Origin of the sequence: Streptomyces chrestomyceticus JCM 4735 (genome assembly GCF_003865135.1) — a bacterium.
Lineage (GTDB): Bacteria > Actinomycetota > Actinomycetes > Streptomycetales > Streptomycetaceae > Streptomyces > Streptomyces chrestomyceticus.
In genome coordinates this window covers 9,149,421-9,264,763 of sequence record NZ_BHZC01000001.1, presented here as the reverse complement: position 1 = coordinate 9,264,763, position 115,343 = coordinate 9,149,421, and the positions used below count along the sequence as shown (strand labels likewise).

Sequence of the window (115,343 nt, the reverse complement as noted above, 5' to 3'; positions counted from 1 at the left end):
ACCTGGCGCGACCACGGCCCACCTCTGGACGAGAGCCACCGGCCCCCGGCTCGGCGTCCAAGGTCGATTGTCAGTGGTGGGTGAGAAGGTGAGAGCACCAAGACGGAAGAGGGGGAGCATTTATGTCCGGGAACCAGAACTACATCAATCACGTTGCTCTTGTGCTGGATGCCAGTTCGTCCATGTCACACCTGAGCCGTAAGGTCGTCGACGTCGCCGACCAGCAGATTGCGTATCTGGCTCGCCGCTCGAAGGAACTGGGCCAGGAGACCCGCGTCACGGTGTACGCCTTCGCGGACACGGTGGAATGCGTCATTTACGACAAGGACGTGCTGCGGATGCCGTCCCTGAAGCAGCTTTACCGGGTCGGCGGAATGACGGCTCTGCTGGCGGCCACGCTGAAGTCGCAGCGGGAACTGGCGCAGACGGCGCAACTGTACGGCGACCACAGCTTCCTGACGTTCGTGCTGACCGACGGGCAGGAGAATGCGAGCCACCGCTGCCCGGACACGCCCGGCAAGAGCACGCGCGAACTGATCAACGCGGTGGACGAATTGATCAGGACGCAGGAGGACAACTGGACGCTTGCCGTCCTCGTACCGGACCAGATGGGCAAGCGCGAGGCCATGCAGTGCGGCTTCCCGAAGGACAACATCGCCATCTGGGACGCCACCAGCACCCGGGGCCTGGAAGAGGCGGGGCAGGTCATCCAGCAGGCCACCGAGAATTTCATGGTGGGCCGGGCCCAGGGCATCCGGGGTTCCCGGGCGGTCTTCTCCACCGGCGCGGAGGCGGTCAACAAGGACACCATCGAGGCAGCCGGTCTCACCCCGGTGGACCCGTCGAAATACCAGCTCATTCCGGTGGCTCGCGCGGCGGCGATACGGGAATGGGTCGTCGAGTGCGGGCACACGTACCGTACCGGTTGCGCCTTCTATCAGCTTAGCAAGTCGGAGAAGATTCAGGCGCGGAAGCAGATCGCCGTACTGGAGAAGAAGACGGACCGGGTGTACACGGGGCCGGAGGCCCGGTCCTTGCTGGGTCTGCCGGACGAGGAAGTGCGTATCAGTCCCGACCGCAATGACGACTTCACCATATTCGTGCAGAGCACCAGCGTGAATCGGAAGCTGGTTCCGCACACGCGGCTGCTGCTGATGCTCTGATCTCTCGGAAGGCTCCGCCGACCCGGTCGGCGGAGCCCCGTGGGGCACACTCAGCATGCGGAGTTCTCACCTGGTGCCGGACGAGCTTCCGGAGTCGGTTGCCGTACACCCCCGCGGCCGGCCGTATGCGTCAACCATCTCCTCAGACACGAAATCTGGATGACGAGGAAAGAGCCCGCCTCTACGATGGCCCGATGGCATCGATCAAGCAGTTCCAAGTCACCTTCGACTGCGCGGACCCCGAGCGCGTCGCTCGCTTCTGGTGCGAGGTGTTGGGGTACGTCGTACCGCCGCCACCGGAGGGGTTCGCCACTTGGGACGAGTTCGATCGTTCGCAACCGCCTGAGCGTCGAGGTTCAGCGTTCGTCTGCCAGGATCCCTCAGGGGTGGGCCCGCGCATGTACTTCCAACGCGTTCCCGAGGGGAAGGTTGTCAAGAACCGGGTGCATCTCGACGTGCGGGCCGGCACCGGGCTCGTAGGGGAAGAGCGGGTGGCCGCGCTCGAGGCCGAAGGCGCACGCTTGGTCGCGCTCGGCGCGGTACGCGTGCGGCTGCTGCCCGCTGATGACGAAAACGAGTCGTGTCTCTGTATGCAGGACGTCGAGGGCAACGAGTTCTGCCTCGACTGAGTGCCGGGCAACCAGGCACACCACGTCACGTCACACGCGGGCGGTCCGGACTGACCGGGCCGCCCGCTCCGCCCGCACCGCGTGAAAGACCCCAGCCGCTACTCTCGGCCGTATGGTGTTCGATTCGGTTCATTTCGATCTCCAGCCCTACGCGGGTTTCGCCATGGATTCCTACGTGCGGCGGACGCATTGCAGTTGGGAGGACACCGGCTGGCAGTCGTTGCTCGTCCAGCGGTTCCATCACGTCCCGGTGGTCGAGAGCATGGAGTTGCCGGCCGCGGCGGACCTGCACCTGATCCTGCCCGTGGCGGGACGGGCCGTGCTGGAGACGCGTGCCGATGGCCGGTGGCAGCGCCGCACCTGGGCGCCCGGCCAACTCGAACTGGCCGTTCCCGACCGGTCCGTCCTCCGCCGCTATCGCGGGGACGGACCGTTGGGCAGCGTGCAGGTGCACATTCCGCGCGGCACCGTCGAACGTACCGCGGCGCAGTTGGGGAGCCGCGAGGTCGACTACGAAAGCATGGCGGCGTCCGTGGCCACCGGGGACCCGCTCCTCGTGGAGGCGGTCCGTGCCGTCGGTTCGGCGGAGGAGACCGGGGACCTGTACGCCGAGGCGTCGGCCACCTTCCTGGCCGTACACCTGCTCACTCGTCACTCCCGGAACCCGGGCCGGCGAGCGCCCGAGCGGGAGGACGCGCGCGTCCGCGTGGCGATCGCGTTCATGCGTGACCGGCTGGCTGAACCGCTCACGCTGGCCGATGTCGCGGACGAAGTGCACCTGAGCGTTTTCCACCTCGTCCGCGTGTTCCGCCGGGCGACGGGGCAGACACCCCACCGGTACCTCACCCAACTCCGTGTCGAAGAAGCGAAACGTCTGCTGCGGGAGACCGGCTTCACGGTCGCCCGGATCGCGCCGCTCTGCGGATTCGCCGACTCCGGCGCCCTGTCGACGGCGTTCCTGCGCCACACCGGCGTCCGCCCCTCGGCGTACCGCAATTCCTGACCTCTTCGCGGCAATCTCGCGCATGGGCCTGGGCGGCGACCGCATCTAGTGACCTGAGTCAGAGATCCGGTGGCAGTAGGCGGCGACTTTGTCGAGGATCTCGTCGGCGGATTTGGTCCAGAGGAAGGGCGTGGGTGCTCGTTCCAGTCGGCCAGCCAGGCCCGGATGTCGCGTTCGAGGGCCTGGACGGAGCGGTGGACGCCGCGCTTGAGCTTCTTCTGTGTCAGTTCGGCGAACCAGCGCTCGACCAGGTTGAGCCAGGACGCGCTGGTGGGGGTGAAGTGCAGGTGGAAGCGCGGGTGCGCCAGCAGCCACGTCTTGACCGCGGGCGTCTTGTGCGTCGCGTAGTTGTCGAGGATCAGATGCACGCCGAGGCCGGCCGGGACCTCCTTGTCCAGCCTGGCCAGGAACTTCTTGAACTCCACGGCCCGGTGCCGGCGGTGCAGCGAGCCGAAGACCTTCCCGCTCGCCACCTCCAGGGCGGCGAACAACGTCGTGGTGCCGGCCCGGACATAGTCGTGACTGCGCCGCTCGGGCACCCCGGGCATCATCGGCAGGACCGGCTGGGACCGGTCCAGCGCCTGGATCTGCGACTTCTCGTCCACACACAGCACCAGGGCCTTCTCCGGCGGATCGAGGTAGAGCCCCACTACATCGCGGACCTTGTCGATGAACAACGGATCGGTGGACAGCTTGAACGTCTGCGTGCGGTGCGGGGCCAGGGCGAACGCCCGCCAGATCCGCGAAACGGCCGACTGCGACATGCCCGTGGCCGCCGCCATCGACCTCGTCGACCAGTGGGTGGCGTTCTTCGGCCTCTCCTCCAGCGTCTTGACGATCACCCGCTCGACATCCGCGTCGGTGATTTTGCGCGGGACACCCGGCCGCGGCTCGTCGCACAAGCCGTCCAGCCCGCGCTCCAGAAAACGGCGCCGCCAGGTGCGGACCGTGTCCGGGGCGATCCGCAGCCGGCGCGACACTTCCAGGATCGAGCGCCCCTCGGCACACTCCAGCACGATCCGCGACCGCTGAGCCAGCGCCTGAGCCGTCGTACGCCGACGCACCCAGCCTTCCAGCACAGCCCGCTGGGCATCAGTGACCGACAACGGCGCAATCTTCGGACCCGGACGACTCATACCCAACCAACGACGAATCTCCGACTCAGGTCACTAGGGTTTCGTCCATGGCTGGAAACACGACGACAACGCCGAAGAGCGAGCAGGACGGGCAGACCGAGCAGACCGAAGGCACAGGGCGGGCCGAGCGGAGCGAAGGGATCGAGCAGATCGAGCCCTTCCCCATTCACATCCCCGACCGCGAGCTGACACTTCTGCGGGCTCGCCTCGACGAGGCACGGCTCCCCGAACCCGAAACGGTGCCGGACGCTTCACAGGGCATCGGACTCACCCGGCTGAGGACGTTGCTGGACGCCTGGCGACAGCATGACTGGCGGGCCACGGAAGACCGCTGGAACGCGATTCCGCACTACCGCGTCCGTATCGACGGGCTGAACATCGCGTTCTGGCACGTGCGTTCGCCCGAGCCGACGGCGTTTCCCCTGATACTCACTCACGGCTGGCCGGGCTCCGTACTCGAATTCGAAAACGTTCTCGGGCCGCTCACCGACCCCGTCGCGTATGGCGGTTCCGCCGCCGACGCGTTCCACGTGGTCGTACCGTCGCTGCCCGGGTTCGGGTTCAGTGAGCGTCCGCGCGAGCGCGGCTGGCAACCGGCCCGTACGGCGCGGGCGTGGGCCGAGTTGATGTCCGCGCTCGGGTACGAGCGGTTCGGCGCGCACGGCGGGGACTGGGGCGCGTACGTCAGTACCGAGCTGGCGCGCCAGGTGCCCGAGCGTGTCGCCGGTCTGCACCTCACGATGCCGCTCGCCTCTCCCCTGCCGGAGGACAGGCACGCGCCCGACCTGGCGGAACGACGCATGCTGGAGCGACGCGACACCCATCTCGCGGACGGCTACGGCTTCGGGATGATCATGGCCACGCGTCCGCAGACACTCGGCTACTCCCTGCTCGACTCCCCCGCCGGCCTGGCGGCGTGGCTCGGCGAGAAGTTCGACGCCTACGCCGACACACGGCCGGAGGCCGGTGGCGGGGTGAGCCTGACGCAGCAGGTGGAGAACATCGCCCTGTACTGGCTGACCGGAACCGGCGCCTCCAGCGCCCGCTGGTACTGGGAGGCGATGCGGTGGGTACCGCGCAGCGCCGAGGAGGAGATCGCGCAACCGGTGACGACACCCACCGCCTGCTCACTGTTCCCGGCCGAGCCGTGGCCGACCGCGCGGCGCTGGGCCGAGCGCCGTTACCACGACCTCCGCTCGTGGCACGAGATGGATCGCGGCGGCCACTTCCCCGGCCTGGAACAGCCGGACCTGCTGGTCGCCGAACTCCGGGCCGCGTTCCGGCACGCGCGTCAGCACACCGACGACCGGACGCGATGAGGGCTTTCGTGCCAGGTACGTGCCTTCTCAGCCCGCGTCGGCCCTCTGCCCGGTGAAGGTGCACCCTGCATACGTGGCTGCGCGTCATCCCGCACAGCGCGTCGGCACGCCTGCGGGACGCCATCGTTGCCCGGGCGGCCCCGAGCCCGGAAGCGACCGCAGAGGTGCTCCCTCGTGGCGAGCCTCCTTCCCTCCAGGGGACAGGCGATGTGGCAGCGCTGGTGGCCAAGGGCCGTGGTGTCGACGACGGATCGTGCTTCCGCGCCGCCCTCGGGCCCGAACTGCGCTGGGCCGTGAGCCATTTCCGCCAGTACGCCGTTCCCCTGGCCGTCCTCACCGAACAGCGCAGCAATGTTGCGCAGACTGCTCGCTCCTCAATGCCCTGCCTGACCCCGCCGGCCCTGGCACCACCCAACGGGCCGCTCTGGTCAGGCTGCACCGCAAGTTGCCCGTGCCCTTGCCTGAATGGCCGGCGGTAAGGCGCGAGCGAGCACGGCGTCGAGTTGTCCATGACGCCTCGTGGCAGACTGCCCCTGACCGGAGTGGCCGACGAGGCCGTGGCAGAGTCGGCCCCGGGGCCCCGGCTGCCCCGCAGTTCAAGGAGCGATGAACATGGCACTCGACGCATTCGGCTTCCTCTTCACCGGACGCGGGCTCGACCCCGACCGGGACCGGTCCGTGATCGAACGTGACGGGTTCCGCGCCGTCATGGTGGGTATGGCGGACCCGTCCCAGGCACCCGAGGTGGCGGCGGCCCTGGTGGACGAGGGCATCCAGCTCATCGAACTGTGCGGCGGCTTCGGCCCCGTGTGGACCGCCAAGGTCATCGAGGCCACCAAGTCCCGTGTTCCGGTCGGGTCGGTGGGGTACGGGCCCGAGTCGATCGACGGCGTGGCGGCACTCTTCCCGCCGCAGGCGGACTGAGCCGGCTCTTCGGCTTCCGGCGCCGCGTTCAGGTTCGCCAGGCCGACGCGAATCAGCGCAGGTCAGCGGAGGTCACTGTGGCGGGTGCACACCCACAGTACGAGCCCGAGGAAGCTGAACGCGGCGCCCAGCGCGCATACGGCGCCCCAGCCGGCCACCGTGTAGAGCGAGGTTGCGGCGATGGCGCCGGTAGCGCTGCCGACCGAGTAGAAGACCATATATCCGCCGATCAGCCGACTGCCCGCGTCCGGGTGCAGCGCGTGGATCAGGGTTTGATTGGTGACGTGGACCGCCTGCACGGCGAGGTCTAGAAGGATCACCCCGACGGCCAGGGCCCAGAGCGAACTGCGGGTGAAGGCCAACGGCAGCCATGAGGCGGCGAGCAGTGCCAGGACGATGCCGGTGGTCCGCCGGGAGAGTCCGCGGTCATTCAGGCGGCCCGCCACCGTCGCGGCCAGGGCGCCGACGACGCCGATCAGGCCCAGCGCTCCGATCGCACCGTGGGGCAGGAAGTACGGGGCCTCGCTGAGCGGCAGCGCGACACTGCTCCACAGAGTGCTGAAGGCAGCGAAGATCAGCAGACCGAACAGGGCCCGGATTCGCAGCAGTCGTTCCCGTACGAACAGGGTGACCGTGGAGCGCAGGAGCTGTCCGTAGCGCAGGGCGGTCGGCGAGACGCCGGTGGGGCGCGGCAGCACCCGGTACAGGATCAGGGCGAGGAGAGCGGTGAGCGACGCCGAGGCGAGGTAGACGGAGCGCCAGCCCGCGAGGTCGGCCATCAGGCCGGAGACGGTGCGGGCGAGCAGGATTCCGATGACCACGCCGCTGGTGACCAGGCCGACGACCCGCCCGCGTGCGGCGGGAGGGGCCAGAGATGCGGCGAAGGCGACCAATGTCTGTGTGACGACCGCGAGAAGTCCGGTGGCGGCCATGCCCACGAGCAGGACCGCCGCCGTGCGGGCGGCCGCAACGACGGCCAGGGCCAGCACCAGGAGCAGTAACTGGGCCACGACGAGCCGTCTGCGGTCGGCCATGTCGCCCAGCGGAACGAGGAAGAAGAGCCCGAGCCCGTATCCGATGTGCGTGAGGGTGACCACGCTGCCGACGAACGCCGGGCTCATGCCGAGGTCGTGCCCGATCGTCACCAGGAGCGGCTGGGAGAAGTAGACGTTGGCCACCGCGGCCGCGCAGGCGACGGCGAACAGGACGATGACGCCACGGGACAGGGTGGACGCGGGACTTTCGTCGTTCTGGGCCGCGGTCTGAGTCTCGGTCGCGACTTCGCCCCCTGCCTCTGCACCTGCCGCGGCTTCGGCCTCTGCCTCGGTCCCTCGCGTCACAGCCTCACCCTTGCCAGGCATCGGCATCCCTCCGACCATCATCTGGTTTCATCTTGCCACCACCAACGACGGAGACCGTAGCCGCCTTGGTAGCATGTTGCAACCACTCAGAGAGCGAGGGCGCCATGGTGACCAGGACACGCTTCGACGACAGCGCATGCCCCGTCGCCCGGTCGGTGGACGCGATCGGCGACTGGTGGTCACTGCTGATCGTGCGGGACGCCTTCGACGGGAGTCGGCGCTTCGGAGAGTTCCAGCGCAGCCTCGGCGTGGCGAAGAACATCCTCACCGCACGCCTGCGCACCCTGGTCGCGGGCGGAATCCTCGAATCCGTCCCCGCCTCGGACGGCAGCGCCTACCGCGAGTACGTACTGACCCCGAAGGGCAAGGCACTCTTCCCCGTCATCGTGGCGCTCCGGCAGTGGGGCGAACAGCATTTCTTCACTCCCGGCGAAGCACACTCACAACTGGTCGACCGCCGACAGGGAGAACATCTCCGCACCTTGGAAGTGCTGTCTGCGGACGGGCGCCGACTGGGCCCTGATGACACCACCGTCCACAAGGTCTCCGACCACTGATCCGCCCCGAAGTCCGAAAGACCGGAAAGCCGCAGGTCCGTAGGTCCGCAGGCTCGCAGCCGACGCGTCGCACGAAGACATCACAAAGTCGCCGGGACCTCCGCAGGCAAAGCACTCATCGTCCGGAGCCGACGGACTGACTGCCGTAGCGCCCCCCACGCCCGCAGTCAGGACCGGCCCCCGGAGTCAGACATGAAGCCGCACGGATACATGGCGATAGGATCCCGAATAAGCACCCAGTCCACGCAGTGTCGGAAAAGTCGGCCTTTGAACGTGAGTACGGTGTGATGCCGCGCCTGGCGGTGACTGTCGATCGCGCGAAGGGGACCGCGAAGAGGCCATGAACAGACTTTTCTCACGCATACCTGGACCGGCCGCCCGCGCACTGGTCGCAGCCATGAGCGCTGCCGCTCTCCCCATAGCCTTCGCCCCCTTGGCCGTGGCAGCTCCAGCAGCCGGCCCGACAACCTCCACCGGGCCTGCACAGCCTGAGATACGGGTCGTGTCATGGAACATCTGCGGCGAAGCGGGCGGCCGGCGCGGCGAGCCGGGATACTGCCCGCACCGCAACGAGCCGGAGCAGAAGGCCGCGCAGATCAAGAAGCTCGTCGACGAGCGCCAGGCCAACGTGGTGATGCTGCAGGAGGTGTGCGGCGTCGCCCCGGGCAGTCATCTGGAGCTGCTGCGCGCCCAGTTGGGCGAGGGCTGGGACGTACGGCATGCCTCCGGGGCCCGGCCCGACGGCCGCACCGACTGCCGTGGGGCACTCTCGGGTGAGCTGGGGGTAGCCCTGGCGGTCAAGGGAACCATCACCGGAAGCTCGTCGGCCAACATGCTGCCTGCGGACCCGTCGGGCCAGGACAAGCAGACACTGCCGATCCTGTGCGCGTCCGTCCAGGGCTGGACGACCAGGGTCTGCACCACGCACATCGCGGTCGGCGAATCCGAGCGCGTCGCCCAGCAGATCAAGAACGTCAAGGCGTATCTCGGTACGGCGGCGAATACCGGCTTCATCCTGGGCGGGGACTTCAACCGCAACGCGGGCGCGGACTCCATGAAGCCGCTGACCGATTCCTTCGACCGCTGCATCGACGGCTTCACTTACCACGGTTGGAACCGCGCGACGCAGCGGCATTCACTCCACAAGCTGGATCACTTCTTCACCAACCGGACTCCCGGCGGCAACCGGTTCGCGGCCTGCGCCATCGACACGTCCCGGATGGACCAGTCGGAGAACGAACCCACCAGCGGCCCGCCCACCGGCTACTCCGACCACGCGCCGATCTTCGCCCGGCTGCCTGGGACCCCCGTACCCACCCCCGGTGACATGAGTGGCGACGGCAAGCCGGATCTCGTGGCGGTGGACGACGCGGGCAAGCTGCGGCTCTACCCCGGACTGGGCGACGGCGGCGTCACCGGCGGCCACCGCGTCATCGGCACGGGCGGCTGGTCCGGCGCCTCCGTCACCCACCGCGGTGACTTCACCGGGGACGGCCGCGAGGACCTGCTCGCGCGCATCGGCACCGATCTGTGGCTCTACCCCAACACCGGCGACGGCTCGCTCGGTGACCGCATCCGGATCGGCCGTGACTGGCCCGCCGACGCCCGGATCGTCGCCGCCGGCGATGTCACCGGTGACGGCCACCCCGATCTCGTGGCGCGTTACGGGGACAAGCTGTGGCTGTACGCGGGTGATCCGGCGGCCCGGCCGCAGCTCAAGCCCAGGGTTCAGTTGAGTGGCGAGGGCTGGGCACCGATGACGCTGTCCGCGGCCGGCGACGCCACCGGCGACGGGCGCCCCGATCTGTTCGTCCGGGACACCCGTGACGGCAAGCTGTGGCTCTACCGGGGCCGTTCCGACAACACCTTCGGCGACCGCACCCTCTACGGGACGCGTGGCTGGGACACCCGCAACCGTCCGCTGATCACCGGGGCGGCGGATGCCGACGGCGACGGGGTGGCGGACCTGTGGGCCACGACGGCGGACGGCAGCGGCACGCTGCTGTACTACAAGGGCGGCACCAACTCCGCGGGTGACCCGGCGGACGGCGATGCCCGCATCATCGGCCCGACCGGCTGGAAGCGGATCCAGGCCATCGGCTGAGGCCGGCCGGTTTCCGGCACGCTGCCGCCTCCGAAGACCATTCCATCCCCGCACACAGCAATACCGAACCGAACTGAACCGAAAGAACGTGATGTCTTCCAGACGCTCCTCCCGCGCCGGTCTCACCGCCGGGATATCCGCTGCCGCCATGGCCGCGGTCCTGCTGACCGCGGGACCCGCCGACGCGGTCGTGGGACCGGCCGCCCAGGACGGCTCCTACCCGTCCACCGTGAAGCTGGACATCGGCGACGGCAAGCGCAGTTGCACGGCCACACTCGTCGACGAACTGTGGCTGGTCACCGCCGCCAGTTGCTTCACCGACGACCCCGCCCAGTACGCACAGCTCACGGCCGGGGCGCCGAAGCTGAAGACCACCGCGACCGTGGGGCGCGCCGACCTCTCCCGGACGGACGGCGGCACGGTCACGACGGTCGAACAGCTCGTCCCGCGCGGCGACCGTGACCTGGTCATGGCCAGGCTCGCGCAGCCGGTCACCGGTGTCGCGCCGGCCGGCGTCCCGGCCAAGAAGCTGTCGCAGAACGAGGACGTCTCCGTCAGCGGTTTCGGCCGTACCAAGGACGAATGGGTGCCCGACCGCCTGCACTACGGGCGCTTCACCGCGCGCAGCGTGGCGGACACCACCATCGACCTCGCCGGCAAGGACGACGCGGCGGCCGTCTGTGAGGGGGACGCCGGTGCCCCCGTATGGCGCGAGAGCGGCGGCCGGTACGAGCTCGTCGGGGTCAACAACCGGTCGTGGTTCAAGGGCTGCTTCGGTCATGAGGACGAGGCCCGCGACGGTGCCGTCGCGTCCCGTGCGGACGACATCGCCGACTGGATCCAGACGGTACGGCTGACCACGAAGGTCCCGGACGTCAGCGACGTCATCGCGTCCGCCGACTTCGACGGCGACGGCCGCACCGACATCGCCGCCGTCCTGAACGACGGAAACCTGCACGCCTTCTACGCCAAGCCGGACGGCACCCTGCGGTACGGCCGCGAGCTGTGGGCCCACGACGGCACCTGGAAGAACTATACGCAGATCATCGGAGGTGACTTCAACGGCGACGGCAAGGCCGACCTGATCGCCCTCCGCGGCGACGGGCAGCTCTTCCTGCACACCGGCTCCGGCGACGGTCTCCTGAACCCGCGCCGCCCCCTGTGGCACGACACCTCCTGGGGCACGATGAAGCAGATCGTGCGCTACCGCTCCGACTCCTCCGGCCGCGACGGCCTGGCCGCCGTGTGGGGCGACGGCTCGCTGCACGCCTACATCACCAACCCCGACGGCACCCTCGTCAACGCCAAGCGCGACCTGTGGCCCGACAAGACCTGGGACGGCATGAAGCGCATGGCCTCCGGCGACTTCAACGGTGACGGCCGGGACGACATCGCCGCGATCGCCTACGACGGCGCGCTCCGCCTCTACACCGGCAACGCCCAGGGCACCGTCACCCGTGCCGCCGACCTCTGGCACGACAAGACGTGGGGCTACATGCGTTCCGTCCTCGGCGGCGACTTCAACGGCGACGGCAAGACCGACATCGCCGCCCACCGCGCCAACGGCGACCTGCGCCTCTACACCGGCAACGGCACGGGCCCCCTGACCAGCGGCCCGCTCATGTGGTCGGCCACCACTTCCTGACCGGCTCTCCCCCGGTCATACGGCCAGCGGCCCGCACGGCGACACGTCATGTCCGCCGTGCGGGCCGCTGGATCGTTCCTGGGCCGCTGGCAGGCTGCTACGTTCCGCTGGGCAGACCCACACCGCAGGACGGGGACCGTCATGACGTACACATCGCCGCTGTGGCCCGTTTCCGTGAAAAGGTGTCGCGTTTGACGCGCACGTGGTCGGGCGCCGCGTGCTGATCGTGACGTACGGCTGCACCGTGCTGACTCCCGAACGGCCGCCCGTCGTCAGTCACGAGCACGAGCGGCTGGGCCTGTTCTCCATGGGCGCGGTGCCGGGGCTGACCATGCCGGACGGGTACAAGCGGGCCGTCGCCGCCTGGTACGGCCGGGGCATACGGCTTGTCTGACGTGCAGGCCGGTGGAGTTGGTCCGGGCGGGTGCCGGGTGTCGCATTGGCCGTATTCGAGGGTGGGGTCTAGAGGTCTCCTGACTGCGCGCCGGGGTGGCTGATCAGTACTGTCGGGTTCGGGCCTGGGGCAGTGGTGGGCGGGCGGGGGCTGCCTGGTGGGTGGCGCCGCTGTGGCCGGCCGGTGCGGCTCGGGCCGGAGGGCTTCGTTCGCCGGTGGGTGCCGGGGCGGAGCGGCACCGATGAATCTGGAGTCAGTTGTGCGCATCAGCGTCTGTATCCTGCCCGACCGTCCGTTCCGGGAGGCGGCCGCGACCTGGAGGCACGCCGAGGAGCTGGGCTTTCACGCCGCCTACAGCTATGACCACATCACCTGGGCGGGGTTGCCGGACAGTGCCTGGTACGGCGCGATGCCGACGTTGGCGGCCGCTGCCGGAGTCACCTCGCGGATCAGGATCGGTACGTTGGTGACGTCGCCGAACTACCGGCACCCGGTGCCGCTCGCGCACGATGTCATCACGCTGGACGCCATCAGTGAGGGCCGGTTCGTGCTCGGTTTCGGTGCGGGTTCGCCCGATGCCGATGCCTGTGTGCTCGGCCAGGGTGAGCGGGGCAAGGGCTGGTCGGTGCAGGAACGCGGGGGCCGTTACCGCGAGTCGGTCGAGTTGCTGGACCGGCTGCTGACGGGGGCGCCCGACGGGCGCAAGCACACCACCTACCTCGGCCGCTATTACGAGGCGGTCGACGCGCGGCTGGAGCCGGGGTGCGTACAGCGGCCCCGGGTGCCTTTCGCGCTGGCGGCGAACGGTCCGCTGGGCATGCGGACCGTCGCGCGCCACGGCGCGTCGTGGGTCGTCACCGACCAGGGAGACGTGCCGCGGCAGGAGCGGACCGCTGCCTGGACGTGGTCGGTGCTGGCCCGTCGGATGGAGCAGCTCGAAGCGGCGTGCGAGCGCGAGGGGCGTGATCCGAAGACCTTGGGGCGGACGCTGCTGACCGGGTTCTCGCTGCTGCCGACGATGGAGTCGGCACAGGCTTTCGAGGACATCGCGGGTCGGTGTGCCGAGCTGGGTTTCACCGAGGTCGTGGTGCATTACCCGCGTGAGTCCGGGTTCTTCGCCACCGGGCGGCATGTCATCGAGGAGATTGCGCCCGCGCGCAATGCACGCAATGCGTGCGATCCGTGCGATTCGCGCAGTTGAGAGCCTGACCTGCCATACGGCTTCCGGAGCCTGTTCGGCCCCGCCCACGGTTGGCTGTGGACGGGGCCAAACAGGTGCGGCAGTTCCCCGGGGTCAGAGAAGGTCATGCAGCTTCAGGTCGGCTACGCACTTGGTGATGAATTCGGGCGAGAGCGACGGTACGGCTCCCCCGCCCACGCCCAGCCTGGCGACCGCCGCGGTGAACCGTGCGGCCGGTACCGCCGAGCCCGGTCGCGACTCCCCCGGCCGGGCGTACGCCTGCATCAACGGGAGCAGTGACAGGCGCCGTTGGTGTTCGGGCAGGCCGCGCAGGGCCGCCTCGGTGCGCTGGTGCCACTGGCGGTGGTCGTCGAACCGGGTGATCGGGTGGCCCGCGGCGATCAGCCAGTCCACGAACTCGTCCAGGGAAATGCCGTCGTCGTGGGTGTTGACCGTGTTGTAGGTGACGTGGTCGTGCGTGTTGTCGGCGGTGAGGGAGGTGATCGCGGCGGCGGTGAAGTCGACCGGCAGGCCGCTGTAGTGCGCCCGTCCGCGGCGGCCGTCCGGGCCGAGCCGGTAGAAGGAGTACGGCGCCATGCCGGTGGTGATGACGCTGAGGAGCAGCCGGGTGAAGCGGTCGGTCAGGTTCAACTGGCCGGGCAGGCGGCTGTGGGCCAGGATCATGTCCGGCCGCAGGACGGTGACCGGCAGGCCCGTCGCCTCGTGTGCCTGGCGCAGCAGGACTTCGCCGGCCCACTTGCTGGTGGCGTAGCCGTTCGCGTCGGAGTCGTCCAGTTGCCGGACGGGGCACGCCGTACGGACGTCGGCGGTCTCGTCGAGGAACGAGCCGTCCGGCAGCATCGCGGCGGCCACCGTCGAGACGTAGGCGAACCGTTTGACGCGGCGGGTGAGCGCCAGCTCGATGAGCTGCGCCGTGGCGGTGACGTTGGGGGTGAACAGCCGGTGGTACGGCAGGACATGGTTGACCAGTGCGGCGGCGTGCACGATCTGGTCGGTCTCGTCGGCCAGTGTCTGCCGGACCGGCTCCGCCAGTCCCAGTCGCGGTGCCGACACGTCGGCGGCCAGGACCGTCAGATGCTGTACGGCGACGTCGTCGAACCAGTCGGGCTGGTCGGCCGCCGCAGCGCGCAGGCATTCCCGTACGCGCTGGTGTGCGGCCTCGTCGTCGGCGGCCCGGACGAGGCAGGTCAGGCGCCCGCCCGTCGCGGCGACACGCCGCAGCCATTCGACGGCCAGGAAGCGTCCCAGGTAGCCGGTGGCTCCGGTGAGCAGGACGTTGTGGGCGGGGCCGGCGGTGGGAAGTGGCGCCTGGGCCGGTGGCCGGGTCAGGAGCCGTTCGTCCATGAAGCGGTCGAGTGTCAGGTCGCGGGCCGCGACCTCGCGGGCGTCGCGGCCGTGCACCGAGGCGAAGGTGGGGCGGGGCTCCTGGGCGAGGTGCGCCCCGTCGAGGTGGTCGGCGATGCGGGCCAGTGTCGAGGAGGGCTGGAGGATGACCTGGATGGGCACCTCCACGTCGGCTATCTGTTCGAGGACGGTCGAGAAGGTGTGGGCCGACAGGGAGTCACCGCCCAGGTCGGTGAAGGCGGTCTCGGCCCGGATCAGCGAGGACGGGCAGCCGAGGGTGATCTGGGCCGCGGTGAGCACCGCCTGGAGGGGTGTGACCTCTGAGCCGGCCGCTCTGAGCGCCGCGACCTGGCCTGCCCGGCCGGTCGCGATGTCCGCGTACAACTGCTCCAGCCGGGGCCCGTAGTGCTCCTTGAGGGCGGGACGCAGGTGTTTGCCGGCTCCCGACAGCAGACCGTTGGCGACGGTGAACGGCTCCCGTTCCACGATGACGTCGTGCGGGATCTCCCAGGCGTGCAGGCCCGCGCCGTGCGCGAGTTCACGCATCGAGTCCAGGACGCGCCCGCGTACGGTGGCGTCGTCCGCCTCGTTCAGGCGCTGCGCGTCGGGGACCACCACGGCCAGCAGGAACGCCTGCTCGCTGCTGCCGTACACGTAGATCTGCGCGATGTCCGGGCTGGTCGCGTACAGCGCCTCCAGCGCGGCGACGGTGACGAACTCGCCCTGGGAGAGCTTGACGACGTTGTTGATGCGGTCGACGTAGACCAGGCGGCCGGGCGCGGTCTCGGCGAAGACGTCGCCCGTGCGGTAGAAACCGTCCTCGTCGAAGGCGCGGGCGGTGACCTCGGGCTGTTTGTAGTACCCGGGGAACAGTCCGATCGACTTGACCCGCAGCTCGCCTCGGGGGTGCGGCTTGTCGGTGGTGAAGTATCCCAGTTCGGGTACGTCGGCCAGCCGGTAGTCGGTCACCGGCGGGCGGCGCAGTTGCTGGTCCACGACGATGGCCCGGGTCGTCTCCGTCGATCCGTAGCAGTCGACGATCGGTGTGCCGAGGAGGGCGGCGGTGAAGGTGTGCATCGCCTCGGACAGCGGGGCGCTGCCGCACAGTGCAGTGACGATACGGCCGCCGAGCATGCCGTCGCGGACCTGGACGGACGCGGCGGCCTCCGCCTCGGGGCGCGGGACGCCGGTCCGGCCGATGCGGTCGGCTTCGAGCAGATGGCGCTGGTGCACCATGTCGCAGATTCTCGGTACGAGGCTCAGTGCCGTGGGCCGGGCCAGGCGGATGTCGTCGAACAGGGTCGACATGTCGCCGCGGGCGGTGAAGTAGCCGGTGCCGCCGCAGGCGAGGCCGTTGATCAGCCAGGCGCGGCCGTTGACGTGGCTCATCGGCATGTAGTGCACCACGAACACCGGATTGCCGCCGGCGCCACCGGCGTTGAGGCCGCCGCGCGCGTTGTGCCACATCCTCGTGAGCATGGCGGCGGTGTAGATCGCGCCCTTGGGGGTGCCCGTGCTTCCGGAGGTGTAGATCAGGCTGACCAGCCGGTCCGGGTCGTCGTCCTCGTACGGCTGCGCGGGCGGAAGCTGAGCGCCCCGGTCCAAGTCGTCCTGGAGCAGAGCCACCTCGGCCCGGCCGCTCAGCGCGGCGCCGGCCGCCTCGAAGGCTTCCCGGTGGTCCTCCACCCGCGGATCGCAGTCGAAGACCACCAGCCGCTCGATGGAGTCGCAGGCCAGGACGGCGTCGACGGCGGCCTCGATCGAGCCGATGTCCGCGGCGAGGACGCGGGGCAGGGTCTCGGCGAGGACCGGCGCCAGCCGTACGGCGGGCGCGCCGGTGGGCAGCGGCACCGACACCGCTCCCAGGTGCATGCAGGCCAGGTCGATGGTGGTGTAGTCCAGGCCGGTGAAGCCCAGGGTGGCGACGAAGTCTCCGGGGCGCAGGGCGCTGGTGCCTGAGGCGTTGCCGTCGGTCCAGGCTGTCGCGAGGTGGCCGACCCGCTGCCACAGTCCGGCGTAGGACACCGTCTCGAAGGCGGGCAGCAGTTCGCGGGTACGGCGGCCGGTGACGGGGTCGCGGACGAGGTGTTCGGCCCGGCGGGCGAGGGCCGGGCGGTCCGCGTATCCGTGCATGGCGGCCGCGATGGCGCCGGTGAGGCTGTCGTGTCGGCTGATGGCGTCGGCGACGTCGGGGTCGGGGGCGGCCCGGGCGAACTGCGGGTCGCTCGCGTACAGCGCCGCGATCCTGGACGCGACGTCGTGGTCTGCCTGAGGCTCCGGCATGAGTACTCCGATGTGGGAAGAGTGCGCAGAAGCGGGAGAGCGGAGGAACGGGGCAAAGGAAGGAATGCGGGAAGCGATTGGGAACGAGGGGTGGTTGAGGAGCGGGGACGCGCCGAAGCGCTGCCTGATGGCGAGGACCCGTCAGGCAGCGCCGACGGCCGCGGCCCGACCACCGCCCTGTCAACCGATGTCGGCAGGCGCAGACCGGCCAGCGCCCCCGTCAACCGATGCCGACAGGCGCAGTCCGGCCGCCGCCTCCGTCACCCGGTCTCGGCGGGCAATGCCCGGCCGCCGACAACCGCCGCCAGCGCCATCAGTACGTAGACGGCGACCAGTGCGACCGCCGGGGCGGTGATGCTGGTCGCGGCCGGGAGGCCGGCGAGCAGGGCGACGCCGATCAGGGAGCCGGTGGAGCGGCCCGCCGACATCAGGCCGGAGGCGATGGCCGAGTGGTGCGCCGGCGCCGCCGCCATGGTCAGGGTGATCTGCGGGACGGTCATCAGGCCGAAGCCCAGGCCGATGAAGACCAGTCCGGCGCACGTGCCGAGGGGGGCGTGGCTGCCGATGACGGCCAGCAGTACGCCGCCGAGCAGGGACAGGGCGATTCCGGCGCCCAGTACCGTCCGGGGGCCGAGCTTGGTGCCGAAGCGTCCGGCGAGCAGGGGCATGAAGGTGATGGGCAGGGCGGAGGCCAGGAAGCACAGCCCCACGGTGACCGGGTCGTATCCGCGCGCCTGCTGGAGGAAGACGCTCAGGGTGAACATCAGGCCGTTGTAGCCGACGAAGAGCAGCAGACCGACCGTCACATAGCTGCGGAATCCCGGCGCCCGGAACAGCTCTCCCGGGATCATGGGGTGGGCGTAACTGCGCTGCCGGGCGACGAAGACGGCGAAGGCGATCAGCGCGATCACCGCGGCCGCCACCGGCAGCGGCCGGGTCCAGCCCAGGTCCTGGCCTTCGGCGAGCGCCAGTGCCAGGCCGCCGAGGAAGACGACGGACAGCAGTTGGCCCGGGATGTCCTGCGGCTCCCTGTGCGCGGGCTGTTCGTGCCGGGGCATGTGCCGTGCCGAGAGCCACAGGACGGTCAGGGCGATGGGTACGTTGATCAGGAAGATGCTGCGCCAGCCCACCGACTCCACCAGGGCGCCGCCGAGGGTGGGCCCGAAGGCGACCGGGCTGCCCGCGACCATCGACCAGATGGAGACCGCTTTGGCGCGTTGGCCGGGGTCGCGGTAGGTGTCGGTGAGCATCACCAGGGTGGCGGGCATGACCAGTACCGCGCCCAGTCCTTGCGCGGCCCGCATGGCGACGAGTACGGCGCCGTTGGGGGCCAGGCCGCACAGCGCGGACGTCGCCCCGAACAGCACGACGCCGAGCCGGAACATGGGCACCGCGCCGTACCGTTTCACCGCGGCGGAGCCGGCCAGCATCAGGCCGGCGATGACGACCACGTAGGACGTGACGACGAACTGCATCGTCGGCAGGCTCGCACGGAGGCTGTCGCGGATCGCCGGGACGGCGACGTGCACGATGCTGGTGTCGATGACGATCATGCCGTGTGCCAGGCAGGCCAGTGTCAGGACGCGGCCGGGCCGCAGGGTCGCCCCGCCCCCGTCCGACGTGCGGTGGTCGAGACTGGTGGATTCGGCCATGGCCTGCCATTTCACATGTGGGCGGAGAATTGTTTCCGGGCAATACAGCGGAATTCTAGTGCCAAAACGCGCAGCGTCAACAGGTAAGTGCGCCGGGCCGGCCGAGTGTCCGAATTATCCGATTCCAGGGTCAGGTATAGAGGACGGTCTACTTCCCTGCGGCTCCTGACGCTCCGTAGTCTTCGGGGCGCTGAGAAACGCGATAGAGCGCAGCCTGGAAGTGCAAGGGGGATTACCATTGACTTTTTCCCGAGAGTCTTGGGAAACATTGCAACGCCCGTCGTCCATGCCGTTCCACCGTTATGCACGAAACGCTGCGGCTCCCACTTCAGGCTGGTCACGGCGGTGGCCGGACGGTACGCTCGATCGTAGCCCGATCTGGGCCTCGGTTGATCTGCGCGACGGCAACCAGGCGCTGGCCGACCCCATGGACACCCGCCGCAAGCAGCGGATGTTCGATCTGCTGGTGGCCACCGGTTTCAAGGACATAGAAATCGGCTATCCGGCGGCCAGTGCGCACGACTTCGATTTCGTACGGAAACTGGTCGTCAAGGAAGGAATTCCGGACGATGTGACGGTGTCGGTTTTCACGCCGGCCCGTGCCGATCTCATCGAGCGGACCTTCGAGGCGATTCGCGGAGCCGAACGCGCCGTGGTGCATTTGTGTCACGCGACGGCGTGCCTGTGGCGCGAGGTCGTGTTCGGCATGTCGGCGCGTGAGGTGGTGGGCATGGCCGTCGAGGGTGCCCAGCACCTGGTGCGGCTGGCGGAGCGCGAGCCCGGGAGCGACATCCGCTTCGAGTACTCGCCGGAGACCTTCAACCTGACCGAGCCGGAACTGGCGCTGGAGATCGCCAACCGGGTCGCGGAGGTCGTCGGCGCCACCGCCGAGCGGCCGCTGACGCTGAACCTGCCGACGACCGTGGAGACCCACTCGCCGCACGTCTTCGCCGACCAGGTCGAGTGGATGCACCGCAACCTGGACCGGCGTGAGGCCGTCATCCTGTCCGTGCATCCGCACAACGACCGGGGCACCGCCGTAGCGTCGGCGGAGCTGGCCCTGCTCGCCGGCGCCGACCGGGTCGAGGGCACCTTGTTCGGCAACGGGGAACGCACCGGCAACGTCTGCCTGGTGACGCTGGCGCTGAACATGTTCAGCAGCGGCGTCGACCCCCAACTGGACCTGTCCGACATCGACACCGTCCGCGAGATCGTCGAGGACTGCAACCGGCTGCCGGTGCACCCCCGCCACCCGTACGCCGGTGACCTGGTGTACACCGCCTTCTCCGGCACCCACCAGGACGCCATCGCCAAGGGCCTGGCGGCGCTGGCCGACCGGGCCGAACGCGAGGGCAAGGACGTCGGTGAGCTGCCCTGGCAGGTTCCGTACCTGCCCATCGACCCGAAGGACGTGGGCCGCGACTACCAGGCGATCATCCGGGTCAACGGCCAGTCCGGCAAGGGCGGCATCAACTACGTGCTCAAGGCCGGCTGGGGCGTCGACCTGCCGGTGGAGCTGCGGCGGGACTTCGCGGCAGTGGTCCAGGCGTCCGCCGACGCCCTGGGGCGGGAGCTGGAGCCGCCGGAGATCTGGCAGTTGCTGCGGGAGACCTACGGCCTCGACGACTCACCGGCGCTGCCCGCCGGCACCGACGAGCACGAGGTCCTCGGGCAGCTCGGCGCCGAGCACGGCGTGGCGTTCACCCGGGTGCACTTCACGGGCACGCCCGCGGCGACCGGCGCGCCGGCGACCTGCCTGGTGGCACTGGAGGCGGGCGGCCGGACGCTCTGGGGGCTCGGCCAGGCGGCCACCACCACCGACGCGGCACACCGATCGGCCCGTTCCGCCCTGCGCAGGGCGGGCCTGCACGAAGGAGCACGGTGAAGAACAACTCTTTTCTCGCGGTCAGTCCCGGTATCTACCGGGAGGACAGCGGCATGGTCTACGAGGACTACGTCCCCGGCGAGGTCGTCGAGCACCGTCCGGGCCGCACCATCACCATGACCGACAACGTGTGGAGCTCGCTGCTCTGCCTGAACCAGCATCCGCTGCACATCGACGCGGTCTACGCCGAGCAGACCCCGTTCGGCAAGATCGTCGTCTCCAGCCTGGTCACCTTCGGGATCGTCAACGGGATGACCGTCTCCACCATCAGCGCCAAGTGCGTCGCCAACCTCGGCTGGGACAAGGTGCGGCTGACCGCCCCGGTGTTCGTGGGCGACACGCTCTACGCGCAGACCCGCATCGTCTCCCGGCGGGAGTCCGAGACGCGGCCCGAGCAGGGCATCGTGACCGTCCACACCACCGGCCGCAATCAGGACGACGTACCGGTCATCGAATTCGAGCGGACGATTCTCGTCCCCAAGCAGGGAGCAGAGCAATGATTCCGGTCATCGACCTGGAGCCGGGCCGCCCCGACCTGGAGCGCAAGATCGCCGAGGAGATCTCCGAGGCGTGCCGGAACACCGGTTTCTTCGTCGTGCGCGGACACGGCATCGCCTCCGAGGTCTTCGACGACGCCTACGCCGCCTCGCTGCGCTTCTTCGCCCTCCCGCCGGAGACCAAGGACGCGTTCGCGATGCGCACCTCCAATGCGCGGGGCGAGAGCGACTACAGCCCGTACGGGTACAGCGCCCTGCTGTCCGAGAACGCCTTCGCCTACACCGGCAAGCCGGGCATGCCCTCGGACTACGTCGAGAAGTTCAGCGTCGGGCGGCTGATCCTGCACGACGACGAGGAGCTGCCGTTCCCGGCGGACGAGCTGGGGGCGCAGTTGCGCGCGGCGCTGAAGCGGTACTTCGCCGCCTGCGAGACGGTGGCGGGCCAGATCGCCGAACTCCTGGCGCTGGCCCTGGACCTGCCCCGGGACTTCTTCGCCACCCGCACGGACACCTCCAACGACTCGCTGCGCTCGCACCTGTACCCCGGCGTCGACCCGCAGTTCCTCAACGACCAGGGCATGGGGCAGCACACCGACGGCACGCTGATCACGCTGCTCACCCAGGACGGCCCTGGCCTGCAGTTGCAGGACCGTTCCGGGCGCTGGCTGGACATCGACGTGCAGGAGCGCGACAGCTTCATCGTCAACATCGGCGACCTGATGGCCCGCTGGTCGAACGACGAGTACGTCTCGACGCCGCACCGGGTGCGCCTCGCCGACCGGCGGCGCCAGTCCATCGTCTTCTTCAAGCTGGCGAACGACGACACCGTCATCGAGTGCTTCCCCAAGTTCGCCGCCGACCGCCCCGCGAAGTACGCACCGATCCGCTACGAGGACTTCTCGCTGCAGAAGATGAACCTGCTGTTCGGGAGGGAAGAGGCGCGATGAAAGCCTACGCGAGCCTGCTCTACACCCCGGCGCTGCTGCTGGCGTCGGTCGCCCGGCCGGGCAAGGTCAAGGCCGACATGCTGGTCCTGGACCTGGAGGACTCCACCCACCCGGCCCGGAAGGCCGAGGCCCGCGCCCTGCTGGCGCAGACCGACCTCACCGGGGCCGGCCTGCCCGCCCTGGGCCTGCGGGTGAACACGATCGCCACGCCCGACGGTCTGAAGGACCTTCAGGCGCTGATCGAGATGGACGCCGCCATCGGCGGTGTCCCGCTCGACGTGATCTTCATCCCCAAGATCTCCGGCCCCGGTGACGTGGCGGTCTACCGGTCGCTGCTGTCGCACACGTCCAGACCGCCGCAGATCTGCAGCTTCATCGAGACCGTCGACTCGGTGGAGAACGCCGCGGACATCGCCGCGGTCAGCGACGGTCTGTGCTTCGGCCAGGCCGACCTGACGGCCGAGCTGTACGCCGAGAACGCGTTCTACCTCGATCACGCGCGGGCCCGGCTGTGCGCCGCGGCGGCCAAGTACCGGGTGCCCGCCATCGACACCAACTCCTTCGAGCTGCACGACCTCGACGTGGTCGCGGCGCAGTGCCGGGCCGCCCGCGACGCCGGGTTCACCGGCAAGGCGGCCATCCACCCGCGTCAGGTGGAGGTCATCGCCGAGACGTTCACCGTCGGGCCGGAGGAGATCGCCGACTACCGCAGCGTGGTCGAGGACTACCACTCCACGCCGTACGGCTTCGCGGTCGAGGAGGGCCGGGTGCTCGCCCCGCCGTTCGTGCTGCGGGCCCAGCGCATGCTCCAGCTCCACGCGCCCGAAGCCGCGGCAGCGGCCGCGGCCGCCGTCGTCCACGCCACCGCCCCCGCCGAGTAACCGGGAGTTTTTCTCGTGAAGACCCTTCCGCAGCACGTGATGATCGATGTCTCCGCCTACGACAGCGAGCTGGTCGACGGCCGACTGCAGGCCACCGACGGCCGGCTGGTGTCCGAACTGGTCCGTCTGGTCACCGAAGGCGACGGTGTCGCCGTCTGCCACGGTGTCGCCAAGACGCTGACGCGGCACGGGCTGGACGTGGGCAAGGAGCAGGACGCCGCCGTCGCCCGCGACTACCTCGAATCGCTGTTCCGCGCCTTCGGCGAGCGGGTGGACGTCGACCGGTTCAGCCCGGTGGCGATGGACTACGACCGTATCGCCGGCATGGACGTCGACGGCTACAACAAGAACACCCACTTCACCCCGAACGGGGACCACACCACCGAGCGCGAGTTCCTGACGACGAAGTGCGTGCACTTCGACGCCGCCACGCCGTTCATCGGCAACATCTACGGCCCCAACACCAACATCGCGGGCGGCACCCCGATGGTCTGCGACACCCGCGCCTACTGCCAGGAGCGCGGCGTGACCCCGGCCGACCTGCTCGAACTGATGCCGCACAGCTTCAACGTCGCGGTCAAGGAGGAGCACGCCGAGCCGGTGCTGTCCGGTTACGCGGCCGCGGTCGACGCCGACCTGTCCGCCGACCTGGTCATGGTCGTCCTGCTGAACGAGGTGGACGGCGGGCTCGCGCACGCCGGTTCCGAGCCTCGTCCGGCCGACCCCGCGCGGCCCGCCCGCCGCCCGATCCGGCACCTGGAGTACCAGTTCGCCGAGGACGTCGAGCTGGCCAAGTGGTACCGCCACTACCAGTTGGCGATCCCCCAGCCCAGCCTCCAGGTGCCGGACGAGGCCGCGCGCGAGCGCTACCACCGCGGCATCGACCCGGTCGGGGCGGGCCAGTGACGACCTCCGCACAGCACGACGTGCCGCTGATGTCCGACGACGACCGTGCGGAGCTCGACCGGCTGCTCACGGCCCTCGCCGCGGACGAGTGGCCGGAAGACATCGGCGAGGCCCGGAAGTTCTACGACGCGTGGGGCGTGCCGGTCGCCGACGACATCAAGGTCGAAGAGCGGCCCGGCGGCCATCTGCTCACCCCGCCGGAGACCGACGGCTCGCTGACCGGGCTCTACCTGCACGGCGGCGGATATGTCTACGGTTCGCTGCGCAGCCACGGCCACATGGTCGGGGAGCTCGCCCGGGCGGCCCGCTGCCGGATGTTCTTCGTCGACTACCGGCGGGCCCCCGAGCACCCCTATCCCGCGGCGCTCGACGACGCGGTGGCGGCCTACGGCAGCCTGCTCGCCGAAGGGCTGTCCGCCCGTGAGGTGGTCCTCGTCGGCGACTCGGCGGGCGGCGGCCTGGTGCTCGCGACGCTGCTGAAGCTGCGGAACGCGGGGACGGCGTTGCCGGCCGCCGCGGCCTGCATCTCGCCGTGGACGGACCTGACGGGCAGCGGGGAGACGTACCGCACCCTGGAGCACGAGGACCCCATGCTCACCAAGCCGGTCGTGGAACTGGTGTCCGCCTCCTACCGGGCGGGCACCCCGCCGACGGACCCCTACGTCTCCCCGCTGTTCGGTGACCTCGCGGGTCTGCCGCCGGTGTTCATGCAGGTCGGCAGCCGCGAGATCCTGCTCAGCGACGCCCAGCGGTTCATCGACGGCGTGCGGGGCGCCGGGGGCACCGGGGTGCTGGAGGTCTGGCCCGGCATGGTGCACGTGTGGCACTTGCACCACTCGCGCCTGGCCAAGGCCCGCGAGGCCGTGACCCGGCTCGGCGGCTGGCTGCACGGCCAGGCGGCGGGTGCGCGATGACCGAGGACATCACAGGACCCCACCGCTACCGCAACAACCGCAAGATGGTGCCGGCCAGCGAGGCTGCCTGGGGCCTGTCCGTCAAACACGGCATGCTCGGCCTGGTGGTCGAGGCCGTCGACGGCCAGAACCGGCTGCGCGACGTACGGACGGGGCACGAGTTCACCAACCTCTCCTCCTGTTCGTACCTGGGCCTCAACAGCCACCCCACGGTGGTCGAGGCCGGTCGGGCCGCCCTGGAGCAGGAGCAGATCACCGGGCTGTCCATGGGCGAGTTCCGCATCCGGCTGGGCATCATGGAGCAGTTGGAGCAGGAGCTCTCGGACCACTTCGGCGCCCATGTGCTGCCGTCGGTGTCCTGCGGAGTGCTCAGCGCGGCGATCCTGCCGCTGCTGGCCTCCGGGCACCTGACGGACGGCGAGCCGCTGGTCGTGGTCTTCGACCGGTTCGCGCACTTCTCCATGAACTTCCTCAAGCCCGTCCTGGCCGACGAGACGCTGGTGCTGACCTGTCCGCACAACGACATGGAGTACCTGGAGGACATCTGCAAGCGGTATCCGCGGGTGGCCTACGTCGGTGAGGGTGTCTACTCCACCGGCGGGCAGGCGGACCTGGAGGGGATCAAGGCCCTGCAGGACCGTTACGGGATGTTCGTCTACCTCGACGACTCGCACGCCCTGTCGGCCGTCGGCGCACGCGGCGAGGGTTACGCGCGCACCGTCTTCGACACCCTCGACGCCCGGACGATCGTCGTCGCCTCGACCGCCAAGGCGTTCGGCGCCACCGGCGGCATCGCCATGGTCGGTGACCGCGGCGTGTTCGACTTCCTCTACCGGTCCGGGCCGCTGGCCTGGTCCCAGGGGCTGCGGACGGCCGCCATCGGGACCGCGCTGGGCGCCCTGGAGGTCCACCGCGGCCCGGAGCTGGGTCGGCGTCAGCAACAGCTCGCCCGCAACATCGAGCTGTTCGACGAGCGGCTGAGGGGACACGGCCTGCGCGGGGAAGGGTCGCACATCAAGTTCGTCACGGTCGGCGACAACGACCGGGCGGTCCGCCTGTCGACCGAGCTGTACCGGCGCGGCTACTACTGCTCCGCGATGTTCTTCCCGATCGTGGCGCAGGGCCAGGCGGGCGTACGGATGATGCTGCGCGGCGACATGCCCACGGAGCTGACCGAACGCTTCGCGGCGGACCTGCTCGACGTCCTGGCGGACCTCGGATGACGGTCGTCGGCAGGGAGCACGGGGTGGCCGACGTGACGGCCGTGGCCGCGCTGATGCGCAAGAGCCTGCGCAGCGGCGCGGTGGGCCGGATGAGCGTGCCGCTGCGGGAGGTCGTCGACGAGGGCCGCGGCACCAGGTTCCTGTCCATGCCGGCCGTCAGCAGCGATCTCGGACTGTGCGTCAACAAGACGGGCACCATCACGGACGGCCCCGGGCCGACCGTGACCTCCGTGGTCACGGTGTTCTCGGCCGACACCGGAGACCTGGTGGGGGTGCTGGACGGCGCGGCCGTCACCAACCTGAAGTGCGCGGCCGTCACGGCGCTGGTCACCGACCGCTGCGCGGCCCGGGACGCCGGTGTCCTGGCGATCGTCGGTTCGGGTGTCCAGGCGTGGCAGCAGTACCTGGGGGTCTCGGCGGTGCGCGACATCACCGAGGTACGGGTGCACTCCCGTTCCCGGGAGCACGCCGAGGCGCTGTGCAAACGCATCCGCCGCGCGGACGGAAACGTACGTACCAAGGTCAGCGCGTCGGCCCGGGAGGCCACCGACGCGGCGGACGTGATCTCCACGGCGACCACGTCCGTACAGCCGCTGCCCATCGCGCCGGAGCTTCCCGAGCACGTGCACATCAACTGCATGGGGGCGCACACCACCGAGTCGCGGGAACTGTCCCGCTCGCTGCTCACCGCCGCCACGCTCGTCGTCGAGGACATCGGGATCGCCGTGGCCGAGGCGGGCGAGATCCACCGGAAGGCGATCGACCTGGAGGCGCTGGAGAACGGCCGGCATACCGGCCTCGGAGGCCGCCCGACCGTCTTCAGCTCCACCGGGCACGCCTCGCTGGACCTCATCACCTGTGCCCATCTGGTGGCGCAGGAGCACCACTGACCGCAGGGGAAGGAACGACCGTACGTGGCACACGCCGGCACGGAGGAGACAACCGGGCCCCGGGACACCGGGGACCCACAACACGCGGACGCGGACCGGGAGTTCGCCGCCGCGCTGGCGGCCCGGGGCATCGAGATGCCGCCGGACCTGGCGCCCGGCGTCCTGGCCGGGCACCGCTCGCTGCGCAGGATGGGCCGGCTGCTGCGGGAGGTGAAGATCAGCGATGACTGACCTCGATCTCGCCGGCCCCGGCGCCCTGACCGAGCTGTCCGTCGCCCAGGCCGGAGCGCTGCTGCGCACCGGAGCGCTGACGTCGGTGGAGCTGGTGGAGCACGCGCTGCGGCTGATCGACGCACACGACGCCGACCTGCACGCGTTCGTGCTCGTCACCCGCGAGGACGCGCTGCGGCGGGCCGTGCGGGCGGACCGGGAGCTGCGTGCGGGCGTCGACCGCGGTCCGCTGCACGGCATCCCCTACGCGCTCAAGGACATCCTGGACGCCGAGGGCCTGCCCACCACCAACCACTCGCGGCTGACGCTGGACGCCGTCGCCACCGAGGACAGCGCCGTCGAGGCCCGGCTGCGGGCCGGGGGCGGCGTACTGCTGGGCAAGCTGGCCACCTACGAGTTCGCCTTCGGCGGGCCGAGCACGGACCTGCCGTTCCCGCCCGCCGAGAACCCCTGGCACCGGGAGCACATTCCCAGCGGGTCCTCCTCGGGAGCGGGGGCCGCCGTGGCGGCCGGGTTCCTGCGCGTCGCCTTCGGCTCCGACACCGCCGGCTCGCTGCGCGGCCCGGCCTTCCACTGCGGGGCCGTCGGACTGAAGCCGACGTACGGCAGTGTCTCCGGCCACGGGGCCACCCCGCTGGCGCCCACCATGGACCACTTCGGGCCGCTCGCCTGGACGGTGGGCGACGCCGCCGCCGGGCTCCAGGTCATCGCGGGGCCCGACCCCCGCGACGCCCGTACCCGTGAGGCCCCGGTGCCCGACTTCCTCAGCCTGCTGACCGGGGACGTGCGGGGGCTGCGGGTGGGCTACTCGCGGTCCTGGTACGCCGCGGACCCGGGCACCCTCCCGGAGATCACCGAGGCCATCGACCGGGCCCTGGTCCATCTGGAGGAGCGCGGCGCGGTCGTCGAGGAGTGCGCGCTGCCGCCGTACGAGGTCTTCGACGCCTGCGGCCGGATCATCCTGATCGCGGAGGGCTTCGCGGTCCACGAGGAGAACCTGCGCCGCGCGCCCCGGTCGTTCGGCCGCTTCACCTACCAGAAGCTGATGCCTGGCGCGGGGGTCGCCCCGGACGACCTGGAGCATGCGTACCAGGTGCGCAAGGAGCTCGCCGCCGCGCTGGACCGGCGGGTCTTCGCCGACCACGACGTGCTGATCACGGCGTGCGGCCAGACCACCGCCGCCCGCGTCGACGCCTTCGGTACGGACTGGCCGCCGCCGCGGCTGGCCAACGACATGCAGACCATCCCGTTCGCCGTCACCGGGCACCCGGCCATGTCCCTGCCCCTGGGGTTCGCCGGGAACGGGCTGCCCATCGGGGTGCAACTGGTGGGGCGCAAGTTCGGCGAGGCGAGCCTGTTCCGGGCCGGACTGGCCCTGGAGTCCGCGTTCGGCCGACGGGAGACGCGGCCCGTACTGCCGTGAGACGAAGCACCAGTCCCGGGCCCGTGGTATCGGACACGCAGGCCCGGGGCCATGCACGGCGCCTTCACGCCGCCGCAGCAAGCGGGCGGCGGCTGCCGTCCGCACCAGCCTCTAGCAGGAGTGAAAGACCATGGAACAGACCTCGACGGCGGCGCCGGTGACGGCCGCACGCGGGCCGTACGCGACGGACTCGCGTCGGCTGCTCAACGCCTTCGACCATCAGTTCAGGGGCTTCCGGACCTTCTGGTTCGACCGGATCGCCCCCGCCGGGCCGGTCGTGCGGCCCGCGGCCGAGGGCGCCGACCTGGAGCAGGCCAGCGTCCGCCTGGCCGGACTGCTGCGGCGGGCGGTGCAGGAACTGGGCGGGGACTGCCTGAGCAGGCACCGCGCCCTGGGACTCGACGAGCGGCTGACGGAGTTCTACGGGGACGAGGAGTCCGAGAACGCCTACGCGACGGTGATGGGCCGGCCGGACGTCATCCGGACCGCGTCCGGGTGGAAGTTCATCGAGTTCAACTTCTGCTCGTCCACGGGCGGCCAGGTCTACGCCCACCTGCTCAACGAGCTGTGGCGGCAACTGCTGCCGGGCCCGGCCCTGGACACCCTCACGCTCGCCGACCCCCTCAGGGACCGCAACGACGTCCTGCGCGCCGTCCTCGACGACCTCGGCCTGGACCCCCGCGTGGCGCTCGTCGGCTATCTCCCGGACGTCTTCCTGTCCGACACAGGGGGCAGCCGCCGGTATTACGAGATCGAGGTCGAGGCCCTGCGGAAGGCCGGTATCGAAGCGCAGTACTTCGACACGGACGAATTCCTCGCCTCGCTCGACTCCCGCGGAAACACCTTCCCGATGGTGCTGGAGCGGACCGTGCCGCAGGAATGGATCGACGCGGGGAGGGACATCGCCCCGCTGCTGCGCATCAGGAAATGCGGCGCGGCCGTGCTGACGCCGCAGAGTTCCTACCAGGCGGCCAACAAACAGCTCTTCGCGCTGCTGTCCGCCGGACAGGACTGGATGACCGAGGACGACCGGAATTTCGTGGAGCGCTACCTGCCCTGGTCACGCGGGATGTGGGAGGAGGACGTCGAGTTCCAGGGCGAGCAATGGAAACTGCCGGAACTGCTGTCGGAGCGGCGCGCGGATTTCGTCGTGAAGCGGTCCGACGGCGACCAGAATTTCGACGTGCACATCGGCGCCCGGACCGAGGCGTCGGCGTGGGAGGACGTCATCGCCAAGGCGGGCCGGGCCGGGACCTGGATAGCGCAGGAGGCCGTCCACAGCGCCGAGTTCGGCGCCGAGGTCTTCGACTGCGACCTGGGCGCGTACCGGAGCATCTCGACGCGTGGGGTGTTCGGTCCGCTGTTCATGGGCGGGCGGATGACCGGCTGTGTGGTCCGTCACGACGTTCCGGCCCCCGGTGACGCGGCCGGGCAGGCCCCCGGATCGAGCATCCTGGGTACCGTCGGCTGGCGGACGGACTGACCGGCCGGCCAGGCACGGCCGCGCTTCGTTTTCCGACCGGGCCGGGTGGTTGGCCGGCGGGGCGGTGGGCGGCCGCCGTCACCGGCGCGCCAGGTGGCCGTCCTTCTGGACGAGCGCCATCAACTGGACGCGGGAACGCACTTCGAGCTTGCGGTAGATGCGGGTCAGGGCCGCCTCCACGGTCTTCACGCTGACGTACAGGGCGGCCGCGATATCTCGGTTGCCGCGCCCCTGGGTGACCAGTTCGGCGACCAGTTGCTCGGCGTCGGTCAGCCCGGCCAGCCAGGGCTGTGCCTGGTCCCCCTGCGGCCGGGCCGGCTCCCACAGCGGCGCGCCCGACTTACGGAAGACCGCCTCGGCCGCGGCCTGCGCCTCGTTGGCGCGGGCCGGGCGCCTGCGGCGCTGTTCCAGGCTGGAGCGGGCCAGCAGCACCCGGCCGCGCTGCAACGGGTAACCGAGCCGTTCGAAGGCCCGCGCGGCCCGGTTGAGCAGTTCCTCGGCCGGGCCGAACTCGCCGGCTGCCGCGTGGCACAGTGCCTGGGCCCGGTCGAGCGAGGCCAGGACGCCGCGCCGCCCCAGGTCCTGGGCCCGGCGCCGCGCCCCGGCGAGCGTGTGCCGGGCGGCCGGCAGGTCTCCGGCGGCGACCAGCGCCTCGGCGAGGTCGGCGTCGTACCGGATCTGCGCGGGGTCCGCGATGCCCAGCTCCTGCACCAGGTCCTGGACCCTGAGCAGGTCCGCCAGGGCCGCGCCGGTGTCGCGCAGCAGCAGGCGCGTCATGCCCGACACGTGCAGGCAGTGGGCGGCGTACACGGTGTCCGCGTCCTCCTGGGAGGCCGTCAGGCCCAGGTCCGCGTACATCAGGGCCTGTTCGAGGGTGCCGCCGGCCAGTTCGGCGGCGGCCGCCGCGTACCACGGCGGTCCGGGCGAGGCCCCCAGGTCGCGGGTGAGGTCCAGCAGGAGGTGGGCCTTTTCGCGGGCGACCGCCCCTCGCCGCGATGGGCGTGAAGGTGGACGGAGTCGGCGAGCAGCCAGAGCCGGTCAGCGGGGCAGGGCGCCGGACCCAGCTCGTCCAGCAGCCGCTCGGCCTGCTCCAGGCCGTCCTCCAGCAGGGCGAAGTGCACGGCGGTACGGCCAGGGTGGCCGGGCATCCGGGCCGTACCACCATCGGCCGTGCCCGTCGCCAGCGCGCGCCGGAGCAGCGCGGTGCGGCCCGGGGAGCCCTGGCCCTGCTCGATCTCCGCGGTCAGGGCGAGGGCCGCCGCGTGGGTCGTGGCGTCGCCCGCGCGCTCGGCCCATTCCTCGGCCGCCTGGGCGTGTGCCAGGGCCTCGGTGTGGCATCCCCGGCTGACCCGCAGGCCGTGGGCGAGCCGCAGATGCGCCGCCGAGATCAGGGCCGGCTCGTCGGCGGCGGTGGCCTCGGCCAGGGCATGCGCCGCCACGTCCGCGACCAGGGCGGCGCCCCGCCCGGCGGCGTCGACGACGGCGAGCCGTGCCTGGGCGCGGGCGGCGGGCACCGCCCGGCTGCGGTCCAACTGGTCCAGGGCCGTGCAGGCCAGGTCGAAGCGCCCGGCCGCCTCGGCGTCCCGGGCCGCCGCGACCAGCAGGTCGTGGCGGGGGCCGCCGGTCCGGCCGCCCGCCAGCAGGGCGAACTCGGCGGCCCGGGTGTGCTCGCCCCGCTCGCGCGCGGTGGTGGCGGCGTCGGCCAGCGCCGGAATGAGCTGGGCGGGCAGCTCGGCCGGGGCGAGGGCGCACGCCTCGTGCCACAGGCGGTCGTCGGCGCCGTGCGCCGCCGTGGCCAGGGTCAGGTGGGCCTGGCGCACCGCCTCGCCGCTGGCCTGGGCGAGGATGCCCTCCTGGATGACCGGGGCCGCGAAGGCCACGGTGGCGGCCACCTTGACGAGTCCGGCGGCTTCGGCGTCGGCCAGGGCCGCGTCGGCGGACGGACCCGCCGCGCGGCGTACGACGTCGAGCGACGGGTCGGCCGTGAGCGCGGCCAGCAGCAGCACCCAGTGCACCGGTGCGGCCAGTCCGGCGAGCCACGTGCGCAGGGCCTTGCGCGCATACGGGGCCAGCGGCTGGGCGTCCAGAACCGCCGGCGGCCCGGAACGGGCCAGTGCGGCGGCGATGTCCCAGACCAGCCGGGGGTTGCCGCCGGTGGCCGTGTGGATGCGCGCGGCGGTGCGCTGCGGGATGTTGAAGGTGCGCACCACGGCGGCCGACTCCTGCGCGCTGAGCGTGGGGAGCGCGATCTCCACGGCGTCGCCGCCCAGGACGTCGTGTGCCAGGGGGCCGTCGGGCCGCAGCGCCGCCAACAGCGACACACTGCCGCGGCTGCGGCGTGCGGCGAAACCGAACACGTCCAGGCTGTCCGGCCCCCACCAGTGCATGTCGTCGGCGGCCAGCAGCAGCCGGGCCCGGCGCCCCCACGCCTGGAGGCAGGAGAGGACCGTCACGCGCAGGAGGGCCGGGTCGGGTTCGGGTCCGGTGACGCGGCGCAGCACCCAGTCGATCGTCGCGCGCTGGGTGTCGGAGAGCTCGCCGCTGACGTCCGCCGGGCACACGGTGAACAGGTCCACGAGCGGGACGTAGGGCAGGTGGGCGTCGGCAGGGGTCGAGCTGAGCCTGACCACGGGGTCCCCGCCGGACTGCCACTGCGTGCACACCGCGTCCAGCACCGCGGTCTTGCCGAACCCGGTGGGACCGACCACCGCCACCGCGCGGGCCTGTTGGAGCTGTCCGTGGACCTGGTCGACCAGCAGGCTGCGCGCTCTCACAGCAACGCTTCCATCCACGCCTCGACCTCGTCGGCGCCGCGCGGCAGGCCGGCCGACAGACACTCGGCGCCGTCCGCGGTGATGACGAAGTCGTCCTCGATGCGCACGCCTATGCCGCGCAGCTCCTGCGGGATCGTCAGGTCGTCGGGCTGGAAGTACAGGCCGGGCTCGACGGTGAGCACATGGCCGGGCTTCAGGATGCCGTCGGTGTACTGCTCGTTGCGGGCGGCGGCGCAGTCGTGGCAGTCCAGGCCGAGCATGTGGCCCGTACCGCAGACGGTGTACCGGCGGTACAGGTCGGCGCTGTGCTCCATGCCCGGGGCGGCGGGCCGCAGGCCCCAGGAGTCGAGACCTTCGGCGATGACACGCGTCGCGGCCTCGTGGAAGTCGCTGTAGCGCGCGCCGGGCCGCAGCGCGGCGATGCCCGCAGCCTGGGCGGCGTGGACCAGGTCGTACACGCGGCGCTGGACGTCGCTGAAGCGTCCGTTGACCGGCAGGGTACGGGTGATGTCGGAGGTGTAGAAGGAGTCGGCCTCGATGCCCGCGTCCAGCAGGAGCAGGTCGCCGTCGCGGACCGGGCCGTCGTTCCGCATCCAGTGCAGCACACACGCGTGGGCGCCAGCCGCGGCGATGGTCTCGAAGCCCAGGCCGTTCCCTGCCAGCCGGGCGCGCCGGTTGAAGGTGCCCTCGATCCAGCGTTCGCCGCGCTCCAGGCGGGTGGCGTACGGCAGTTCGCCGACGACGTCGCCGAACGCGGCGACGGTGTGGTCCACGGCGGCGCGCAACTGGTCGACCTCCCACTCGTCCTTGACCAGCCGCAGCTCCGAGAGGAAGGCGAGGAGTTCGGCGTCGGCCGGCTCCGACGGGGCCACCAGCGCGTCGACGAGGGTGTCCTGGCCACGTACCGAACGGGTGGGTACGCCGGTGGTCAGGGCGCCTTCGAGGCGGTCGCGGGCGGCCGTCTGGACGCCGAGGGCGTCGGCGGTCTCGGTGAGCGTACGGCGCCGGCCGACCCAGAACTCGCCGTGCCGGCGGTCGCTGTAGAAGTGCGCGCCGTCCGGCCCGGCGTCGCGCGGCGAGCGCGGCCGGGTGAACAGGGTGACCTCGTGCCCGCTGCCGGTGGGTTCAAAGACCAGCACACTGTCCGGTACCGCCTGGGTGCCCTGCTCGGCGGTGAGGTGGACGAAGGCGGAGTGCGGGCGGAAGAGGTAGTCGAAGTCGTTGCTGCGGACCTTGAACCCGCCCGACGGGACGACGATCCGTTCGCCCGGGAACCGCTCGGAGAGCGCCGCGCGCCGCTTGGCCGCGCACGCGGCTCCCGAGACGGGCGGCAGTTGGCGGGTCGTGTCGGCCCATCCGTGCCGGAAGGCCTCGGCCACCGCGGCCGGCACCTGACGGTCGTGGCTCTGCATTCCGCGCGAGCCGTCTGATCGTTCCATCGCACGTTCCCCCTTCGCGTGATGGCCCGCCCTCACCGGGAACGGACCTGGTGTACGCCACGGCCGGCCGACGGCGCTGTCGGCCGGCCGGTGGTGCGGCCGGCGGCGCGAGGCGGCCGGCCGCGGCGGGCGCGGTCAGCCCCGCAGACGGGCCATCCAGGCTTCCACCTCGTCGGCGGCCCGGGGCAGGGCGGCCGAGAGGTTCTCGTTGCCGTCCTCGGTGACCAGGATGTCGTCCTCGATGCGGATGCCGATGCCGCGCAGCTCCTCGGGGACGGTCAGGTCGTCCGACTGGAAGTACAGGCCCGGCTCGACGGTGAGCACCATGCCCGCCTCCAGGGTGCCGTCCACGTACAGCTCGGTACGGGCCTTGGCGCAGTCGTGCACGTCCAGGCCGATCATGTGGCCGGTGCCGGTCAGCGTCCAGCGGCGGTACAGCCCGAGCTCGTACGCCTCGTCCACCGACCGGTCTCCGAACAGGCCCCAGGCGGCCAGGTGCTCGGTCAGCACCCGCTGGGCGGCGTGGTGGAAGTCGCGGTACTTGGCGCCGGGGCGGACCGCGGCGATACCGGCCGACTGTGCCGCGTACACCGCGTCGTAGACCTTGCGCTGGACCGGGGTGAAGCGGCCGTCGACCGGCAGGGTGCGGGTGACGTCGGCGGTGTAGAGGTTGCGGCTCTCCACGCCGGCGTCGAGCAGCAGCAGGTCGCCGGGGCGGGCCTCGCCGTCGTTGCGGACCCAGTGCAGGGTCGTGGAGTGCGCGCCGGCGGCACAGACCGACGAGTAGCCGACGTCGTTGCCCTCGATGCGCGCCCGCATGAAGAACGTGCCCTCGATGGCCCGCTCCAGGGTCGGCTCGTCGGTGCCCAGCACGCGGACGACGTCCTCGAAGCCCCGGATGGTGGCCTGGCAGGCGTGCCGCAGGTCGGCGATCTCGAAGTCGTCCTTGACCAGGCGCATTTCGGAGAGGGCGACACGGAACTCGATGTCGCGCTCGGCGGTGACCTTGTCGTGCAGCGCGGCGTCGACCTGGGCGTCGTAGCCGCGCAGCAGGCGGATCGGCCCGCCGGCCGCGGCGAGCCGCTCGTCCAGCGTCCGCACGTCGCGGCAGTCCAGGCCGAGCAGCTTCGCGTTCTCGGCGAGGCCGTTGCGGCGGCCGTCCCACAGCTCACCGTGGTAGTCCAGCCAGAACTCTCCGGAGGCGCGGTCGGAGCCGGGCAGCAGGTAGGCGGCCGCGTGGTGCGTGCCGTCCTGGCCGGGCTCCAGGACCAGTACGCCGTTGGGCGACTGGTCACCCGTCAGGTAGACGTAGTCCGAGGACGCCCGGAACGGGTAGTCCGTGTCGTTGGCGCGGACCTTCGGGGTACCGGAGGGGATGACGAGCAGCTCACCCGGAAACAGGGCGGAGAGCGCCTCCCGGCGGCGCGCGGTGTGCGCGGCCTGCGGGATGGGCTCGGGATCGCGCTGCTCGCGGTCCGCCCAGCCCTGCAGCATGTTCTCGGCGAGCTCGCTGCTCACGCCTGCATACAGGCCATTCTTGCGGGTCTTGTTCTCGTCTGACTCTTCAGCCACCACAGCCTCCTGAAGTGAATCGCTCACGCACGTTCCTCCTCCACCGCGGACAGCCGACACCCCGCAGGGCCGACCGGCCGGAAATCTTTCCAAGAAAGCTGCCGCACCGCCCCGGCAGTCCCCCTTTTCGCAGGTGAACGCCTTGCACCGGGCCGGCGGCAGCGGCGTGCGGTGAGCCGGGGCGCCGCGCCGCCGCGCGCAGGCCCGCACGGGCCGGTACCGCACCTGACGGGCCCTCACCCCCGAGCGGCACGCCTTCTTGCCGCGAACGGCACTCTCGCAGACCCCCACCCCTCTTACGTCATACACGTGTCTGAAAGATCATGGACGGTTTTGTGCCATCTGTCGATGGGCCGACCGTCCCCGGCCCGGCTAGGTTCTCCCCGCCGCCCGACACCGCAATCCCTCCCGGGAAGTCTCGGGACCCTCCCGGGGAACGGAGCCCGCACACCGGCAGGCCCCGGGCCGGCCCGCACCCCCGCGGGCGCGGCTCAGCGCTCGGCGGCCAGGATGCGGCGGGCGCGTTCCAACACCGGTTTGTCGACCATGTGCCCGTCCACCACGGTCACGGACTCCCCCGCGGCGACCACGGACCGGGCCCACTCCCGCTCCGCCGCGGTCGGCGCGAACCCCTCCGCCACGACGGCGACCTGCGCGGGATGCACGCACAGCTTCCCGGCGAAACCGAACCGGCGCGCGCGGACGACGTCCGCGGCGATGGCGTCGACGTCCCGCACGCTGGTGGTGACCCCGTCGACCGGAGCGCTCAGGCCCGTCGCCGCCGACGCCGAGACCAGCCGGGAACGGGAGTACGCGAGCGCCTCGTGATCGTCATGGGCGACCCCGAGCTGCCCGGCGAGATCGACATTGCCCAGCGCGACCCGCACCACACCGGGCGCCGCGCACACCTCTACTGCCCGCTCGATGCCGGCCGCCGTCTCCACCAGCGGCACCACCGGACATTTCCCGCCCGTACGGCGGGCGAAGTCCGCCAGCACCGCGGGGTCCGCTGCCTTGGGCACCATCACCGGCGCGCCGCAGGCGGCCGCCATCGCACTGTCCTCGTCGCTCCAGGACGTACCGGGCGCGTTGATCCGGACCATGGCGCTGTTGCCCGCGGCGAGCCAGGCGGCGACCTGGGCGCGGGCCCGCTCCTTGTCCGCCGCCGCGACCGCGTCCTCCAGATCGACGATGACCACGTCCGCACCACTGGCAACGGCCTTGTCGAACCGCTCCGGCCGGTCGCCCGGCACGAACAACAGACTGCGGGCCGCCTCCAGGCGACTCACGGACAGGCTCATCCCCGAGCCACCCCCGCCGCTCCGTCACACCACTCCCGGTACCCGCCCGGTCCGACGCACGCAGTCCGCACAGCCCCTCCTCCAGGACGGGATCCGACGCCCGCCCCACCGCACGACACAAGATCACGCACACGGCCGCGCCACAAGCCCCCACTTCGCCTCTCGGGGCGGAGGGGGTTCAGGTGGGGGGCGACGGGCACGGTTGGCGTCGACCTCGACAGCTCCACGCTGGTCAACCTGACCTCGGAGGGAAAGCCCTCAAGTGCGCCTGCCCGTCACCGTTCCCGGTGACGGGCAGGCCGCATCGCTGCGGGAGACATCAGGTCACGGTGATGTTCGAGCTTCCGCTGCTCCGGTATCCCTCCGTCGCCATGATCATGTGACGGAAGGTGCCGAGGCGCATCCCGTGGCGCGCCCAGGCGTCGAAGTGGTTGCCGGTGGTGATGGTGCCGCCTGTGCGCTTCGACCGCCGGACGCTCCAGTACTGGTCGAACGTGGTCTTCGCCCCTTCGATGGAGGGTGCGTCGACGCGGGTCGTCCGATAGATGTCGTAGGTGCCGCCGTCGCTGGTCACCGTGCCCTTGTAAGTGCCCGTGGGCCGGTAGGTGCCCCAGTTGTCGACGATGTAGTACTCGACGAGGGGATGGGTGCTCCACCCGTAGAGCGCCAGATAGGCGTTGCCGGACGGATGGAAACTGCCGGAGTAGGTGACGCTCTTGCGTCCTCCGGTTTCCCAGCCCTTGCCGGCGACGAAATTGCCGGTGTTTCTCCAAGCCGTGCTGTAACTGCCGCCCGGCGCCAGGTTCATGGAGACCGATCCCGGGCTGTCGGTCCAGAACGAATAGTAGAAGCCGCCGTCCATACCGGTCCGGTTCGTCGTGACGGTGTCGGCGCTGGCGGTGCCGGGCAGAAGCAGGCACAACAGAGTCGCCAGCACCGGCAGGCAGGTGCCTTTGACCAGCAGGCCGAAGCGGCGGCTTTCACGTTTTCGGGAGGGGGTGCTTGTGTCCACGTCCGAAGTTTCTCCTTTTCGATGAGAGTGCAAGACGGGTCCGGCTCAGCAGGTGGAGTTGGCCTGGGTGAGCAGCCCCATGCGATAGGGGAGCTGTGAGTACTCGCCGTCGGAATTCGGGGAGCGTCCTTGGTGGACGTATTGCAGGTGGCAGGGGTCGACGGTCAGGTTCTGGTCGTTGTCCGAGCGGACCAGCTCGCCGTGGCTGACGTCATTGGTCCAGGCGGGCCCGTTGAAGGAGACATTGGCCTTGCCCGCGAACGGGGCGCTCTCGGTGGACGCGAGCGGGGTCCAGGCCCCGGTCAGGCTGGTGGACGTCCAGGAGCGGAAGTAACGGCCGCCCGCTCCCATGGCCTCGACCAGCAGCAGGTACTGGTTGGTGCCGGACACCTTGTAGATGTTCGACGCCTCGAAGAGCTTGGGCGGGGAGTCGGAGAGCACGATGGTGGTGTCGCCGAAGCCGTTGGGGAAATGCGCGAGCGTGGTCCGGGCGCGGTAGAGGTGCCCGTTATCGTCACTGAAGAACAGGTAGCAGTTCGCGGTGTCGCAGATGGTCCAGAAGTCGATCCATTGCCCCTTGCCCTTGTTCCGCGTCACCACGTCGGGTTCCGAGGCGATGAATGGCTTGGGTGCGGACCAGGAGGAGGGGTTGGCGGGGTCGGTCGTCGTGGAATACGTGGGCGGGCCGGTCTGGTAGACCATGTACCAGAGCTTCTGCGGGGCAAAGTAGAACACCTGGGGCGCGGCCGCGTAACGGTTACCGATGGCCGAGGAGTCCAGGTAATGCTGGGTGGCGGAGGCGGCGTTCGCCCACTTGTCGAAGCTGAAGTACGCCAGGCTCCACTTCCCGGACGTGTTCGCCGTCGTGGCGTAGACGTGGTACTTCCCCTTGTACCGGATGACCGAGAAGTCCTTGATCGACACGAGCCGGTGCGACGCGTCCGACCGCGGCCCCGCCAGCACACCGGTCGACACCCATGAGAAGGAGGAGGGCAGGGAGTTCGCGGTGGCCCCGGCCTTCACGAGCTGCCACTGCTGGCCGGCCCCGCCCCGGTCGGTGTACTGGTTGACGGCGGCCCCGTCGGCCGTGGAGGCGCCTGCGGCCTCGACGGCCTTTCCGCTGTTGCGGTTGATCAGGCGCTGGTATCCGCCCGCGGAGTCCGCCAGGCGGAATTGCTGGCTGGACGCCTTCATGTCGTCCCACTGCTGTATCCGGGCACCGTCGGCCGTCGACCGGCCCGCCACGTCGAGGACTTTCCCGGTGAAACGGGACCGCAGCCGGTAGTAGCCGTTCCCGGAGTCGACGAAGCGCCACTGCTGCCAGGCCCCGTCATTACGGGTGTACTGCTGGAGTCCGACTCCGTTGTCGGTGTTCCGGTCGGTGACATCCAGCGCCTTACCGCTGTTGCGGTTCACCAGGACGTACCAGGCGTTGGTGTCCACCGAGGCAGCAGACGCCGGTGTCGTGGTCAAGGCGATGCACAGACCGGCGAGCAGCGCCGTCACCACGGTCCCGATGACACTTCGTCGCCGACGCCACAGTGTGCGCCGGGGTGTTCTGTGACCTGTGACCACATTCTCTCCTCAAGTCGTGGTGCTGCCTATCCGCGAGGATCAGTTGTCACTCTCTTTCTGGCGACGGATATCGGCGGGAGACATTCGATACCACCGCCGAGCAGCGTCCACCGGATTCCGTCAATGTCGCGGAGCACGGCAACCTTTCAGCAATCGGTGGCCGAGCGGCAGGTCTTCTGGGAGAGCTCGTCTGCCAGGTGTGATGCACAGTCCGTCCGCAGTCAGGTGAAGGGGAGCCGAATCGGGTATCGGGCACTTTCTGACCGCTTGGCGGAGTGATGAATGGCGCGATATCGAGGGGCAGCCGGCTGCCGGTCGGTGCGGTCACGGTGATGGCGGCGGTGATCGGTATACCACGTCGCACAGGAACTCCTGGGTACGGGTTCCCGGTTCGCCCCTGAAGAGGGCCGATGAGAGCTGCAAGCTCTTACCGAGCGTCTGCCTGGTGATCGGCGAACGGGGGGGCAGCCGGTTGGGCGTCGGTCAGCCAGGTGGGGATCAGGCGCACGGCGGCCTACGGGCGCTCCACACCGCTCGACGCGAAAGCATACGAGCATCTCTTCGAGGCCGCCTATGCGCCGGCCGACTTCGCCGCGGCGCCCGTACCGCGCGTGAGGCAGGCCAGGAAGGCTGGGCGGCACGGGTGCGCGGAGGCTACGAGGTGCGTTCCGGTCCTGCGGGCCACTGGCACGTGACGGGCCCGGATCCTGGGCGGCTCCTCGTGCGTCACGGCGCCTGGAACACCTGGGGTTCGCACGCCGACCACGCCGAGTGGACGCGGGCGGGCGGCGAACGGTGGTCGTCCACGGTGCTCGAACCGTACCGGCTCCGGGCCATGGAACGCATGGGGTTGGCCCCGGCGACTCGGTCCCGGCCGAACCTGACGATCCTCGGCGACGCCCTGGTGGACCGCCTCGACATACGGTCGGGCCGGGCGCACGGCGTGCGCGTAGTCCTTGGCAGACGACAGGTGACGCTGACGGCCGACATGCACGTGCTGGCCTGCGGAACCTTCGGCACCTCCACCGTACTGATGCGCAGCGGCATCAGACCGGCCGCGCACCTGAAGGAGCACGGCATCCGGTGCGAGGTGAACCTGCCGGGCGTCGGCGCCAACCTGTCCGACCAGCCCGGCGTCTTCGTCCCCCTCTCCCCCACCCGGGAACTGAACGCGGCCCTCGCGGCCAAGGAGGCCGCCGGGAAGCTGTACGTCAACCGGATGCTGGTCCGGGCTGCCAGCGCCTACTGCCCGGACGGCGCGTGGGACCTGCGCCACGGGCCCGGCGGGCGACCCGCGGGCCGTGGTCGACGGGCAGGGCGCCGTCCACGGTGTGGCGGGCCTGCGCGTCGCCGACGCCTCCGTCCTGCCGACCGCGCCCGCCGCCAACACGCAACTGCCGGTCCTGGCCGCCGCCGAGCTGCTCGCCGAAGCCCTGGTCACCTGACCGCCGCGCCACTCCTCGTACCCAGCACTCCTCGTACTCAGCACCCCTCGTATCCGGTACTCCTCATACCCAGCGCTCCTCATATCCGGTACTCCTCATACACAACACCTCCCGCACGCACCTCGGAGACCACATGGCCGCACAAACCGACATCCGTACCCACAAGCTCGCTTACGGCTGTATGGGACTCGGCGGCGACTGGGACACCCAGCCGTACACACCCCGGGACATCCAGCACGCCGAGACCGCGATCGAGGCGGCCCTGGCCGCCGGAATCACGGCGTTCGACCACGCCGACATCTACCGGTACGGCAAGGCGGAAGCCGTCTTCGGCGAGGTCCTCGCCCGTACACCCGGGCTGCGGGAGCGCGTCGTCCTGCAGACCAAGTGCGGCATCCGGCTGCCCGACGGCGACCGGCCCGGCTACTACGACCTGCGGGGCGCCGGCATCCTGCGACGCGTCGAGGAGAGCCTGACCCGGCTGCGTACGGACGTCCTCGATGTCCTCCTCCTGCACCGCCCCGACCCCCTCGCCGACCCGCAGGACATCGCCAAGGCACTGTCCTCCCTCCACGCCCAGGGACTGGTCCGGCAATTCGGCGTTTCCAACGTGAGCGGCCCGCAGATCGCCGCCCTCCAGGCCCATGTGGACGTCCCCCTGGTCGTCAACCAACTCGAAATGAGCCTGGCCCGGCGCGACTGGGTGGAAGCGGGGGTCCTCGTCAACACACCTGCTGCCACCGGGATCGGCCTCGCCCCCGGCACGCTGGAACACTGCACGGCCAACGGCATCCGGCTCCAGGCTTGGGGTGCGCTCGCCCGGGGCCGCCTGACCTCCACTGACACGCCGGTGAGCCGTCTCGTCACCGACCTCGCCCGGCGCAAGGACACCACACCCGAAACCATTCTCCTGTGGTGGCTCCAGCGTCACCCGGCGGGGATCACCCCCGTCGTGGGCACCACCCGCCCTGAGCGCATCGGCGCCTGCGCGGACGCGGTACGCCGCAAGCCGGAACTCACTCACGAGGAGTGGTACGAGCTGTGGATCGCCGCCCGGGACGCCCCGCTTCCCTGAAAGCCTTTCCCGCCGACCGGCGCTTGCCGCAAGACCTCGCGACGAACCTCAGGGGCCGCTCTACGGCCAGTCAGCCCTCTCGATCCAGCCACTTTCCCTGGCCCACACCTCCCTCGGCAACCTAAAGCCTTCCCCCGGCAACCTTCGTCTGAGAGCGCTCCGGACGCCATCAACAGCCCAGAGAAGGAGACGACGTGACGCAAGGCACGCACGAGCCCGGGAGCGGCGAGCGGAGGCCGCCGAGCCGGAGAACCGTCCTGGCCGCGATGGGGGCCCTGCCGGTCCTCACGGCCACGACCTCGGCATCGGCATCGGCCAGGGGCGCTTCGGGCACCGCGGCCGCCGCCACGGCGGTCGTCGACCCCTCGGCGCGGCGGCAGACGATCCGGGGCTTCGGCGGCATGACGCACGCGGCCTGGGCCGGCGACCTGACAGTCGCTCAACGGGACAAAGCATTCGGCACCGGCGAGGGCCGGCTGGGGCTGTCCGTCCTGAGGATTCCCGTACCGGAGAACCGGGCGGACTGGAGCCGTGATCTGGCGACGGCGAAACGCGCGGCCGAGCTGGGAGCGACCGTGTTCGCGTCCCCGTGGAATCCGCCCGCCCACATGGTCGAGACCTTCGTCCACGGCAGCCAGACCAACGCACGGCGCCTCCGCCACGACATGTACGGCGCATACGCCAGGCACCTGAACGACTTCAACGGATTCCTGCGCAACAACGGAGTCAACCTGTACGGCATATCCGTGCAGAACGAGCCCGACTACGCACACGACTGGACGTGGTGGACCCCCGGCGAGCTGGTCCGGTTCCTGCGGGAGCACGCCGACTCCCTCAACACCCGGGTCATCACACCCGAATCCTTCAACTACACCAAGACCGTCTCGGACCCGATCCTCAACGACCCCGCGGCGCTCGCCAACGTCGACATCATCGCCACCCACCTCTACGGCACGCCGTTCACGAACTTCCCCTACCCCCTCTTCAAACAGAAGGGGGCAGGCAAGGAACTCTGGATGACCGAGGTCTACCACCCGGACAGCACCAGTTCGGCGGACCTCTGGCCGCAGGCCCTCGACGTGGCCGAACACCTCCACCACGCCATGGTGGGCGCCGAATTCCAGGCATACGTCTGGTGGTACATCCGCCGCAGCTACGGCCTCCTGCGCGAAGACGGCCACCTCAGCAAGCGCGGCGCCTGCATGGCGCACTTCGCCAGATTCGTCCGCCCCGGACACGTACGGATCGAGGCGACGGCGACCCCGGCGCCGAATGTCCACGTCTCGGCGTACCAGGGCGGCAGCTCCATCGTCGTCATCGCCATCAACAAGACCACATCTCCGGTGAGCCAACAGTTCGCGCTGAGGCACAGCACCGCGTCCCGCGTCTCGTCCTGGCTGACCGACGCGAGCCGCACCGTCGCCCGCCAAGGCACCACCGGCATGTCGAACGGCTCCTTCACCGTCACGCTCCCCGCGCGAAGCGTGACCACCCTCGTCACAGCATGACCGGGAAACCAGGCGAAGGACGACGGCCCGCCCCAACGCACCGCTCTACTGACTCGCTCTGACCAGGGACGGCGCATTTGCTGGACGAGCGTCCCGGGTCGCTTACCCCGCTGTCCGGTTGCCTGGTTCTGCCGGAGCAGCGCGTGCACGTGGGCCAGCTCGCCGGCCCATCGCGAAGGGTCACGGCGCAGCGGCACCAGGGGGCACACGGGGAGGCCGCCGAGCAGACACGCCCAGAGGGCGGGGAGAAATTCCGCCGGGCACTCCAGCAGGAGCGGCGCCACCGCCCGGCCGGGGGTCACTTAACTACCATAAGCGGCAGCTTTATGACGCTGTGTAAACACCCCTCTTGAGGCGCCCTTCCGACCTCATCCAAAAGCGAGGTCCAGATGTGAATGAAACCCCGTCGAAGGGGGTGCCCCAGGACGGCGCCCGTGAGTGACGCCAGTTCCTCGTCGGTCAGCACTGCGCGATTCGGATGCCTGGCCTCAAGCCTGAAACGCGTGAGCCCCGTCAGCCGGCGAGAGGGCCCCGCACGAACCCGGAAAGCCGGGTTCGTGCGGGGCCGCTCACCGGGTGCGGGCCGTCAGACTCCGACCAGGGTGTACGTACCCGTGCCGTCCTGCCTGCCGCTGGAGTACTGGCGTATGAACTCCCCGTCCGCGTACCGGTCGTGGCCCATCATGGAGCCGGTGTACTTGTTCTGCACACCGATCTTCGAGCTGCCGGGTACGTCGCGGTAGATGTAGAACCGCTGGAGGTCGTCCTCCGCGCAGGTGACCGACTGCAGGACCGCCCGTTCGGTGGCCGCGTTCGGCGCGGCGACGGTCGCGCACGCGCCGTTGCCCCAGTTCCACAGGGACGCCTCAAGGACCCCGTTGCGCTCCGTCACGTTGCACAGGCGCCAGTTGTCCAGGTGGGCGCTGAAGATCGACGAGGGCCGCAGGCGGACACCGTCGGCCGCCAGGACCGGTGCGCCCCAGGACAGGGGCTTGCCAGGTACGGCGATCTTGTAGACCTCGGGCTGGCAGTCGAGAGCGACCCGCGCGCTGCGCCCGGTGGCCTTGGGCTGTGCGGCGGCCGTGCCGCTGGCGAGTGCCGGGCGCTGCGCGAGGCGGTCCTGTGTCTGCTTCGCCGTCGGCGCCACCGCGCCCGCCGGGTGCTCGGCCTTCGCGGCGGCCGAGCCGCAGTCGAGCAGGGTCTGCGCCTTGGCCATGATGCTGCCTGCGGGCACCTTGTCCTGGCAGCGCACCGCGCCTTCCTCAAGGGCGGTGTAGGTGGTGAAGTTGCCGCCGTCGGGCCCCTCGACCCACTTCAACGCCCAGCCGCCGTCGCCCTTTTGGACGCGGTTGCAGTTGAGGCTTGCGTACGTACCGGTGACCTTCTTGGTGCCCTTGTAGGCGCCGTAGTAGCCGGGCTGGTTGAAGTTCCACGTGACCGCGTTCGTCTCGGAGCTGGTCGAGGTGTACTCGGCCTTCACGTCCAGGCCCAGGCTCGCGGCGACCTTGCCGAGGGCCTCGGTGCCGAAACCGCCCTCGATTTTGCCGCTGAGACCGACGGAGACCGTGATGGTCGTCTGGGTGGTGGTGGTGACGGTCTGGGTGCCGGTGGTGCCCTCGGTGACGTACCAGCCCTTGAAGTGGGTGATCGTCGGGATCACTTCGGTGGACTTGATGTACGGGTGGCGTGTGCCGAGGTCGGCCGCCGTACAGGCGTCACCGGGCGCGGGCGTCTGCGCCGTCGTGGTGGTGGGCGCTGCGGCAGCCGGTGAGGCCGCGAGGCCCATGGCGGTGACCGCCCAGGCGGCCGCCGTAGCGGTCACCGCCATGAGTGATCTGCCGGTGCGGCTGACGGGTCCTATGGGGCGCATTGTTGCCCTTTCCCCCTGGTTTTGTGTGTTCGGTCAGGGGTGAACGTAGCGGCCACAGGGGTGGGGGCGAGAGCCCGTAACTGGCCAAAAATGATCCTAGGGGGACTTATTCTGCCCCTCGCCGCCCACGAACTCATCCTGGAGACGGCCCCGGCCCGGCTCGTGCACGCTGGTGCTCGACGGCCTCCTGATGAGTGGTGACTGCGAAGCCGCGATCCGGACCGCTTCAGCCTCCCTGAGGCGTCCGCTCCCGCTACTCCTGCTACGACCCGCCGGCGAGCCTGCCCATCACTTCGTACGTCTGCTGCGGGGTCGGCGGGGCGACGGAAAGCGACCCTTGCGCTGCCCCCGTACTCAGTCCGTCGAGCAAGAAGGCGACTTGGCGGCGCCAGGCGTCGGGCGCGGTGTCCGCGACGGCGCGGGCGAGCAGAGCGCTGGTGCCGAAGAACAGCAGGAGGTCCTCGGCGGTGAAGTCCGGGCGGACGGCGCCGGCCAGCCGGGCTCGTTCGATGATCCGTGTGGCGGCGTCCTGCGCCCGGCCGCAGATGGCCATCAGGCACTCGGCAGCCGGAAAGCGTCCGCTGACGACATCGGCGACCGCGGGATCGGTGGCCTGCAGTTCACAGACCTTCTCGACGTAGTAGGCGAATCCCTCCCCGGCATCCTCGAAGGACAGGGCGCGCTCGGCGGCTTCGCCGAGCCGGTCCGCGGCAAGGCCGGCCACGACTTCGTCGATGAGCGCCTCGCGGGTGCCGAAGAGGTTGTAGAGCGTGCCGTGACTGACACCGGCCCGGCGGGCGATTTCTTTCAGGGGCACCTTGAGGCCGCGCTCCTGGAAGAGCTCGGCGGCGGCTGCCCGCAGTTTCTCCGCGTTCCGTTGCGCGTCGGCCCGCATCAGGTCCTTCCTCCCGGCTCCGGCGTGGCGTGCCTCCATGATCGCATGCACCCGGAAGCCACTTGACCCTCGGGTCAACTTACCTGCTACCGTCGGCCAACAAGTTGACCCGAGGGTCAAGAACGTTGCCACGGCAAGGAGCAGTCCTGTGTCCAAGGTGATCGCCGTTTTCGGTGCCGGTACCGGTCTGGGGGTGTCCGTGGCCCGCCGCTTCGGGCGTGAAGGTTTCCGGGTCGCGTTGGTGGCCCGCCGCAAGGACCGGCTGGACGCCCTCGTCGAGGTGCTCGCCGAGGAAGGCATCGAGGCCGTGGCGTTCCCCGCCGACCTTTCCCAGCCCGCCGAGGTACCCGCGCTCGTCGAGGCGATCCGTGACCGCTTCGGCCGGATCGACGTGGTCGAGTACGGGCCGATCAGCGGCGACCAGGGCTTCACCCCGGCCGCCGAGCTGGACGCGGCCACTCTGGAGGGCCTGACCCCGCTGCTGCTGTTCACCCCGGTCGAGGTGGTCCGGGCCGTGCTGCCGGAGTGGACCGAGCGTGGCGAGGGTGCCTTCCTGCTGGCTCAGGGCTACTCGGCGGCGCAGCCGATGCCCCACCTCAGCGGCCTGGGCCCGGTGATGTCCGCCACCCGCAACTACATGTACTCCCTCAACGCCGAACTGGCTGACACAGGCATCTACGCCGGAGCCCTGACCATCGCGTCCCTGATCGCCCGCAGCGAGGTGTCCGCCGCGGCCCAGGCCGCCTTCGACTCGGCCGACGGTCCGCACTTCCCGGTCGCCGACCCGGACGACCTCGCGGAGCACTACTGGAACATGTACACCAGGCGCGACCGCGTCGAGCAGTTCCACCCCGAGTCGATGACTCCACAGGCCGCTGCGTAGCGCCTGCGACGCAGCGCGGGACGTCGGCGGTCATTCGGTCCAGCACCAGTCGGCGACCTCCGGCAGATCCGTGCCGTGTTCGCAGATCCAGGCGTGGTGGCGGGTGCGGGCGTCCTCCATCGTCTGCCGGACGGCGGCGGCCCGGACGGCCAGTCCGGGGACCCGGTCGATGACGTCCATGACCAGGCGGTAGCGGTCGAGATCGTTGCTCACGACCATGTCGAAGGGCGTCGTGGTCGTGCCGATCTCCTTGTAGCCGCGTACGTGGAGATGGGCGTGCCCGGCGCGGCGATAGGCCAAGCGGTGGATGAGCCAGGGGTAGCCGTGGTAGGCGAAGATGACCGGCCGGTCGGTGGTGAACAGGGCGTCATACTCCGCGTCGGACATGCCGTGCGGGTGTTCCTCCTTCGGCAGCAGCCGCGCCAGGTCGACGACGTTGACGACGCGTACGGACAGGTCCGGCAGATGCCGGCGCAGCAGTCCGGCGGCGGCCAGGACTTCCTGAGTGGGGACGTCGCCCGCGCAGGCCAGTACGACGTCCGGCTCGCGGGTGCCGTCGTCGGTGCCCGCCCATTCCCACATCCCGGCTCCGCGGGCGCAGTGGGCGCGGGCCGCGTCCAGGTCCAGCCAGTCGAAGCAGGGCTGTTTGCCGGCGACCACGACGTTGACGTAGTCACGGCTGTGCAGGACGTGTTCGGCCACCGTGAGCAGGGTGTTGGTGTCCGGCGGCAGGTAAACGCGGACGACTTCGGGGCTCTTGTTGAGGACGTGGTCGATGAAGCCGGGGTCCTGGTGGGAGAAGCCGTTGTGGTCCTGGCGCCAGACATGGGAGGTGAGGAGGTAGTTGAAGGAGGCGATGGCGCGGCGCCAGGGCAGGCGGCGGGTCACCCGCAGCCATTTGATGTGCTGGTTGACCATGGAGTCGACGATGTGGACGAACGCCTCGTAGCAGGAGAACAGGCCGTGGCGCCCGGTGAGGAGGTAGCCCTCCAGCCAGCCCTGGCACGTGTGCTCGGAAAGGATCTCGAGCACGCGGCCGTGCCGGTCCAGGTGCTCGTCGGTGTCGGCCGTCGCCGCCTGCCACGCCTTGCCACTCGCTTCGAACACCGCTTGCAGCCGGTTGGAGGCGGTCTCGTCGGGGCCGACGATACGGAAGTCACGGCGGTCGGCGGTGTCCGCCATGACTTTCTGCAGCAGGCTCCCCAGGACGCGGGTGGGTTCGTGGAGGGTCGCGCCGGGCTTGTCGACGGGCACCGCGAAGCGCTCCAGGGCCGGCAGCGGGAGGGTGCGCAGGAGCAGGCCGCCGTTGGCGTGCGGGGTGGCGCCGAGCCTGCGCTGCCCTTCGGGGACGCATCCCAGGACTTGCGGCCGGGGGTGTCCGTCCGTGTCGAACAGTTCCTCCGGGCGGTACGAGCGCAGCCACTCCTCCAGTTGCCGCAGGTGGTCGGGGTTGTCGCGGACGGCGGCGAGCGGGACCTGGTGGGCGCGCCAGGTGCCTTCGACGGGCAGGCCGTCGACTTCGGCGGGGCCGGTCCAGCCTTTGGGGGTGCGCAGCACGATCATGGGCCAGGCCACTCGTTCGGAGGTGTCTCCGTTGCGCGCCGCGCGCTGGATCGCGGTGATGCGGTCCACGGCGGCGTCCATGGCGGCCGCCATGGCACGGTGGACGGGCAGCGGCTCGTCACCGGTGACGAAGATCGGCTCGTGACCGTATCCCCGTAGCAGCGCGGCGAGTTCCGGTTCGGGCAGCCGGGACAGCACGGTCGGGTTGGCGATCTTGTAGCCGTTCAGGTGCAGGACCGGCAGGACGGCGCCGTCGTGCACCGGGTCGAGGAACGTGGTGGAGTGCCAGGAGGCCGCGAGCGGGCCGGTCTCGGCCTCGCCGTCGCCGATGACGCAGGTGACGAGGAGGCCGGGGTTGTCGAAGGCGGCACCGTAGGCGTGCGCGAGGGAGTAGCCCAGTTCGCCGCCCTCGTGGATCGAGCCGGGCGTCTCGGGCGCGACGTGGCTGGGCACACCGCCGGGGAAGGAGAACTGCCGGAACAGCCGGGCCATGCCGGCGCTGTCCCGGCCGATGTCCGGATACGTGTCGGTGTAGCTGCCCTCCAGCCAGGAGTTCGCCAGCACCGCCGGACCGCCGTGGCCCGGGCCCCAGACACACAGTGCGTCCAGGTCTCGGCTCTTGATGATCCGGTTGAGGTGGGTGTGGACGAGGTTCAGGCCGGGTGAGGTGCCCCAGTGGCCGAGCAGCCGGGGTTTGACGTGTTCGGGGCGTAAGGGTTCGGTGAGCAGGGGGTTGCCCATCAGGTAGATCTGTCCGACGGCGAGGTAGTTGGCGGCGCGCCAGTGGGCGTCGAGCGCGTGGAGTTCGTCGTCGGTGAGGTCGGGCGCGGGGGACATGTGGGCCTCCGGAACTGAGGGTGGGCCTTCTCGTGTCGCGCACAGCCTGGCCCCGTCCGGCTTGCGCCACCAGGGCCGTACGGGCCGAGCTCCGCAGCGTCGGAGGGGCCGGGGAGCTGAGCGCTTGCGCGGGGAGGGTAGGGACGGGAGCGAAGTGCGGCGCGGTGTTCCCGGTCTCCGGGTCGTGGCTGAACGCGATGCGCGCGCCTTGCCTGTCTCGAATCGCAACAGGTCGATGCGGATCGCGTAGGGATCGTGCTCGTCGTCGTCAGAGTGAAGCGGGATGCCACGCAGCGTCGTGGGGCGCGGGAGTCAGACTGCGCAGCATGAGCCGACCGCCGGCGCCTCGGGACGGGCGGCGCCTGCCAGGGCCGTTCGGCCCCCTCCCGGCCGGAGTCCTCCGGCCGACGATGAGGACACGGCCCCACGGGACGCTGCCGAGGAGGCGCCGATGTCCCACAGCGCAGCGGTACCAGAAGCGGTGATCTCCGTGCCGGAGGGACCGGCAACGCTGGTCGACGTCCTCGCCGAGGGCCGTCCGGACGCGTTCCTCCCGCTGGACAGCCGCATCCGGCCGCTGCCGTCCGGCCCTGCCGTACGGGCCCTCGACCGTGCGGCGGCCAGGGCCGCCCGCCGTCTGATCGACACCGTCACCGGCCGCGTGCGGGCACGTGGCCGTCAGCGGGTCGCTGACCACCATCGACAAGCCCGCCGCCCGGGACAAGCCTCGAAAGCCGGAAGGAAGCCCCGAAGATGAAGCACCGGCTGATCGACCAGATCGTGAACCGCGATGTCGTCAAGACGCTCCCTGAAGCACCGTTCAAGGAGGTCACCGACCTGCCGGCCCGGCACGCCGTCAGCGGAGTGCCCGTCGTGGACCGGGACGACAAGGTGCTGGGCGTCGTCTCCGAAACCGACCTGATGTACCGCCAGGCCGTCAGGACGACGCACCACGCCCGGGTACGTACCGGCCCGGCGCTCCGAGAGCGCCCGCACCGTACGTGCCAAGTCAGGCGCCTGAACGGCCCGTGACCTGATGTCCTCCCCCGAGACGACGTCCTCGTCCGCACTCTGTGGCTCGCCCCGCACGGCATCACCGAGGAATGGCTGCGCAAGACCTGACCCCTCCGGACGGAGCTGAACACCCATGACCGACAAACGAGTTCTCGTCGCCTACGGCACCCAGAACGGCGGGACTGCCGGCATCGCCGAGGAGATCGCGGCGACACTGGAGAAGGACGGCGTGCCGGCGGAGGCCCGCTCGGCGGCGGATGTCACCGACGTGACCTCGTACGACGCGATCGTGCTGGGCGGCGGCCTGTACGCCGGCCGCTGGCACCGCGACGCCCGCCGCTTCGCCCGCAGGCTCAAGGACCCGCTGCTGGAGCGCCCGGTGTGGTGCTTCAGCAGCGGCCCCCTCGACGCCACCGCGACCCAGAAGGACGTCCCGCCCACCCGCGCGGTGCTGCGCGACATGTCCCGCATCGAGGCACGTGGCCACACGACCTTCGGCGGCCGGCTCGATCCCCGGCCCCAAGGCTGGCTGGCCCGCTCCATGGCCAAACGGGGCATGGCCCACGACTGGCGCGACTTCGAGCAGATCCGCGCGTGGGCGCACAGTATCGCCACCGATCTGAGCAAACAGTGATTCGAACCGGACAGACGGGCGGGGCCGGGCAGGGCCCGGTCCTCGCTCCTCCCCCACGTACGGTCCACTCAGTCGCGCGACACGGCGACGGTCGGGCAACCCACGTAATAAAGCAATGCTCCGGCTTTCCGAACCAGAGGTGTCCTGGTCGTGCGCAGACCGGCACGATGGGGGACGCCATGTTTCCGGCCCGCTGACCCGGGAGCGAAGAATGCTGGAGAAGTTCAGGGCGCAGGCCCGGGTGCGGAGAGGCGAGCGCCGTGCCCATGCCGACTACACCGGCGGGGTCTACGGTTCGCTGCTCGCCGCCTCCGTCGTGGTCGGAGCCACCACGCTCGGAACCTTCCCGAGGCTGGAGCTGGCGTTGCTGCTGCTGGCAACCGGGGTCGTCTTCTGGCTCGCGCACGTCCATGCCCAGCTCTTCGGGGCACGCTTGGCGCAGCGCTCCCTGAGCAGAGGAACCGTGCTCCATGTGTGCCGTGAGGAGTGGCCCATCGTGGAGGCCGCCGTGCCTTCCGCGGTCGCCGTGCTGGTCAGTCCCCTGCTGGGCCTCGACGTCCAGGGGGCGGCCTGGCTCGCCCTCGCCGTCGCCCTGATCAGCCAGATGGGCTGGGCGACCGCTGCCGCGCGACGCGCAGGCGCCGTCTGGCACCAAGTGGTCCTCACCGATGCGGTCAACCTCGTGATCGGGCTGCTGATCGTCGCCCTCAAGTTCGCGCTGAAGCACTGATCTGGGGGGCGGCAAGCCACACAGCTGGCCCGCTTAAGCGGCCCCCGCGATACGGACGGCCGGCCCTCATGCCGATCAACGGGACAGTAACCCAGAGGACTTGACGCCCGCCCGGCTGTCAGTGGCGGGCTGTAGCGTCGGTATGCGCCCTGGTTTGGGCGTGATCTTCACCTCTCGCCCCACTCCTCCCGAGGAACCCTGATGGCATACGTTCGTGGGCACTACCGCAACGGCTCCTGGGTCCGGCCGCACTACCGCCGCACCAAAGGGTCGTCCGGCACCGCATCGTCCTCCCGTTCGTCGGCCTCCCGCCGAATCCGTACGTCTTCACCCACCCCTCCGGGGGCAACGACATACGTGCGCAGCCACTACCGCAACGGCTCCCCCGTCCGGGCGCACCGTCGGCGCCTTACCCCACGGGCCGCAGCAGCGGGTGGCGGCACCGGACTGCTGCTGCTCCTCCTGGCCGCGATGCTGGTCATGGGCCTGGGTGGCGGGGGAACGGGCACCGGGGAGGCGCCGGGTCAGCACCCGACACCGGCCGTCAGCGCTCAGAACGGCAAGCCCGCCCGGTAGGGGACCGATGTCCGGCCCGGTAGCGAAGCGGGACCTGTGAGAAAGCCAGTCCCGCTTCCCGCTTCCCGAGCGGAACCGGGCTTGAGGCCCCCATGACACATAGCACCCGCCGCCCACCCCCTCACCGAACACCCCCGCGCCCACGGGCGACGAGCTTGCCGAGTTCCCACAGGACCAGCAGCGCCGCGGCGGGTACGAGGGCCCACGCGAAGTGCCTCAGGTCGAGTTCGGTGGTGCCCAGCAGACGGTGGAAGAGGTCCATCTGTGTGACCGCGACGGCGAGGACGACCTCGATGAGCAGCGCCCGGTTCATCTGTTTGCTGTCGAAGCTGGCGGTCGTCAGTACGGTGCCGGTCTCGCTGCGGCATTCGAGTGCGGCCACGATCAGGCACAGGGCGAAGGCCGTGAACGCGATGGAGTTGCCGATGGGAAGGCTGTCGTAGAGCGACCGACCGAGCTGGATCATGCAGAGCAGGCCGATGCTGATGGCGAGTCCGGCCGCTCCGACGGTGATCATCACGCCCGTGGTGAGCACCGGTTCGCCGCGGGGCCGTGGGCTGCGGGCCATGAGGCCCGGGCTCTCCCGGTCGAAGCCGAGGGCGAATCCGAAGGCGGCGTTGACGAAGAAGTGGATCCACAGGACCTGCGCGGCGGTGAACGGTTCACCGGCGGCGATGTTGAACAGGGCGGCGCCGAGGAACGTCAGGACGAAGACCACCAGCAGGACCAGGACGAAGCGGATGTACTTGGTGAGGTTGTCGTAGATCTTCCGGCCCTGCTCGACCGCGGAGACGATGGTGGCGAAGTTGTCGTCGGAGAGGATCATTTGACTGGCGTTCTTGGCTACTTCCGTACCGGAGCCCATGGCGATGCCGACGTCGGCCGCTTTGATCGCCGGGGCGTCGTTGACGCCGTCCCCCGTCATGGCCACCACGTCGCCCTTCTTCTTCAAGGTGTCCGCGAGCAGCACCTTGTGTTCGGGGGCGACCCGGCCGAGAACCCCGATGTTCTCGATGGCGACCAGCCGTTCGGGCTCGGACAGGGCGGCGAAGTCCGCGCCGAGGACGGCGTCGCCCTCGATGCCGAGTTGTTCGGCGATGGCGGCGCCGGTGGTGACGTCGTCCCCGGTGACCATGCGGACGCGGATGCGGGCCGCCTGCGCGGCGGCGACCGCGGCCCGGGACTGGGCCCGTGGCGGATCGACCATCCCCACCAGGCTTGTCATCTGCAGTTCGGTGACGTGACTGAGAAGGTCACCGGCGGGGTCGAACCGTTCCGGGTCCAGATCGCGGACCGCGGCGGCCATCACCCGCTTGCCCTGCCGCGCCATCCGGTCCTCGTGCACCTGGGCCCGCTGGCGCAGGCCCGCGTCCCACGGGAAACTCCTGCCGTCGGAGAGCGCCGTCGCCGCTCGGGCCGTCACCGCCGGTGCCGCGCCCTTCACGAAGCACCGTACGACCGGCCGACCGGCCGCATCGCTCGCCGCGTTGAACGTGGCCATCAGCTTGTAGGTCGGATCGAACGGCAGAGTGGCCATCCGGGGCAGGCGCTCACGGGTGCCGTCGATGTCCAGGCCGGCCTTGTGGCAGAGGACGACCAGTGCGCCCTCCGTAGGATCTCCGACCACCTTGCCGTCGACGAGTACGGCGTCGGAGGCGACCAGATAAGGCAGCACCGCCTGCTCGATGGAGTCCGAACTGCCCGCGGCGTGGTGCACCTTGCCTTCCAGGCCGTACCCGCTGCCGGAGACGGTGTAGCGGTCCGTCGGCGTCAGCACTTCCACGGCCGTCACCTGGTTCATCGTCAGGGTGCCGGTCTTGTCGGAGTTGAGGGCCGAGGTGAAGCCCAGGGTTTCCACCGACGGCAGGCCCTTCACGATCGCGTGCCCCTTGGCGAGGTTGACGGCCCCGATGGAGAGGATGGTCTGCGCCACCGTGGGCAGTGCCTCCGGGATGGCCGCGATGGCCAGGGCGACGGCGCTCACGAAGAGCACGTCCCAGGCTTCGCCGCGGCTGCGCCCCAGGGCGAACATCGCGATCATCGTCAGGCCGGCCGCCGCCGCGATCCACAGGGTGAGCCGGTCCAGCTCCTTGGTCAGCGGCGACGCCTCTTCGGGCGTGGCGGAGAGCATGCCGGAGATGGTGCCGAGTTCGGTGTCGGCCCCGGTGGCCGTGATGATGACGGTGCCGCTGCCGTGCGTGACAGGGGTGTTCATGAACGCCATGTTCGACTGATCCGCCGGTCCCAGCCGGTCACCGGGCAAGGTCCGCGCTTCCTTGGCGACGGGCGCGCTCTCGCCTGTCAGTGTCGCCTCGTCGATCTGCAGCGCGCTGGCCGCGATGATGCGACCGTCCGCCGGTACCTCGTTTCCGGCCGTGAGGAGCACGACATCGCCGACCACCACCTGTTCGGCGGGGATCTCGGCTTCCTTGCCGTCCCGGCGTACCCGGGCGGTCGCCTTCATCATCGACTTGAGGGCGTTCATGGCGCTCTCGGCCTTGCCGGCCTGCCGCATGCCGATCACCGCGTTGAGCACCGTCAGGGCCAGCAGGATCCCGGCGGTCCCCCACTCCGTGATCAGCAGGGACACCACCGCGGCGACGACCAGGATGATCTGCATGTAGCTGCGGTACTGGGCCAGGAACCGCCGCCAGCCCGGCTCGGGCTCCTCCGCCGGCAACGCGTTCGGGCCGTTCCGGTCCAGCAGCTCCGCGGCGCGCGCCGCGGAGACTCCCACCGCCGGGTCCACCCCCATGGCCGCCGCGACCTCCTCCGGCGAACGCGCGTACCACCGCTCGGGCTGGACTGCTCGATGGTTCCGGGCCCCTGTTTCCACAGCCATCGTGACTGCCTCCGCTCCGGTCGTCCCCGGCTGCGCCCTGTCCCTGTCCCTGCCCCTATCCCTGTTCCTGTTTCTTCCGTTCGCCTGTCGTGCCGTTCTTCCTGCGGACCGTCCTGTCCTCGCCGCCGGCGTCCAGCGCCTGCAGACACACCAGTACGTCCCAGTCCCGCTCCAGGCCCACCTCCATGCCGAAAGGAATCCGCAGCCGTTCGATGAACGCCTCGATGCGTTCCGCTGTCGTGTCGGTCATCAGCGGTCGGCCCTTTCGGTGCGAGCGGGCCTACGGGTACGGGTACCGGTTCCCCGTCCCGCGCCGGTGCGCGCCGTCGGACACGGCGGAGCGGTCTCGTACCGAAACAGTCCTGTACCGGAGCAGTCCTTACCGAAGCAGTCGGCGAGCTGCGCTTCGCGATCGGTGACCCGATCCGCCGAGGGCCAGGGCGGCAACTGTAGGACGAGAGTACGGCGGACCATCCGCTTGAGGAACACCGTCCGGCTCCCCTCGCCGTCGGACGGCGATTGCCGGTCACGAAGGCCCTGGCCGGGCTCCCCGGGCGACGGCCAGCCCGGTCAGCAGCGCCGTACGGGCGTCGAGCTCGTCCCACGTACCGCGCCAGGCCAGCAGGGCGACCGCGGCGGTCGGGAACTTCTCCCGGACCTGCCGGACCCGCCGGCCGACTCCGTCGCCGGCCGCCATCAGGATCGTGTCCCGCAGGCTCGGGTTGTGGCCGATCACCAGTAACGTCGTTACGTGGGCGGGCACTTCGTGCACGACGGCCAGGAGCTGCGGCACCGGCGGGTGGTACAGCCGTGGCTCGAAGCGCACCTCAGGCAGCCCCGCCAGTTCCGCCGCGGCCAGCTCCCACGTCTCCCGCGTACGGTGCGCCGTGGAGCAGAGCACCAGGTCGGGCAGCCAGTCCTCCTTCGCCAGCAGTTGTCCCGCGGCCCGCGCGTCCCGGCGGCCACGCCCGGACAACGGCCGCTCGTGGTCTGCCGTCCCCGGGGGGCGGGCGGCTTTGGCGTGGCGCAACAACAGCAGGCGCCGCAGAGGCGAGATCGTCACACCGGGACACCTCACACCTCACGTAGAGAGTGCCGTGGTCCTGAGGGGACGCGCCCTGGCTTCGGGCCTGTACACGACGGCGTGGACCACGGCCGTCAAGAGCGTCCGAGTTCGGCAGGCGAAGCACACAGTACTCGGTGCCTGAGCGTGTCGATCCCCCTCAGCGGCGCTGCCTCGCGTCTTTCGGACAGCGACGGAGCCGCCGCGCGCCGTGTACTCACCTCCTACGGGGGATGCCGCCCCACCGTGCCCGTTGCTGAATGGCGGGGAGCCTCTACAGAGGGAGACCGCATGACGACCGAGACCGGCCCCATACAACTGTTGACGATCGCGTTCGGCCCGGACACGACGTTCGAGGGGCGGATCGCCGAGGAGCTGGACGACCTCACGGCCGCCGGCCAGATCCTCGTGCTGGACCTGCTGATCGTACAGAAGCAGCCCGACGGTGACCTCGTCTCCGTCGGCTATCAGGCGGAGGGCATGGGCGACACGGTCAGCGCGCTGCTCGGGCTGAGTCCGGGCAGCTTGCGGGGAGCGGAAGCCGCGTGCCCCTCCCTGGCACCGGGGCGCCCCTTCGGCCTCACCACGGACGAGGTCCGGGAACTCGCCGACGCACTGGAACCAGGCACCACCGCAGGCTTCCTGCTGCTCGAACACCGCTGGGCGCGGAAGCTGCGGCGCGCGGTCCGCGAGCAGGGCGGCGTGCCCGTCGCCGAGGGCTTCCTCACCGAAGAGGCCCTCGCCCCCATCGCCGCGGAGCTGCTCGCCACCGCCGCGCGGCTCGAAGACAAGCCTGAGGACAAGGCATCGGAAGGGACTGATTCGCGAAAGAACCTGTCGTGACGACGGAGGACTTCACGAGGAGCCGCACACCTCCGTCTTTCGGCCCGTCCCGCTATTGGCCCGTCCTGCTATGGCTCCCGCCGCGCGGCCGCTCTAGTGTCGGCAGCCGTCGGACCCAGGGCCGCGTCGATGAAGATGCGTACGCCGGTGACCCGCCTCGGCGGGGCGAGCCCGCGCATGCTCTTCCGCACCGCATGTCCCGCTCGGGACACCATCGCCGCTTTGCTCGGCCGCCCCGTTCCGGCGGAACGGCGTACGCAGGGCAGAACGAGCGAGGCAAGGAAGGAGAGGACGATGAGCGGTTCCGTCACGCTCGCGTACGACTATCCGCTGCTCGGCGTTTTCTGGACCACGTTCTGGCTCTTCATGTGGGTGTTGTGGTTCTTCCTGCTCTTCCGCGTCATCGGTGACGTCTTCCGCGACGACGGGCTGAACGGATGGGCCAAGACGGGCTGGATCATCTCCGTGCTCGTGGTGCCTTTCCTCGGTGTCTTCGTCTACGTCCTCGTCCGGGGACGCGGCATGGGCCGGCGCGAAGTGAGCAGGGCGCAGGCCCAGCAGGAGGCTTTCGACACGTACGTACGCCGGACCGCGGCGGAGACCGCGCCCCGCGCCACCCAGGCCGACGAGCTGACGAAGCTGTCCCGGCTCAGGGAGCGCGGCGACATCTCGGACGCCGAGTTCCAGCAGGCGAAGAGCAAGGTCCTGCACTGACGTCCCGGGTGGGAAACGGCCGTTGTGCTGTCCCAGTGGGGCCTTACCGACGGAGGTAGCCATGGCGGGAGACGCGTCGGAGTCACCGGGCGGCCCGCCCCCTCCTCCGGACACCGCGGCAGCGGCGGAAAGCCCCGGCCCGGCGGTACGGCGATCCCGTGGTCGCCGGAGACTGTGGTCCGTCACCCTCACCGGCTGCTGGGGAGCGCTCCTGTTCGCCTGCCTGTCGTTCACCCCGTCACTGCTCCCGCGCGGCGGCATCCTGCAAGGTCTGATCTGCGGTATCACCGCGGCCCTCGGCTATGCGGCCGGGGTGCTCGTCGCGCGGATGGGGCGCGCGTTCGCCGACCGGGAACCGCGGCCCCCGCGGCGCAGGTCCTGGACCGGCTTCCTCATCGGCGCCGTCATCCTCTTCGGGCTCTTCTTCGGCTTCGGGCAGTACTGGCAGTACGAGATCCGCCGGCTGATGGGGGTGACCGACTACAACGTCCCGCTCGCCGTGGCCTCTCCCCTCGTCGCGGCGCTGGTCTTCTGGCTCCTGCTCCTGGCCGCGCGCGGCATCCGCGGCCTGTACCGCCGGCTCGTGCGCCTGCTCAGGCACTGGATCGGGCCACGCGCCGCGTCCGCCGTCGGCTGGACCGCGGTCGCTGCCCTTGTCTGGGCGATCGTCACCGGAGTGCTGCTCGACGGCCTGGTCGGTCTCGCCAACCAGAGCTTCTCGCTCCGCGACACGACGACCGAGGAAGGGGCGCACCGGCCCACGACGACCCTGCGTTCTGGCGGGCCCGGCTCGCTCGTACCGTGGGACTCGCTGGGCCTGCAGGGGCGCAACTTCACCGGCACCGGCCCGTCGGTGTCCGCCATCGGAAAGTTCACCGGCCGTCCCGCGAAGGAACCGATCCGGTCCTACGCCGGACTGGCGTCGTCCGACGACGCCGAGTCCCGTGCCGCCCAGGCGGTCGCCGACCTGACCCGGCAGGGCGGCTTCCAGCGCAAGAACCTGCTCGTGGTGACGACGACCGGCAGCGGCTGGGTCGACCCCGCCGCGGTGGACTCCTTCGAGTACCTCAGCGGCGGCGACTCCGCCACGATCGCGACCCAGTACTCCTACCTCCCGTCGTGGCTCTCCTACCTGGTCGACCAGTCCAAGGCCCGTGAGGCGGGCCGCGCCCTCTTCGACGCCGTGTACGACAGTTGGTCGAAACTGCCGCCCGACCGGCGCCCCCGGCTGTTCGTCGCCGGGGAGAGCCTGGGGTCCTTCGGCGGCGAGACCGCTTTCAGCGGGGAGTACGACCTGCGCAACCGCACCGCGGGCACCCTGTTCGCCGGCCCGCCGGCCTTCAACACGCTGTTCCGGGAGTTCAGCGACCACCGTGACGCCGGCAGCCCCGAGGTACAGCCCGTCTACAAGGACGGGCGGACCGTCCGGTTCGCCAACGATCCGGCCGTGGAGATCCCGCCGGCGGACCGGCCCTGGAACGGCAGCCGTGTCCTGTACCTCATGCATCCGTCCGACCCGATCGTCTGGTGGAGCCCGCACCTCGTCTACAGCGAACCTGACTGGATCGGCCAGCACCCTGGCAGCGACGTGCTGGAACAGATGGTGTGGCTGCCGCTCGTGACGTTCTGGCAGGTCACCGCGGACCTTCCGTTCGCCGCCGACGTCCCGAGAGGCCACGGCCACACCTACACGACCGAGTACGTGGACGCGTGGAACGCCGTCATGCGGCCCTCGGACGTCACCGCGCAGGATCTCAGCCGCCTGAAAGACATCATCGCGGCCGAGAAGTGACCGCGTACGTCACGCGTCTCCGACCGGTACGTCCTTCACCCCCGCCCCACCTGGTCACCGCAGCAGAAAGCCCACCAGGTAGCCGAACGCGTTGACCGCCCAATGCAGGCCCATGGGCGCCAGCAGACTCCCGCTACGGCGGCGCAGCTCGCAGAAGAGCACGCCGGCCGCCCCGGTGAACAGCACCGCCGCCACCACGGCGGCCGCCGCACCGAGCGCGGAACGGCCGAACAGCGGCGTCAGGGCAGGCTTGTCAGCCGCCAGCCCCAGCGACGGCAGGACGTGCCACAACCCGAACAACATGCTCGACACGACCGTCGCCCACACCGCACCCCGTGCCCGGCGCACCAGGCCGTACAGCACACCCCGGAAGGCGACCTCCTCCAGCAGCACCGTACCGACCGGCACCGTGACCAGGACGCGCAACGCCACCTGACCGCCGGACAGCGCGCCGTACCGCTCGTCCGCGAACAGCCCCCGGGTGACCGGCAGCAGCGCCGCCACCGCATACCCCACGCCGACCAGCCCGATCAGCACCATCGCCCAGCATGCGCCGCGCTTGAGCGTCGCGGCATCCAGCCCCGCATCCGCCCACGTGCCACCGGCCCGGAACAGCACCCCCAGCAGCAGCGCACTGACCACGACGGCCGTCAGTACCCCGAACGACGGCGCCCATCGGCCGTTGACCAGGTTGGCAAGCACCAGCAGGGCGACCGTGATGCCCACAGCCACACCCGTGCCCATCGGCCGCGACGCGCGCGTGGCGCCGTCGGCAGAACCGTTCTCTCGACTCACGGCATGGCCCCTGAGGAGACTGCCGACCGAGGCCGCTGATGGTGTATCGGTCGCTGGGGCCATGATGTACCTGACAGCCGCCATGGCCAAGAGCCCTGGCATCACGCCGTGCGAGCCACTTTCCCACCGGTGGTCCCGTACCGCCAGCACAGGAGCGCAGCGGCAGTACGCCTTTCCCGAGCGGGGGCCAGCTGTGGGCAAGCTGATTGTGGAAGGCGTCCGGCCGCCCGGGGATGCGGGCGGCCGGACCGACGTCACACCGGAATCGCCACGCACTGGCGCAAGAGAGGTTCCAGGCGCATTTGAAGGCCCACCCGATCGAACACCTGGAGAGCGTCGAGGCAGTTGACGATCCACCGCGCCTCGTCCTCATCCTCGATCTTGAGCGCCACGGCGGTCACCGCGCCCTCCAGGTCGAACGGGTCGTCCTTAAACCCGTCGTCAAGGGCCCGGTATCCAGCGGCAAGCAGCGGGGCCGCGTACACACCGGTCGCCTCGACGAAGGCGCGGGCTTCGGCCGGATTCACGCGAAGGTCTGCCAAGCGGCGCAGTACTTCGCCGGGGTCGCCCAGTTCGCGGTGCAGTCGATAGGCCCGTTCGACCAGGAGCGGCCAGCCGCCGGTCAGCTCGTGGAGGCGGTGCAGGCGGTCTTCCGTGTGGAACATGCCGGCACGCTGAGCCCAGCCGCGCAGGCTGCGACGGTCGTGGCGGCGCAGCACCACCGGGGCGGCCGAAGTGGGTTCGGTGCCCGTCAGCAGGGGACGCCACAGGGCCAGCTGGGTGGTGTCGGTGACGAGGACGACCGCGCGGGTCACCCCAGGAGTGGCGGGCAGCAGCGTCTCGGCCAGGTCGACGGCCTCCCGGCAGGTCTCAGGCCGCACCGGGTCCCGGTAGTTGACGAAGTCACTGATGACGACACGTCGTTCGCGGGGGCGTCCTCCGGTGAGCTCCTGCTTGTAGACGCTGGGCTTTCCGACGGGCGGCAGCGTCCAGCCATCGATCGGCCCGGCGATCGTCCGCAGGGTCCGGGCGACGTCGGTGACTCCGGTGGCGGGTGTGCCGAGAACGACCCTGATGCGGTTGGACCGCTCACCGAGAAGATCGTCGAGCTGGGTGTTGGTCAACGGAGCCGGCTGATCTTCCGGCAGCTCCGGGCGGCCCTCCTGCACGATGCTCTCCTGAAGGGCACAGTCCTGTTCGGCCCTGAGCAGGCGGGCCTCCACCTCGTGGGAGGTACCGATCATGCGCAAGGCGTTGGGGCCGCGCAGATGCCAGCCCAGTCCGTCGTGGTTGGGCGCGAGGATGCCGAGGCCCACCATTTCGGAGAGGTAGGCACGAAAACCCTCGGTGTCGAGCTGTTCGAATCCCTTGCGCCAGTACGTCTCGCACTCCTCGCGCAGCTCGGTGTCGCTCAGCCGCACCTCCAGACCATGATGGCGGGCGTGGTACGCCAGTACGTTGGCTATCACGTCGTAGCGGTGGTCCAGGTTCAGCGTGTCCTTGAAGGCCGCCGAGATGCTGCTTCTGAGGGAGGCATCCGACTCCACGACCTCGATATCGGTCACTTCCACCTCGTAAGGGGGCCCCTCGGCACCGCGCCGTGCCCGCTTGCGGTGCATCAGTTCGACCAGCCGGTGCCCGAACATCTGCAGCAGAAAGGGCTGGTAGGAGCAGTAGCCGAGCACCCGGTTGACGAGGTCGAGGTCCTTGAACTCGAACCCGAGGGCCCGCATCGGCTCGACCAGGAGCTCGGCCGCGGACTGGGGAGCCAACGGACCGATCACCTTCGGGGTCTGCGCGAGATGGCCGAACGGCCCGTTGCTCGCGAGCTTGGAGAAGCGCTGTACGGAGTGCAGTCCGGCGAAGACGACCTTGGCGCGGTCCTTGGTGTCGGACCCGAGGCTCTTGAGCTTCTTGGTCTGGTCGAAGCGTGGGGCGTCCGCCTCGAAGAACTGGTCGCACTCGTCGAGCAGGATCAGCAGACGGCGGCGCGAGTCCCCGTCCAGCCAGGTCCGGATGCCGGTGCGTACCCGCTCGGAGATCTCCTGCCGCTTGTTCCGGCCCCCCTGCGGCCGGCCGTCGGACACTCGGGCTTCGGTCAGTTCCCGTTCCAGGACGCTCCACAGCGTCTCCGGGCCGAACGAGCTGCCCTTGCCGATGTTCTCCTGATCGAGGTTGACGTACACCGCCTGGTGGTAGCCGGGGCGTGCCTCCGTGAACCGTTCTCCGGCATCGGCAAGCAGTGCCGACTTGCCGAGCCCCCGGCCACCGTAGATCACCTGGGTGCCGCGCGGGTCGAGGATGCTCTTGCGTTCGGCGTCACGGCCGTAGAACATCTCGCCGCCGATCCGGCCGCGCTTCTCCCTAATGTACGGGTTGACGCCGGAGAAGGGCAGCAGGGTCTGCGTGGCGGTGCTGACCTGGCGATTGCCGCGGGCAGCGAGATAGGCGAGGGCCGCGTCGTCCACTACCAGCAGCGGCTGCAACCGGGCAGAGCCGACGGCGAGTTCGGTGCGCGCCTCGCGGCTCAGCGTACCGAAGTAGATGACGAGGAGGCTCGCGTCGCTGGTGTCCCGTTCCGCCCAGCTCATGACGACCTTGGCGGGTGGCCTGCCCCAGACCATCATCACCCGCAGGTTGCCTCCCTGCTCCGTGATCTGCGAGCCGAAGGCAGGTGCCTTCGCCCTGCCGTTGATCTCTACCCCGGTCGCTTCGAAGAGACGGTATTCCCGCCGGTGCTGGGACCGGTCGTCGAGTGGCCTGGCACTCTTGGCGTCGTAGCCGAGGAGCTTGAGGAGCGGCGGTACCTGTCTCGTCGGGGCCACTTGGAGCCGGTCGTTCCGCTCGGCGGAGGCCAGCGCGCGCCACTCGTCCAGGACGTCGGCCGCCAGTGCCGCCTCGTCGGTGGAGAGACCTCCGTAGTCCAGGACGGGAAGCATCGGATGCTTGCCGCCGGATCGGACCACGTCTACGAGATCGCGGTCGATGCCTCCCGGCAGGCCGTGGGGCACGGCCGGGAAGAAGTCGGGCAGGTGGGACTCGCCTCCCTCGATCTCCGGGACCGGTTCGCCGATCTCCAGGAAGTAGACGAGGTCGGCGGCGGTGGCCAGGTCGTTCGTTTCCAGGCGTCGCAGGACCTGGGTCCGCTCCTCCACGCTGGGATCCAGGGCGTCGAGGCGGGCGCGGATGCGGTCGGCCGCCTGCTGCCGGAAAGCGGGCAGGTCGCTCCGTACCATGTCGAGCGCCCGACGCACGTCCAGCAGGTCGTGCCGGTCGGCGTCCTCAAGGCGGTCATGGGCGTCGGCGAGCAGCTCCTGGAGGCCCAGGTCCTGGTCCTCGGTCACGGCGCCATCGGCCTGCGCGCGGTGCAACTCGGCGACGAGTTCCCCATGTGTCGTGCGCAGCTGGGTGCGCCGGTCGGCTTCCCGGGCGTCGATCTCGGCGGCTGCGGGCGGGACGAACTCCCCGGCTCCGGCCGCGGGAAGCAGCCCCTGTCCGGCCAGCTCGGCGAGGGTACGTGCCGCGGTGAAGGCATCGTGGGTGAGCCGCTCCTCGAAGGCGTCCTGCCAGCTCCGGTCGACCGCGGTGAGAAGCTTGTCGAGCGACGGACGCTCGTCGGGGGTCTCGCAGACCTTAAGCAACTCCGCGTCCAGCGCGAGTTCCAGGTCGACCGGACCGCCGGAACGCATGGTCCCGGTGTCGCCGGCCAGCAGAGCGAACAGGTCCTCCATCGAGGCGCGTGCCGCCCAGGCCGCCGCGGCCGATACGGCGTCCGCCCTCCGGGCCAGTCGCTCCAGCTCGTCCAGTACCGCCTCTCGGCCGTCCAGCAGTGACTGGCGCAGCGAGGCCATCTCCTTGGCAGCCCGATTGCCGTCGGAGCGGTCCCCGCGGCGAACACCGTCGACCGCCAGGCACCACTCCTTGACGCAGCCGACGACTCGCTCCACGAGGTGCACCAGGTCCTGACGCCCGGAGCCTTGCAGCGGCTTACCGCTGGACGAGCGGTGCTTGTGGTCCATGCGCTGGATCTCATTGTTGACCTCGGCCAGTTTCGACAGCCGCTCGGCCTGCTCGCGCACCTGCCGCATTGCGTCGCGGTGGTCGCCGGCGACGGCTTCGAGCAGCGATCCCAGCATCCCGTCGGGGGCCAGCCAGCGCTTGGCGATCTCTGTGGCCCGCGCGAACCGCAACCTCTGCGGTGCGAGCAGGGCACGGCTCTGCTCACGCAACTCCCGCAGCCGGGACTCGCTCTCCGAGGCGTCGGCAACCAGCGGGGAGGCGATCAGCAGGGCCCCGCTGAGGGCCCGGTCGGCGACGACGGTCGCCACCTCCCCGAGTCGGTCCGGGAGCCGGGGCACCAGCGCTTTGAGCTGAGCGCCTGCCGAGTGGTCGCCGGTGATCAGTGCTATACGCAGCAGGGCGGGCAGCAGGAGATGTTGACTGCCCTCGGTTTCCTGGCCCGCGTATCCGCCGAATTCCTGGAGCAGGTCCGCCGTCAGCCGGGCGCCCTGGCTGTCACCGGAGGTGAGCAGTACGGCGGCACCGGCCAGGCGGAGCGCCGCCACCTGTGACTCGGGGTGGCCGGCGGCCCTCGCCAGATGGTGGGCGAGGCCGAAGCGCCGATTCACGATCAGCTGTGCCAGGGCCCGCTCGGCCGCGATCTCGTCGGTGCCGTCGCCTGCGGACGGGACTGCTTCTGTGACGGGTGCGTCCTCGGTGGGACGGTCCGAAGGTGCGGCGAGCACCGGAAGGGGTGTGTCCGAGTCCGTGCGGGGTGCCGGGACGCTGCCGGCAGGGGGCACGGCCTGTACGTCGGTGGCGCGGACCGGCTCGGGGGTCGTCGTCCGGGCGGGCGGAGCCGCCTCCGGTTGGAAGGCAGGGTGCGGTGCGGCCTCCTCGGTGGAGCGGTCGGCGGTCTCTTCCTCCTGGTTGACCGACTGTACGTCCCCGTCCTCCACGGTTGTCTCGGCAGCGGCGGGCTCGGTGACATCGTCGGCCGCGGCCCCAACGGGTTCGCGACCGGTGTCGTCCGGCTGGGCCAACGTCAGTTCGGAGGCCATGAGCACCGCCATGGCGCATGCGGGCAGCACCCGCACCACCCGCTCCTGGAGAGCCAGGATCTCCGCTGCCGCATCTGCCTGCCGCCCCAGCCTGATGAGCCGGGCCAAAGCGGCCAGCGCAGCACTTTCCTCCCGCTGCGGCTCCTCCCACACCGGGGCGCCCAACAGACAGCCGGCCGCGCCGCGCACAGCTTCGACGGCAGCGGCGGCAGCGGCGGAGCTGTCCGGGCGGGAAGCGACAGTCAGCAGTTCCCGCAGCGGTTCCCGTGCCTGGAGGTCACGTTCGTGCATCGCCCGGTGCTCGCGTGCGGCGCGCTTCAACTGCTCCAGGCGGCGAGGCACCCCCTCGATGCCCGCCGTGCGGAACACTGCGTCGACGCTGTCGAAGACGGCCCCCAGCGCGGCCAGCGGAGCCAGATCCTCATCCAGCGGAGGGCGGCCGTCCACCACCGCAGCTGTCACCTTATCCGCGGCTTGCCGAGCGTGCGCGAGGGCCGGCTCCAGCTGGCGGCAGGCTGCCTCCGGGTCCGTTCCCTCGTCGGCCCGGGCGCTGTCGGTCGCCGCAGCGGTCATCTCGTGAGAGGTGCCGGGGCCGGGAACCACGGTCCCGGGAGCCTGGGCTTCTGTGCCCGGCCGGTCAGCGACGGCAGCGCGTCGCTGACCGTCGCCCGTGACCGGCGGCTCGTCCTCTTCCACCGCTCCGAGGGCGAAATCCTGATGTGCCTCCACGAGGGACCGCGCCGCGGCGCCGACAGCGGCGAGCTGAGTCGTTTCCTTGTCGTCGGCCGCTGCTCCGAGCCAGTCCTGGTCCGCGGCCCAGGCAAGGATGTGGGCATCGGCAACGGAGGCGTTGCACCAGGCGAACACCGTGGCCCGGACGAGCGTCGCGCCCCACCGGGTCACGGGGTCGGGAACCACCTCGCCGTCCTGCGGGAAGACGAAGGCGCCCACCTGATTCATCACGGTGATGGTCAGATCTTTGATCCCGCACGTGCAGATGTGCTGCCGCGACTCACGCCGCAGCCTGGCGAGAACATCCTGGCACAGGGCCCTGCTCACCCGTCGTGGGGCCGCCATGCGGATGCCCAGGCTGCCGAGCAGCTTCTGCCGGTCCCTCGGCCGCAGCGAATTGAAGGCCAGATCCACCATGTCGACCGTGAGGTCGTTCAGAGCGGTGACGGCCGGATGCTCCAAGGCGTTGAGCGCGGCGGCCAGGCCCTCAAGGTCTCGGGCCAGGACGCCCGGCGGGGACCACGGCGGCCCCGTGACGACGTGGTAGCGGTCCTGCATGTACGCGTACTCCGTTTCTGTAGTCACCAAGAAAGAAGTGAGGGGCCGGACGGCCCAGGGAAATACCGAAAAGCTGTGGCGGATCAGCGGCCGCGCGTGTGCTGGGTGACGAACGTGTAGCCATAGGGCAGATCCCAGCCGTCCGCCTTGCCGAGCCTGCGGCAGTGCTCCCGAAAGGCCGCGCGCTGAACGTCGCTGGGCGAGCACCCCGGTCGCAGGCGGCGCAGGTGGCCAGGGACGAACTGGATCCCCCGCAGCTCTTCACCAGCCGGCTCGATCCCGCCCCAGAGCCGTATCACCCGCGCCCGAATGGGGCGGTAGCCGATGAGAGGGATGGTCCGCTGTCCGTAGCGCGGCGGGAAATGCGGCTGGCCCCAGGCATCTCGGCTGCCGAGAGCCGGTTCCAGGAGCCGTTCCGCGAGCAGTTCGGCGACGGCCGATTCCAGGGCGGCAGCCTGTGACCGCGCCGGCGGTCGCCCGTAGACCGCGCTCGGCAGGACCGAACGGTCCATCAGGGCATGGCCGTCCAGGGTGAGCAGGCCGCAGCGGCGCACGGTGCGCATCACCAGCTGCCGGGGGCCGAGTCCGACCGCGCTGTCACCGTGGCGATCGCTTCCTGGAGCGTCCTCCCTGGTGAGCACACGAGGGTCGTAGCAGTGCCCAGTCTCACGGTCGCCGACCCGTACCCGTTCCGTGAGCCGCTCGGTAGCCAGGCGGATTACCGAGCCGTCACGGCGCCAGCGCAGCTCCAGCATCAGGCCGGGGAAGAAGTCGCGGGGCCAGGCGATTCTGGTCAACCTGCTTGATTCGTCGCCGAGTTCACCGCTGACGCTCTGCCTTGCCTCGTTCTCGCCCACCACCTCGCCCGCATGGACGAGTTCGAGGCGCAGTGCGGGACGCACACCGTGAGTCCGGCGCAGTTCCTCCACGACGCGCGGGTGCAAGGGGAACCAGCCGTCGATCAGCTGAACCAGCCGCAGGGGTGCCCGCCAGACGATCTCCTGCGCGCCGCTCCGCAGGAGTTCGCCGGTGCCGAGAGAGTCGTCGTCGGCCAGGGGTAGATCGATCGGCTCCAAGTCTGGCTCCGGCTCCGATGACGCGAGAAACGTAGACTTCCAGCCGTGCCCGGCCGGGGCCAGCGGGTCTCCGGGCGCTTCCGCGCCACCGGGGTGATGGGACCGCCACACGCCTCCGCCCTCGAAGGCGTCATCGAGCGTGATCCGGGAGCCGTTCGCGAACAGGCCTTGCACACTGTCCTTTCGGAGGACGTCGGCGAGCGCCATGTTCGCCCGGCACACCGCTGCGGCGTACCCCACTCCCCTGAGCGTTTCCGTCGCCCCCGGAAATCCGCGTAGCCGCGGCCCGATCGCCGTGTACACGGAGACCGGCGTGGTGAGACCGTAACGCCGCCTCCCCGGGGTGGCGGCGCGTTCGACCGACGCCGCAAGCGATCTCAGGTCGTCACGGCCCAGCGGTCCGGTGTCCTGCCGGCAGTCCGCGAGCGAAGTCCGGGGCATGGTGTAGTCACCCCACGTACGTAAGACCGCGCTGGAATGGAGCACGCCTCGGACCGTGTCGAGGATACCGAGCAAGCCCGCCCGCAAATCGTCGTCGTGCGTGCTGCCCACCAGTGCGGCCAGGGACACCGGCACGAAAGGGCTGAGCAGCTGCTCGCGTGCCGTCGTCAGGAGGTGGTCCGCGTAGGATGCCAGGTCGTCGCGCCGGGCCGCCTCCGGGGACGGGTAGCGGACGTCGACGACGACGTGTCCGTCCTCGTTGATCCAGCGCCGACGCGTGCGTAAGCGGTGGAGCTGCGCCGCTGACAGGCTCAGAGCCGGGCCGAAGGCATGGAGGTCCGGGACCAGCAACTCCCTGCGCCGTGGTGTGGCTCCGCTTCCCGGGCGCCCAGGGCCCTCGGCGCCTGCAGGCGCCCCCGACACCCAGGCCGGTACGTCTCCGAGGGCGCCTACTTCGGGGTGTGCGCCCTCCCGATAGACGATCTCGGCGTACAACGGATCCGACCCGGTGGCGACACACACCATCGCGCCGACCGGGAGCACGGGGGCACACTCACCAAAGGTGATCACAGGGAAAGCGTCGAGGCAGAGCGGGCTGCCGCCGTAACCGTCGCCGCCGAGGTCGTACCCGAAGTACACGGCGTTGAAGGCGACGGTAGTGTGCACGGGCGCCGGGCGGGCAGCGGCAACCGCTTCGAGATAGTCCCGCAGCCGATCCCGTTCTTCGTCGGGTACGGCGTCATGGCCTTGCGTCATGGCAGAAGTCAGCAGAGCCCGGTCGCCGTACGGATCAGGCACCTGCGCCCTGTCGGGGGGCGTCGATGACGCGTCCGGTCCCCCACGTTCGTCAAACTGTTGCTGATACATACGGGTCCCCACCCATGGTGCTTCCGCCACGCTTCAGGCCGCTCCGGCCTGACGTGCGGTTATTCCTGCAGGGTATGCCGATCCGGCCCGATCCGGAAGCGCTTTCGTCACATACGTGACCGCATGGTTCGACACCGCAGGGAGCATGAGGCAGTGAGCCGGCGTTGGCCCGGCCCCGGCGATGCCGCGGGCATCGTCACACCCGTAGAGCATGGCGGCCGTCTCCGTGCTGGCGTGGAAGCGGGCTTCCCCATGGAACTGCACCGCACGGCATCCACAGCGTCATCACGCGAAGCGCCGAACAGTGAGATGTGAATGCCTCGGCAGCATGACCGCCCGAATTGCTGAATCACGAGAAATTTCGAAGAGAGCGCACACGACAGCCTGTGAATAAAATTTCCCCGCCTCCCATTGACTACCTGCACCCACTTTCCTGAAGTTTCGCGAGGAATTTCGAGGTGTGCAGGTGACAGGAGAGGTGAAATGGGAGTTCAGGTGAACGCGGTATGGCGCGAACTGAATGGCGGTGCAGAGAGGAATGAGCCGATGCGCGGGGGCGGCGTGACACGACCGTAGTGGGCTGGCAGGGTGACAGGCACGAGCTCGAACAGCCGCCGGCCGGCAGGCGTCAACCAGACCCGACGACTGCAAGAGGGTGTGGAACGTGGCAGAGCAGACCGCTGCACCGGGTTCCTTCTACCGGCGCGTCGACGCCGTGGTGAGGGCCAAGGGCAACGACCCCATCACGTGGGTCCTCAAGGACAACTCCTACGTGCGCTACGACATGAAGGAGAACCACGGGTTCGAGGGGTACCCCAAGCTCATCGAGGGCAACTGGCCCGGTCTGGTGGACAGCTTCGGGCGCAGCATCGACGCCGCGCTCAACCGCCGGGACCAGCCGAACGTCGTGTACCTCTTCAAGGACAGCCAGTACGTCCGCTACGACCTGGACTCCGACAAGGTCGAACCGGGCTACCCGATCAGCATCGCGGAGGGCTGGAAGGGGCTGCCGCCGGACTTCCAGCTCGGCGTCGACGCGGCCGTCAACCACCAGAGCAGCCCGAACGTGAGCTGGTTCTTCAAGGACGACCTGTACATCCGCTACGACGTCGTGAACGACAAGCTGCTGGGCGGCCCGACGCCCATCCTGCGCGGCTGGCGCGGGCTGCCGGAGAACTTCCAGCGGGGCATCGACGCGGCCGTCAACTCCGTGCTCGACACGGACAAGGTGTACCTGTTCAAGGACGACCAGTACGTCCGCTACGACCTGGTCAGCGACAAGACCGACAACGGTTACCCGCTGCCGATCGAGGGCAACTGGAACTTCTTCGCGTGAGCCACGCGGCCTGAGGTCCACGGCGGTTCGGCGTCCCGTCCGGCTGGTTCGGGCGGGGCGCTGTTGCGGGCACCGACGGTGACGTCGGTGCCCGCAGCGGTTCACGCGCCGCGGCCCGGTGGTGGCCGGGCCGCGGCGCAGGCAGGGCCGGCCGGGTCAGGTGCCGGTGAGGGAGACGGCCAGGTCCGTGATGTTCAGCGGGAACTGCCTGATGGGTGTGGCCTGGCCGGTGAGGACGTTCACGCTGTAGAGCGACGGGTTGGCGGCGCCGTTCGGGGTGAGGGAGGCGAAGGCGGCGTTGTCGACCGTCTGCCCGTCGGACAGCGTGCTGTAGATGTCCAGGCCGGCCTTGAGCCCGGCGTTGACGCCGAGCTTGCCGGTCGGGGCGAGCGTGCCGCTGTTGGCCGGGGACTGGAGGACGATCTGGTCGTTGGTCGTGTCGACGTCGGCCAGGGTGGTCGCGGTGGCCGCACTGCGGTCGTTGTTCGTGTACGCGGCGGCGGTGACGCCCTTGGCCGCGCCCTCCTCCCCCGGGAAGTTGAGGTTCTGGTCCTGGACGGTCGTGTGGTTGTTGAGGTTGTGCCGCAGGTTCTGCCCGTTGTCGCTGATCACCCGGAGCCGGTCGGCCGCCGGGTTGAAGTCGACGCCGAACGCCGTGCCGCGCAGGTCGTACTGAAGCTGGGACACCTTGGTGACCTGGACGTCCTCGTCGCCCGTCGGGATCTTGATCGTGTAGATGCCGCCCTTGTTGCCGACCCCGTACAGCAGGCCGTCCTGCACCCGGAAGTCGATGCCGATCAGGCTCGTGTCGCCGACGAGGCCGTCGACGGCCCTGACCCAGTCGAGGACCTGCGGCCGGTCGGTCTTGAACCCGGCCATCAGGGTGCCGTCGCCGGTGATTCCGTACGCACGCAGGCTGGGGACGGCGGGCGCCGCCGTACCGGTGCCCGACGTGCCGAGCATGAGCGTCACCGAGGTGCCCATGGCAACCATGGTCGCCACTATTTTCTTGCGCGTGCTTGCCTTCATCGGAGCATCCCTCCAGATTGAGCGAGCGTCATGGTGAGGCGCTGGCTGGGAATTCTCGTGCGCCCGCCCGTACTCCCGTACTGATGACCGGAATCATTCCTGGGTGGCGCCCGGAATGACTGTCGCGGTGTTCCCCCACGGGCGTACATGCGGTTCTCATTAAGACGGCTTCACTGCTCCTCCACAAGCGGAAGAGGTGATGAGAACGTCCCGGTCCGGGAATTTTGCGCGCTGTGACAAAGCCTGGTCGCGTACTTGCCGCCGTTTTGTGCGCACTGCTGAACACCGTCCGGATCCCGCCTGTCGGCCGGTTCGCCCGGAAGGGCATGCTCGTGCCCGTGGGGAGCCTCTTCGTCGGACTCGCCCGGCAGGCTTCGGCCAACGCCCGCCGGGAGGTCGAGGCGTACACGCGCGAGATCCCGGAGTTCGGGTTCCTGGAGAAGGACTCCCGGGCCCGGGCCCGGACGCTGGAGCACGCACTGTGGCTCCGGCGGCGGACCGTCGAACTGTCGCCGGACAACAGCGAGTTGTCCGTACGTGACCTCGGCTACATCGCGTCGATGGGGGAGCTGCGGGCCGAGGCGGGGATGTCGCTCGACGCACGACAGCGGGTCCTGGGGCTGCACGCCGCTCTCATGCTGCGCGAGATCAACGAGGTGACCGAGGCCCAGCGCGGCGACGGTGTCGAAGAAATCATGCGCCTGATGACCTGGTTCGCCCCGCAGGGCGATCGCGGCATCGGCGCCTACTGCCAGGGATTCGTACGGGTACTGCGCCGCCGGAGGCAGTACGTCGAGCAGGTCGCCCTGCTGACCCGGTCCCTGCTGAACGGAGATCCCATAGCGGCGGAACTCGCCGCGGCCGTCGACGTGGAGCTGCCGGACCACTGGGTGGTCACGGTGTTCCGGATGCCGGTCCGCCCCGCCGCGGACCGTTTCCTGGAAAACGAGATCGAGACTTTGGTGAAGAGCCACCGGACGCCTGTCATGTGGGGCCGGGAGTACAGCGACGGAAGCGGTGAGCTGATCGCTCTGGTTCCGCTGACTTCCCGTACGGCGCGAAACGAGGACGTACCGTCGCGCACCGTTTCCGACCTCCTGCCCGAACTCGCCCCCGACCACCTGTCCGAGCTCGTACAGGACTTCGCCCTGGCCCTCGGCCGGCCCTGTGCCGTCGGCACCGCCACCGCACCGCTGCCCGAACTGGCCGACGCCCTCGACCGGGCCCGCCGGATCAGCCGGGCGGCCCCGCTGCGCCGGGCCTCCGCCCGGCTCCGGGCGCACACCCTGGCCGACGTGTTCATCGAAGTCACCGTCGTGGACGTGCCCTTCGTCGACGCCTGGCTACGTGACGTAGCGCGGCAACTGGACTCCGGCCCGGACCTGCTCGTCACCCTCGACGCGTACTACCGCCACGACATGCACCGCGGCGCCACGGCGACCGCCCTCAACGTCCACACCCGCACCCTGGACTACCGCCTCCGCCGGGTACGGGAACTCACCGGCATCGACCCCGGCTCGACACGGGGCGTCCGCACACTCAGCGCGGTCGTCACCAGGCGCCTGTCGGGGGCGTGGCGCTGAACCCGTCGGGGCCCGTACGGGCTTGTGGGAACGGGTGGGGACTTGTGGGGCCCGTCAGGCACGCCGGGCCGGGTGGCCGCCGTAGCTGTAGCTGCCCCGGAGCAACCACTTCGCGAGGACGGCGGCTGACGCGCGCCGAAAGAACAAGACTGCCGTCGGGATGCCGACTGCGGGAACCTGGCTGCCGCGCCCAACGGCAGAAGCACCCCACGGCAGGAGACCGCAGATGACGACGCCAACGGGTTCCCCCACACCCACATCCACGACCACCCCCCTACACCTCTCGGGCAACAACGCGCCGGTCGCGGCCGAGGTCACCCACCGGCCCAGCGAGGTGACTGGCACCGTGCCCAAGGAACTGTGCGGCCAGTACTTCCGCAACGGGCCCAACCCGCGCAGCGGCTGGTCGCCCCACTTCTTCGCCGGCGACGGCATGCTCCACACCGTCGCGCTGGCGGACGGCCACGCCACCTGGTACCGCAACCGCTACGTACGCACCCCGCTGTACGCACAGCCGGGCGCCTCCCGCCTCGCCCTCGCCTTCGACCCGGCCACCTCACGGATCGACTACCGCGTCACCACGGCCAACACCCACCTGATCGCCCATGCCGGCCGGCTCTTCGCCCTCGAAGAAGGCGGCTTCCCCTACGAGGTCACCCCCGACCTGGCGACCCTCGGGGTCTTCACCTTCGACGGGGCGCTGACCACGCCCATGACCGCTCACCCCAAGACCTGCCCCCTCACCGGGGAGCTGCACTTCTTCGGCTATCGCCTCAGGCCGCCGTACCTGACCTACTACCGGGCCTCCGCGGCGGGCGAAGTGCTCCAGAAGCAGACCGTGGACCTGCCGCGGGCGGTCATGATGCACGACTTCGCCCTCACCGCCCACCACGTCGTCTTCATGGACCTGCCGGTCGTCTTCGACGCCGACCGCGCAGCCGCGGGCGGCCCGCCCTGGCGGTGGGACGACGGACACCACGCTCGTTTCGGCATTCTGCCCCGGACCGGGGAAGCTGCCCGCGTACGGTGGTTCGACGTCGCTCCCTGCTACGTATGGCACACGATGAACGCCTTCGAGACCGACGGGACGATCACCCTCACCGGCACCCGCGTCCCGACCCTGTGGCGTCAGGGGCCGCAGGACCTCAGCGGCGGTCTGCCCACTCTGCACCAGTGGGTGCTCCACCTGGCCACCGGCAAGGTCACCGAGACCCCGCTGGACGACACTCCCAGCGAATACCCCCGCATCGCCGACACCGCCATCGGCCTGCCCCACCGCTACGGCTACACCGCAGGCTTCACCCTCGACGCCGAGCCCCGGCACACCGAGGTCCACAAATACGACCTGGCCCACGGCGCCCGGCGCAGCACCCACCGCTTCCCCACCGGCCACATCTGCGGCGAGCCCGTCTTCGTCCCCCGCTCCCCCACCGGCCATGGATCCAACCAGGGATCCGTTCAGGAAGACGACGGATACCTGCTGACCTTCGCCCACGACCGCTCCCGCGGCACCAGCTACCTGGCCGTCCTGGACGCCGCCGACCTCGGCGCGGCCCCGGTCGCCGAGGTCCATGTGCCGGTCCGTATACCGGCAGGTTTCCACGGCAACTGGGTCCCCGGCACCTCAGGTGTCGCGCCTGGGCTTCCGGCAGCGGCCGGCGCTCCGAACGGGCCTTGATCCCCTCCCCACGCCCCTTACCCAGCGGCAGATCACCTGCTGTAATCGGCGGTGAGCGCAACAGCGCGCGAACGGGGGTTCGCGATGAGTTCCGACTGGCCCGGCCCTTCCCCCGGGCCGCCGATACCTGCCGTACCGCCCCGGCCCCGTCGGCCGCCCGAGCCGCCGGCTCCCTCACGGCAACTGATCGAGCACCACGCCGGACCCCCGCGCGGAACCGCGACCCGCTACCTGTGCGCAGCCGGCTATCTGGACCGTACGTTTCGCGATGCCGTCATCGCGGAGCTGGTCGAGCACCCCTACCGTGTACCCGCGCCGTCGCCCGGCACCGAGCTGGTACGGGTGCTCCACGAGTGTCTGCGGGCCCGGCGTGCGCCGTTCCTGGCGGGGCTGGCGATGCTGGGCGTGCTGGCGTTCGGCGTACTCTCCGGGCACTGGAGTGCCACGCTGCCGGCCCTCCTCACGGTGGCCTTGCTGCGGCTCATCGGGGCAGGCGCCAGTGCGGCGACCGTCGTCCCGCCCGACGAGACGGTACGGGCCCGCTCGTCCGCGCGGCGCACGCTGAGTGCTGCCGGCCAGTTGGCCGCCGCCGTGGTACTGGCCGGGATGCTGGTGTCCGTCTGGGTGCCTACGCAGAACGGACGCACACTCTTCGAGCGCGAAGTGCTTCCGCGCCTGCCCGCAGACACGCCCTTCACCGTGACGGCGCCGGGGCTGGCGGCGTACGTCCTGGAGCTCGGCCGGGGCCGCGAGTACCCAGGAGATGTGCTGCACCGGCTGACCGTCGGTGACCGTGTGTTCCGCCCCGGTCTGCGCCGGGGGCCTGCCACGGACTGGCTCGGTGGCATGTCGGCACCGGTGCCTGGCACGGGCGGCGCGGTGAAGCTGGACCACCGCTGGGCCACCGCACTGGATCTGTTCGGGCACGAACGTCTGCGGCGCTTTCTGACGATCCGGGCCGGCAGTTGGCAGGAGGAGGTCGTCACCACCGTCCTTGTACGGGCCATCACTCAGGGCAAGGTGCTGCACCTGGAGTGGCAGCCTTACCTGCTCCCACCGACCGCCACCGCCTACCGGGTCGTGGACTCGTTCGCGCCCCTCGATCTCCTGGCCGACGGGCCGACGGTGATGGGACAGGCTGCCTGGGGGCTGGGCCGGGACATGGGCGCCGCCATCGGCCAGATCTTCCGTACGTGGGCGTCCGCCGCCCGGGCCATGCGCCATCGCGGCCGCTACCGCCGGCTGGTCCGCAACGGCTATGCCGTCAACCACGCTCCGGCCATCAGCGTGCGCGAGTTCGGTGCGGAGGAGAAGTTCCAGAACGTCTTCCAGGAAGCCGATGTGCAGCGCTTCTTGAGCACGGTCTGGGTGCGCACCCAGACCGCGGTGCTCACCCTGCTCAAGGAGCGCGGCTACGACGTCAGCGCGTTCGAACAGCAGGCACAGAACATCGTCAACAACAACATCAACAACGGAACGCAGATCAACGGCGGCACCCAGCACGGCCCCGTCGCGGGCGGCCCGGGCGCCAGGGCACGGGTCACTCCGCCGCAGCCCCGCGTGGGGGCTCGGTCCGGGTCCCGGGCCACCTGACCATGGAAACCGCAGACAGCTCGCCGAGGAGACCATCATGACGCCGGACGGGCCACGTGCCCACCGCAATGAAGGCGTTCAGATCAGCGGCGGTACGCAGTACGGCCCCATCGCCGGCGGCCCCGAGGCGCAGGCGACCGTCTACCAGGCATACTCCGTAGACCCGTCGTCCGCCGGACCGCTCCCCGCCCAACAGGAATTGCTCCAGGCAGTGGCAGCCCTACGTCGCGACCTCGCCGCGCTGGTTGCCGAGCGGCCCGGGGCGCTGGAGCCGGATGCGGCACAGGACGCCGAGCAGAGCCTGGCCCAGGCCGACTCGGAGGCCGGCCAGGCACAGCCCCGGCAGGGCCGGCTGCGGCGCCGCGTTCAGGCCGTCGCCGACGCGCTGGGAGACGTCGGCGCGCTGGCGGCTGGTGTCACCGCCGTCCAGGTGGCCTTCGACAGGCTCTTCGCCTCCGGGTAGCCGGTACGAGCCGCCCGGCGGCCGAAGCTTCGAGTGGGTACGGGGAGTAAGGCCCTGCGTGAGTTCGGCGGGGACAACGGGACGCCGCAAGGCGGCCGTTCGCGGACCGGCAACTCACGACAGCACTGGCCCACACCGCTTACCGTCCGCTGCCGTCCTGACGGCCCGGCCTCACCTCAGGTGCCGGTCGAAGAACCGTCCCCCGTCCTCCAACTCGAACCACGGCGTGCCGGTGTGCCCGCCCATATTGGCGTGCAGCGTCTTCTCCTTGCTGCCGAAAGCGTCGAACAGATCCAGCGCCCGCTGCCGGGGGTTCCCTTCGTCGTCCCACTGCAGCAGCAACAACAGCGGAATGGTGATCTGCCGGGCCTCCTCGCGCTGGGCGCGAGGCACGTAACCCCCGGCGAAGAAACCGGCGGCCGCGATACGCGGCTCGACCGCCGCCAGCCGAATACCGACGGCGGTCCACCCCGAGTACCCGACCGGGCCGCCGATCTCGGGCAGCGCAAGGAGGGCGTCCAGGGTGCTCCGCCATTCCGGAACCGCCTTTTCGACCAACGGACCGACAAAGGACTCGAAGATGTCGTCAACCGGCTCGCCCGCCTGCATAGCCCGGCGGAGGTCGGCGCGAGCCTGCTCGTCGGCGGCGGAACGGGGCCGGTCACCGCACCCGGGGGCATCGATGGCGGCCACCGCGTAGCCGTACGCCGCGGTGTGCCGGGCCCGGGCCACCAGCCGCGCTGCCGCCTTGGGCAGGCCGTTGTTGTGAGCCATCAGGATCAGCGGAGCCGGTGCGGCGGACTCAGGGGTCCACAGGGTGCCGGGGGTCTCTCCGAGGGTGAATTCGCGTTCCAGGGTGCCGTCGTCGAGACGTTGTGCGGAAGTGAAGTGCATGGCCGTACCTTTCGGGAGGCTCGTGAACGGCGCTCCCGGACGACCTATCGCCCGACCGCGACCCCAGAGGGGAGCACCCATGTCGATACTGCGTTCACGGGTACCACCTCCTCGTTCTCTCGCACGGTCGCCGGAAACGTAGCAGTGGCCGTGGTGGTCCGGCCAACGGTTTTCGCGGAGGCTCCGTGGCCGGACACCACGGAGGCGGGGCACCATGCCGCGTTACTGGAGTTACTTGGGCCTTCATCGTGGCTCTCCGCGGCGAGGCCCTTAGCATCCATGCTTCATGGTCCGGCTGAGCGGCTTTTTCCTACTGTGCGAGGTACTTGATGGGCAGATTGCTGGATTCCTGCGATACGACGGTGTCGGCGAGCTACCGGCTGTTCGGGCTGGTCGACACGACCATGGGAGCGGAGACGTTCGATGATGACGCGGACAGAGCGAAGTGGCTGCTTCCGGGGCCGGGCCTGGTGTATCTGCAGGTGCCCTCGGAGGTGGTCACGACGGTGATACGGCTGGAGTCGTGGACCACTGCACCGGCGCTGCCGCCCGGTCCGTGGGCGGGGCGTGAGGAGGTCGAGGTGGACCTTCCCGAGGGCGAGCTCGGTCTGCAGACCGTCGACGGCGGGCTGACGGAGATCCCGCTGGTGTTGCCGTCGCCCGGAACCTACCGGATGCGGTGGCAGTGGGTGTTCAACCCGGACGCGGGTCCTTTCACCTCGCCTCTGCGGGGTTGTTCCGACGTGCTGGCCACGCCGAGCGGCCATGAAGCCGCTCTGAACGGGGAGGATCAGTATTGCCTGGTACAGATCTGGCGGACCGCCGCCGCCTGAACCGCGTCGAAGGGATCGCAGGGCAACGCCTCGTGTCGTAGGCAGCCAGGTGCGGTAGCGGCGTAGTGCTCGTCGCTGTCGGAGTTGTTCGGTGATCAGGGCGTAGGCCGGGTGGGTGCCGGGGGTGGGGTGGGTTCCGCGGGCCAGGTGGCGTCGTTGGTGGCGGAGCTGAGTTCCACCGCGACGGCGAAGGACGGTGAGACGGCGGCGCGGACGACGTCCAGCAGCGTCCGGGCCCGGTTTTCGAGCGGTCCGCCCCACGCGTCGGTGCGCCGGTTGACCAGGGGGACAGGAACTGCGACAGCAGATAGCCGTGCGCGGCGTGGATCTCCACGCCGTCGAACCCCGCCGCTTCGGCCCGTGCGGCCGTGACCGCGAACCGGGCCACGGTGGCCTCGATCTGTTCGGGCGTCATGGCGATGGGACGTCCGAACCGGCTGTTGTGCTTGCCCAGGTCGACGCCCACGGCGGACGGGCCCCACACCACACCGGGCATGTCCGCCTGGAGCTGGCGGCCGGGGTGGTTGATCTGCATACACACGGCTCCGCCGCCGGACTTGGCGGCCGTGGCCCACTGGGTGAACGGCTCCAGCGGCGCGGCGGCCTCGACGCCTCCACCCCCGAGGCGGTCGCCGGGCAGGTCCGCGGCGCCGTCCATGCGCTGTGCGCCGCCTCATCGGCGATCCCGTAGGCGGCAACCGAGCGAGCAGGCGGCATCTGGGCGGGCCCGCTCCTCAGGCGCCCGCCACGAGCAGGGGCACCAGCGTAGTGCCGGGCCGTGCGATCCAGTACGCCTCGCGCCGTGCGGCGTGCACCGCGCGGCGGAGCGTGCACCGTTCGCCCGCCGGGACATGGCAGGTCGGACACTGCACGGAGTAGACGCCGTGACGGAATCGGCGATGCGTCTCGTGCGCCGCCTCGTAGGCGGCGTCCGAAGCCGGGGAGGGGATGGTGGAGGACAGCGTGGACGGCACGCGGCGGCTTCCCCCGGCGGTCGCGGGGAGAAACGGTGCGGCGGCTTGCGCGGTGGCCGCGGGTACGGTGAAAGTGGCGCTCATGGAGGGGCGTCTCCTGGGTACGTGGGCGAAGGCCGAAGCCCTCACCGTCTCTTACGTCTGCTCGCCGAATCCGTTACACCTCTCCGTTTGCCCAGGTCAGGCAGGAAGATGTGCGGTGAACTCCACCATGGCCGGGGACCGGCGGGTGGCAACAATCAGATGAGGGGAAAGGGCAGGGCGTGCCCTGTCCGATTCGGGTCGGGTTCTGGCCGGTTTCGCGTCGGGGTGGTCCCGCCGACGACTCTGGCGTATATCCAGCAATGACCGTATAACGGTTCAAGAGCTCCTACGAAGCGTCACGCCTCTCATGAGGTGCGGTCGGTGGAGTGTGTGCGCAACGCGCGGATGACGGATTGCCGGGCATCGTGCGCGTTCGGGTCGCACCTCGCACCCTGGTCCGTCCACGGCTCCCGATGTTCCCCTTTCCCGGTGCCGGAGTCCCGTAGTGCCGGGGTGTCGGACCGATCGCGCCGCACGGCCCCTTTCGCACTCTGCGCAAGCGCCCGTCACGGACCTGGAGTCGCTTATATGAGCGGAACCATCCTCTCGCAGTTCTTTCTGGCCCTGGCACTCGTTCTGGGCTGTGCGAAGCTCTTCGGCTGGCTGGCGCGTCTGGTCGGGCAGCCGCGGGTGGTCGGGGAGATTTGCGCGGGCCTCTTGGCCAGTCCCATGGTCCTCTCCCCCGACCTGGTCGCGGTCGTTCTGCCCGGCGAAGTGAAGCCGCTGCTCAGTGCGGTGGCCGATATCGGGCTGGCGGCTTTCATGTTCGCCGCCGGTTACGAACTGGACCTGTCGATGCTCTACCGCCGGGCGACCGGGTCACGGGGGCTGCTCATCGGGTCGATCCTGTGTCCACTCGCTCTGGGCGCGGCGGTGGCGCTGTTTCTCGCCGACCAGTACGCCCCTGCGAACCGTACGGCATTCGTCCTCTTCGTCGCCCTCGCCATGTCCGTGACGGCGCTCCCCGTACTCGTCAGGATTCTTTCGGACCGCGGGCTGAACGGCCGGCCCGTCGGCAATCTCGCCCTGGGCGCGGCGGCGGTCGGTGATCTGACCGCCTGGGTCTGCCTCGCGGGAGTGGTGGCTTACGCGGGGGGATCGGGACAGGTGCGGGTATTACTGCTGCCGCTCTACCTCGTTCTGCTCGTCGTGGCCCGGCCGTTGCTGAGGTCGGCGGTACGTGCGAGCCTGCGGCGGAACCGGGCGGGTGCCGGACTCGTCTCCGCCGTGTTTCTGGGGCTCATGCTGTCGTGCGCGGTCACGGAATGGCTCGGCATCCACTTCATCTTCGGCGCCTTGGCGTTCGGCGCCGTCATGCCGCGCAAGGAGATGGCGGAACTGCGGGGGTCGGTGCCCCGCAGCATGCATCAGATCGGGCAGCTCATGCTGCCGCCGTACTTCGTCCTGGCCGGCATGAATGTCGACCTTTCGGCGGTCGGCGTGTCGGCCGTGGCCGTCATCGCGCTGGTCATCTGCACGGCGATGGTGTCCAAGATCGGCGGGGCGTACGCGGGCGCCCGGCTCTCCGGTATCGGGCATGCGGAGGCGCTGCCGACGGCGCTGCTGATGAATACGCGGGGACTGACCGAGATCGTGATCGTGGCGGTCGCTCTGGACGCCGGCATCATCGACCGGTCCTTCTATTCCGTGATGGTCATCATGGCGATCGCGACCACGGCCATGACCGGACCGCTGTTGACGTTGTTCGCCAAGGCTCCGGAGGACAGTGCCCCGGCCCCGGTGGTCGGCGAGCGCGCGAAGAAGCATTGAGTACGGAGTGCATGGACTGCGGGGAAGCTTTGAGCGTGGGGAAGTCTTCGGCCGAATGGGACGTCCCGGTCGATGGCGGCAGCGTGCCGTCGTCGACCGGGAGTTTTCGGTGAAGGTGACCGCTCGTCGGCGGTGGACGTCGCGCGCGGGTGTCAGAGCGGATAGCCGAGACTGCGCAGGCCCTCCCGTACCGATTCGGGCGGGGCGTTGTCGCGGGCCGGGCCCAGGGAGCGGTTGTAGTCGTCCAGGACGGCGAGCAGTTTGGGGTCGGGGGCGCCTTCCTGGATGTGGGGGATGGTGTTTTCGTCGAAACGTTCCGTGCGTACCCGCTCGTCGGGAGTCAGGCGGCTCATCTGGTCGGTGTAGCGGTAGTTCAGCCGGACCAGCCTGGTGCGGTCCAGGTAAGCGCTCTCGCCCAGAAGTACGTGCGGCAGCGCCCCTGGGTCCTCGCCGGCGCGCTGGCGTTTCTGGTAATGCACGAATTGCCGCGCGTCGGAGGTGTACGCCTGGGCCAGTGCCGGTGCGTCCTCGGTGAGCGCGGTCCGTCCCCGAACCACGTCGGCGCGGGATTCCCCGTCGAAGAGCCCGCGCCAGGGGACGTCGATTCCGGCCAGTTCCATGACCGTGGGCGCTATGTCGGCGGAGCGAATGCGCCGGAGATGCCGGCCCTGGGCGACACCGTCTCCCGCGATGATCAACGGTATCCGGAGGACGCCTTCCTCCAGCGAGTTGAAGTTGCCGTACGAGTCGTCCTCGAACTGCTGGCCGTGGTCCCCGAACAGGACCAGCAGCAGCGTCTTGCCCGCTTGGCGTACCCGGTCGACGAGCTGGGTGAGGAACGGCTCGAAGCGGCTCTTGAGGAAGAACTCGATTCCGTCCAGGTACATCTGGAAGAGGGTGTCGTACTTGCCCGCGGCGTAGAGGTAGTTGACGGCCCGCTTATACCGCAGGAACAGCGCCATGTCCGCCGGGGTGCGATAGGTCTCGTTCAGTTCGTCGACCTGGTGGGGAACCTCTTCGGGCAGCAGGCTCTCCATCCAGGCGATCTTCTCCTGGTAGGCCGAGCCGCCGAAGCGGAGGTTGTGGAAGCCGTACGGCATGTGCATTCCGGCGAAGTGGGCCAGCGACAGGGACGTCTCCGTGGCGAGCACGGCGTCGATGAACTTCTGGTCCTCCTCTACGAGGTAGGTGTCGATGTCCGCGGTGAATCCCAGTTGGTCGCCGAGGATGACGGGGAAGTCGACCTTCATGAGGGTCTGCCGGCCGGCACGGCGGGCGTGGGTGAACACCGACGGGCTGCGCAGGAATCCTTCGTAGAAGGCGTGCAGGCCGTGGCGGGCCGGGTACTGTCCGGTGAATACCGTGGCGTGGGCGGCGGAGGTGTACGGCGCGGAGGCGATGACGTTGGTGAAGAAGGCGCCGGAATTCGCCAGGTCGTCCAGTACGGGGGTAGCGGGTGCCCGCAGGTCGGGATAGCGGAGTGGCCAGAGTTTGTGCGGGTTGGCTCCGACGCCGTCGCTCCGCAGGCAGTCCAGGGATATGAACACGACATGGTCGTACGGCTGGGGAGCGCTCATGGGCGTGATTCCTCTCGCTCAGGCGTGGTCGGACCACTCGTCACGACGCTGTCGGTGATGCGGAGAGTCCCGCCCCCTGAGCGGGGGCGGGAGGGGTGGCGGACGGCGCGCTCCGGCCGCAAGCCGTGCGCCGTCAGCGGCCCGCGGGCCGGGCTCCGTCGGCGGCGGCGGTCATCCGGGGCCGGGGCGGGCCGAGATCGCCCGCAGCCCCAGTTCGGCCGCGGCACTGAGGCTGGCGGCGACGGGTACGGCGACGGCCGCCGCCTTCTCCGGGTCGTACGAGCCGTCGGCGAGCAGCACGCACGAGGCACCGACCGCGACGGCCGCTTCGTTGTCGTCCAGGGTGTCACCGATGAGCAGCACCCGGTCCACGCTCAGCTCGTCCGGATGCCGCTCCCGTACGGCGTCCAGATGCCGGGCCAGTGCGGCCTGTTTGCTCTCGGTGCGTTGCTGCCGGGTCATCCCCTCGGCGACCAGGAAGCGGGACAGCAGGCCCTCTCGTTCGAGCAGGGCGACCACCTCGTCGTGCTCCCCCATCGACAGCAGGGAATGGGTGACGCCGGCACCCGCCAGGCTGTCCAGGATTTCGGCGACGCCTTCCCGCAGCCGGGCCCGGTCCAGCAGATCCCGGTACGTCCGGTGATAGCACTCCGCGATGGCTTTCCACTGGAGGTCGGTGAAAGGCCGTTCCAGCAGGCTCGCGTAGAAACTGCGGACCGGGCGGGTGAAGGCCCTGCGGTATGCCTCGTGCGTGATGTCCCCGCCGCCGACGGTCCGGCAGGCGGCGCTGGCCGCGGCGACGCTGATGTCGATGTCGTCGAAGAGCGTGCCGTTCCAGTCCCAGACGATATGGGCCGTCACACCCGTACTTTGCCGGAGGTCAGCAGGTGAATGCGCTTCTCCGGCGGCACCGGCGGGACCGGCCGGTGGCTCAGCCACATCGTCTCCTGCCGGTCCAGGATGTCCAGGTACTCGGCCCGGACCTCCTGGTAACGCTGAGCCGTCTCCGGGAACACCGACTCGTAGATCATGTCGCACAGGTGGAGATTCCTTTTCCAGTGATCTTCGTCTTGGGCCGTCACCGGCATCACGCCCCAGAAGCGGAACGGTATGTCCAGCAGCCGGTCGCGTGCGTCCGGGATGTACGGCGTGTAGATGTTCGACTGAATGTGGTAGTTGGGGACGAGACCCCGGCTGATGATGCTGCGGATGTAGTCGATCTGTCCGAGGTCGGCCTCGTAGTCGATGTCGAGCAGACCGGAGATGAAGCTGGGCTTGATGGAGATGCCGCGCGCTGCGGCGTACTGGAGACGGTCCTCGAAACTCTCCACCTCCACCGGCTTGTTGATCTCCTTGCTGGTGAAGTTCTCGATACCCACGAGGACGGAGTGGCATCCCGTCTCGGCCATCCGGTCCAGGTTCTCGTCGGTGAGCGTCACCAGACACGTCTGCTGCGACCAGGCGATACCGGCCTCCGACAGCACGTCCATCATTTCGTCGGCGTGCTGCTGGCGCATGAAGAAGAACGGGTCGGCCACGGACACCGCGTCGGCGCCGTACTCCGTCTGGAGGTAGCGGACCTCGTCCCGCAGGATCTCCGGATCCTTGTAATTGATCTTGTAGACCATGGGGTTCAGACAGAAGGTGCACTTGTACGTGCAGCCGATGCTGGTGACGACCGTGTAGCGGATCTTGTCCCGTACCTCGGGCGCGTAGGTCTCGCCGATCCAGGAGTTGTCCGGCCGGAAGGTACGGAACTTCAGGTCGTCCGCCCGGCCGAACACCTGCTTCGCCCACGCGAAGATGTCGCGGTTGGTCACCACGAACTCGCAGTCGGCTTCCAGCTTGAGCAGGTCGGGCCGGAGGAAGTGGTTGGAGCTGACGGCCGGCCCGCCGACGAAGAGTTTCGCGGGCGAGCGCCGGGACATGTCGAGGGCGATCTGGCGCGTGCTGTCGTACGAGTTGACCGTCGAGGAGATCAGCACCGCGTCCGGACGGTGGTCCAGGACCCGCCGCATGTTCTCCTCGTACGTACCGAAGTTGAAGTCGACGACCCAGGCGTCCGGTGTGTAGTGCCGCGCGATGCTGTAGAGATACGTCAGCGCCTGCGCGATGTGGTAGGTCGAACCGTTCTTGACTTCCGTCGCCAAGTGCGGGCGCCATCCCGTGCAGTACCCAACGTGCGGAAAGATGATGACAACCCGCATGGTTACCCTCTCTGTCGTCACCGCACCGATCACGCCCGGCCGGACGCGTGTCCGGCCGGAATCGGCGGCAGCGGTGCTGAAGAACAGAATTCGCCGGATCGACGGGCGAGCAGACGGGCAGGTCCTCCGACCGTCGTGCGACGGGAATGGCCGCGCGCTTCCCGCGCGTGCACCGAAGGGGGTCCCTGCTCGATTTCCCAGCAGGCTAACGACGCGCCTCTCGGAGCGTCAAGCGTCATACGCACCGGCCGTCAGCACCTATTCCGCCGAGGGGCCGCACGGGAAATCACGGGCCCCTCGGCGGTGGCGGTCGTTCCTTCAGGACGGCGTGGGCAGCCCCAGAGCCCGGGCCGCCCAGGGCAGCGCCACTTCGAGCTGACGACGCTGAATGTCACGCACCATCGGCGCCTGCGGAATCACCGGCAGGCCGGCCCGCGCGGCGAAGAAGCCGGCCACCAACGCGGCCAGTTCGGGCGTCACGTCGGCCACTTCCTCCGGTTCCGGCCCGCCCTCCAGGCGGAGGCTCGGCAGCCAGAAGGCGACGTCGAACTGTGCGTTTCCGATCGCGGCGTGATTCCAGTCGAACAGGAACGCCCGTCCCGCCCGGAAGCACAGGTTGTCGCTGCGGACGTCCAGGTGCAGCAGGCTGTCACCGTCCAACTGCTCCGGGCGCGCCGCTTCGAGCAGAACGGGGAGCGCGCGGTCCAGCCAGTCGGCGGAACACAGTCCCAGGGAGAGGAACGGCTTCGGATCAGCCGCCACCTCGGGCCAGTTGTCCTCGCCCATGTGTGTGGAGCGGGCCGTCGGCAGCCCGGGAGGCGGCGCGTGTCCGGCGACCGCCCGGAGCGTCGCGAGCACCGCGTCGATCTTCTCCCGCGACCAGGGAGGGCTCCAGTCGCCGTCGGAGAGGTCTTCCAGGACGAGCACCGGAAGCTCCCCGTCGTCGTACCACCCGAGCACGCGCGGCACCACGTCGAGACGGAGCGCGTCATAGACTTCGTACTCCCTGCGCAGCCACTCGGCGGTGATGGCGTCGTCGGCGTGTTTGACGAACGCGGTCCGGTCGTGGGCCAGACGGACGAGCCAGCGGCGATTGTTCGTGTAGCCCCGCCCCTGGATTCGCTCCGCCGATTTTACTGCCTGCCCCAGCGCCCGCTCGATGCGCATGGTCTCATCTTCGTGCAAATACATCGGCACACATTAGCATTTTCGCTTCTGCCGCATTCCCCGCATCGCCGGGTACGGTGAATTCTCGCCACCCCGCTGTCCGGCAATCGCCGATGCGTCACCGAAGCTCCTTTTATCGGACACTCCGGCGATACCACTCAGTACCTCCGATTCCACCGGCGAAGGGCGGCCAGCGTGGTGTCACATCAGAAGTAGCCCTCGCGCTTGCGGTCCTCCATCGCGGCCTCGGACATCCGGTCGTCGGCCCGGGTGGCACCCCGCTCGGTCAGCCGTGACGCCGCGATCTCGGCGATGACCTGCTCCACCGTCCGGGCGTCGGAGTCCACCGCCCCGGTGCACGACATGTCGCCGACCGTCCGGAACCGTACCGTCCGCCGTTCCACGGTCTCGCCTTTCCTCGGCCCGCCCCACTCCCCCGGTGACAGCCACATGCCGTCGCGGCGGAACACCGTGCGTTCGTGGGCGAAATAGATGTCCGGAAGCTCGACCTTCTCCCGGGCGATGTAGTGCCACACGTCCAGTTCGGTCCAGTTGGACAGCGGGAAGACGCGCACATGTTCGCCGGGGGCGTGCCGCCCGTTGTACAGCTCCCAGAGTTCCGGCCGTTGCCGGCGGGGGTCCCACGCGCCGAAGTCGTCCCGCAGCGAGAACACCCGCTCCTTGGCGCGCGCCTTCTCCTCGTCCCGCCGGGCGCCGCCGAGCACCGCGTCGTGCCGGCCGGCCGCGATGGCGTCCAGCAGCGGCACCGTCTGCAGCGGGTTGCGGGTACCGTCCGGGCGCTCGCGCAGCTTCCCCTCGTCGATGTACCGCTGTACGGAGGCGACCCGCAGCCGGAGTCTGTGCACGGCCACGGTACGGTCCCGGTGGTCCATGACTTCCGGGAAATTGTGGCCGGTGTCCACGTGCAGCAGCTCGAAAGGCAAGGGAGCCGGCGCAAAAGCCTTCAGCGCCAGATGGAGCACAACAATCGAGTCTTTGCCGCCGGAAAAGAGGATGACCGGCCGCTCGAATTCTCCGGCCACCTCGCGAAGAATGTGCACCGACTCGGATTCCAGCACGTCGAGGTAGGCCAGAGAACGGACCGAAGGGCCGCCGGTGCCGTCCGGACCGGCTGCCCCGGTGGCCGTGGAGGCCCCTTCTTCGCCCACTGCCCGCATCGGCTCCGCCCCTCACGCGTCGATCACGGCGTCCACGGGCACCCCGTCGAGGTCGCGTGCCAGCCGGCGGCGTCCCGACAGTGCCACCAGTTCCAGCATGAAAGCCACGCCGACGACGTCCGCCCCCGCCTCCGCCACCAAGGACGCGGCCGCCAGGGCGGTGCCCCCCGTCGCCAGTACGTCGTCGACCACGACCACCCGGTCCTTCGGCCCCAGGGCGTCACACTGGAGCTCGAACTCGTCCGTCCCGTATTCCAGTTCGTAGACCCGGCGGAATGTCTTGCCCGGCAGTTTGCCGCTCTTGCGGATGACCGCGAGTCCCAGTCCGGACCGTACGGCCACCGGCGCGCCCAGCAGGAATCCGCGGGCCTCAAGACCGACGACCATGGTGGCTTCGCGGCGGCAGCACACGTCGGCCAGGGCGTCCACGAGTGCGGTGAACGCTCTCGGATCGGCCAGTAGAGAGGCGTAGTCCTTGAACAGCACACCGGGATACGGGTGGTCCGGCACATCGCGGATATAGCCTGCCAGCCACGTGGCCAGCGGCGTCATCTCCATTCCGACCGGTCCCCGTAGCCGAGGCGCTCGGCCGTGTCGGCGGTTTTCCGGTCGATGGCCGGCTCGATCAACGCCGCACGCTCCTTCCAGCGCCACTCCCGCGGCCGTGCGGTCGCCACGACCGGCCGGATGCCGTGGTGCACCGCCCGCCGGAAGTCACCGGTCAGGGAAATGCCGAGCCATTCGCTCAGCTTCTCGAAGGAGGCGATCCGACTGGCCGGGCTCGCGGTCAGGTCCTCGAACCGGACGGTCATGCGGTCGACCGACGCGTCGGCGAGATGGCCGAGTACCGCCTCGTGGGTACTGCGCCATTGGAACGCGCAGACCTCGGCCAGTGGCGCGCCGGTGTACTCCTCCCAGCCGGGTGGCAGGTCGAACTTCCACCACCACTGGTTGTCCTCGTGCTGCTCGACGTACCCGTGAATACCCAGGGGTTTCTCCATCCGGTGCGCGTGGAAACCGTGATGGCGCCACCCGTCGTAGAGGCCGTTGACGGCCGCGGCCGGATTGCGGGTCAGGTGCAGCACCCGGAAGCGCGCCTGCGGGAAGAGCGACCGCAGGAAATGCAGGCGGTACGCGTTGCTCGGTGTCTTGACGACCAGGGGCTTGTCGCGCAGGTCGGCGAGGTCCGCGCGGCGCCAGGGACGTGCCACGACGAACGGCGGCTCCTCCACGAGAAAGTCTCCCGGCGCCCGCAGTCCGGTGGCCGGCGACGGGTATCCGCGCCTGGCTTCTTTCGGCAGGTCGTAGTACCGCGGATCGACCGGCAGACCCCGCCCGGACAATTCCTCCAGTACGGCCAGCAGGCACCATGCCTCGTCGGACTCCCCCGGCGCGCCCGTGGAGCAGCGGTACGGACGTGCCCGCCACGCGCGGCGGACCGTCTCGACGAGTTCCAGGGGCTCCAGCGGCAGTTCCGGCCATTGCACGATCAGCCGCCAGGCCATGTCGGCACAGAGCTGGTTCTCGTCGCACTCCAGGGCCGCGCTTCCCGCGTCCCGCGCCATTTCCTCGGCAAGTATCGAGCGGGCCCAGGGCTCCAACGCGGCCGCGTGCTCGGAGCCCAGCGCGTCGGAGCCGGTACGGCTTTCGGGGTGGCCGAGCCCGGCCAGGCGGAGAAAAGGATTGGTCTCCGCCTGGAAATGCAGCAGTTCGCGGGAGTACCGCAGCAGCTCGGCCACCATGCTGGAGCCGCCGCGGGAACTACACGCGAGCACCACGACCTCGCCGACCCGGCCGAGGAAATCCGGCACGGCAGGGCCGCGCAGGGGCCGCAGCACGTCCAGGCGCCGGTGCAGCGTACCGAGCCCCTGCGGTGCACTGACTGAATGCGTGGTCATCCGGCCATCACCGCGGTTTCCGCAGCGAATAGACACACCAGCGCCACTGGTCGTTGATGGAACCGTCGGCCAGCACCTCGAACGGGTGGACTTCCCGCACTTCACGCGGCGCTTCGTAGAACAGCCGCTGGATCTCCCGCCGGTGCGCCGGGGTGGTCTCGTGCGTGTCGATCCACTGGTCGATGGACTCCCACAGCAGGTATTCGGTCATCCGGACGTCCTGGAATCCGGCGCCGAGGAGCAGGGAACGGAAATCCTGCTCGCGGAACATCTGGTGCAGCAGCGGCTGTTTCTTCTTGAAGACGCGGTACATCCAGAAGGCGTCCTCGTCCGCGTACGGGACGATCTGCCCCACGATGAACTGCCCGCCGGGCCGCAGCACCCGGAAGATCTCCGACACCGGGCGCTCGGGCTGCGGGAGCAGGTGCAGCACCTCCCGGGTGACGACCAGGTCGAAGGAGTCGTCCGGATAGGGCAGGTCGTAGACCGTGCCCTGGTCCACGCGGTCGAGCCGGGTGGAGGCCAGGGCGACCATCTCGGGGGTGATGTCCAGTCCGACCGTCTCCCCGACCCGGTCCTTGAAGGAGGCGCCCACCACACCGCTGCCGCAGCACACGTCGAGCATCCGGGCGTCGGCGGGCACCTCGCACAGTGCGGCGTGCCGGGCGAGCAGGTCGCCGTCGGTCAGCCAGGCGCAGGAGTCGTGCCAGTTGCGGGAGCGGATACCGAACTGCCGCTGGTAGACGGTGTAGTCGATGGCGAGGTCGCGGCGCTGCACACGGGCGGTACGGCCGGCCAGCCGCGCGGCGAGCCGGGCGCGGGTGGCGTCCAGGACCCGGGCCACGATCCGCCGCCCCAGCTCCTCGTCCTTCTCCATCCGACGGCTGAACTCGCTGTCGACGGCCTCCTGGACGATCTGGCCCACCTCGGGGTTCTGCAGCCGCTTCTTGGTCTGCCCGTCGAAGCGCGGGTCGTCCATGCGCAGGGAGACGACGGCGGTGAGCCCTTCGAGGACGTCGACGGTGGTGATGCGCTCCCCGAGGTGCGCGTCCAGCATGCCGCGCGCGGTGGCGTACCGGTTGATGGCCTGGGCCAGCGCCGAGCGGACCGCGTCGACGTGGGCGCCGCCCTGGTCGGTGCGGACGCCGTTGACGAAGCTGCGGATCTCCTCCGTGTACCCCTCCGTCCACTGGAAGGCCAGTTCCAGGGTGCTGTGGTCCCCGGTGGCGTCGACCACGATCGGCTCGGGGTGGACCACCGAGGCACCCCGGTTGAGGTGGGCGAGGAAGCCGCGTACCCCTCCGCGAACGAGAAACGGGCCCGGGTGCCGGTGTTCCGGTCCGTCAGCCCGACCGTGAGTCCGGGGTGCAGGAAGGCGATCTCCTGCAACCGTTCGGTCAGGGTCCGTACGGAGAAGGCGCGGGTGTCGAAGATCTGCGCGTCCGGCCGGAACGTGACGCGGGTGCCGCTGCCGTCCGCCGCCCCGGCCGTCGTCAGCTCCATCAGCGGTTCGCCGCAGGAGTACTCCTGGTAGTGGTGGACCCCGTCCCGCCGGATGTCCACCCGGAGCCACTCGGCCAGGGCGTTGACGCAGGAGACGCCGACGCCGTGCAGCCCGGCGGAACGGCTGTAGGCCGAGCCGCCGAACTTGCCGCCCGCGTGGAGGGTGGTGAGGACGACCTCGCAGGCCGGGCGGCCGGTGTCCTGGTGGACGTCGACCGGGATGCCGCGTCCGTCGTCCTCCACCGTGCAGGAGCCGTCCGTGTGCAGGGTGACCGTCAGCTCGTGGGCGTGGCCCGCCTCGTGTTCGTCGACGGCGTTGTCGAGCAGTTCGAAGACCAGGTGGTGCAGGCCGTCGGGGCCGGTGGAGCCGATGTACATCGACGGGTTGCGGCGTACCGCTTCGAGCCCGGAGAAGACCATGATCGCCGATGCGTCGTAGGTGGCGGCCGCGGCCGCCCGCAGATCATCCGTCATTGCGGACTCCCGTGAGTGCGGGGTCACCGGCGGGTTCGTCCGAGTGACGGGCCATCTCCTGCAGTGCGGCGTCGAGCCGGGCCGTGTGCTTCTTCTTCAGCGCCATGAGCGTGGTGAGCCAGCTCGCCAGGTCCGCGCCGCCCTCGTCGAGTGCGGCGGCGGTCAGCCTCGGGTAGGTCTCACCGGACTGCTCCAGGGCGGCCGTCACGGACGAGGCCAGGTTCAGCGGTGTGTCCCCCACGTCCCGGAAGCCCGTGGCGGGGGTGGCGTCGCGCAGTACGTCGAGGTGGCCGTGCGCGGCACAGGTGATGCTGTCGGCCAGGTCGGTGAACAGCTCCGCGATCTGGGTGTGGCCTTCGGTCTCGGCTATCTGCGCGAAGTACGCGTAGCGCAGCGCGGTGGTGGCCTCCGCGGCGAACACCGCGCGCAGTTCGGCCGCCAGGCTCTCACTTGGCTGTGGCATGGGGCTCCTCACCGGCTCCGCCGCCCGATGCGGCCGGCTTGGTCCCCGCCGCCACGACGAACAGCATGTGGTCGACGATCCGGCCGGCCGCCTCCCGGACGGCGTGCAGGGACCTGAATTCCTCGGTGGCGTCCCGGTAGGCGGCCCGGATCGCCTCGCGCCGCTCCTGGCCGATGGCGCCGTTGTCGGACCAGACGTCCACGTCCTCGGCGGAGATGTGGCGGCGGGTGTGCACCGGATCGCAGCCCGCCGCGCGGAGGAGTTCCGCCGGCTCCTCCGGGAGGAAGAAGTGGCGGCGTACGGGATTGCGCAGCCGGAGGATCTCGAAGTACGTGTCGCGGTCGTGCGGCCCGTACGCGCACAGGTTCACCAGGACCACCCGGCCGCCGGGGCGTACGACCCGCACCATCTCCTCGACGGCGTCGGGCAGGTCCATGAACTGCATGCCCTGCCGGCACACCACGAGGTCGAACTCGCCGTCGTCGAAGGGCAGTTTCTCGGCCGGTGCCACCACCAGCCGGTCCAGGAACGGCGCGGCCTGCTCCGCCATCTCCGCCGTAAGGTCCAGGCCGACCACCTCGGCCACCCGCCCGGCGAAGAGGCGGGAGACCAGGCCGGTACCGCAGGCGACGTCCAGGACCCGGGCGTCGGGTGCCGGGGCGCCCAGGTCGAGGACGATCTCGCCGAGTCCCTGGTCGGTGCACCAGGAACTGGACCGGTCGTAAGTGGCGGCACGCATTCTGAAGTGCTCGGTCACGTCATCCCGCGTGATCGGCAAGGAAGGACCTCCCTCTCGTGTGCTCCGGTTCCGTCACAGCCGCCCGCGCTCGGGGCCGGCCGGGTGGGTGTCAGGCGGCGCTGCGCCGGGCGGCGACCGGTGCGGTCATGGCGTGCCCGCGCCGGAGGTGGACCCGGGCGTGCGCCCTGACCCGCAGCCACCGCACGTAGACGTCCCTGCCGAGCCGCAGGGCGTAGTTCCGGTCCTGCTTCAGCGACCGGAACTCCACCCGCAGCCGCAGCGCCGCCGACCGCACGGCCAGCTCCACCGGGGAGGGGGTGGGGCAGGCGTGCGCGTCGGGATGGACCGGGTAGCCGAGGCCGCTCTTCAGCGGCCCCGTCACCTTGTCCACCAGCAGGCGCTCGCCCGGGGTCAGGCCGGACCGGTGGGCGCCGATCCGGTCGGTGGTGACCGGTGTCCCGGCGTTCCGCCAGGCTTCGGCCCACCCTGCCGTGTGACGGGCGGCCGGCGACCGGTGGTGTTCCAGCATGGCCGGGTGGGGTTCCTCGGCGAGGAAGGAGCAGAGCCGCTCGATCTCCTCCCTCGGGCGCGAGACCAGGTCCTCGTAGCGCAGCAGATGGACCGAGTCCGGCCCCCACTTGGACAGCGCGGCCCGGGCCTGCTCCTGCTGCCGCCGCCACAGGTGGGCCATGCGGTAGGGATGGCTGTAGCCGAAGATGGACCGCTTGGCCGAGGAACCGACGTCGCAGGGGTCTCTGACCAGCCATATGAAGCGTGCCTCGGGGAAGTGGGCCAGCGCCTCGTCCACGTGGTCGACCATGAAGGTGCTCTTGCACCCCCAGCGCGCGGCGCCCTCGGCCTGCCGGTACTGGTCGTACACGGCGGCCACCACTCCGAACAGGGTGGGGGCCGCCTCCTCCACCACGCGCTGCGGGTCGATCGTGTGCTGCCAGGGGTGGATGTGCCGTCGCAGCAGCCCTACGGCGTCCTCGGCGGCCTTCCGGCGGTTGGCCTCGACGCTCAGGTCGCCGTAGGAGCCGGCGGGCGTCGCGAGGTAGCGCATGAAATGCGGCGGATGCGGGACGCAGATCCGTGGATGCGCGTCCAGGATCAGGCGCAGCAGGTTCGACCCGGACCGTTCGGTGCCGATGATGAAGATCGGGCTCTCCGGCCCCGGTGTCGCGTTCATGCGCCACCGAGGGCCGCGGCGCGGCGCATCATCTCGGCCCCGCTCGGCACGAGGCGGCTGCCGAGCGCGGCGACCTCCGGGGAGGCGCACTGGTCGAGGGTGAAGCGGCCGGAGCCGGGGGCGAGCGCGCCGGCCGCCGAGCTCCACTTCTCGCGCCAGCCGGTTCCGGCGTAGGACGTCGAGCGTTCCAGGCCGTCGTGCGGCTGCGGGTGGAAGTACCAGAAGTTCTCCGGGTAGTGCTTGAAGTCCATGACCGGGCCGGGCTGGTAGGCGTCGTAGATGCGCTGGTAGGCATCGCGGCAGGCACCTTCGGACAGGCCGCTGATGTTGAGGAACTCGTCCTCGTGCAGGGCCTGTTCGATCGACAGCCAGTTGAGGTGGTCGATCTCGGAGCGGATCAGCCCGGAGGCGATGGCCTGTTTGTAGACCGTGGTGCCCGGCATGGCCGACAGGTACTTGACACGGGTCACATGGTTGTACGTCTCGGCGAACTGGACCATGTGGTTGAGGGACTCGTTGCTCTCGTTCGGCAGGCCGACGATGAGCAGGGAGCCGAACCGCACATCGTTCTCGAAGGTGGTCCGCATCGCCCGTACGGTCAGGTTCTCGCTGCTGCCCTTGCGGGCCTCCCGGAGCACTTCCGTGCCCAGCGACTCCACTCCGTAGAGGATGATGTCGCAGCCGGAGTCCCGCATGGCGGTGACGCGCGGGGTGTCCATGTCGGCGCACCGGGTCAGGCACGTCCAGCGGATGTCGTGGTCCTTGATGGCGTCGCAGATCTCTATCGTCTGCCGGCGGTGGGAGCTGAAGGTGAGGTCGACGAAGAAGCAGAAGTCGACACCGTACTGCTCCTTCAGCCAGGCCATGTCCCGGTCCATCTTCTCCTGGGACTTGGCCCTGACCTGGGGCGTCGTGCGGTAGCAGAAGGAGCAGTCCATCTTGCAGCCGCGGCTGTACGAGGAGATGATCTGCGGCTGCATCCCCATGGGGCTGTGGTACTGGGGCCACAGGTCGAGCCGCATCCTGGGCAGCGAGTCCAGGTCCATCATCTGGCCGCGGGCCCGGGTACGCTTGGGCTCCCCCTCGGGGGTGCGGTAGCAGATGCCCCGGACGTTGGGCAGGTCCTGCTCCCACTTGCCGGCGGCGAAGCTCTCCATGAGTTCGAGGATCGTGATCTCGCCCTCGCTGATCACGGCGACGTCGCACGCCGTGCTCTCCATGAACACATGGGGCACCGAGGTGACCAGCGATCCGCCGCAGATGATGGGGACGTCCGGTTCCGCGTCGCGCACCATCTGCATCAGTTCCCGGCAGAACGGGAAATTGTCCTCGAAGGTGCACACGCCCAGGACGTCGGTCTGGCCGACGATCTGGTCGAATGCGGTCTTGAGCGGGTTCAGCGCGTACCGCACGTCGACGATCCGGACCGGGAAGCCGGCGTTGTGAAGCACGGTCGAGATGTAGGAGGCGCCCTCGTACGGAGAGGTCAGGAAGAATTCCCAGCCGCGCGGCATGCTGAACGGTGACGGGCCGACGACCAGGGTGAAGCTGGGGAGGGAGGGATCCGTGGGCACGGGCTCGTCGTCCTGCTCGCGCATCTGCCGCATATAGCGCTGGTCGACAGCCTCGTCGGCATTCGAGTACAACTCCAGCGCCAGCGATTTCTGTGCCATGAGTCCTCCCTAGTTGCCAGGTGATGTGTCCTTATCCGCTGGCCTGCCGGTCGTCCGGCACCACGATCCGGCGCACCTGGTCGGCGAATTCACGCCATGAATCCGCACAGCCGTCGGCGAGTTCGGCCACCATTTCCGCCCAGTGCGGCGGAACACCGTCCACGAGGTGGCCACCTGCCTCCATGAGCAGCTCTTGCGCGTCGAACAGCCGTAAGAGCGTCCGACCCATTTCGGTGAAACGGATCGAAGGGTCTTTCTTGAGGGTGCGGTGCAGCTCCGAGATATCCGGTACGGGCTGCCCGCCGGTGGTCTTCCCCGCCGGCTTCCGGTCTCCCGACTGCGGCGTGGGGCGCCCGGCCGCGTTCTTGCGCTTGCTCGCCGGAGCGGAGACTTCACGATAGCGCACCGGCACCGGATCCCGGCCCGAACGCAGCCGTTCACGCACATCGTGTGCCGTCCCCAGGGAAATCCCGACGGTGGTGGCCACTTCTCGCAGCGGCATGCCAGGGTGGTCCCTCATCACCCGGGCCGCCGACTTCCGTAACTCCGCCATGTCCAGTGGCCGGGTCCGGCCGTCATTGCCCACGCGCGTGTTCGAGTGGGGAATTTCCTCACTCGAACGCCGCCGGACGGCCGCCACGGTCTTGGGGGACAGACCGCTCACCCGGGCCACGGACCGGTCGGAAAGATGGGGGTGGGACCGTACTATGCGTGTCGCCGCGGCAGTGCGTTCCTCCAGGGAAAGCGGCAGTCCGTGCCGCACATTGCTCTCCACCGCCAGGACAAAGGCATCCGCCTCGGAGCCGTCGAAGAACATGCAGCGGATGGTCCGGTCGCCGCGCTGGACCGCCACTTGGAGCCGGTGCATTCCGTCCAGCACCCGCATGGTGGGACGGTGTACGAGAATGGGAGGAAGGCTCGCTCCGGAGGCGAGCAGCAGTTCCACGTGCTCACGGTTGAGTCCGCCGGAGCGGGGGGAATCGGTCGAGCTGCGCAGTTCCTTCAAGGACACCAGGTGCAGGGATTCTTCGGCCGGTCCGGGTTCACGCACATTGCCGAGGTCTTGCAACAGCGACCTCCTCAGAAGTACTCCTCCAAGGTCGTCCACCAGTCTAGGCACGTTCAGTCAATAGCCGATCAACAGCGGATCTACGTGTAAGCGGAAGGATGCCGACCGTGACGAGTCTCGTGCTCATCTCCCTCGACACCGTTCGGGCGGACGTGGCCTACTCCGGGAAGATGCCCGGGATCGAAGCACTGCGCCGACGGGGTACGACCTTCCGGCAGGCCATCTCGTCCGCCCCCTTGACCCCGATCAGCCATGCCAGTGTGTTCACCGGCCTGCAGCCGGCCCGGCACGGCATCCGTCATCTACTGCGCGAGCAACTGCGGCCGGACACCACGACGTTGGCGGAACGTCTGCGAGCGGCGGGGTACGCCACCGGCGCGGTGGTGTCCTGCCCGGGGCTCAACCGGTGGTACGGCATGGACCGCGGCTTCGACCACTACGACGACGAGATCCCCCGGCTGCCCGACGGCAGCGACCCCCTCACCGTCAACGACGTCAAGCTGCGCGGCCTGGCGCTCAAGCGCGCGCCGTTGGTGGCGGACCGCGCGGCGGCCTGGGCGGCACGCCAGGAGGGCCCCTTCTTTCTGTTCGCGCACTTCTTCGACGCCCACTGGCCGTACGAGCCCCCGGAGGACTTCTGCCCCGATGCCGCCAACCCCTACGAGGGCGAGGTGGCGTACAGCGACCACTACCTCCAACTGCTTTTCCGCAGGCTGGAGGAGGCCGGGCACCCGCTCGACGACCTGCTGGTCGTGTGTTTCTCCGACCACGGGGAGGACCTGGCCGGCTGGTATCCCAACGACCACTCCGGCGATCTCGGTCACCCTTACGAGGAGGGGCACGGGTGCCTGCTGTTCGACACGACGCAGCACGTTCCGCTCATCGTCGGCGGACCTGGCGTACCCCGGGGCCGTGAGATCACCGAACAGGTCCGGCTGGTGGACATCGCCCCCACCGTCCTGGAGCTGCTGGGGCTGGACCCGTACAAGGACGGTCCCGACGGCCGCTCGCTCACCGAGTTCTTCGGTGAGCGGACGCCTGCGGCCCGGCCGGCCTACTCCGAGACGTACCACCCGGAGGAGCGGCGGTCGGACGGGCGCTTCCCCGGTCTGCTGCCCCTGGCGTCGGTCCGGCTGTGCGAGGGCGAGAGCCGCCAGAAGGTCATCTGGCAGATCGGCGGCGACCGGGTCGAACAGTACGACCTGGCCGCCGACCCCGACGAGCTGCGCGGCCGGACCGTGTCCTCCCGTCAGAACGACGAGACCGGTCCCCCTTGGTGAAGGAGTTCCGCCGGCCCGGAGACCGGTGAGCCGAGGATGTCGTCCGCGAGCTGAGCGGCCTGCGCGCGGATCTCCGGTATGGCGGTGGTCTCCCACTGCGAGCCCCGCCGCAGCGGCCCGATGGCCAGCAGGGCCGGATCGGGCCGCCCCGCGTGGTCCAGCAGCCGTCCGCGGCGGTCCGTGGCCATGCCCAGCCGCAGGGAGTCGGGTACGGCCAGCCCGTCCCGCAGCAGCCAGGACAGCAGCGGGTCGGCCGAACCGGTGATGTCCCGCCCGAAGCCGGTGCAGTTGATCACCCAGTCGTAGCGCACGGGCACCGGCCCGGCACCGACGTCGAGCCCGGCGATGACCCCGCGCGGGCATGCGCGCAGATAGGCCGCCCGCCCCTTACGGGCCTTCAGGCGTCCCGAGCCCAGCGCGCGGCCGAGCCGGTGGGCGGTGGCGGGCGGCAGCCGGTGGCGGTGCACGTCCCAGTACGTACCGAAGCGTCCCAGGAAGTCCCGCTGGTCGTCGGCGTCGAGCCGGCCCCACAACTCGCCGGCGCAGGGCCGCAGCGCGTCGATGATCTCCCGCCAGCATTCCGGGCTCCGCCGCATCTCGGAGCGGACCGTGCTCACGAGCCGCCCCAAGGTGAGCCGGTCGTCCGCCAGCAGGGTGCCCGCGACGTTCGGATGCCCGCCGTGCGAGCATCCGGCGCCGTGCGGCCGGGGCAGCAGCCCGTGCCGGGACACGGCGTCGACGCGTACGCCCGAGCCGCCGAGCAGGCTGAGCCCGATGTCCACAGCGGTCAGTCCGTTCCCCAGCAGCAGCACCGAGGAATGGTCCGCCACCGCCGGGAGGCCACTGTGCCAGGGAGAGCGTACGTACCGCGCTCCGGCCTGCGCCGAAGGGAACGGGTCGCGCCAGGTGGCCGCGTTCCCCATGGCGAACACGACACGGTCCGCCGCCACACACCGGCCGTCGGACAATGCCACCACCGGCCGCGGAAGGCCGGGAAGCACCCGGCGCGCGCGGCGGCGCACATGCCACAGCTCCCCGGTCTCCGCCGTGCGCTCCCGGGTCTCGCGCAGCGTGTCGGCCAGGTAGGCGCCGTACGTACCGCGAGGCGGGTAGTGGCCGGAGGGCGTGTCCGGGTCCCGGCGCCGCAGCCAGGCGGCGAGGTGTCCGGGGTCATGGGCCCAGGCGCCGGAGCGCTCCATCGGCGTGTTCATCAGGTGCCGGGGGTCGGGCGACGCGTAGGCCGTGCCGCGGCCCAGCTCGTCGGACGGCTCGATCAGCGAGATCCGTACCGGGCGGCGCGACGCCGCGCTCGCCTCCAGCAGGTGGGCGCAGGCCAGGGTTCCGCTGGCCCCGCCGCCGATGACGGCCACCGACACCGCGTTCCGGTTCACGGCTTCCTCCCGGCCGGCGCGCCGGCGTCGTCCCGCAGCAGGATGCCGGTGAGACAGCCGAGCGCCCCCGCGGCCTTCACGTACTCCCCCACGTCAACGGTGTCCACGTGCAGGCCGGCCGCCTCCAGACGCCGCCGGGTGTCCGGACAGCCCGCGGGCATCAGCACGACCCCCGGCGCGAGCGTGACCAGGTTCATCGCCCGCCTGCGCACCACCTCGTCCTCCGCCGGCAGTTCGATCACCTCGTATCCGTGCTGGTGCAGAAGGGCGCGCAGTTCGGTGGTGGCCGCCGCCGCGTGCAGCAGTACGCGCCGGTGGTCGACGAAGACCAGCGAACCGAGGAGGTGCTGCACCCCGGGGCCGAGCGGTACGACGACGGTCCGCACGCCCTGGCGTGCCAGTTCGTCACCGACGACCGCCGCGCCCTCCGGGTTGGTGCGGAAGCCGCAGCCCACCACGACCGTGTCCGCCCCCAGCCACAGGGCGTCCGCGCCCTCGAAGGTGGCGGTGCCGGCCGGGGTTCTCAGCAGGGGGACGCCGAGGGCGGCCAGGGCGACGGCCGCGAAGCGCTCCTCGCCCGCCCGCTGCGCGGAGGCGGGACGGCCCAGCACCACGCCCTGCGGTGTCGCGAGAAAGAGGTCCCGCATGAAGATCAGGTTGGGCCCCGCGTGCGCGGGCGGCCGGACGAGGTGGACGGTCACACCGTGCCGGAGGTACGCCTCGGCCACCGCGTCCGCCTGCTCCCGTATCCGCCCCAGGTCCACCCTGGCGGACATCAGGTGGCCGCCGGGCGCGTCACCGGCCCGCTCCAGGCTGTCCGGCGGACGGGCGAGCACCACCTCCCGCAGCGGGGCCACCTCCGACCGGTAACCGCACCGGTGCCACAGCGTTCCCGCCGCCACTTCCTCGTGATGCGCCGCGGTGCGCGGCACCCAGCCGGCACCGCCCAAGTCGCTCGGCGTGGCCTGGCGCGTGGCCTGGCGCAGCGCGGTCGTGCCACCGTATCGACCGGTCCGTTCCACTCAGCCCTCCAACCTTCGTCGGCCCTGAAAACGCGGGGGTGATACGGCGCTCGGACCCCTCCGGGGCCGCCGCTGTCAGTCGCGTTGCGGCGGATACACCGTGGGGTCGTCCAGCGGGACCTTCAACCACGAGATCATCTGGCGCAGTTGGTGGTACGCCTGGAGGCGTGCCTCGTCGTCGTCCTTCTCCTCCGCCGCCGCGATCGGCTCCCACAACCGGGGCACCATCACCGGTCCGATCTCCAGCAGGCCGCCGCTGCCTCCCGTGGCCCATTTGGCGAGCACGTAGCGCACGATGGCGCCGACGGGGATGTCCAGGTTGCGGGACATGCCGCGCACCGTCACCAGCGGGTCGAGCAGTCCGTAGGCGACGACGTCCGACTTGAAGTTCGCATGCCGGTCGTCCGGGTCCCAGGTGCCTTTCCAACGACGCAGACATATTACTTCCGAACCGTCGTCCACGGTCCAGACGTCAGGCGTTTCCGGATCAGCGTTCACGTAACTCTCCCTGGCCCGTGGACATTTCCTGGATTAAGCCACGGCCGGACGGCCGTCGGCAAGGGCGCCCGGGGCTCTCTGGACAGTCGTCCGGAAACCGGAGTAAAACCGGTAGCACGCGCCGCGACAGCTCCGTCATCCGAATGAACAGGCGCCCTCGACAGCCGTCCCCGGGTTTTCCCCGGGCTCCGGCTTTCCGGCCGGCGACCGCACCCGCACGCCGTATTGTTCCCGGAAGGAGTTCCCTTGAATGCTTCGCCGGCCACCACCGGGCCGAAGTACGCAGTCGCCCGCGGAAGCGGCTCCACGACCCGGCAGGTCCTCCTGGCGAGCGCCGTCGGAAGCGCCATCGAATGGTACGACTTCTACCTCTACTCGACGGCCTCCGTGCTGATCATCGGGCCGTTGTTCTTCCCCGGGAGTTCCACGACGGCGACCGTGCTGGCCACGTTCGCGACCTACGCGGCCGGGTTCGTGGCCCGGCCGCTGGGCGGCGTGATCATCGGCCACTTCGGAGACCGCGTCGGCCGCAAGAACATGCTGGCCCTCACCCTTCTCGTGATGGGCCTCGCCACGTTTCTGGTCGGCGTTCTGCCGACGTACGAGCAGGCCGGAATCCTGGCGCCCGCGTTACTGGTCACGCTGCGGATTCTGCAAGGCATCGGCATCGGCGGGGAGTGGGGCGGAGCCGTACTCATGAGCGCGGAGTACGCCCCGCCGGGACGCAAAGGGCTGTGGACCGCCTTTCCCGCGGCCGGTTTTCCGCTGGGGCTGCTGGGCAGTACCGCCGTGATCGAGCTGGTGCTCCGGATGCCGGAGCCACAGCTCCACGCCTGGGGCTGGCGCCTGCCGTTCCTCGCCTCGATCGCCCTGGTGATCCTGGGCGTGGTCGTACGGCGGAAGGTGGCGGAGTCCCCGGAGTACGTACGGGCGAAAAGGACGACGGCCGCGTCGGCACTGCCGGTACGGGACGTACTGCGGTACACCCCCGGAAAGGTGGTGCGCGGCGCCTTGGCCGCACTCGGTCTCGCCGTGATCGTCAGCACCTTCACGGTCCAGCTCTTCACCGCCGCCTCCGCCGGACAACAGCACACCGCCCGCTCGGTATTGCTGCTGGGGCTCGCGGCCGGCGCGTTGGCCGAAGCGCTGATGCTGCCGGTTTTCGGGGCGCTGTCCGACCGGTGGGGCCGTCGCCCGGTCATTCTGTCCGGATACACCGTCTGCGCACTCGTGGCGGTTCCCGCGCCCTACTGGCTGGCTTCGGGAGAACCGTGGCTGGTCATCATGACCTTCGTCCTCGCGATGGGGGCCGGCCATGCCGCGGTGTACGGTGCCTTCGCCTCCTTCCTGGTCGAGATGTTCCCCGTCCAGCAGCGCTATTCGGCACTGGCCGTGACCTATCAGCTCGGCGCGACGATTGCCAGCTTCAGCCCGCTCGTGGCCACCGCCGTCGCCGGATCGGAAAGGGCCACTCTTCCCGGAATACTCATCATGATCGGCTGTTTGGCTCTCGCGTCGGCCGCGGTGGCCAGTTCCCGCCCGGAAACCTGAGCCGGAATACTTGCTTCAGCAGTACGGCGTCGGCGCCTTCCGTTCTCGTGCTACGGCTCAGCACAAACCACAGGCGTGCCAGGGAACATTCTCCACGGCGTGCCATCGTTCCGGTGTCTCGTCCTGGTCGGACGGCACCTCGTCCGCCCATCCGGCCAGGGCCCGGCACAGCGCCGCATTGATGGCGGACGTCGCCTCCCCGGAAAGGTGACCCCACCGCTTGGCCATGGCCGCGGCTTTCTCGTAGTGCGTCACGGCCTCGTCGAAACGCCGCTGGGCGCGCGCCAGCATGCCGAGTCCGTGCAATGCCTGCCGCACGATGAACGGGTCCTGTCCCTGACGGGCGGAGCTGATCGCCAGGCCCGCGTACTTCCGCGCCTCGGCCAGCCACCCCGTCTGGTACGCGGTGACCGCGTACAGGAACTGGGCCCGCCCCAGCGTTCGCGGCTCATTGCGCTTCGCGGCCGCGCGCACCAGCGGAGGCACCGCGGCCCGCAGCCGCTCGTCCCCCACGGCCCCGGCGAACGGCGACACGGCGATCAGCAGATCCACGGCGCGCGGCAGCAGATCCTCCTCCGCCCCCGCCGGGCGGCGTGCCGCCTGCAGAGCCGCGCCGGAGATCGTGGGAACCTCGCTCCGGACCCACTCCCGTGCCTGCCGGAAATCGGGAAAGGACGTCCCCAGGGTGGCCCGCAGGCGAAAGGCGTCCTGCACCGGATCGCCGGGCGCGGCCAGGGCGAACGCGTTGCACGCCGTGGCCAGCAGGTGTTCCAGCAGCCCCCGGAGGGCACGGTCCGACTCGGCCTGGCCGGGCCGGCCGAGCCGCGCGGTGGCCACGGAGCGGGCCACGTACCGTACCCGGTACCGTCCGGGCCCGGACGACCCCAGCAGCGAGTCCGCCCTGAGGGCCTCCAGGACGCGCTCCGCCGTGGGTTCGTCCACCATCAGCACCGCCGCGGCGCTGCGCACCGTGAAGTCCGGGACGCCCGTGGCCGTCAGCCGGCCCAGCCGTGCGAGCTGATCGGGCATCAGGTGCCGGTGGCCATGGCCGGCCGGCCCGTCCAGCGCAGCGGTGCCGGTGCCGGTGCCGTCGATACGGCCGTGATCCTGTGTCAGCGAAGTGAGCAGTACCTTGACGCTCCACTCGGGGTGGGCGGCGAGCCGCCCGGCCGCGACGCGCAGCGGGAGAGGCAGCCGATCGCACGCCTCGGCCAGGCGCCGCACATCCTCAGGCTCCGTGGCTGTCCGGCCACGCCCCAGCGCCTTCTCCAACAGCGCGACCGCCTCGTCAAGGCTGAGCCTCCCCAGACACACCTGAGCCGACAAGGGAAGGCCGGGCAGGCTCGACCGCGCGCTGACGATGACGCCGCACCGGGCGCTCCCCGGCATCAGGTCCCGCAGTTGCTCCGCGTCCCGCGCGTCGTCCAGCACCAGCAGGACCCGTCGCTCGTCCAGCATCGAACGGAAGAGGTCGCGACGCTCGTCCCGGCCGTCGGGTACGACCTGTGAAGGCACTCCCATGGACAGCAGGAATCCGGCCAGGACGGCGGACGGGTCGGCGGGCACCTTGGCGGCACCGCGGAGATCGGCGTAGAGCTGGCCGTCCGGAAAAGCGTACTTCACCTGGTGGGCAGCGTGCAGGGCCAGCGCGGTCTTGCCGACGCCCGCCACCCCCGAGATGCCCACGGCGGCGGGTGCGGTCCGCGCCGGGTCCGTCAGCGCCGCACACAGGTGGGACACCTCTGCCTCCCTGCCGACGAACCCGGCATCGGACGAGGGGAGTTGAGCGGGCGGCGGGACATGGAATCTCCTCGACCCGACCGGGACCGTGAGATCTGCCCGACGGTCCTGCTTCCCGTCCGGGCCACCGTGCGGCAACTCCGCAGGAGGAGTGCCGCTGAGAATGTGCTGCTGCAATGACGTGAGTTCAGAACCGGGATCGATCCCCTGCTCTTCCAGCAGGAGCTTGCGCACGTCCTGGTAGACGTCCAAGGCCTCGGTCTGCCGCCCCACTCCGTACAACGCTCGCATGAGCAAACATCGGAACCGTTCGTTCAGCGGGTAGGCCCCCACCAGTTCGGTCAGCTCCGGTACGACGAGCCGGTCCCGTCCGGACGCCAGCGCCAGGTCGTAGTGCTCCTCCAACGTAGCGATCCGCAGTTCTTCGAGCCGGGCCCGCTGCCGCGCGGCGAACGGTCCCGGCACACCGCTCAGCGGCTCGCCCCGCCAGAGGTCCAGGGACGCCGACAGCAGTCGTCCGGCCTCCTGCGCACGGCCCGCCCTGCGCTGCCCGACGGCCCGCTTCGTCAGGGACTGGGAGCTTCCGGCGTCCACCGCGGACGGCGCCGTGGGCAGCCGGTAGCCGTCACCGACCGATTGCAGCACGGACGAGTCCGCGGCCTCCTGCGGATCGAGGAGCTTGCGGAGCCGCCAGACGTAGGTACGGATCGTCGTCACGGCCCGCTTCGGTGGCTCAAAACCCCACACGGCTTCGATCAGCCCGCTCATCGGCACGGCCTTACCGCCACTCAGCAACAGGGCCACAAGAACCGCCTGTTGCTGGGGTGGCCCTACCGGCACCTCGACACCGTCCCGGTAGGCACAGAGAGGCCCGAGAACTTTGAACCGTAACTCATCCGCCATGGTTCGTCCTGTGGTGTCGGTACCGGAGGGGGAGCACATCGTCACCGCAACAAGAAGAGTTAAAGGTAATGCGAAAGTGTTTGCCCCACCAGAACGAAAGCTTCAAACCCCACAGATCCAGCCGTATCCGCACCCGTCGGCCCCCGCCCCCTCCCTGGCCGCAGAACGCGCACGGCCAGCACCGGGACGCGCCCGTCCCGCCCGTTCCCGCGTCCTGCCGGGCGGTTCACCGACACTCCTCGGCCACCCCGGACGGCCACCGTCACCGCGACACGCCGGGGGCCTCCCCGCCCCCGACGTCCGGTTGTGATCCTCGGGTGTGTCGGCGGGCGGGGCGACGGGAACGCTTTCAGGTCAGGGCTTCAAAGGATTCTCATCGCGCCCTTCTCACTCCGCGCCCACCGAGGTCGGAGCGGGCGGCACCCAGCGCTGGTTACGTGCCTGCTGCGACCGCAGACCGTAGTCGGGCTTGAGCTCCTCGGGAATGGCGTACTGCATCACCCGGCCGCGGGTCAACGAGGCGAGTTCGAAGCCGGAGACCAGGCTGCCCGCCTTGTCCAGGGCCCACTCCCCCAGCGGGCTGCTGTCCTCTACGGCCTCCAGCATGCCGAGGATCACGGGCACGGCCTTGGCCGCCGTGTCCCACGGGCTGCGGGGGATCTGCAGCCAGTCGGCGATGGTGTCGCCCACGAGGAAGCGGACCGTGGCGGGGACGATCGGGTCGAACAGGGTGCCCGGGACCACGTCCTCGTACATCCGCACCAGTTGGTTGTTCAGCCGTACACCCTCCTCCGAAGGCCCAAGGTTGCGCAGGAGGTAGAGGTCGGCGTAGGCCCGTGCTTCGGTGAGGTTGTCCGGCGCCGCCGCCATGTCGCAGCCCAGCATGGAGCCGACGACGCGCCAGGCGTAGTAGTACGCCTCCGCGCCCTCCTGGCTCATGTGGATGCCGAGGCGGTGCATCGCGTCCAGGACGAGGATCGAGAAGCAGATCTGCCCGCCGATCATGTCTTCCTGGCAGAGCGGCATCCCGTCCCGCTCGCTGTCCCAGCGCCCGGACCTGGTCAGGTGGTGGCGCACCGCGGCGTGCAGCAGGCGCACCTTCTGGGCGGCCGGGATGAACTTGCTGCCCTCCTCGAACGCGTTGGTCTGCATCAGGTACGTGACGAACTGCCCGGTGTTCGCCATCCGGCGCGACGGGTAGTCCATGGAGTGCGTGGAGGCCAGCAGCTTGGCCACGCGCGGGACGGCGTACGTGGTCGGCATGGCGGCGAAGGACAGGCCGGTGTTGATGTGCGCGGCGTTGTCCATGAAGAACAGCCGTGCCCGTTCCATGATGTCCCAGTCGATCCACGCCGGGGGCATGCCGGTCGCTTCCAGGTAGGACGCCGCCGACGTCGGCAGGCCGTCCGGCAGTTTGTGTCCGGCGGTGGTGAAGAAGCGCATGAGGGTGTTGAAGTCCGACACCTCTCCCTGTTCGAACATGGTCGCCACGACCTCGTCGGCGAGCGGGTCGCCTTGGGTACGCAGTTGATCCAGCGTCGCTTCGGTGTAGCGCGGGGTGGTCCCGGTGGTCCCGGTGGTCTTAGCAGTACCGGCTGTCCCGGCGGTCCCGGAGATGCCATTGCTCTCAGCGGTCACGATTTCCTCATCTCTCTCGTTGCCCTCACAGGGACCGGTCGGCCGCCGAAGCCGCCAGGGCGCTGAGCACCGAGCGCGCGTCCGCCGGCAGCGCCACGGAGTCCAGCGCGGCACGGGCCCACGCGATCCGTTCATCGATCATGTCCTCGACGCGCTGCCGCGCACCGCAGTGCTCCATCAGCTCCCGTACGAGCGTCGCCCCGGCCTCGTCCAGGCCCGGACCGGCCGCCAAGGTCTCGGCCAGCAGCTTCCCGTCGCCCGGGGAGAGCAGCGAGCTGGTCAGTGCGAGCAGCGCGGTGGGCTTCCTGTCCCGCAGGTCGTCCAGGCGGGACTTCCCCGTCCGGCCCGGGTCACCGAAGGTGCCCAGCAGGTCGTCGCGGAGCTGGAACGCTTCGCCCAGCGGCAGCCCGTATCCGGTGAAAGCGGCGAGTACGTCCCGGGAGGCGCCGCCGAGCGTGGCGCCCATGTGCAGCGGCCGCTCCACGGTGTACTTGGCCGTCTTGTACCGGGCGATCTCCAAGGATTCGGCGACACCGGACGGGCCGTCGCCGGTACGCAGGACTTCCAGGCACTCCCCCGCGACGGTCTCCCGCAGCAGCGTGGACCACAGGGGTACTGTCCGTGCCACATAGGCGCCGGGGAGGCCGCAGGTCGCGAAGACCTTGCCGGCATAGCCCATGAGCAGGTCGCCGAGCATCATGGCGAGTGCGGCGGAACGGCCCTGACGGTGTCCGCCGGGCTGCTCGTGCGCGTCCCCCCAGGTACGGACACCGCCGGCGGCGAAGGCGACATGCGCCGTCGGCAGGCCGTGGCGCAGCCGGCTGTCGTCGATGATGTCGTCGTGGGTGCACGCGGCCGCGTGCACCAGCTCCATGGCGGCCGCGGCCCTGATCACGCCGTCGCAGTCCGGTTGCCCGGAAGCCCGCCAGCCCCAGTAGAGGAAGGCGGCGCGCAGCCGCTTCCCGCTCGTCAGCGCGTTGCGCAACTGGGCACAGAGCGGGGCGAGTTCGCCGGACAGGCGCAGCAGCTCGGCTTCCTCCTCGTCGGCCAGCCGGCACAGGTGCGCGTCGATACGCTGCTTGAACCCCGTCGCGTCATGCATGGGCCGGCCCGGACGTCTCGGCCTCCCCGGCCCGCTTCACCGCGCGGCTCGCCATCACCTCCAGATAGTTCTCGGTGTCCGGCGCGGCACGCCGGGACGCCAGTTCGCCGCGGGCACACAGGTCGTTCACCCCGTCGGCGAAGAGCTCCCGCAGATCGGAACGGCGCAGCAACTGCTGCCCCTGTTCCGCGGCGTGACGCAGCCGTTCGAGCACGACATCCGCGAGGCCCACGGCGAGCAGGGCCACGTTCTCCAGCCCGGCGGTGGAATGCCGGCCGAACGGACCGGCCCCCGGGGGATCGTCGGTACTGACGGACCCGGTGCCCGCGGACTCGGTGCCTCGGGGCGCTGCACCTGCGGAATCGGTTCCCTTTTCCTGCTCCGGCATCTCCGGTACTCCCTTGCTCCCGTTCCGGTGCGATCTTCCGATCACCCAGGAGCTTCCAGTGAACCGATCCGCCCGGCCGAAGACCGCCGTTCCCGCTCCCCACCCCTCGCCAGTGGTCCACAATTCCTACGATGGAGTGACGATCACCCCATCATGGGGGCGGTGACGGCCTTGATCCCGTACAGCGCGTCCGGCTCGCCCACCCCTCACCCACCCGTGACCGCCTCCGCCGCCGTACGCCCCAGCAGAGTGTGGAGGAGCCTGGTGGCCGGCAGGGAGGAGTGGAGGTAGACGTGTTCGTTGCGGTGTTCCACGGCGGTCAGGAGGGCTCGGAAGGTGGCTTCCGCTTCCTCCGTGCGGCCGGCGTGTTGTTGGGCCTGGCCGAGTAGGCCCAGGTGGAGTGGGTGGCGCAAGTACGTTTTGCTGATGCGTAGTTCGGTGAGGGAGGTGTGCATGAGGGTGAGGCCGTCGCTCTCCTGGCCCGAGTGGGTCAGGCCCCAGCCCTTCAGTACGCCCAGTTGTGCTTTCCAGTAGAGCAGGCCGTGTTCGTCTGCCAGCCGTACGCCCTCCGCGCCCGAGGAGCGGGCCGTTGCCGCGTCGCCTTCCCAGGCGGCCACCACCGCGTCCACGTACAGGGCGAAGCAGCGGTCCGAGGGGCGGCTCTCGAACTTGGTCAGGCGCAGCAGCTCCCGTCGGCGTGTTCCGGCGGTGCGGCGGTTGCCCAGCAGCCAGTGGGTGAAGGCGTTGTAGGAGCGGCAGGAGATGCGCGGGTCGTGCTGGAAGGTGCGGGCCAGGGCGTGGCCCTCTCTGGCGAAACGGTCCGCCATGGCGACCGCGTACTCCAGCTCGCTCAGCGCCTCGGACAGCCGGCCCCGTACGTGCAGCACGATTCCCTCGCCGTACGCCGCGCCCAGGCAGCCCACCGGCGCACCGGTGGTCTCGCGCATTTCCCGTAGCAGGCCGGAGAACTGCCGCGATTCCTCGTAGCGGCCGGTGACCAGGTACGCCGCGCACAGCGCCCACAGGACCGAGGGGTCCTCCGGGGCGTGGGTGACCGCGCTCAGCGCCCGGCCGTGGGTCAGTTCCGACTCGGCCTCCGGGTGGCCGTAGCCGCGTGTGGTCGCCAGTACCTGGCCCAACTGGATGCGCAGTTGCTGCTCCAGACGTACTGCCGACGGGTCGTCGGGGCAGAGCATCCCCACCAGGTGCAGTGCCCGGCGCAGCCACATCTCCACCTGCTCGTAGGCCCATTGCTGTTCGGCCTGTTCGGCGGCGCGCAGCAGTCTGGGGAGGGCGCGTTCGACGGGGACGGCGTCCTTGGCCTGCCACGAGTGGTCGGCGACCCGTTCGATCTCCTCCCGCCCGGCCCGTCCCCGCGCGCACAGCGCCTCGGCGACCCGGGCGTGCAGCCGCTGCCGGTCCTCGCAGGGAAGCTCCTCGATGAGGGTCTCCCGTACCAGGGCGTGGGCGAAGTGCAGCCGGCCCGGGTGGTGCGGGTCCTCGGCGAGCAGGCCGGCGCGGATCGCCGTCTCCAGCGCGGCGGGCACTGGTTCGTCGGCCGGTACGGAGCGTCTGAGCAGGTCGGTGTCGACCTCGGTGCCGATGACGGCACACACCCGCAGGACGCGCAGCACCGGCTCGGCCAGGGCGTCGAACCGCTGGTGCAGCGCGTCCCGCACCCCGGTCGGTACGCGGGCCAGGAGGACGGCGACCGCGTCGGACCGGTGCAGGCTGCGCGCGTCCCCGAGGAGCGAGAGCAGTTGCATGACGAAGTACGGGTTGCCCTCGCTCCGCCGGTGCAGCACCTCCACGACCTCCGGGTCCACGCCGGGACCGGCCTGGGCGTCCACGAGCGCGGCGACGGCCCGTCGGGACAGTCCGCCCAGGCGCAGGGTCTCCGTCCGCGGTCCGCGCAGGACTTCGGACAGAGTGCGGCGGAGCGCGTCGTCCGACTCGGCCTCGAACTCCCGGGCGGTCAGCACGATGCCGAGCGGCTGGCCCTGCCGGCGGGTGCTCAGCAGTCTGAGGAGTTCCAGCGAGGCGGTGTCGGCCCACTGCAGGTCTTCCAGGAACAGGACGAACGGGCGCTGCCGGGCCAGCGTGAGCAGGACCTCGGACACCGCGTCGTGGGTGAGGAAACGTGCCTGGCCCCAGTCGGATTCCGCGCCGGACCGGTCCGGGTCGGCGCCCGTCGGGCGTTCGGGCAGGAGCGGGGTGAGCAGGGCGCCGAACGGCTGGGCGACCCGGAAGAACGCGTCGGCGCGGGTGAGGGCGAGCCGCCGCAGGACCTGGGTCCACAGCCAGTAGGGCGGGACCCCCTCGCCGGGGAAGCAGTGTCCCCACACCACTTCGGGGCCGCCGTCCGCTTCTAGGCGCGCGGCGAGTTCGAGGAGCAGCCGGGTCTTGCCGACGCCGGCCGGACCGAGGACGGCGGCCACCGGGCCGTGGCCGACCAGTGCGCTCGACGCGGTGGTCGTGAGGCGGTGCAGTTCCTGGCTGCGTCCGGTGAACGGGCACGGGGCGGGGGTGCCGCCGACGGGCTCCTCGCGCCGTTCCGGCGCCTGGGGTGTGCCGGTGTGGCCGTCGGCCGTCGCGCCGTGCCCGCGTCCTTCGGTCTCCGTGTGTCCGGCCGGGTACGCCGGCAGCTCCGCCTGCGCGGGCTCCGCCCCGGGACCGCGGAGCGTACTGGCCGTTTCGGGGCTGCGGAGCGAACTCCCCGACTCCGGGCTGCCGAGCGCACCCGCCGCCTCGTGCGGCGGCGGTGCCTTTCCCACCCAGTCCGGGTGGCCCTCCAGTCCGGTGCCGTGGGCCTCCGGGTCCTGGCGGAGGATCGCCGTCCGCACCCGGCGGAGTTCGGACGTGGTGCCGACCCCGAAGTCCTCGGCGAGGTGGTGGCGGGTCCGTTCGTACACCTCCAGCGCCTCCGCCTGTCGTCCCAGCCGCGACAGCGCCGTCATCAGATGGCCGACCAGGCGCTCCCGCGCGGGGTGGCGGCGGGCCTCGGCTTCGAGGCCCGCCGCCACTTCCTCGGCCGCCCCCAGCGCCAACTGGGCCTCCGCGCAGGACTCCACCGCGGTGAGCCGGAGCTGTTCCAGCCGGTTCGTCTCGTCGTTGAGTGAGGGGTGCGCGTCGAACTCCGCGTACGGCGAGCCGTGCCACAGGCCGAGTGCGGTGGTGAGCCGGTCGCGGGCGCCGCCCGGGTCACCGGCTTCGAGCAGGCGCCGTCCGTCGGTGACCAGGTGCTCGAAGCGGAAGACGTCGATCTCCTGCGGGTCCAGCTCCAGTACGTACCCCGGCGAGCGGTGGCGCAGGAGCGGTACGCGCTCGGGGGCGGCCGCGGGATCGAGGGCGCGGCGCAGGTGCGAGACGTAACTCTGCAGTGTGGCGACCGCGTGGCGCGGCGGCTCCTGGCCCCACAGCTCCTCGACGAGGAGTTCGGTGGGCACCACCCGGCCCAGGCGGACGAGCAGCAGCGCGAGAAGTGCCCGCTGGCGCGGCGGGCCGAGCGGCCGGTCGCGCCCCTCGTGCCGTACGGACATGGTGCCCAGAACGCTCAGCCGGGGAACGTCGGCACCATCGCTCCGTAAAGGACTCGCTATGGGGGGTTCGGGCATCTCGTTCTCAATCGTTCGCGCACCGGGCGGCGCTTGCAAAGAGGGCCGGCACCTCGCGGCCGGCCTCAAATCGGATCTTGGCACAGATAAAGACATCCTCCAAGATCGACGACGGGCCTCCGGCAAGTGAATGACAAGCGAACAGCAAGGAACGCGCAGGGATTCCGGCAGCGACACGGTGCCCGCCTCAAGATGCCGCCAAGGAACCGCCAACATCCCGACCAGTCTGTCGCAAGGAACGTGCCGCACGATGACCGGCGCAGAAACCGTGGGTGAGCAAGCGGAGGAGTGCCTTCCTCCGGCCGGCTCCTGACGGAACTTCCACGGACCGCAGTCGGCACGAGGGGAAGGCGAGCCATGCAGCAGACAACAGCCGGGGCAGCCCCGACGTGAGAGCTCACGCGGCGGCCCACCGGCCTCCGCGTACGCCATGCGGCGGGCCCACCGGCCTCCGCGTACGCCACGCCGCGGTGCGCCGCGTCGCATTCCTCCCGGGACACGACGTCCCGCCCATGAGCAGCTCGACAAGGAACGGAGTCCGTCCGGGGTGTCACCGCACCGTCCGGACGGCCCTCGCCAGGGCCCGCCCACGGCGCGGCCGTGCAAGGTACGGAAGGCAAGACAAGATGCAACAAACGCTCCCATCGGGCTCGCCGGCACCGTCACGCAGCGGTGCCCGGCCAGACCCGGAATCGCCCACCCGCCGGCCGGCCCGCCCGATGGCGGTTCCGCCGCCCGACGGCCGGTCCCCCCGGGTCGCCGGTGCGACCCACCTCGCGGCGCTGCGGCCCCCCGCCGACCGGGGCGGCCGGTCCGCCGACACGGAGCGGAGCGCGGACCCGGTGAGCGTGGCCGTGCTGGCGGACGACCCGATCACCCTCGACGGCACGGTCGCCTTCCTGCGGAGCAAGCCGCTGATCTCGGTCCTCGGCGACGACCGGCTGACGGAGGCGGACGTCGTCCTGATCCTGGTGTCGCCCGAGGGGACCGACGAGGCGCTCGCCCGGCTGGAGCGGCGGGACGCCTGGCAACGGCCTGCGCAGCGACTGATCATGGTCACGGACTCCATGTCGGAGTACCAGTTGATGCGCGCCGTGGCCCACGGTCTGACGGACGTACTGCCGCGCGCGCAGAGCGATCTGGGCGCGATCGCGGACGCCGTCTGCGACCGCCGGCAGCGCACCGGGGTGGCGGATTCGCTGGTCACGCTGCTGCACCACCTACAGCGCGACATCCTGGAGCCGCACCAGCTCAACGCGGCCGGCTTCGACACGCGGGAGATGAACATCCTGCGGATGCTCGCCGACGGCTGGAGCACCGGCGAGGTCGCCAAGGAACTCGGGTACTCCGAGCGCACCATCAAGAACGTGATCCATACGATGCTGGCCAGGCTGGGACTGCGCAACCGCACACACGCCGTTGCCCATGCCATCCGTTCCGGCACGGTCTGAGAGGAAGCTGAACCGAGTGGTGGAAGAAATCGTGGCCCTTTACGCCGAGGGTGATCTGAGCGGACGGGTCGTCGGCTCGGCTCCCCGGAGCAGGATGCGCGCCGAGAACCTGCCGCACTGTGCGACGCAGGTGCTGCTGCGCGACCCGGAGGGCCGGGTGTACGTGCACCGCCGTACCGACACCAAGGACGTCTACCCGGGCATGCACGACGCCTGGGCCGGTGGTGTGGTGGCTGCGGGGGAGGACCCGGACGAGACCGCCGAGCGGGAGGTGACGGAGGAACTCGGCGTCCGCGGCTGCCCGGTGCGCCCCTGCTTCCGTTACTGGTTCGCCGACGACCACGCCAACTACCTGGCCTGCGTCTACGTGGCCGAGTACGACCCGGACCTGCACGGCCCGGTGGTGCACCAGGCGAGCGAGGTCGCCGAGGGCTGGTGGATGACCTGGAAAGAGTTGACGGCGCGCCTGGCCGACCCGGAGTGGCCGTTCGTGCCGGACGGCCGGGCCGGGCTGGAGCGGTACGCCCAATACCTGGAGGAGCAGTCGGCGGCGCGCGGCTGACGGGAACCGGCCGGCCTGGCGCGGTGCCACTGCGGCACCGCGCCGGGCCGTGCGGCCCGCCGGCGTGAGCGACCGGCGGGTGTATACGGTCGCGCCGCGCTCGTCTCCGAGGGCGTCGGTGCGGTCCCCTACGCCGATTCCGGGACCGTGGGAATGCTGATGCGCTCGGCCAGTGCCGCGAGTCTGGACATGACCTGTTCCTCGGTGTCGCCGCGTACCGAGACGATGGCCGCCGCGTCGCTGTACCGGGTCGGCGGATCAATCAGATCACCCTCTCCCACCAGGATCTGCGCTTCGGTGATCCACGGTTCGTCGGGCACCGCCGGGGTGCGCAGGACCCGGCCGGGCTCGGCGTACAGGGCCGTGAAGCCGGTCAGATGGGGGGCGGGGGCCGGTACGTGCGGCACGCTGCCGTCCAACTGGGCCCGCAGCATGACCTCGTCGAGGTTGGCCCCGGTACGCGACCGGAAGCCGGCGAGGATGCCCCCTCCCCCGGCCCGCGCCGCGATCTCGCAGAACACGGGGCCCGAGGGGGACATGAAGACCTCGTGATGCGCCACTCCGGTGAAGCCCGGGTACGCGGCGAGTACGGCCTGGTCGAACGCGAGCAGCGCGTCGAGCAGCGGGCCGTCCGGCACGGCGATGTCACGGCAGGGCTCCAGCCGCCGGTACGACATGGTGCTGTCCACGTACCGGCCGGCCACCGCCGCCGTGACGTGCGAGTCCTGCACCACGCTGTCGACGTGGTAGAGCTGCCCGTCGACGAACTCCTCGACCTCGAACTCCGCCAGCCGGCCGGCGTGTTCCCGTACGAACCGGTCGAGTCCGGCGATGTCGTCCAGTACGTGGATCTCGCTGGAACCGGCGCCGAGCCGCGGCTTGACGACCACGCGGTGGTACTTGTCCAGCAGCGTCAGCGCGGCCTCCCGGGAGAACGGGGCGAAGTCCGGTACCGCGATGCCGTGGTCGCGCAGGTGCTCCTTCATCAGCACCTTGTCGCGGAAGAGCAGCGCCTGCTCGACGCGCTGACCGGGGATGCCCAGCTCTTCCCGCAGTTCGGCGGCGGGCAGCAGGAAGCGTTCGGTGACCGCCACCAGGCGGGCCGCCGGCCGGCCGCCCCAGCGGTGCTGGAAGCGGACCGCGTCGGCGAACGGCGCGGTCTCGACACCGGGCACCCCGACGACGGACGCCAGCTCGTCACCCACGGCCTCACCGGTCCGCTCCAGTGCGGTGACCAGCCGTACCTCCCAGCGGTCCGTGGGCAGGAAGGGGCGGCCGTCCGGGCCTCGGTACGAGGAATAGCCGAGGCGGTCGAGCAGAATGACCGGCTGCTTTTCCTGCTGCGGCA

General features: G+C 70.2%; 90 protein-coding genes and 4 pseudogenes (1 of these 94 only partly in view). 47 read left to right on the top strand and 47 right to left on the bottom strand.

Going from position 1 to position 115,343, the window contains the following annotated elements:
* Positions 1-122: 122 nt before the first annotated feature.
* The 3 genes from EJG53_RS39990 (at position 123) to EJG53_RS39980 (ending at position 2,795) form a co-directional block, all read left to right on the top strand.
* Positions 123-1,163 (top strand): vWA domain-containing protein, encoded by a 1,041-nt coding sequence (locus tag EJG53_RS39990; protein ID WP_125048986.1) that lies wholly within the window; start codon positions 123-125, stop codon positions 1,161-1,163.
* 194 nt (positions 1,164-1,357) lie between these two features.
* Entirely contained in the window at positions 1,358-1,792 is a 435-nt protein-coding gene (locus EJG53_RS39985; protein ID WP_125048985.1) for a VOC family protein, read from the top strand.
* A 112-nt stretch (positions 1,793-1,904) separates the two neighbouring features.
* Positions 1,905-2,795 carry an AraC family transcriptional regulator gene (locus EJG53_RS39980; protein ID WP_125048984.1) on the top strand — a complete coding sequence of 297 codons (891 nt, stop codon included), beginning with the start codon at positions 1,905-1,907 and terminating at the stop codon, positions 2,793-2,795.
* Between the two features lie 45 nt (positions 2,796-2,840).
* Here the strand turns inward: EJG53_RS39980 and EJG53_RS39975 are convergent.
* A pseudogene (locus tag EJG53_RS39975) lies at positions 2,841-3,931 on the bottom strand (IS630 family transposase).
* A gap of 47 nt (positions 3,932-3,978) precedes the next feature.
* Between EJG53_RS39975 and EJG53_RS39970 the strand changes: the two are divergent.
* Together EJG53_RS39970 and EJG53_RS39965 are read left to right on the top strand one after the other, a co-directional pair.
* The gene (locus tag EJG53_RS39970) at positions 3,979-5,250 is read left to right on the top strand and encodes an epoxide hydrolase family protein (RefSeq protein ID WP_244955559.1); all 1,272 of its coding nucleotides are present in this window, start codon (positions 3,979-3,981) and stop codon (positions 5,248-5,250) included.
* Between the two features lie 612 nt (positions 5,251-5,862).
* The gene (locus EJG53_RS39965) at positions 5,863-6,174 is read left to right on the top strand and encodes a DUF6506 family protein (RefSeq protein WP_125048983.1); all 312 of its coding nucleotides are present in this window, start codon (positions 5,863-5,865) and stop codon (positions 6,172-6,174) included.
* A 62-nt stretch (positions 6,175-6,236) separates the two neighbouring features.
* On the opposite strand, the gene EJG53_RS39960 is transcribed toward EJG53_RS39965, so the two are convergent.
* The gene (locus EJG53_RS39960) at positions 6,237-7,541 is read right to left on the bottom strand and encodes an MFS transporter (RefSeq protein WP_125048982.1); all 1,305 of its coding nucleotides are present in this window, start codon (positions 7,539-7,541) and stop codon (positions 6,237-6,239) included.
* Positions 7,542-7,639: 98 nt separating this feature from the next.
* Here EJG53_RS39960 and EJG53_RS39955 point away from each other — a divergent pair, with 98 nt between their 5' ends.
* From EJG53_RS39955 to EJG53_RS39935, 5 genes are all read left to right on the top strand, one after another.
* A complete protein-coding gene (locus tag EJG53_RS39955; RefSeq protein WP_125048981.1) occupies positions 7,640-8,092 on the top strand; it encodes a winged helix-turn-helix transcriptional regulator in 453 nt (150 codons plus the stop codon).
* A gap of 502 nt (positions 8,093-8,594) precedes the next feature.
* Positions 8,595-10,196 (top strand): FG-GAP-like repeat-containing protein, encoded by a 1,602-nt coding sequence (locus EJG53_RS43180; protein WP_244955558.1) that lies wholly within the window; start codon positions 8,595-8,597, stop codon positions 10,194-10,196.
* A 91-nt stretch (positions 10,197-10,287) separates the two neighbouring features.
* Positions 10,288-11,841: an FG-GAP-like repeat-containing protein gene (locus EJG53_RS39945; RefSeq protein ID WP_125048979.1), complete on the top strand. Its 1,554-nt coding sequence runs from the start codon at positions 10,288-10,290 to the stop codon at positions 11,839-11,841.
* Between the two features lie 202 nt (positions 11,842-12,043).
* Positions 12,044-12,235, top strand: coding sequence for an NUDIX hydrolase (locus tag EJG53_RS39940; RefSeq protein ID WP_125048978.1), 192 nt, complete (start codon positions 12,044-12,046; stop codon positions 12,233-12,235).
* Between the two features lie 241 nt (positions 12,236-12,476).
* Complete coding sequence (locus EJG53_RS39935) at positions 12,477-13,436, top strand: LLM class flavin-dependent oxidoreductase (protein WP_244955557.1); 960 nt, start codon at positions 12,477-12,479, stop codon at positions 13,434-13,436.
* Positions 13,437-13,529: 93 nt separating this feature from the next.
* Here EJG53_RS39935 and car read toward each other — a convergent pair whose 3' ends face one another.
* Complete coding sequence (car, locus tag EJG53_RS39930; RefSeq protein WP_125048977.1) at positions 13,530-17,063, bottom strand: carboxylic acid reductase; 3,534 nt, start codon at positions 17,061-17,063, stop codon at positions 13,530-13,532.
* A gap of 260 nt (positions 17,064-17,323) precedes the next feature.
* The gene (locus EJG53_RS39925; RefSeq protein WP_125048976.1) at positions 17,324-18,715 is read right to left on the bottom strand and encodes an MFS transporter; all 1,392 of its coding nucleotides are present in this window, start codon (positions 18,713-18,715) and stop codon (positions 17,324-17,326) included.
* A 286-nt stretch (positions 18,716-19,001) separates the two neighbouring features.
* Here EJG53_RS39925 and EJG53_RS39920 point away from each other — a divergent pair, with 286 nt between their 5' ends.
* The 11 genes from EJG53_RS39920 (at position 19,002) to EJG53_RS39870 (ending at position 29,995) form a co-directional block, all read left to right on the top strand.
* Positions 19,002-20,600 carry a 2-isopropylmalate synthase gene (locus EJG53_RS39920; protein WP_125048975.1) on the top strand — a complete coding sequence of 533 codons (1,599 nt, stop codon included), beginning with the start codon at positions 19,002-19,004 and terminating at the stop codon, positions 20,598-20,600.
* Positions 20,601-20,653: 53 nt separating this feature from the next.
* Positions 20,654-21,100: a MaoC family dehydratase gene (locus EJG53_RS39915; RefSeq protein WP_241268955.1), complete on the top strand. Its 447-nt coding sequence runs from the start codon at positions 20,654-20,656 to the stop codon at positions 21,098-21,100.
* On the top strand, positions 21,097-22,044 hold the full coding sequence (locus EJG53_RS39910; RefSeq protein ID WP_125048973.1) for an isopenicillin N synthase family dioxygenase: 948 nt from the start codon (positions 21,097-21,099) through the stop codon (positions 22,042-22,044). The genes EJG53_RS39915 and EJG53_RS39910 overlap by 4 nt, the downstream gene beginning before the upstream one ends.
* Positions 22,041-22,925, top strand: coding sequence for an HpcH/HpaI aldolase/citrate lyase family protein (locus tag EJG53_RS39905; RefSeq protein WP_125048972.1), 885 nt, complete (start codon positions 22,041-22,043; stop codon positions 22,923-22,925). The genes EJG53_RS39910 and EJG53_RS39905 overlap by 4 nt, the downstream gene beginning before the upstream one ends.
* A gap of 15 nt (positions 22,926-22,940) precedes the next feature.
* Entirely contained in the window at positions 22,941-23,831 is an 891-nt protein-coding gene (locus EJG53_RS39900) for a hypothetical protein (RefSeq protein ID WP_125048971.1), read from the top strand.
* Positions 23,828-24,745, top strand: coding sequence for an alpha/beta hydrolase (locus tag EJG53_RS39895; RefSeq protein WP_125048970.1), 918 nt, complete (start codon positions 23,828-23,830; stop codon positions 24,743-24,745). Before EJG53_RS39900 ends, EJG53_RS39895 begins: the two co-directional genes overlap by 4 nt.
* Positions 24,742-25,968, top strand: a complete 1,227-nt coding sequence (locus tag EJG53_RS39890) for an aminotransferase class I/II-fold pyridoxal phosphate-dependent enzyme (RefSeq protein ID WP_125048969.1) — start codon at positions 24,742-24,744, stop codon at positions 25,966-25,968. Before EJG53_RS39895 ends, EJG53_RS39890 begins: the two co-directional genes overlap by 4 nt.
* 23 nt (positions 25,969-25,991) lie before the next feature.
* Positions 25,992-26,858 (top strand): ornithine cyclodeaminase family protein, encoded by an 867-nt coding sequence (locus EJG53_RS39885; RefSeq protein WP_244955556.1) that lies wholly within the window; start codon positions 25,992-25,994, stop codon positions 26,856-26,858.
* A gap of 24 nt (positions 26,859-26,882) precedes the next feature.
* Positions 26,883-27,089, top strand: coding sequence for a hypothetical protein (locus tag EJG53_RS39880; protein ID WP_125048967.1), 207 nt, complete (start codon positions 26,883-26,885; stop codon positions 27,087-27,089).
* On the top strand, positions 27,082-28,512 hold the full coding sequence (locus EJG53_RS39875; protein WP_125048966.1) for an amidase: 1,431 nt from the start codon (positions 27,082-27,084) through the stop codon (positions 28,510-28,512). Before EJG53_RS39880 ends, EJG53_RS39875 begins: the two co-directional genes overlap by 8 nt.
* 130 nt (positions 28,513-28,642) lie before the next feature.
* Entirely contained in the window at positions 28,643-29,995 is a 1,353-nt protein-coding gene (locus EJG53_RS39870; protein ID WP_125048965.1) for a hypothetical protein, read from the top strand.
* Positions 29,996-30,073: 78 nt separating this feature from the next.
* On the opposite strand, the gene EJG53_RS39865 is transcribed toward EJG53_RS39870, so the two are convergent.
* The 7 genes and pseudogenes from EJG53_RS39865 to EJG53_RS39835 all read right to left on the bottom strand — a co-directional run bounded on the left by EJG53_RS39865 (position 30,074) and on the right by EJG53_RS39835 (position 39,602).
* Positions 30,074-30,853 (bottom strand): helix-turn-helix transcriptional regulator, encoded by a 780-nt coding sequence (locus EJG53_RS39865; RefSeq protein ID WP_125048964.1) that lies wholly within the window; start codon positions 30,851-30,853, stop codon positions 30,074-30,076.
* Positions 30,853-32,769: an AAA family ATPase gene (locus EJG53_RS39860; protein WP_167515254.1), complete on the bottom strand. Its 1,917-nt coding sequence runs from the start codon at positions 32,767-32,769 to the stop codon at positions 30,853-30,855. The genes EJG53_RS39865 and EJG53_RS39860 overlap by 1 nt, the downstream gene beginning before the upstream one ends.
* The gene (locus EJG53_RS39855) at positions 32,766-34,208 is read right to left on the bottom strand and encodes an aminopeptidase P family protein (RefSeq protein WP_125048962.1); all 1,443 of its coding nucleotides are present in this window, start codon (positions 34,206-34,208) and stop codon (positions 32,766-32,768) included. The genes EJG53_RS39860 and EJG53_RS39855 overlap by 4 nt, the downstream gene beginning before the upstream one ends.
* Positions 34,209-34,343: 135 nt before the next feature.
* Positions 34,344-35,807, bottom strand: a complete 1,464-nt coding sequence (locus EJG53_RS39850) for an aminopeptidase P family protein (protein WP_125048961.1) — start codon at positions 35,805-35,807, stop codon at positions 34,344-34,346.
* Positions 35,808-36,271: 464 nt separating this feature from the next.
* The gene (locus EJG53_RS39845; protein WP_125048960.1) at positions 36,272-37,081 is read right to left on the bottom strand and encodes an HpcH/HpaI aldolase/citrate lyase family protein; all 810 of its coding nucleotides are present in this window, start codon (positions 37,079-37,081) and stop codon (positions 36,272-36,274) included.
* 325 nt (positions 37,082-37,406) lie between these two features.
* Positions 37,407-38,045 (bottom strand): annotated as a pseudogene (locus EJG53_RS39840) (glycoside hydrolase family 11 protein); the annotation flags it as partial.
* Positions 38,046-38,138: 93 nt separating this feature from the next.
* Positions 38,139-39,602 carry a non-reducing end alpha-L-arabinofuranosidase family hydrolase gene (locus tag EJG53_RS39835; RefSeq protein ID WP_244955555.1) on the bottom strand — a complete coding sequence of 488 codons (1,464 nt, stop codon included), beginning with the start codon at positions 39,600-39,602 and terminating at the stop codon, positions 38,139-38,141.
* A 901-nt stretch (positions 39,603-40,503) separates the two neighbouring features.
* Between EJG53_RS39835 and EJG53_RS44075 the strand changes: the two are divergent.
* From EJG53_RS44075 to xynC, 4 genes and pseudogenes are all read left to right on the top strand, one after another.
* Positions 40,504-40,788 (top strand): annotated as a pseudogene (locus tag EJG53_RS44075) (GMC family oxidoreductase N-terminal domain-containing protein); the annotation flags it as partial.
* A 112-nt stretch (positions 40,789-40,900) separates the two neighbouring features.
* Entirely contained in the window at positions 40,901-41,113 is a 213-nt protein-coding gene (locus tag EJG53_RS39825) for a GMC oxidoreductase (RefSeq protein ID WP_125048959.1), read from the top strand.
* Between the two features lie 133 nt (positions 41,114-41,246).
* Positions 41,247-42,188 carry an aldo/keto reductase gene (locus EJG53_RS39820; protein WP_244955553.1) on the top strand — a complete coding sequence of 314 codons (942 nt, stop codon included), beginning with the start codon at positions 41,247-41,249 and terminating at the stop codon, positions 42,186-42,188.
* 266 nt (positions 42,189-42,454) lie between these two features.
* Positions 42,455-43,696, top strand: a complete 1,242-nt coding sequence (gene xynC, locus EJG53_RS39815) for a glucuronoarabinoxylan endo-1,4-beta-xylanase XynC (protein ID WP_125049904.1) — start codon at positions 42,455-42,457, stop codon at positions 43,694-43,696.
* Between the two features lie 586 nt (positions 43,697-44,282).
* Here the strand turns inward: xynC and EJG53_RS39810 are convergent.
* Both EJG53_RS39810 and EJG53_RS39805 read right to left on the bottom strand, forming a co-directional pair.
* A complete protein-coding gene (locus tag EJG53_RS39810; protein WP_174856515.1) occupies positions 44,283-45,524 on the bottom strand; it encodes a hypothetical protein in 1,242 nt (413 codons plus the stop codon).
* Positions 45,525-45,828: 304 nt separating this feature from the next.
* On the bottom strand, positions 45,829-46,500 hold the full coding sequence (locus tag EJG53_RS39805) for a TetR/AcrR family transcriptional regulator (protein ID WP_244955552.1): 672 nt from the start codon (positions 46,498-46,500) through the stop codon (positions 45,829-45,831).
* 109 nt (positions 46,501-46,609) lie between these two features.
* Between EJG53_RS39805 and EJG53_RS39800 the strand changes: the two genes are divergently transcribed.
* Positions 46,610-47,344: an SDR family NAD(P)-dependent oxidoreductase gene (locus tag EJG53_RS39800; protein ID WP_125048957.1), complete on the top strand. Its 735-nt coding sequence runs from the start codon at positions 46,610-46,612 to the stop codon at positions 47,342-47,344.
* Between the two features lie 30 nt (positions 47,345-47,374).
* On the opposite strand, the gene EJG53_RS39795 is transcribed toward EJG53_RS39800, so the two are convergent.
* Complete coding sequence (locus EJG53_RS39795) at positions 47,375-49,744, bottom strand: phosphoketolase family protein (RefSeq protein ID WP_125048956.1); 2,370 nt, start codon at positions 49,742-49,744, stop codon at positions 47,375-47,377.
* Positions 49,745-50,195: 451 nt separating this feature from the next.
* On the opposite strand from EJG53_RS39795, the gene EJG53_RS39790 reads away from it, so the two are divergent.
* From EJG53_RS39790 to EJG53_RS39770, 5 genes are all read left to right on the top strand, one after another.
* The gene (locus tag EJG53_RS39790; protein WP_125048955.1) at positions 50,196-50,501 is read left to right on the top strand and encodes a hypothetical protein; all 306 of its coding nucleotides are present in this window, start codon (positions 50,196-50,198) and stop codon (positions 50,499-50,501) included.
* On the top strand, positions 50,498-50,776 hold the full coding sequence (locus EJG53_RS39785) for a CBS domain-containing protein (protein WP_167515253.1): 279 nt from the start codon (positions 50,498-50,500) through the stop codon (positions 50,774-50,776). Before EJG53_RS39790 ends, EJG53_RS39785 begins: the two co-directional genes overlap by 4 nt.
* Before the next feature lie 115 nt (positions 50,777-50,891).
* A complete protein-coding gene (locus tag EJG53_RS39780; protein WP_125048954.1) occupies positions 50,892-51,392 on the top strand; it encodes a flavodoxin domain-containing protein in 501 nt (166 codons plus the stop codon).
* A gap of 211 nt (positions 51,393-51,603) precedes the next feature.
* Positions 51,604-52,122, top strand: coding sequence for a hypothetical protein (locus EJG53_RS39775; protein ID WP_125048953.1), 519 nt, complete (start codon positions 51,604-51,606; stop codon positions 52,120-52,122).
* 201 nt (positions 52,123-52,323) lie between these two features.
* The gene (locus EJG53_RS39770; protein ID WP_125048952.1) at positions 52,324-52,698 is read left to right on the top strand and encodes a hypothetical protein; all 375 of its coding nucleotides are present in this window, start codon (positions 52,324-52,326) and stop codon (positions 52,696-52,698) included.
* A gap of 121 nt (positions 52,699-52,819) precedes the next feature.
* Here the strand turns inward: EJG53_RS39770 and EJG53_RS39765 are convergent, their stop codons facing one another.
* From EJG53_RS39765 to EJG53_RS39755, 3 genes are all read right to left on the bottom strand, one after another.
* Positions 52,820-55,540, bottom strand: coding sequence for a cation-translocating P-type ATPase (locus EJG53_RS39765; RefSeq protein WP_125048951.1), 2,721 nt, complete (start codon positions 55,538-55,540; stop codon positions 52,820-52,822).
* A 55-nt stretch (positions 55,541-55,595) separates the two neighbouring features.
* Complete coding sequence (locus EJG53_RS39760; protein WP_174856514.1) at positions 55,596-55,790, bottom strand: hypothetical protein; 195 nt, start codon at positions 55,788-55,790, stop codon at positions 55,596-55,598.
* A gap of 276 nt (positions 55,791-56,066) precedes the next feature.
* Positions 56,067-56,603, bottom strand: a complete 537-nt coding sequence (locus EJG53_RS39755) for a SixA phosphatase family protein (RefSeq protein WP_031006529.1) — start codon at positions 56,601-56,603, stop codon at positions 56,067-56,069.
* Positions 56,604-56,894: 291 nt separating this feature from the next.
* Between EJG53_RS39755 and EJG53_RS39750 the strand changes: the two genes are divergently transcribed.
* The 3 genes from EJG53_RS39750 (at position 56,895) to EJG53_RS39740 (ending at position 59,952) form a co-directional block, all read left to right on the top strand.
* Positions 56,895-57,446, top strand: a complete 552-nt coding sequence (locus EJG53_RS39750) for a DUF1269 domain-containing protein (RefSeq protein ID WP_125048950.1) — start codon at positions 56,895-56,897, stop codon at positions 57,444-57,446.
* Positions 57,447-57,740: 294 nt separating this feature from the next.
* Positions 57,741-58,160, top strand: a complete 420-nt coding sequence (locus EJG53_RS39745; RefSeq protein WP_125048949.1) for an SHOCT domain-containing protein — start codon at positions 57,741-57,743, stop codon at positions 58,158-58,160.
* A gap of 61 nt (positions 58,161-58,221) precedes the next feature.
* A complete protein-coding gene (locus EJG53_RS39740; protein ID WP_174856513.1) occupies positions 58,222-59,952 on the top strand; it encodes an alpha/beta hydrolase in 1,731 nt (576 codons plus the stop codon).
* Positions 59,953-60,006: 54 nt separating this feature from the next.
* Here EJG53_RS39740 and EJG53_RS39735 read toward each other — a convergent pair whose 3' ends face one another.
* The 3 genes from EJG53_RS39735 to EJG53_RS39725 all read right to left on the bottom strand — a co-directional run bounded on the left by EJG53_RS39735 (position 60,007) and on the right by EJG53_RS39725 (position 69,481).
* Entirely contained in the window at positions 60,007-60,684 is a 678-nt protein-coding gene (locus tag EJG53_RS39735) for a CPBP family intramembrane glutamic endopeptidase (protein ID WP_244955551.1), read from the bottom strand.
* 317 nt (positions 60,685-61,001) lie between these two features.
* The gene (locus EJG53_RS39730) at positions 61,002-67,097 is read right to left on the bottom strand and encodes a hypothetical protein (protein ID WP_125049899.1); all 6,096 of its coding nucleotides are present in this window, start codon (positions 67,095-67,097) and stop codon (positions 61,002-61,004) included.
* Between the two features lie 83 nt (positions 67,098-67,180).
* Positions 67,181-69,481, bottom strand: coding sequence for a hypothetical protein (locus tag EJG53_RS39725; protein ID WP_244955549.1), 2,301 nt, complete (start codon positions 69,479-69,481; stop codon positions 67,181-67,183).
* A 664-nt stretch (positions 69,482-70,145) separates the two neighbouring features.
* Here EJG53_RS39725 and EJG53_RS39720 point away from each other — a divergent pair.
* Positions 70,146-70,817, top strand: coding sequence for a hemopexin repeat-containing protein (locus tag EJG53_RS39720; RefSeq protein ID WP_125048948.1), 672 nt, complete (start codon positions 70,146-70,148; stop codon positions 70,815-70,817).
* Positions 70,818-70,973: 156 nt separating this feature from the next.
* On the opposite strand, the gene EJG53_RS39715 is transcribed toward EJG53_RS39720, so the two are convergent.
* On the bottom strand, positions 70,974-71,846 hold the full coding sequence (locus EJG53_RS39715) for a DUF4394 domain-containing protein (RefSeq protein ID WP_371858777.1): 873 nt from the start codon (positions 71,844-71,846) through the stop codon (positions 70,974-70,976).
* Between the two features lie 338 nt (positions 71,847-72,184).
* On the opposite strand from EJG53_RS39715, the gene EJG53_RS39710 reads away from it, so the two are divergent.
* The 4 genes from EJG53_RS39710 to EJG53_RS39695 all read left to right on the top strand — a co-directional run bounded on the left by EJG53_RS39710 (position 72,185) and on the right by EJG53_RS39695 (position 77,163).
* Positions 72,185-73,429, top strand: coding sequence for a PucR family transcriptional regulator (locus tag EJG53_RS39710; RefSeq protein WP_244955548.1), 1,245 nt, complete (start codon positions 72,185-72,187; stop codon positions 73,427-73,429).
* 226 nt (positions 73,430-73,655) lie between these two features.
* Complete coding sequence (locus EJG53_RS39705) at positions 73,656-75,107, top strand: carotenoid oxygenase family protein (protein WP_125048946.1); 1,452 nt, start codon at positions 73,656-73,658, stop codon at positions 75,105-75,107.
* Positions 75,108-75,191: 84 nt separating this feature from the next.
* A complete protein-coding gene (locus EJG53_RS39700; protein ID WP_125048945.1) occupies positions 75,192-76,700 on the top strand; it encodes a hypothetical protein in 1,509 nt (502 codons plus the stop codon).
* 37 nt (positions 76,701-76,737) lie between these two features.
* On the top strand, positions 76,738-77,163 hold the full coding sequence (locus tag EJG53_RS39695) for a DUF5955 family protein (RefSeq protein WP_125048944.1): 426 nt from the start codon (positions 76,738-76,740) through the stop codon (positions 77,161-77,163).
* A gap of 171 nt (positions 77,164-77,334) precedes the next feature.
* Here EJG53_RS39695 and EJG53_RS39690 read toward each other — a convergent pair whose 3' ends face one another.
* Positions 77,335-78,057: a dienelactone hydrolase family protein gene (locus EJG53_RS39690; RefSeq protein WP_125048943.1), complete on the bottom strand. Its 723-nt coding sequence runs from the start codon at positions 78,055-78,057 to the stop codon at positions 77,335-77,337.
* A gap of 329 nt (positions 78,058-78,386) precedes the next feature.
* Between EJG53_RS39690 and EJG53_RS39685 the strand changes: the two genes are divergently transcribed.
* The gene (locus EJG53_RS39685; protein ID WP_125048942.1) at positions 78,387-78,890 is read left to right on the top strand and encodes a hypothetical protein; all 504 of its coding nucleotides are present in this window, start codon (positions 78,387-78,389) and stop codon (positions 78,888-78,890) included.
* Here the strand turns inward: EJG53_RS39685 and EJG53_RS43175 are convergent.
* Positions 78,772-79,425 carry an oxidoreductase gene (locus tag EJG53_RS43175; protein ID WP_307721728.1) on the bottom strand — a complete coding sequence of 218 codons (654 nt, stop codon included), beginning with the start codon at positions 79,423-79,425 and terminating at the stop codon, positions 78,772-78,774. The genes EJG53_RS39685 and EJG53_RS43175 overlap by 119 nt on opposite strands.
* Here EJG53_RS43175 and EJG53_RS43170 point away from each other — a divergent pair.
* Entirely contained in the window at positions 79,333-79,581 is a 249-nt protein-coding gene (locus EJG53_RS43170) for a hypothetical protein (protein ID WP_244955742.1), read from the top strand. The genes EJG53_RS43175 and EJG53_RS43170 overlap by 93 nt on opposite strands.
* A gap of 43 nt (positions 79,582-79,624) precedes the next feature.
* Here the strand turns inward: EJG53_RS43170 and EJG53_RS39675 are convergent, their stop codons facing one another.
* Positions 79,625-79,948, bottom strand: a complete 324-nt coding sequence (locus EJG53_RS39675) for a hypothetical protein (protein ID WP_125048941.1) — start codon at positions 79,946-79,948, stop codon at positions 79,625-79,627.
* A gap of 528 nt (positions 79,949-80,476) precedes the next feature.
* Here EJG53_RS39675 and EJG53_RS39670 point away from each other — a divergent pair.
* Positions 80,477-81,718 carry a cation:proton antiporter gene (locus tag EJG53_RS39670; protein WP_167515252.1) on the top strand — a complete coding sequence of 414 codons (1,242 nt, stop codon included), beginning with the start codon at positions 80,477-80,479 and terminating at the stop codon, positions 81,716-81,718.
* A gap of 152 nt (positions 81,719-81,870) precedes the next feature.
* On the opposite strand, the gene EJG53_RS39665 is transcribed toward EJG53_RS39670, so the two are convergent.
* The 8 genes from EJG53_RS39665 to EJG53_RS43155 all read right to left on the bottom strand — a co-directional run bounded on the left by EJG53_RS39665 (position 81,871) and on the right by EJG53_RS43155 (position 91,003).
* A complete protein-coding gene (locus EJG53_RS39665; protein WP_125048939.1) occupies positions 81,871-83,295 on the bottom strand; it encodes a sulfatase-like hydrolase/transferase in 1,425 nt (474 codons plus the stop codon).
* A gap of 171 nt (positions 83,296-83,466) precedes the next feature.
* Positions 83,467-84,156 (bottom strand): HAD family hydrolase, encoded by a 690-nt coding sequence (locus EJG53_RS43165; protein WP_244955547.1) that lies wholly within the window; start codon positions 84,154-84,156, stop codon positions 83,467-83,469.
* Positions 84,153-85,445 (bottom strand): B12-binding domain-containing radical SAM protein, encoded by a 1,293-nt coding sequence (locus tag EJG53_RS43160; RefSeq protein WP_244955546.1) that lies wholly within the window; start codon positions 85,443-85,445, stop codon positions 84,153-84,155. The genes EJG53_RS43165 and EJG53_RS43160 overlap by 4 nt, the downstream gene beginning before the upstream one ends.
* A gap of 375 nt (positions 85,446-85,820) precedes the next feature.
* The gene (locus EJG53_RS39650; protein ID WP_125048937.1) at positions 85,821-86,669 is read right to left on the bottom strand and encodes an aminoglycoside phosphotransferase family protein; all 849 of its coding nucleotides are present in this window, start codon (positions 86,667-86,669) and stop codon (positions 85,821-85,823) included.
* 206 nt (positions 86,670-86,875) lie between these two features.
* Complete coding sequence (gene cysD / locus EJG53_RS39645; RefSeq protein WP_125048936.1) at positions 86,876-87,847, bottom strand: sulfate adenylyltransferase subunit CysD; 972 nt, start codon at positions 87,845-87,847, stop codon at positions 86,876-86,878.
* 12 nt (positions 87,848-87,859) lie between these two features.
* Positions 87,860-88,399: an adenine phosphoribosyltransferase gene (locus EJG53_RS39640; protein ID WP_125049895.1), complete on the bottom strand. Its 540-nt coding sequence runs from the start codon at positions 88,397-88,399 to the stop codon at positions 87,860-87,862.
* Positions 88,396-89,745 (bottom strand): sulfotransferase family protein, encoded by a 1,350-nt coding sequence (locus tag EJG53_RS39635; RefSeq protein WP_125048935.1) that lies wholly within the window; start codon positions 89,743-89,745, stop codon positions 88,396-88,398. The genes EJG53_RS39640 and EJG53_RS39635 overlap by 4 nt, the downstream gene beginning before the upstream one ends.
* Positions 89,746-89,752: 7 nt before the next feature.
* Entirely contained in the window at positions 89,753-91,003 is a 1,251-nt protein-coding gene (locus EJG53_RS43155; protein WP_244955545.1) for a methyltransferase domain-containing protein, read from the bottom strand.
* An 18-nt stretch (positions 91,004-91,021) separates the two neighbouring features.
* Between EJG53_RS43155 and EJG53_RS43150 the strand changes: the two genes are divergently transcribed.
* A complete protein-coding gene (locus EJG53_RS43150) occupies positions 91,022-91,279 on the top strand; it encodes a hypothetical protein (RefSeq protein ID WP_244955544.1) in 258 nt (85 codons plus the stop codon).
* Here EJG53_RS43150 and EJG53_RS43145 read toward each other — a convergent pair.
* The 6 genes and pseudogenes from EJG53_RS43145 to EJG53_RS39605 form a co-directional block, all read right to left on the bottom strand.
* Positions 91,243-91,626, bottom strand: a pseudogene (locus EJG53_RS43145) (ATP-binding protein); the annotation flags it as partial. The gene EJG53_RS43150 and the pseudogene EJG53_RS43145 sit on opposite strands and share 37 nt — an antisense overlap.
* Before the next feature lie 85 nt (positions 91,627-91,711).
* Positions 91,712-92,185 (bottom strand): ferritin family protein, encoded by a 474-nt coding sequence (locus EJG53_RS39625; RefSeq protein ID WP_125048934.1) that lies wholly within the window; start codon positions 92,183-92,185, stop codon positions 91,712-91,714.
* Positions 92,169-92,924, bottom strand: a complete 756-nt coding sequence (locus tag EJG53_RS39620; protein ID WP_125048933.1) for a class I SAM-dependent methyltransferase — start codon at positions 92,922-92,924, stop codon at positions 92,169-92,171. Before EJG53_RS39620 ends, EJG53_RS39625 begins: the two co-directional genes overlap by 17 nt.
* Before the next feature lie 109 nt (positions 92,925-93,033).
* Entirely contained in the window at positions 93,034-94,113 is a 1,080-nt protein-coding gene (locus EJG53_RS39615; RefSeq protein ID WP_125048932.1) for a sulfotransferase family protein, read from the bottom strand.
* The gene (locus EJG53_RS39610; RefSeq protein WP_031006590.1) at positions 94,110-95,786 is read right to left on the bottom strand and encodes a B12-binding domain-containing radical SAM protein; all 1,677 of its coding nucleotides are present in this window, start codon (positions 95,784-95,786) and stop codon (positions 94,110-94,112) included. Before EJG53_RS39610 ends, EJG53_RS39615 begins: the two co-directional genes overlap by 4 nt.
* Before the next feature lie 31 nt (positions 95,787-95,817).
* Positions 95,818-96,855, bottom strand: coding sequence for a ParB/RepB/Spo0J family partition protein (locus tag EJG53_RS39605; RefSeq protein WP_241268882.1), 1,038 nt, complete (start codon positions 96,853-96,855; stop codon positions 95,818-95,820).
* 98 nt (positions 96,856-96,953) lie between these two features.
* On the opposite strand from EJG53_RS39605, the gene EJG53_RS39600 reads away from it, so the two are divergent.
* On the top strand, positions 96,954-98,135 hold the full coding sequence (locus EJG53_RS39600) for a sulfatase (protein ID WP_125048931.1): 1,182 nt from the start codon (positions 96,954-96,956) through the stop codon (positions 98,133-98,135).
* On the opposite strand, the gene EJG53_RS39595 is transcribed toward EJG53_RS39600, so the two are convergent.
* The 3 genes from EJG53_RS39595 to EJG53_RS39585 form a co-directional block, all read right to left on the bottom strand.
* Positions 98,105-99,526 (bottom strand): FAD/NAD(P)-binding protein, encoded by a 1,422-nt coding sequence (locus EJG53_RS39595; protein WP_167515251.1) that lies wholly within the window; start codon positions 99,524-99,526, stop codon positions 98,105-98,107. The genes EJG53_RS39600 and EJG53_RS39595 overlap by 31 nt on opposite strands.
* A complete protein-coding gene (locus tag EJG53_RS39590; RefSeq protein ID WP_244955543.1) occupies positions 99,523-100,548 on the bottom strand; it encodes a dimethylarginine dimethylaminohydrolase family protein in 1,026 nt (341 codons plus the stop codon). Before EJG53_RS39590 ends, EJG53_RS39595 begins: the two co-directional genes overlap by 4 nt.
* A 75-nt stretch (positions 100,549-100,623) precedes the next feature.
* Positions 100,624-101,046, bottom strand: a complete 423-nt coding sequence (locus EJG53_RS39585; RefSeq protein WP_050510616.1) for a DUF6027 family protein — start codon at positions 101,044-101,046, stop codon at positions 100,624-100,626.
* Positions 101,047-101,292: 246 nt separating this feature from the next.
* Between EJG53_RS39585 and EJG53_RS39580 the strand changes: the two genes are divergently transcribed.
* Positions 101,293-102,597, top strand: coding sequence for an MFS transporter (locus EJG53_RS39580; RefSeq protein ID WP_167515250.1), 1,305 nt, complete (start codon positions 101,293-101,295; stop codon positions 102,595-102,597).
* A 57-nt stretch (positions 102,598-102,654) separates the two neighbouring features.
* Here EJG53_RS39580 and EJG53_RS39575 read toward each other — a convergent pair whose 3' ends face one another.
* The 5 genes from EJG53_RS39575 to EJG53_RS39555 all read right to left on the bottom strand — a co-directional run bounded on the left by EJG53_RS39575 (position 102,655) and on the right by EJG53_RS39555 (position 111,907).
* Complete coding sequence (locus EJG53_RS39575) at positions 102,655-105,240, bottom strand: AfsR/SARP family transcriptional regulator (RefSeq protein ID WP_280526803.1); 2,586 nt, start codon at positions 105,238-105,240, stop codon at positions 102,655-102,657.
* A 387-nt stretch (positions 105,241-105,627) separates the two neighbouring features.
* Positions 105,628-106,776 carry an oxygenase MpaB family protein gene (locus tag EJG53_RS39570; RefSeq protein ID WP_244955733.1) on the bottom strand — a complete coding sequence of 383 codons (1,149 nt, stop codon included), beginning with the start codon at positions 106,774-106,776 and terminating at the stop codon, positions 105,628-105,630.
* A 127-nt stretch (positions 106,777-106,903) separates the two neighbouring features.
* Positions 106,904-107,980, bottom strand: a complete 1,077-nt coding sequence (locus EJG53_RS39565) for a polyprenyl synthetase family protein (RefSeq protein WP_125048927.1) — start codon at positions 107,978-107,980, stop codon at positions 106,904-106,906.
* Positions 107,973-108,368, bottom strand: a complete 396-nt coding sequence (locus EJG53_RS39560; protein WP_125048926.1) for a hypothetical protein — start codon at positions 108,366-108,368, stop codon at positions 107,973-107,975. Before EJG53_RS39560 ends, EJG53_RS39565 begins: the two co-directional genes overlap by 8 nt.
* A 206-nt stretch (positions 108,369-108,574) precedes the next feature.
* A complete protein-coding gene (locus tag EJG53_RS39555; RefSeq protein ID WP_125048925.1) occupies positions 108,575-111,907 on the bottom strand; it encodes an AfsR/SARP family transcriptional regulator in 3,333 nt (1,110 codons plus the stop codon).
* A gap of 794 nt (positions 111,908-112,701) precedes the next feature.
* On the opposite strand from EJG53_RS39555, the gene EJG53_RS39550 reads away from it, so the two are divergent.
* Complete coding sequence (locus tag EJG53_RS39550; RefSeq protein ID WP_167515248.1) at positions 112,702-113,433, top strand: helix-turn-helix transcriptional regulator; 732 nt, start codon at positions 112,702-112,704, stop codon at positions 113,431-113,433.
* Positions 113,434-113,449: 16 nt separating this feature from the next.
* Positions 113,450-113,995 (top strand): NUDIX hydrolase, encoded by a 546-nt coding sequence (locus tag EJG53_RS39545; protein WP_244955541.1) that lies wholly within the window; start codon positions 113,450-113,452, stop codon positions 113,993-113,995.
* 128 nt (positions 113,996-114,123) lie between these two features.
* Here the strand turns inward: EJG53_RS39545 and EJG53_RS39540 are convergent, their stop codons facing one another.
* Positions 114,124-115,343 carry the 3' portion of an ATP-grasp domain-containing protein gene (locus EJG53_RS39540; RefSeq protein WP_125048922.1) on the bottom strand. 31 nt of this gene lie beyond the right edge of the window, so 1,220 of the gene's 1,251 nt are visible here — the last part of the coding sequence; its start codon lies beyond the right edge, outside the window; its stop codon occupies positions 114,124-114,126.

Excerpts from the sequence above, each read along its gene's own strand:
- EJG53_RS39865 (WP_125048964.1), bottom strand. The coding sequence starts at position 30,853 with ATGTACGCGGACCTGGGCCTGACGGCCTCCCAGGAGGACGCGGACACC.
- EJG53_RS39685 (WP_125048942.1), top strand. The coding sequence starts at position 78,387 with ATGGGCAGATTGCTGGATTCCTGCGATACGACGGTGTCGGCGAGCTAC.
- EJG53_RS39665 (WP_125048939.1), bottom strand. The coding sequence starts at position 83,295 with ATGAGCGCTCCCCAGCCGTACGACCATGTCGTGTTCATATCCCTGGAC.
- EJG53_RS39635 (WP_125048935.1), bottom strand. The coding sequence starts at position 89,745 with ATGACCACGCATTCAGTCAGTGCACCGCAGGGGCTCGGTACGCTGCAC.
- EJG53_RS39925 (WP_125048976.1), bottom strand. The coding sequence starts at position 18,715 with ATGGCCGAATCCACCAGTCTCGACCACCGCACGTCGGACGGGGGCGGG.
- EJG53_RS39890 (WP_125048969.1), top strand. The coding sequence starts at position 24,742 with ATGACCGAGGACATCACAGGACCCCACCGCTACCGCAACAACCGCAAG.
- EJG53_RS39675 (WP_125048941.1), bottom strand. The coding sequence starts at position 79,948 with ATGAGCGCCACTTTCACCGTACCCGCGGCCACCGCGCAAGCCGCCGCA.
- EJG53_RS39980 (WP_125048984.1), top strand. The coding sequence starts at position 1,905 with ATGGTGTTCGATTCGGTTCATTTCGATCTCCAGCCCTACGCGGGTTTC.
- EJG53_RS39765 (WP_125048951.1), bottom strand. The coding sequence starts at position 55,540 with ATGGCTGTGGAAACAGGGGCCCGGAACCATCGAGCAGTCCAGCCCGAG.
- EJG53_RS39820 (WP_244955553.1), top strand. The coding sequence starts at position 41,247 with ATGGCCGCACAAACCGACATCCGTACCCACAAGCTCGCTTACGGCTGT.
- EJG53_RS39700 (WP_125048945.1), top strand. The coding sequence starts at position 75,192 with ATGAGTTCCGACTGGCCCGGCCCTTCCCCCGGGCCGCCGATACCTGCC.
- EJG53_RS39870 (WP_125048965.1), top strand. The coding sequence starts at position 28,643 with ATGGAACAGACCTCGACGGCGGCGCCGGTGACGGCCGCACGCGGGCCG.
- EJG53_RS39620 (WP_125048933.1), bottom strand. The coding sequence starts at position 92,924 with ATGCGTGCCGCCACTTACGACCGGTCCAGTTCCTGGTGCACCGACCAG.
- EJG53_RS39935 (WP_244955557.1), top strand. The coding sequence starts at position 12,477 with ATGAATCTGGAGTCAGTTGTGCGCATCAGCGTCTGTATCCTGCCCGAC.
- EJG53_RS39905 (WP_125048972.1), top strand. The coding sequence starts at position 22,041 with ATGAAAGCCTACGCGAGCCTGCTCTACACCCCGGCGCTGCTGCTGGCG.
- EJG53_RS39945 (WP_125048979.1), top strand. The coding sequence starts at position 10,288 with ATGTCTTCCAGACGCTCCTCCCGCGCCGGTCTCACCGCCGGGATATCC.
- EJG53_RS39805 (WP_244955552.1), bottom strand. The coding sequence starts at position 46,500 with ATGGAGGCACGCCACGCCGGAGCCGGGAGGAAGGACCTGATGCGGGCC.
- EJG53_RS39730 (WP_125049899.1), bottom strand. The coding sequence starts at position 67,097 with ATGCAGGACCGCTACCACGTCGTCACGGGGCCGCCGTGGTCCCCGCCG.
- EJG53_RS39985 (WP_125048985.1), top strand. The coding sequence starts at position 1,358 with ATGGCATCGATCAAGCAGTTCCAAGTCACCTTCGACTGCGCGGACCCC.
- EJG53_RS39965 (WP_125048983.1), top strand. The coding sequence starts at position 5,863 with ATGGCACTCGACGCATTCGGCTTCCTCTTCACCGGACGCGGGCTCGAC.
- EJG53_RS39915 (WP_241268955.1), top strand. The coding sequence starts at position 20,654 with ATGGTCTACGAGGACTACGTCCCCGGCGAGGTCGTCGAGCACCGTCCG.
- EJG53_RS39670 (WP_167515252.1), top strand. The coding sequence starts at position 80,477 with ATGAGCGGAACCATCCTCTCGCAGTTCTTTCTGGCCCTGGCACTCGTT.
- EJG53_RS39550 (WP_167515248.1), top strand. The coding sequence starts at position 112,702 with ATGGCGGTTCCGCCGCCCGACGGCCGGTCCCCCCGGGTCGCCGGTGCG.
- EJG53_RS39970 (WP_244955559.1), top strand. The coding sequence starts at position 3,979 with ATGGCTGGAAACACGACGACAACGCCGAAGAGCGAGCAGGACGGGCAG.
- EJG53_RS39615 (WP_125048932.1), bottom strand. The coding sequence starts at position 94,113 with ATGAACGCGACACCGGGGCCGGAGAGCCCGATCTTCATCATCGGCACC.
- EJG53_RS39725 (WP_244955549.1), bottom strand. The coding sequence starts at position 69,481 with ATGTATCAGCAACAGTTTGACGAACGTGGGGGACCGGACGCGTCATCG.
- EJG53_RS39695 (WP_125048944.1), top strand. The coding sequence starts at position 76,738 with ATGACGCCGGACGGGCCACGTGCCCACCGCAATGAAGGCGTTCAGATC.
- EJG53_RS39920 (WP_125048975.1), top strand. The coding sequence starts at position 19,002 with ATGCCGTTCCACCGTTATGCACGAAACGCTGCGGCTCCCACTTCAGGC.
- EJG53_RS39910 (WP_125048973.1), top strand. The coding sequence starts at position 21,097 with ATGATTCCGGTCATCGACCTGGAGCCGGGCCGCCCCGACCTGGAGCGC.
- EJG53_RS39810 (WP_174856515.1), bottom strand. The coding sequence starts at position 45,524 with ATGGCGGTGACCGCTACGGCGGCCGCCTGGGCGGTCACCGCCATGGGC.
- xynC (WP_125049904.1), top strand. The coding sequence starts at position 42,455 with ATGGGGGCCCTGCCGGTCCTCACGGCCACGACCTCGGCATCGGCATCG.
- EJG53_RS39785 (WP_167515253.1), top strand. The coding sequence starts at position 50,498 with ATGAAGCACCGGCTGATCGACCAGATCGTGAACCGCGATGTCGTCAAG.
- EJG53_RS39990 (WP_125048986.1), top strand. The coding sequence starts at position 123 with ATGTCCGGGAACCAGAACTACATCAATCACGTTGCTCTTGTGCTGGAT.
- EJG53_RS39625 (WP_125048934.1), bottom strand. The coding sequence starts at position 92,185 with ATGCCACAGCCAAGTGAGAGCCTGGCGGCCGAACTGCGCGCGGTGTTC.
- EJG53_RS39750 (WP_125048950.1), top strand. The coding sequence starts at position 56,895 with ATGACGACCGAGACCGGCCCCATACAACTGTTGACGATCGCGTTCGGC.
- EJG53_RS39715 (WP_371858777.1), bottom strand. The coding sequence starts at position 71,846 with ATGAAGGCAAGCACGCGCAAGAAAATAGTGGCGACCATGGTTGCCATG.
- EJG53_RS39610 (WP_031006590.1), bottom strand. The coding sequence starts at position 95,786 with ATGGCACAGAAATCGCTGGCGCTGGAGTTGTACTCGAATGCCGACGAG.
- EJG53_RS39650 (WP_125048937.1), bottom strand. The coding sequence starts at position 86,669 with ATGCGCATCGAGCGGGCGCTGGGGCAGGCAGTAAAATCGGCGGAGCGA.
- EJG53_RS39960 (WP_125048982.1), bottom strand. The coding sequence starts at position 7,541 with ATGCCGATGCCTGGCAAGGGTGAGGCTGTGACGCGAGGGACCGAGGCA.
- EJG53_RS39705 (WP_125048946.1), top strand. The coding sequence starts at position 73,656 with ATGACGACGCCAACGGGTTCCCCCACACCCACATCCACGACCACCCCC.
- EJG53_RS39845 (WP_125048960.1), bottom strand. The coding sequence starts at position 37,081 with ATGAGCCTGTCCGTGAGTCGCCTGGAGGCGGCCCGCAGTCTGTTGTTC.
- EJG53_RS39775 (WP_125048953.1), top strand. The coding sequence starts at position 51,604 with ATGCTGGAGAAGTTCAGGGCGCAGGCCCGGGTGCGGAGAGGCGAGCGC.
- EJG53_RS39790 (WP_125048955.1), top strand. The coding sequence starts at position 50,196 with ATGTCCCACAGCGCAGCGGTACCAGAAGCGGTGATCTCCGTGCCGGAG.
- EJG53_RS39955 (WP_125048981.1), top strand. The coding sequence starts at position 7,640 with ATGGTGACCAGGACACGCTTCGACGACAGCGCATGCCCCGTCGCCCGG.
- car (WP_125048977.1), bottom strand. The coding sequence starts at position 17,063 with ATGCCGGAGCCTCAGGCAGACCACGACGTCGCGTCCAGGATCGCGGCG.
- EJG53_RS39855 (WP_125048962.1), bottom strand. The coding sequence starts at position 34,208 with ATGGAACGATCAGACGGCTCGCGCGGAATGCAGAGCCACGACCGTCAG.
- EJG53_RS43175 (WP_307721728.1), bottom strand. The coding sequence starts at position 79,425 with ATGCAGATCAACCACCCCGGCCGCCAGCTCCAGGCGGACATGCCCGGT.
- EJG53_RS39745 (WP_125048949.1), top strand. The coding sequence starts at position 57,741 with ATGAGCGGTTCCGTCACGCTCGCGTACGACTATCCGCTGCTCGGCGTT.
- EJG53_RS39740 (WP_174856513.1), top strand. The coding sequence starts at position 58,222 with ATGGCGGGAGACGCGTCGGAGTCACCGGGCGGCCCGCCCCCTCCTCCG.
- EJG53_RS39770 (WP_125048952.1), top strand. The coding sequence starts at position 52,324 with ATGGCATACGTTCGTGGGCACTACCGCAACGGCTCCTGGGTCCGGCCG.
- EJG53_RS39875 (WP_125048966.1), top strand. The coding sequence starts at position 27,082 with ATGACTGACCTCGATCTCGCCGGCCCCGGCGCCCTGACCGAGCTGTCC.
- EJG53_RS39780 (WP_125048954.1), top strand. The coding sequence starts at position 50,892 with ATGACCGACAAACGAGTTCTCGTCGCCTACGGCACCCAGAACGGCGGG.
- EJG53_RS39795 (WP_125048956.1), bottom strand. The coding sequence starts at position 49,744 with ATGTCCCCCGCGCCCGACCTCACCGACGACGAACTCCACGCGCTCGAC.
- EJG53_RS39760 (WP_174856514.1), bottom strand. The coding sequence starts at position 55,790 with ATGACCGACACGACAGCGGAACGCATCGAGGCGTTCATCGAACGGCTG.
- EJG53_RS39555 (WP_125048925.1), bottom strand. The coding sequence starts at position 111,907 with ATGTCCGTACGGCACGAGGGGCGCGACCGGCCGCTCGGCCCGCCGCGC.
- cysD (WP_125048936.1), bottom strand. The coding sequence starts at position 87,847 with ATGCGGGCAGTGGGCGAAGAAGGGGCCTCCACGGCCACCGGGGCAGCC.
- EJG53_RS39560 (WP_125048926.1), bottom strand. The coding sequence starts at position 108,368 with ATGCCGGAGCAGGAAAAGGGAACCGATTCCGCAGGTGCAGCGCCCCGA.
- EJG53_RS39690 (WP_125048943.1), bottom strand. The coding sequence starts at position 78,057 with ATGCACTTCACTTCCGCACAACGTCTCGACGACGGCACCCTGGAACGC.
- EJG53_RS39575 (WP_280526803.1), bottom strand. The coding sequence starts at position 105,240 with ATGGCGGATGAGTTACGGTTCAAAGTTCTCGGGCCTCTCTGTGCCTAC.
- EJG53_RS39640 (WP_125049895.1), bottom strand. The coding sequence starts at position 88,399 with ATGACGCCGCTGGCCACGTGGCTGGCAGGCTATATCCGCGATGTGCCG.
- EJG53_RS39565 (WP_125048927.1), bottom strand. The coding sequence starts at position 107,980 with ATGCATGACGCGACGGGGTTCAAGCAGCGTATCGACGCGCACCTGTGC.
- EJG53_RS39600 (WP_125048931.1), top strand. The coding sequence starts at position 96,954 with ATGCCGACCGTGACGAGTCTCGTGCTCATCTCCCTCGACACCGTTCGG.